This is a genomic window from Streptomyces sp. NPDC033177, from assembly GCF_055577715.1.
Window position 1 is genome coordinate 1 of sequence record NZ_JBVIPS010000011.1, and the last position, 113,460, is coordinate 113,460.

At 70.7% G+C, this 113,460-nt stretch carries 102 protein-coding genes (1 of these 102 only partly in view); 60 read left to right on the plus strand and 42 right to left on the minus strand.

What is annotated here, in order from left to right; translation table 11 throughout:
* Window positions 1–116: 116 nt before the first annotated feature.
* Both dps and ACZ5U5_RS32835 read right to left on the minus strand, forming a co-directional pair.
* Complete coding sequence (gene dps / locus ACZ5U5_RS32830) at window positions 117–677, minus strand: DNA starvation/stationary phase protection protein Dps (RefSeq protein ID WP_451211914.1); 561 nt, start codon at window positions 675–677, stop codon at window positions 117–119.
* A 120-nt stretch (window positions 678–797) separates the two neighbouring features.
* Window positions 798–1,664, minus strand: a complete 867-nt coding sequence (locus ACZ5U5_RS32835) for a SigB/SigF/SigG family RNA polymerase sigma factor (protein WP_469028976.1) — start codon at window positions 1,662–1,664, stop codon at window positions 798–800.
* Window positions 1,665–1,857: 193 nt separating this feature from the next.
* Between ACZ5U5_RS32835 and ACZ5U5_RS32840 the strand changes: the two genes are divergently transcribed.
* The 8 genes from ACZ5U5_RS32840 (at window position 1,858) to ACZ5U5_RS32875 (ending at window position 9,478) form a co-directional block, all read left to right on the plus strand.
* Window positions 1,858–2,031, plus strand: a complete 174-nt coding sequence (locus ACZ5U5_RS32840) for a CsbD family protein (protein ID WP_451211920.1) — start codon at window positions 1,858–1,860, stop codon at window positions 2,029–2,031.
* A 211-nt stretch (window positions 2,032–2,242) separates the two neighbouring features.
* Entirely contained in the window at window positions 2,243–3,235 is a 993-nt protein-coding gene (locus tag ACZ5U5_RS32845; protein ID WP_469029783.1) for a sugar ABC transporter substrate-binding protein, read from the plus strand.
* Between the two features lie 95 nt (window positions 3,236–3,330).
* On the plus strand, window positions 3,331–4,344 hold the full coding sequence (locus ACZ5U5_RS32850) for a sugar ABC transporter substrate-binding protein (RefSeq protein WP_469028980.1): 1,014 nt from the start codon (window positions 3,331–3,333) through the stop codon (window positions 4,342–4,344).
* Entirely contained in the window at window positions 4,341–5,411 is a 1,071-nt protein-coding gene (locus tag ACZ5U5_RS32855; RefSeq protein ID WP_469028983.1) for an ABC transporter permease, read from the plus strand. The genes ACZ5U5_RS32850 and ACZ5U5_RS32855 overlap by 4 nt, the downstream gene beginning before the upstream one ends.
* A complete protein-coding gene (locus ACZ5U5_RS32860; RefSeq protein ID WP_469028986.1) occupies window positions 5,408–6,235 on the plus strand; it encodes an ATP-binding cassette domain-containing protein in 828 nt (275 codons plus the stop codon). Before ACZ5U5_RS32855 ends, ACZ5U5_RS32860 begins: the two co-directional genes overlap by 4 nt.
* 138 nt (window positions 6,236–6,373) lie before the next feature.
* Entirely contained in the window at window positions 6,374–7,531 is a 1,158-nt protein-coding gene (locus ACZ5U5_RS32865; RefSeq protein ID WP_160508012.1) for an ROK family glucokinase, read from the plus strand.
* Window positions 7,532–7,535: 4 nt separating this feature from the next.
* Window positions 7,536–8,138 (plus strand): sugar kinase, encoded by a 603-nt coding sequence (locus ACZ5U5_RS32870; protein ID WP_469028990.1) that lies wholly within the window; start codon window positions 7,536–7,538, stop codon window positions 8,136–8,138.
* A 53-nt stretch (window positions 8,139–8,191) separates the two neighbouring features.
* Window positions 8,192–9,478, plus strand: a complete 1,287-nt coding sequence (locus tag ACZ5U5_RS32875; protein ID WP_469028993.1) for a sulfite oxidase — start codon at window positions 8,192–8,194, stop codon at window positions 9,476–9,478.
* 4 nt (window positions 9,479–9,482) lie between these two features.
* Here ACZ5U5_RS32875 and ACZ5U5_RS32880 read toward each other — a convergent pair whose 3' ends face one another.
* Entirely contained in the window at window positions 9,483–10,418 is a 936-nt protein-coding gene (locus ACZ5U5_RS32880) for an ornithine cyclodeaminase family protein (RefSeq protein WP_469028995.1), read from the minus strand.
* A 142-nt stretch (window positions 10,419–10,560) separates the two neighbouring features.
* On the opposite strand from ACZ5U5_RS32880, the gene pcaDC reads away from it, so the two are divergent.
* Genes pcaDC through ACZ5U5_RS32895 form a run of 3 tightly spaced genes read left to right on the plus strand, consistent with a single transcriptional unit; the run spans window position 10,561 to window position 13,357 of the window.
* Entirely contained in the window at window positions 10,561–11,859 is a 1,299-nt protein-coding gene (gene pcaDC, locus ACZ5U5_RS32885; protein WP_469028998.1) for a bifunctional 3-oxoadipate enol-lactonase/4-carboxymuconolactone decarboxylase PcaDC, read from the plus strand.
* A gap of 40 nt (window positions 11,860–11,899) precedes the next feature.
* A complete protein-coding gene (locus ACZ5U5_RS32890; RefSeq protein WP_469029786.1) occupies window positions 11,900–12,532 on the plus strand; it encodes an MBL fold metallo-hydrolase in 633 nt (210 codons plus the stop codon).
* A 45-nt stretch (window positions 12,533–12,577) separates the two neighbouring features.
* Window positions 12,578–13,357, plus strand: a complete 780-nt coding sequence (locus tag ACZ5U5_RS32895; protein ID WP_469029000.1) for an exodeoxyribonuclease III — start codon at window positions 12,578–12,580, stop codon at window positions 13,355–13,357.
* Between the two features lie 54 nt (window positions 13,358–13,411).
* Here the strand turns inward: ACZ5U5_RS32895 and ACZ5U5_RS32900 are convergent, their stop codons facing one another.
* Entirely contained in the window at window positions 13,412–15,208 is a 1,797-nt protein-coding gene (locus ACZ5U5_RS32900) for an SGNH/GDSL hydrolase family protein (RefSeq protein ID WP_469029002.1), read from the minus strand.
* A gap of 271 nt (window positions 15,209–15,479) precedes the next feature.
* On the opposite strand from ACZ5U5_RS32900, the gene ACZ5U5_RS32905 reads away from it, so the two are divergent.
* The 5 genes from ACZ5U5_RS32905 to ACZ5U5_RS32925 all read left to right on the plus strand — a co-directional run bounded on the left by ACZ5U5_RS32905 (window position 15,480) and on the right by ACZ5U5_RS32925 (window position 19,227).
* Window positions 15,480–15,920, plus strand: a complete 441-nt coding sequence (locus ACZ5U5_RS32905; RefSeq protein ID WP_469029005.1) for a DUF6278 family protein — start codon at window positions 15,480–15,482, stop codon at window positions 15,918–15,920.
* A 121-nt stretch (window positions 15,921–16,041) separates the two neighbouring features.
* On the plus strand, window positions 16,042–16,785 hold the full coding sequence (locus ACZ5U5_RS32910; protein ID WP_453635532.1) for an amino acid ABC transporter ATP-binding protein: 744 nt from the start codon (window positions 16,042–16,044) through the stop codon (window positions 16,783–16,785).
* 16 nt (window positions 16,786–16,801) lie between these two features.
* Window positions 16,802–17,707, plus strand: a complete 906-nt coding sequence (locus tag ACZ5U5_RS32915) for a glutamate ABC transporter substrate-binding protein (protein ID WP_469029007.1) — start codon at window positions 16,802–16,804, stop codon at window positions 17,705–17,707.
* Between the two features lie 9 nt (window positions 17,708–17,716).
* A complete protein-coding gene (locus ACZ5U5_RS32920; protein WP_469029010.1) occupies window positions 17,717–18,361 on the plus strand; it encodes an amino acid ABC transporter permease in 645 nt (214 codons plus the stop codon).
* Complete coding sequence (locus ACZ5U5_RS32925) at window positions 18,358–19,227, plus strand: amino acid ABC transporter permease (RefSeq protein WP_469029012.1); 870 nt, start codon at window positions 18,358–18,360, stop codon at window positions 19,225–19,227. Before ACZ5U5_RS32920 ends, ACZ5U5_RS32925 begins: the two co-directional genes overlap by 4 nt.
* Window positions 19,228–19,264: 37 nt before the next feature.
* Here the strand turns inward: ACZ5U5_RS32925 and ACZ5U5_RS32930 are convergent, their stop codons facing one another.
* From ACZ5U5_RS32930 to ACZ5U5_RS32940, 3 genes are all read right to left on the minus strand, one after another.
* On the minus strand, window positions 19,265–20,860 hold the full coding sequence (locus ACZ5U5_RS32930) for an alpha/beta fold hydrolase (RefSeq protein WP_469029013.1): 1,596 nt from the start codon (window positions 20,858–20,860) through the stop codon (window positions 19,265–19,267).
* A 124-nt stretch (window positions 20,861–20,984) separates the two neighbouring features.
* Window positions 20,985–22,184 carry a L,D-transpeptidase gene (locus tag ACZ5U5_RS32935; protein WP_469029016.1) on the minus strand — a complete coding sequence of 400 codons (1,200 nt, stop codon included), beginning with the start codon at window positions 22,182–22,184 and terminating at the stop codon, window positions 20,985–20,987.
* A 146-nt stretch (window positions 22,185–22,330) separates the two neighbouring features.
* On the minus strand, window positions 22,331–23,089 hold the full coding sequence (locus tag ACZ5U5_RS32940) for a hypothetical protein (RefSeq protein WP_469029017.1): 759 nt from the start codon (window positions 23,087–23,089) through the stop codon (window positions 22,331–22,333).
* Window positions 23,090–23,193: 104 nt separating this feature from the next.
* On the opposite strand from ACZ5U5_RS32940, the gene ggt reads away from it, so the two are divergent.
* Window positions 23,194–25,005: a gamma-glutamyltransferase gene (ggt, locus tag ACZ5U5_RS32945; protein WP_469029019.1), complete on the plus strand. Its 1,812-nt coding sequence runs from the start codon at window positions 23,194–23,196 to the stop codon at window positions 25,003–25,005.
* An 87-nt stretch (window positions 25,006–25,092) separates the two neighbouring features.
* Here the strand turns inward: ggt and map are convergent, their stop codons facing one another.
* On the minus strand, window positions 25,093–25,860 hold the full coding sequence (gene map / locus ACZ5U5_RS32950; RefSeq protein WP_469029022.1) for a type I methionyl aminopeptidase: 768 nt from the start codon (window positions 25,858–25,860) through the stop codon (window positions 25,093–25,095).
* Between the two features lie 60 nt (window positions 25,861–25,920).
* Between map and ACZ5U5_RS32955 the strand changes: the two genes are divergently transcribed.
* Window positions 25,921–26,181: a helix-turn-helix domain-containing protein gene (locus ACZ5U5_RS32955; protein WP_469029025.1), complete on the plus strand. Its 261-nt coding sequence runs from the start codon at window positions 25,921–25,923 to the stop codon at window positions 26,179–26,181.
* A gap of 25 nt (window positions 26,182–26,206) precedes the next feature.
* Here the strand turns inward: ACZ5U5_RS32955 and ACZ5U5_RS32960 are convergent, their stop codons facing one another.
* Window positions 26,207–27,058: an ergot alkaloid biosynthesis protein gene (locus tag ACZ5U5_RS32960; RefSeq protein WP_469029028.1), complete on the minus strand. Its 852-nt coding sequence runs from the start codon at window positions 27,056–27,058 to the stop codon at window positions 26,207–26,209.
* The gene (locus ACZ5U5_RS32965) at window positions 27,055–27,501 is read right to left on the minus strand and encodes a nuclear transport factor 2 family protein (RefSeq protein WP_469029031.1); all 447 of its coding nucleotides are present in this window, start codon (window positions 27,499–27,501) and stop codon (window positions 27,055–27,057) included. Before ACZ5U5_RS32965 ends, ACZ5U5_RS32960 begins: the two co-directional genes overlap by 4 nt.
* 131 nt (window positions 27,502–27,632) lie before the next feature.
* On the opposite strand from ACZ5U5_RS32965, the gene ACZ5U5_RS32970 reads away from it, so the two are divergent.
* From ACZ5U5_RS32970 to ACZ5U5_RS32995, 6 genes are all read left to right on the plus strand, one after another.
* Window positions 27,633–28,229 carry a TetR/AcrR family transcriptional regulator gene (locus tag ACZ5U5_RS32970; protein WP_469029034.1) on the plus strand — a complete coding sequence of 199 codons (597 nt, stop codon included), beginning with the start codon at window positions 27,633–27,635 and terminating at the stop codon, window positions 28,227–28,229.
* Window positions 28,230–28,335: 106 nt separating this feature from the next.
* The gene (locus ACZ5U5_RS32975; protein ID WP_469029036.1) at window positions 28,336–29,946 is read left to right on the plus strand and encodes a hypothetical protein; all 1,611 of its coding nucleotides are present in this window, start codon (window positions 28,336–28,338) and stop codon (window positions 29,944–29,946) included.
* A 203-nt stretch (window positions 29,947–30,149) separates the two neighbouring features.
* Complete coding sequence (locus ACZ5U5_RS32980; protein WP_469029037.1) at window positions 30,150–30,992, plus strand: nitrilase-related carbon-nitrogen hydrolase; 843 nt, start codon at window positions 30,150–30,152, stop codon at window positions 30,990–30,992.
* Window positions 30,989–32,272 carry an aspartate aminotransferase family protein gene (locus ACZ5U5_RS32985; RefSeq protein ID WP_469029040.1) on the plus strand — a complete coding sequence of 428 codons (1,284 nt, stop codon included), beginning with the start codon at window positions 30,989–30,991 and terminating at the stop codon, window positions 32,270–32,272. The genes ACZ5U5_RS32980 and ACZ5U5_RS32985 overlap by 4 nt, the downstream gene beginning before the upstream one ends.
* Window positions 32,273–32,331: 59 nt before the next feature.
* On the plus strand, window positions 32,332–33,735 hold the full coding sequence (gene hydA / locus ACZ5U5_RS32990) for a dihydropyrimidinase (protein WP_469029043.1): 1,404 nt from the start codon (window positions 32,332–32,334) through the stop codon (window positions 33,733–33,735).
* A gap of 15 nt (window positions 33,736–33,750) precedes the next feature.
* Window positions 33,751–34,767, plus strand: a complete 1,017-nt coding sequence (locus ACZ5U5_RS32995; RefSeq protein WP_469029046.1) for a TIGR03842 family LLM class F420-dependent oxidoreductase — start codon at window positions 33,751–33,753, stop codon at window positions 34,765–34,767.
* Here the strand turns inward: ACZ5U5_RS32995 and ACZ5U5_RS33000 are convergent.
* The 3 genes from ACZ5U5_RS33000 to ACZ5U5_RS33010 all read right to left on the minus strand — a co-directional run bounded on the left by ACZ5U5_RS33000 (window position 34,748) and on the right by ACZ5U5_RS33010 (window position 36,122).
* Complete coding sequence (locus ACZ5U5_RS33000; protein ID WP_469029048.1) at window positions 34,748–34,969, minus strand: endonuclease/exonuclease/phosphatase family protein; 222 nt, start codon at window positions 34,967–34,969, stop codon at window positions 34,748–34,750. The two genes, ACZ5U5_RS32995 and ACZ5U5_RS33000, sit on opposite strands and share 20 nt — an antisense overlap.
* 48 nt (window positions 34,970–35,017) lie before the next feature.
* The gene (locus ACZ5U5_RS33005) at window positions 35,018–35,563 is read right to left on the minus strand and encodes a YceI family protein (protein ID WP_469029050.1); all 546 of its coding nucleotides are present in this window, start codon (window positions 35,561–35,563) and stop codon (window positions 35,018–35,020) included.
* Window positions 35,564–35,648: 85 nt separating this feature from the next.
* Window positions 35,649–36,122 (minus strand): carboxymuconolactone decarboxylase family protein, encoded by a 474-nt coding sequence (locus ACZ5U5_RS33010; protein WP_469029052.1) that lies wholly within the window; start codon window positions 36,120–36,122, stop codon window positions 35,649–35,651.
* Between the two features lie 263 nt (window positions 36,123–36,385).
* On the opposite strand from ACZ5U5_RS33010, the gene sigJ reads away from it, so the two are divergent.
* Both sigJ and ACZ5U5_RS33020 read left to right on the plus strand, forming a co-directional pair.
* Window positions 36,386–37,387: an RNA polymerase sigma factor SigJ gene (sigJ, locus tag ACZ5U5_RS33015; RefSeq protein WP_469029054.1), complete on the plus strand. Its 1,002-nt coding sequence runs from the start codon at window positions 36,386–36,388 to the stop codon at window positions 37,385–37,387.
* Window positions 37,388–37,748: 361 nt separating this feature from the next.
* Window positions 37,749–38,804, plus strand: coding sequence for a PucR family transcriptional regulator (locus tag ACZ5U5_RS33020; protein WP_469029056.1), 1,056 nt, complete (start codon window positions 37,749–37,751; stop codon window positions 38,802–38,804).
* Between the two features lie 35 nt (window positions 38,805–38,839).
* On the opposite strand, the gene ACZ5U5_RS33025 is transcribed toward ACZ5U5_RS33020, so the two are convergent.
* The 3 genes from ACZ5U5_RS33025 to ACZ5U5_RS33035 all read right to left on the minus strand — a co-directional run bounded on the left by ACZ5U5_RS33025 (window position 38,840) and on the right by ACZ5U5_RS33035 (window position 42,978).
* On the minus strand, window positions 38,840–40,273 hold the full coding sequence (locus ACZ5U5_RS33025; RefSeq protein ID WP_469029058.1) for a flotillin family protein: 1,434 nt from the start codon (window positions 40,271–40,273) through the stop codon (window positions 38,840–38,842).
* Between the two features lie 118 nt (window positions 40,274–40,391).
* A complete protein-coding gene (locus tag ACZ5U5_RS33030; protein ID WP_469029061.1) occupies window positions 40,392–40,907 on the minus strand; it encodes a hypothetical protein in 516 nt (171 codons plus the stop codon).
* Between the two features lie 136 nt (window positions 40,908–41,043).
* Complete coding sequence (locus ACZ5U5_RS33035) at window positions 41,044–42,978, minus strand: NAD-binding protein (RefSeq protein WP_469029788.1); 1,935 nt, start codon at window positions 42,976–42,978, stop codon at window positions 41,044–41,046.
* A gap of 465 nt (window positions 42,979–43,443) precedes the next feature.
* Between ACZ5U5_RS33035 and ACZ5U5_RS33040 the strand changes: the two genes are divergently transcribed.
* Window positions 43,444–44,988 carry an NCS1 family nucleobase:cation symporter-1 gene (locus ACZ5U5_RS33040; protein WP_469029063.1) on the plus strand — a complete coding sequence of 515 codons (1,545 nt, stop codon included), beginning with the start codon at window positions 43,444–43,446 and terminating at the stop codon, window positions 44,986–44,988.
* Window positions 44,989–45,002: 14 nt separating this feature from the next.
* Here the strand turns inward: ACZ5U5_RS33040 and ACZ5U5_RS33045 are convergent, their stop codons facing one another.
* On the minus strand, window positions 45,003–45,887 hold the full coding sequence (locus tag ACZ5U5_RS33045; RefSeq protein ID WP_469029065.1) for a class I SAM-dependent methyltransferase: 885 nt from the start codon (window positions 45,885–45,887) through the stop codon (window positions 45,003–45,005).
* A complete protein-coding gene (locus tag ACZ5U5_RS33050; protein ID WP_469029066.1) occupies window positions 45,884–46,921 on the minus strand; it encodes a carboxymuconolactone decarboxylase family protein in 1,038 nt (345 codons plus the stop codon). Before ACZ5U5_RS33050 ends, ACZ5U5_RS33045 begins: the two co-directional genes overlap by 4 nt.
* A gap of 275 nt (window positions 46,922–47,196) precedes the next feature.
* Here ACZ5U5_RS33050 and ACZ5U5_RS33055 point away from each other — a divergent pair, with 275 nt between their 5' ends.
* The 3 genes from ACZ5U5_RS33055 to ACZ5U5_RS33065 all read left to right on the plus strand — a co-directional run bounded on the left by ACZ5U5_RS33055 (window position 47,197) and on the right by ACZ5U5_RS33065 (window position 49,946).
* Window positions 47,197–48,432, plus strand: a complete 1,236-nt coding sequence (locus tag ACZ5U5_RS33055; RefSeq protein ID WP_469029790.1) for a sensor histidine kinase — start codon at window positions 47,197–47,199, stop codon at window positions 48,430–48,432.
* Complete coding sequence (locus ACZ5U5_RS33060; RefSeq protein ID WP_469029068.1) at window positions 48,429–49,097, plus strand: response regulator; 669 nt, start codon at window positions 48,429–48,431, stop codon at window positions 49,095–49,097. The genes ACZ5U5_RS33055 and ACZ5U5_RS33060 overlap by 4 nt, the downstream gene beginning before the upstream one ends.
* Window positions 49,098–49,172: 75 nt before the next feature.
* The gene (locus ACZ5U5_RS33065) at window positions 49,173–49,946 is read left to right on the plus strand and encodes a DUF4232 domain-containing protein (protein ID WP_469029071.1); all 774 of its coding nucleotides are present in this window, start codon (window positions 49,173–49,175) and stop codon (window positions 49,944–49,946) included.
* Here the strand turns inward: ACZ5U5_RS33065 and ACZ5U5_RS33070 are convergent.
* Window positions 49,912–50,967, minus strand: a complete 1,056-nt coding sequence (locus ACZ5U5_RS33070; RefSeq protein ID WP_469029073.1) for a lipoyl protein ligase domain-containing protein — start codon at window positions 50,965–50,967, stop codon at window positions 49,912–49,914. The genes ACZ5U5_RS33065 and ACZ5U5_RS33070 overlap by 35 nt on opposite strands.
* Before the next feature lie 107 nt (window positions 50,968–51,074).
* Between ACZ5U5_RS33070 and ACZ5U5_RS33075 the strand changes: the two genes are divergently transcribed.
* Together ACZ5U5_RS33075 and ACZ5U5_RS33080 are read left to right on the plus strand one after the other, a co-directional pair.
* Window positions 51,075–52,532: a basic amino acid/polyamine antiporter gene (locus tag ACZ5U5_RS33075; protein WP_469029076.1), complete on the plus strand. Its 1,458-nt coding sequence runs from the start codon at window positions 51,075–51,077 to the stop codon at window positions 52,530–52,532.
* Window positions 52,533–52,581: 49 nt separating this feature from the next.
* A complete protein-coding gene (locus ACZ5U5_RS33080; protein ID WP_469029078.1) occupies window positions 52,582–53,844 on the plus strand; it encodes an arginine deiminase in 1,263 nt (420 codons plus the stop codon).
* A gap of 39 nt (window positions 53,845–53,883) precedes the next feature.
* On the opposite strand, the gene ACZ5U5_RS33085 is transcribed toward ACZ5U5_RS33080, so the two are convergent.
* Both ACZ5U5_RS33085 and ACZ5U5_RS33090 read right to left on the minus strand, forming a co-directional pair.
* Entirely contained in the window at window positions 53,884–54,558 is a 675-nt protein-coding gene (locus ACZ5U5_RS33085) for a hypothetical protein (protein ID WP_469029080.1), read from the minus strand.
* 48 nt (window positions 54,559–54,606) lie between these two features.
* Window positions 54,607–55,701, minus strand: a complete 1,095-nt coding sequence (locus ACZ5U5_RS33090; RefSeq protein ID WP_469029082.1) for a baeRF3 domain-containing protein — start codon at window positions 55,699–55,701, stop codon at window positions 54,607–54,609.
* A gap of 399 nt (window positions 55,702–56,100) precedes the next feature.
* Here ACZ5U5_RS33090 and ACZ5U5_RS33095 point away from each other — a divergent pair, with 399 nt between their 5' ends.
* On the plus strand, window positions 56,101–56,931 hold the full coding sequence (locus ACZ5U5_RS33095; protein WP_469029085.1) for an inositol monophosphatase family protein: 831 nt from the start codon (window positions 56,101–56,103) through the stop codon (window positions 56,929–56,931).
* On the opposite strand, the gene ACZ5U5_RS33100 is transcribed toward ACZ5U5_RS33095, so the two are convergent.
* Entirely contained in the window at window positions 56,867–57,463 is a 597-nt protein-coding gene (locus ACZ5U5_RS33100; RefSeq protein WP_469029087.1) for a hypothetical protein, read from the minus strand. The genes ACZ5U5_RS33095 and ACZ5U5_RS33100 overlap by 65 nt on opposite strands.
* A gap of 98 nt (window positions 57,464–57,561) precedes the next feature.
* Here ACZ5U5_RS33100 and ACZ5U5_RS33105 point away from each other — a divergent pair, with 98 nt between their 5' ends.
* The 3 genes from ACZ5U5_RS33105 (at window position 57,562) to ACZ5U5_RS33115 (ending at window position 61,126) form a co-directional block, all read left to right on the plus strand.
* Window positions 57,562–58,971, plus strand: a complete 1,410-nt coding sequence (locus ACZ5U5_RS33105; protein ID WP_469029792.1) for a phytoene desaturase family protein — start codon at window positions 57,562–57,564, stop codon at window positions 58,969–58,971.
* A 153-nt stretch (window positions 58,972–59,124) separates the two neighbouring features.
* On the plus strand, window positions 59,125–60,597 hold the full coding sequence (locus ACZ5U5_RS33110; protein WP_469029795.1) for an AlkA N-terminal domain-containing protein: 1,473 nt from the start codon (window positions 59,125–59,127) through the stop codon (window positions 60,595–60,597).
* A 25-nt stretch (window positions 60,598–60,622) separates the two neighbouring features.
* A complete protein-coding gene (locus tag ACZ5U5_RS33115) occupies window positions 60,623–61,126 on the plus strand; it encodes a methylated-DNA--[protein]-cysteine S-methyltransferase (RefSeq protein ID WP_469029090.1) in 504 nt (167 codons plus the stop codon).
* Between the two features lie 18 nt (window positions 61,127–61,144).
* Here the strand turns inward: ACZ5U5_RS33115 and ACZ5U5_RS33120 are convergent, their stop codons facing one another.
* Entirely contained in the window at window positions 61,145–61,636 is a 492-nt protein-coding gene (locus ACZ5U5_RS33120) for an NUDIX domain-containing protein (protein ID WP_469029092.1), read from the minus strand.
* Between the two features lie 64 nt (window positions 61,637–61,700).
* Entirely contained in the window at window positions 61,701–62,762 is a 1,062-nt protein-coding gene (locus ACZ5U5_RS33125; protein WP_469029094.1) for an ADP-ribosylglycohydrolase family protein, read from the minus strand.
* A gap of 283 nt (window positions 62,763–63,045) precedes the next feature.
* On the opposite strand from ACZ5U5_RS33125, the gene ACZ5U5_RS33130 reads away from it, so the two are divergent.
* Window positions 63,046–64,197, plus strand: a complete 1,152-nt coding sequence (locus ACZ5U5_RS33130) for a glycerate kinase (RefSeq protein ID WP_469029096.1) — start codon at window positions 63,046–63,048, stop codon at window positions 64,195–64,197.
* Between the two features lie 338 nt (window positions 64,198–64,535).
* Here the strand turns inward: ACZ5U5_RS33130 and ACZ5U5_RS33135 are convergent, their stop codons facing one another.
* Window positions 64,536–65,735, minus strand: a complete 1,200-nt coding sequence (locus ACZ5U5_RS33135; protein ID WP_469029098.1) for a PucR family transcriptional regulator — start codon at window positions 65,733–65,735, stop codon at window positions 64,536–64,538.
* 264 nt (window positions 65,736–65,999) lie between these two features.
* Between ACZ5U5_RS33135 and ACZ5U5_RS33140 the strand changes: the two genes are divergently transcribed.
* The 5 genes from ACZ5U5_RS33140 (at window position 66,000) to ACZ5U5_RS33160 (ending at window position 70,884) form a co-directional block, all read left to right on the plus strand.
* Window positions 66,000–66,812 carry an ABC transporter ATP-binding protein gene (locus tag ACZ5U5_RS33140; RefSeq protein ID WP_469029101.1) on the plus strand — a complete coding sequence of 271 codons (813 nt, stop codon included), beginning with the start codon at window positions 66,000–66,002 and terminating at the stop codon, window positions 66,810–66,812.
* Window positions 66,809–67,627, plus strand: coding sequence for an ABC transporter ATP-binding protein (locus tag ACZ5U5_RS33145; protein WP_469029103.1), 819 nt, complete (start codon window positions 66,809–66,811; stop codon window positions 67,625–67,627). The genes ACZ5U5_RS33140 and ACZ5U5_RS33145 overlap by 4 nt, the downstream gene beginning before the upstream one ends.
* Window positions 67,624–68,514, plus strand: coding sequence for a branched-chain amino acid ABC transporter permease (locus ACZ5U5_RS33150; RefSeq protein WP_469029106.1), 891 nt, complete (start codon window positions 67,624–67,626; stop codon window positions 68,512–68,514). The genes ACZ5U5_RS33145 and ACZ5U5_RS33150 overlap by 4 nt, the downstream gene beginning before the upstream one ends.
* A gap of 61 nt (window positions 68,515–68,575) precedes the next feature.
* A complete protein-coding gene (locus ACZ5U5_RS33155; protein ID WP_469029798.1) occupies window positions 68,576–69,622 on the plus strand; it encodes a branched-chain amino acid ABC transporter permease in 1,047 nt (348 codons plus the stop codon).
* Window positions 69,619–70,884, plus strand: a complete 1,266-nt coding sequence (locus tag ACZ5U5_RS33160) for an ABC transporter substrate-binding protein (RefSeq protein ID WP_469029108.1) — start codon at window positions 69,619–69,621, stop codon at window positions 70,882–70,884. Before ACZ5U5_RS33155 ends, ACZ5U5_RS33160 begins: the two co-directional genes overlap by 4 nt.
* Window positions 70,885–70,973: 89 nt before the next feature.
* On the opposite strand, the gene pssA is transcribed toward ACZ5U5_RS33160, so the two are convergent.
* From pssA to ACZ5U5_RS33205, 9 genes are all read right to left on the minus strand, one after another.
* Complete coding sequence (gene pssA, locus ACZ5U5_RS33165) at window positions 70,974–71,828, minus strand: CDP-diacylglycerol--serine O-phosphatidyltransferase (protein WP_469029110.1); 855 nt, start codon at window positions 71,826–71,828, stop codon at window positions 70,974–70,976.
* Window positions 71,815–72,471: a phosphatidylserine decarboxylase gene (locus ACZ5U5_RS33170; RefSeq protein ID WP_469029113.1), complete on the minus strand. Its 657-nt coding sequence runs from the start codon at window positions 72,469–72,471 to the stop codon at window positions 71,815–71,817. The genes pssA and ACZ5U5_RS33170 overlap by 14 nt, the downstream gene beginning before the upstream one ends.
* A gap of 169 nt (window positions 72,472–72,640) precedes the next feature.
* Window positions 72,641–73,846: an acyl-CoA dehydrogenase family protein gene (locus ACZ5U5_RS33175; protein WP_249586747.1), complete on the minus strand. Its 1,206-nt coding sequence runs from the start codon at window positions 73,844–73,846 to the stop codon at window positions 72,641–72,643.
* 2 nt (window positions 73,847–73,848) lie between these two features.
* On the minus strand, window positions 73,849–74,376 hold the full coding sequence (locus ACZ5U5_RS33180) for a MaoC family dehydratase (RefSeq protein WP_453635469.1): 528 nt from the start codon (window positions 74,374–74,376) through the stop codon (window positions 73,849–73,851).
* 1 nt (window position 74,377) lies between these two features.
* The gene (locus ACZ5U5_RS33185) at window positions 74,378–75,343 is read right to left on the minus strand and encodes an HpcH/HpaI aldolase/citrate lyase family protein (protein WP_351159082.1); all 966 of its coding nucleotides are present in this window, start codon (window positions 75,341–75,343) and stop codon (window positions 74,378–74,380) included.
* A complete protein-coding gene (locus ACZ5U5_RS33190) occupies window positions 75,340–77,367 on the minus strand; it encodes a protein meaA (RefSeq protein WP_469029116.1) in 2,028 nt (675 codons plus the stop codon). Before ACZ5U5_RS33190 ends, ACZ5U5_RS33185 begins: the two co-directional genes overlap by 4 nt.
* Before the next feature lie 17 nt (window positions 77,368–77,384).
* Window positions 77,385–78,746, minus strand: a complete 1,362-nt coding sequence (ccrA, locus tag ACZ5U5_RS33195) for a crotonyl-CoA carboxylase/reductase (protein WP_469029119.1) — start codon at window positions 78,744–78,746, stop codon at window positions 77,385–77,387.
* A 405-nt stretch (window positions 78,747–79,151) separates the two neighbouring features.
* A complete protein-coding gene (locus tag ACZ5U5_RS33200) occupies window positions 79,152–79,955 on the minus strand; it encodes a TetR family transcriptional regulator (protein ID WP_383270606.1) in 804 nt (267 codons plus the stop codon).
* Window positions 79,956–80,100: 145 nt separating this feature from the next.
* On the minus strand, window positions 80,101–81,882 hold the full coding sequence (locus tag ACZ5U5_RS33205; RefSeq protein ID WP_469029122.1) for a 3-hydroxyacyl-CoA dehydrogenase family protein: 1,782 nt from the start codon (window positions 81,880–81,882) through the stop codon (window positions 80,101–80,103).
* A gap of 346 nt (window positions 81,883–82,228) precedes the next feature.
* On the opposite strand from ACZ5U5_RS33205, the gene ACZ5U5_RS33210 reads away from it, so the two are divergent.
* The gene (locus ACZ5U5_RS33210; protein ID WP_469029124.1) at window positions 82,229–82,798 is read left to right on the plus strand and encodes an adenylosuccinate lyase; all 570 of its coding nucleotides are present in this window, start codon (window positions 82,229–82,231) and stop codon (window positions 82,796–82,798) included.
* Window positions 82,799–82,812: 14 nt separating this feature from the next.
* On the opposite strand, the gene ACZ5U5_RS33215 is transcribed toward ACZ5U5_RS33210, so the two are convergent.
* Window positions 82,813–83,856, minus strand: coding sequence for an Rv2578c family radical SAM protein (locus ACZ5U5_RS33215; protein ID WP_469029126.1), 1,044 nt, complete (start codon window positions 83,854–83,856; stop codon window positions 82,813–82,815).
* A gap of 186 nt (window positions 83,857–84,042) precedes the next feature.
* Here ACZ5U5_RS33215 and ACZ5U5_RS33220 point away from each other — a divergent pair, with 186 nt between their 5' ends.
* The 6 genes from ACZ5U5_RS33220 (at window position 84,043) to ACZ5U5_RS33245 (ending at window position 92,268) form a co-directional block, all read left to right on the plus strand.
* Entirely contained in the window at window positions 84,043–84,486 is a 444-nt protein-coding gene (locus tag ACZ5U5_RS33220) for an SRPBCC family protein (protein WP_469029129.1), read from the plus strand.
* A gap of 240 nt (window positions 84,487–84,726) precedes the next feature.
* A complete protein-coding gene (locus ACZ5U5_RS33225) occupies window positions 84,727–87,138 on the plus strand; it encodes an MFS transporter (RefSeq protein WP_469029131.1) in 2,412 nt (803 codons plus the stop codon).
* 211 nt (window positions 87,139–87,349) lie between these two features.
* Complete coding sequence (locus tag ACZ5U5_RS33230; protein WP_469029134.1) at window positions 87,350–89,776, plus strand: ATP-binding SpoIIE family protein phosphatase; 2,427 nt, start codon at window positions 87,350–87,352, stop codon at window positions 89,774–89,776.
* Window positions 89,777–89,869: 93 nt separating this feature from the next.
* Window positions 89,870–90,589, plus strand: coding sequence for a class I SAM-dependent methyltransferase (locus tag ACZ5U5_RS33235; protein ID WP_469029136.1), 720 nt, complete (start codon window positions 89,870–89,872; stop codon window positions 90,587–90,589).
* Window positions 90,590–90,649: 60 nt separating this feature from the next.
* On the plus strand, window positions 90,650–91,162 hold the full coding sequence (locus tag ACZ5U5_RS33240; RefSeq protein ID WP_469029138.1) for a hypothetical protein: 513 nt from the start codon (window positions 90,650–90,652) through the stop codon (window positions 91,160–91,162).
* Between the two features lie 101 nt (window positions 91,163–91,263).
* Complete coding sequence (locus ACZ5U5_RS33245; protein WP_469029140.1) at window positions 91,264–92,268, plus strand: tellurite resistance/C4-dicarboxylate transporter family protein; 1,005 nt, start codon at window positions 91,264–91,266, stop codon at window positions 92,266–92,268.
* Here the strand turns inward: ACZ5U5_RS33245 and ACZ5U5_RS33250 are convergent.
* On the minus strand, window positions 92,252–93,193 hold the full coding sequence (locus tag ACZ5U5_RS33250; protein WP_469029141.1) for a LysR family transcriptional regulator: 942 nt from the start codon (window positions 93,191–93,193) through the stop codon (window positions 92,252–92,254). The two genes, ACZ5U5_RS33245 and ACZ5U5_RS33250, sit on opposite strands and share 17 nt — an antisense overlap.
* 156 nt (window positions 93,194–93,349) lie before the next feature.
* On the opposite strand from ACZ5U5_RS33250, the gene ACZ5U5_RS33255 reads away from it, so the two are divergent.
* The 9 genes from ACZ5U5_RS33255 (at window position 93,350) to ACZ5U5_RS33295 (ending at window position 104,886) form a co-directional block, all read left to right on the plus strand.
* A complete protein-coding gene (locus ACZ5U5_RS33255) occupies window positions 93,350–94,783 on the plus strand; it encodes an MFS transporter (protein ID WP_469029143.1) in 1,434 nt (477 codons plus the stop codon).
* A gap of 32 nt (window positions 94,784–94,815) precedes the next feature.
* Window positions 94,816–95,349: a pyridoxamine 5'-phosphate oxidase family protein gene (locus tag ACZ5U5_RS33260; protein WP_469029145.1), complete on the plus strand. Its 534-nt coding sequence runs from the start codon at window positions 94,816–94,818 to the stop codon at window positions 95,347–95,349.
* Between the two features lie 6 nt (window positions 95,350–95,355).
* Window positions 95,356–96,189 (plus strand): M55 family metallopeptidase, encoded by an 834-nt coding sequence (locus tag ACZ5U5_RS33265; protein WP_469029147.1) that lies wholly within the window; start codon window positions 95,356–95,358, stop codon window positions 96,187–96,189.
* A complete protein-coding gene (locus tag ACZ5U5_RS33270; protein ID WP_469029150.1) occupies window positions 96,182–97,534 on the plus strand; it encodes a M20/M25/M40 family metallo-hydrolase in 1,353 nt (450 codons plus the stop codon). The genes ACZ5U5_RS33265 and ACZ5U5_RS33270 overlap by 8 nt, the downstream gene beginning before the upstream one ends.
* 36 nt (window positions 97,535–97,570) lie before the next feature.
* Window positions 97,571–99,556 carry a dipeptidyl-peptidase 5 gene (locus tag ACZ5U5_RS33275; RefSeq protein ID WP_469029801.1) on the plus strand — a complete coding sequence of 662 codons (1,986 nt, stop codon included), beginning with the start codon at window positions 97,571–97,573 and terminating at the stop codon, window positions 99,554–99,556.
* Window positions 99,553–100,476 (plus strand): S66 peptidase family protein, encoded by a 924-nt coding sequence (locus ACZ5U5_RS33280; protein WP_469029153.1) that lies wholly within the window; start codon window positions 99,553–99,555, stop codon window positions 100,474–100,476. Before ACZ5U5_RS33275 ends, ACZ5U5_RS33280 begins: the two co-directional genes overlap by 4 nt.
* A 167-nt stretch (window positions 100,477–100,643) precedes the next feature.
* Entirely contained in the window at window positions 100,644–102,458 is a 1,815-nt protein-coding gene (locus ACZ5U5_RS33285) for an alpha/beta fold hydrolase (protein ID WP_469029156.1), read from the plus strand.
* Between the two features lie 131 nt (window positions 102,459–102,589).
* On the plus strand, window positions 102,590–102,847 hold the full coding sequence (locus tag ACZ5U5_RS33290; protein WP_469029158.1) for a LapA family protein: 258 nt from the start codon (window positions 102,590–102,592) through the stop codon (window positions 102,845–102,847).
* A gap of 59 nt (window positions 102,848–102,906) precedes the next feature.
* Entirely contained in the window at window positions 102,907–104,886 is a 1,980-nt protein-coding gene (locus tag ACZ5U5_RS33295) for a DUF5107 domain-containing protein (protein ID WP_469029159.1), read from the plus strand.
* A 10-nt stretch (window positions 104,887–104,896) separates the two neighbouring features.
* Here the strand turns inward: ACZ5U5_RS33295 and ACZ5U5_RS33300 are convergent, their stop codons facing one another.
* The 5 genes from ACZ5U5_RS33300 to ACZ5U5_RS33320 all read right to left on the minus strand — a co-directional run bounded on the left by ACZ5U5_RS33300 (window position 104,897) and on the right by ACZ5U5_RS33320 (window position 109,972).
* Entirely contained in the window at window positions 104,897–106,192 is a 1,296-nt protein-coding gene (locus ACZ5U5_RS33300) for an amidohydrolase family protein (protein ID WP_469029162.1), read from the minus strand.
* A 76-nt stretch (window positions 106,193–106,268) separates the two neighbouring features.
* Window positions 106,269–107,549, minus strand: a complete 1,281-nt coding sequence (locus ACZ5U5_RS33305) for an amidohydrolase family protein (RefSeq protein ID WP_469029164.1) — start codon at window positions 107,547–107,549, stop codon at window positions 106,269–106,271.
* A 153-nt stretch (window positions 107,550–107,702) separates the two neighbouring features.
* Window positions 107,703–108,386, minus strand: coding sequence for a GntR family transcriptional regulator (locus tag ACZ5U5_RS33310; protein ID WP_469029165.1), 684 nt, complete (start codon window positions 108,384–108,386; stop codon window positions 107,703–107,705).
* Window positions 108,387–108,453: 67 nt separating this feature from the next.
* Window positions 108,454–108,807, minus strand: a complete 354-nt coding sequence (locus ACZ5U5_RS33315; RefSeq protein WP_469029168.1) for a VOC family protein — start codon at window positions 108,805–108,807, stop codon at window positions 108,454–108,456.
* A gap of 64 nt (window positions 108,808–108,871) precedes the next feature.
* Window positions 108,872–109,972: an enolase C-terminal domain-like protein gene (locus ACZ5U5_RS33320; RefSeq protein ID WP_469029170.1), complete on the minus strand. Its 1,101-nt coding sequence runs from the start codon at window positions 109,970–109,972 to the stop codon at window positions 108,872–108,874.
* Between the two features lie 290 nt (window positions 109,973–110,262).
* Between ACZ5U5_RS33320 and ACZ5U5_RS33325 the strand changes: the two genes are divergently transcribed.
* Window positions 110,263–112,119, plus strand: coding sequence for a transketolase (locus tag ACZ5U5_RS33325; protein WP_469029172.1), 1,857 nt, complete (start codon window positions 110,263–110,265; stop codon window positions 112,117–112,119).
* A 6-nt stretch (window positions 112,120–112,125) separates the two neighbouring features.
* On the opposite strand, the gene ACZ5U5_RS33330 is transcribed toward ACZ5U5_RS33325, so the two are convergent.
* Window positions 112,126–112,686 (minus strand): hypothetical protein, encoded by a 561-nt coding sequence (locus ACZ5U5_RS33330; RefSeq protein WP_469029174.1) that lies wholly within the window; start codon window positions 112,684–112,686, stop codon window positions 112,126–112,128.
* Between the two features lie 135 nt (window positions 112,687–112,821).
* Here ACZ5U5_RS33330 and ligD point away from each other — a divergent pair, with 135 nt between their 5' ends.
* Window positions 112,822–113,460: the 5' portion of a non-homologous end-joining DNA ligase gene (gene ligD, locus ACZ5U5_RS33335; RefSeq protein WP_469029177.1), read on the plus strand. Its footprint extends 288 nt past the window's final position; only the first 639 of its 927 coding nucleotides appear in the window; it begins with the start codon at window positions 112,822–112,824; its stop codon lies beyond the right edge, outside the window.

The following is a 113,460-nucleotide window of genomic DNA, read 5'->3' on the forward strand; positions in this document are numbered from 1 at the left end:
TCCCCCCCCCCCCTCCTTCTTCCCCCCCCCCCCCCCCCCCCCACCATCCCCCCCCCCCCCCCCCCCCCCCTCCGCCCCCCCCCCCCCCCCCCCCCCCCCCCCCGCCGTAAGGGAGGTCACGCGCCGGAGGACTTCTCGGCGGCCTCGGTCTCGGTGGTGGCGCCGGCCGTGGTCAGCGTGCCGCCGGCCGTCTCCAGGTGGGCCCGGACGAACCACTGGAACTGCTCCAGGGCACGCAGCTGCTCGATCAGCAGATCCTCGGTGGCGGGGTCGATCTCGCCGACCTTCTTGATGGCCGCGCGCACGTCCTGGATGACGCCGGTGTAGACGAGGTCAAGGGCGCCGAGGTGGGCGATGGCATCGGCGCGGCCCACGCTGTAGTCCTCCCACGTGCGCTCCTTGACCAGGGCGCCGGGGGTGCCGTGCGCGATGCCGCCCAGGGCGGCCAGGCGCTCCGCCGTGTCGTCGGCCAGGTCGCGGACCCGGTCGACCTGCGGGTCGAGCATCTGATGCACGGCGATGAAGTGCGGGCCGACCACGTTCCAGTGCACGTGCTTCAACGTGAGGTGGAGATCGTTGAGCGCGTGCAGGCGCTGCTGCAGCAGCTCGATGACCGTGCCGGCCTCCCGCACCGTGATGCCAGGGACGGTGTACTTGGGGGTGGCCTCGGAAGTCAACGGAATGCCTCCTGTCTCGTATGTCCTGTACGGGTTTGTGGCCTGTACTGGCTTATGTCCACCTGGTGCCCCTGGTGGACGCCGCTACACCCGCACCTGCCCGGAAGGTCCGAATCGAAGTCAGTCGTTGGTCATCAGGCCGGCGCGGAGCTTGCCCACGACACGGGTGATCAGCCGGGAGACATGCATCTGCGAGTAGCCGAGCTCGTCGGCGATCTGCTGCTGGGTCTGCTCCTCGACGAAGCGCAGATGGATGAGTGTGCGGTCCCGCTCGTCGAGGTCCGCGATCAGCGGGGCGAGGGAGTGGAAGTTCTCGACGAGCTCGAAGGACTGCTCGTCGACGCCGATGAAGTCGGCGAGCATGGTGTCGGACTCGTCGTCGGCGCCGTTGACCGCGGCGTTCAGGGAGATGGCGTTGTAGCCGTTGGAGGCCTTCTGCGCCTCGGCGACCTCGGACGGCTCGAGCTGCATCAGCTCCGCCAGCTCGGCCGTGGAAGGCAGGCGGCCCAGGCGGGTGCGCAACTCCTCGGTGGCCTTGGACAGTTCGAGACGGGCCTCCTGAAGGCGGCGCGGCACGTGCACGGCCCAGGAGGTGTCGCGGAAGAACCGTTTGATCTCACCGGTGATGTAAGGCACGGCGAAGGAGGTGAACTCGACTTCGCGGGTCAGCTCGAAGCGGTCGATCGCCTTGATCAGGCCGATGGTGCCGACCTGGACGATGTCTTCCATCTCCTGCTGGCCCCGGTGCTTGAACCGAGAGGCCGCGTAGTGCACGAGGGAGAGGTTCATCTCGATCAGGACGTTGCGCACGTACTGGTACTCGTGCGTGCCCTCCTCGAGTTGCGTGAGGCGGTCGAAGAAACGCTTGCCGACCTCCCGCGCGTCCCTCGGCGCGATGGAGGAGGGGTCCGTGTACGCGCGTTCAACGAGGTCCTCCCCGGCCTTGGTGACCGGGTCCTGCGTCTGCTCCTGCGCCGCGGTGATCATGCGTTCCGCTCCTTGTTCAGTTCGAAACTTCCTTCGGCGACGGCCCGTGTACCCCACGGATCGCCACCCACACACACTCATATCTGAACGAAAAAAACGGAGAGAAGTCGCGCGGTGCGGATGTTTGCCGGGCCGCTCGGCGGTCAACCGAAGTGACAGCACACGTAGTCGATGCCAAGGAGCGTGAGCGGCCATGACCGCCAACGAGAAGGCCAAGGCGAAGACCGAGCAGGTCACCGGTGCCGCGAAGGAAGCCGCCGGACGCGCCGTGGGCAACGAACGGCTCACCACCGAAGGCCGGGCCCAGCAGATGAAGGGCGACGCACGTCAGGCCAAGGAGAAGACGAAGGACATCGGCAAGCACTGACCTCACCGGTCACGCAAGCGCTGTTGGGGCGGCCCCGTCTGACGGGGTCGCCCCTTCTGTCGGCTCCGGCTCATCTGATACCAACTCGCCAACGGTCGTAAGAATGTTCTGACAAATCCATTGACGCTGCCGCGCGCCCGCCGCTAGAACTCCCACCAGCCGCACTCGGGCGGCCGGGAGAAGAGGTGGTCCCACCATGCGTAGTCCCACCATGCGTTCCGCACGCAGCGCAGCAGCTCTCGTGGCGGTGCTCGCGCTCGCGGCCGGGTGCAGCGGCTCCGGCGGCAAGGACGACGAGGACAAGTCGGGCGATGGCGGGGGAGGCGGCAAAGGCGTGAACACGCCCCGCCTCAAGATCGCGATGGTCACGCACTCCGGCGAGGGCGACACCTTCTGGGACATCGTGCAGAGCGGCGCCAAGCAGGCGGCCCGCAAGGACAACGTCGAGTTCCTCTACTCCAACGACAAGGAGGCCAAGGGGCAGGCCGAGCTCGTCCAGTCGGCGATCGACAAGAAGGTCGACGGCATCGTCGTGACGCTGGCCAAGCCCGAGGCGATGAAGGCGGTCCTCGGCAAGGCCGAGGCCGCCGGGATACCGGTCGTCACGATCAACTCCGGCGGTGAGTTCTCCGCCGACTTCGGCGCCCTGAGCCACATCGGCCAGGACGAGTCCGTGGCGGGCGAGGCGGTCGGCGACGAGCTCAGCGAGCGCGGCAAGAAGAAGGTGCTCTGCGTCATCCACGAACAGGGCAACGTCTCCCTGGAGCAGCGCTGTGCGGGGGTGAAGAAGACCCTCAAGGGGTCGGTCGAGAACCTCAACGTCGAGGGCACCAACGCGCCCAACGCCCAGTCCTCCATCAGTGCGAAACTCCAGGCGACCAAGGACATCGACGCGGTGGTCACGCTCGGCGCGCCGATCGCCGCCTACTCGGTGAAGGCCAAGGAGGACTCCGGGAGCAAGGCCGAGGTCGCCACCTTCGACCTGAACGCCGAGGTCGTCAAGCGCCTCAAGGCCAAGGAGGTCGGCTTCGCCGTCGACCAGCAGCCCTACCTCCAGGGCTACCTCGCCGTCGACGAGCTGTGGCTCCACAAGACCAACGCGAACGTCCTCGGCGGCGGCAAGCCCGTCCTCACCGGACCCGCGATCGTCACCGAGAAGGACGTACCGAAGCTGGAGAAGTACACCGCCCGCGGCACCCGATGAACACACGCGTGATCCGCGTGGTCGATACTTGGGCGGCTGGGGCCGGGGATCCGGACCGGCCTCACCGAGAAGCAGAGCTAGAAGGGCACGGCGTCGTGGCAAGGGTTCAGACAGGGGTACGTGCGGTGGGCGCCGTGCTGGTCGCGGTGCTCGGGGTATCCCTCGCGGGGTGCAGCAGCACCGGCGGCAAGCGGGCCGAGGACGCGCGCAAGGCGGCATCGGCCCAGGGCAAGGCGGCGGTGAGCACGCCGAGGTGGACGTTCGGCATGGTGACCCACTCGGGTGACGGTGACACGTTCTGGGACATCGTCCAGGAAGGCGCCGAAGAGGCGGCCCGCAAGGACAACATCAAGTTCCTGTACTCCCACAACGCCGAGGCCCAGCAGCAGGCCCAGCTCGTGGACTCGTACATCGACAAGAAGGTCGACGGCATCATCGTCAGCCTCGCCAAGCCCGCCGCGATGAAGGGCGCCCTGGCCCGCGCCAAGAAGGCCGGCATCCCGGTGGTCACCGTGAACTCCGGCTCCGCGGAGTCCAAGGAGTTCGGCGCGCTCACCCACATCGGCCAGGACGAGACGATCGCGGGCGAGGCCGTCGGCGAGGAGCTCAACAAGCGCGGCAAGAAGAAGGCGCTCTGCATCCTGCACGAGCAGGGCAACGTCGGACACGAGCAGCGCTGCGAAGGTGCCGAGAAGACTTTCGACGGCAAGATGCAGAACCTGTACGTGACCGGCACGAACATGCCCGACGTGCAGTCCTCCATCGAGGCCAGGCTCCAGTCCGACAAGTCCGTCGACGCGGTCGTCACGCTCGGCGCGCCCTTCGCGGACACCGCGGTGAAGGCCGCCGACAGCGCGGGCAGCAAGGCCGAGGTCGACACCTTCGACCTGAACGAGAAGGTCGCGGCGGGTCTGAAGGACGGCACGCTCGGCTTCGCCGTCGACCAGCAGCCCTACCTCCAGGGGTACGAGGCCGTGGACCTGCTCTGGCTCTACAAGTACAACGACGACGTGCTCGGCGGCGGCAAGCCGGTCCTCACCGGACCGCAGATCATCACCAAGGACCAGGCCGCCAAGCTGGAGGAATACGCGAAGCGAGGGACGCGATGACAGCCACAGCCCCGGCGCCCGCCCCGTCACCCGGCTCCCCGGACACGAAGACGGACGAGCGCCTCCTGAAGGCCTCGCCGCTGAAGAAGCTGATGGGCCGCCCCGAGCTCGGCTCCGTCGTCGGCGCCATCGCCGTCTTCGTCTTCTTCGCGGTCGCCGCGGACAGCTTCATGCAGGCCACCAGCCTCGCCACGGTGCTCTATGCGGCATCGACGCTCGGCATCATGGCGGTGCCGGTGGCGCTCCTGATGATCGGCGGCGAGTTCGACCTGTCGGCGGGCGTCATGGTGACGAGCTCCGCGCTCATCTCGTCGATGTTCAGCTACCAGATGACGGCGAACGTCTGGGTCGGCGTACTCGTCTCGCTCGTCGTCACCCTCGCGATCGGCGTCTTCAACGGCGTGATGCTGACGCGCACCGACCCGCCGAGCTTCATCATCACGCTCGGTACGTTCCTGATGCTGACCGGCATGAACCTCGGCTTCACCAAGCTGATCAGCGGCACGGTCTCCACGAAGTCGATCGCCGACATGGAGGGCTTCACCTCCGCCAAGGACGTCTTCGCCTCGACGCTCACCATCGGCGGCGTCGACTTCAAGATCACGATTCTGTGGTGGCTCGGCCTGATCGCGGTCGCCACCTGGGTCCTGCTCCGCACCCGAGTCGGCAACTGGATCTTCGCGGTCGGCGGCGGCGAGGACGCGGCCCGCGCGGTCGGTGTCCCGGTCGCGGCGACGAAGATCGGCCTCTACATGGGCGTCGCCTTCGGCGCCTGGATCTCGGGCCAGCACCTGCTCTTCTCGTACGACGTCGTCCAGTCCGGCGAGGGCGTCGGCAACGAACTGATCTACATCATCGCGGCCGTCATCGGCGGCTGTCTGATCACCGGCGGCTACGGCTCCGCGGTCGGCGCGGCCGTGGGCGCCCTCATCTTCGGCATGGTCAGCAAGGGCATCGTGTTCGCCGAGTGGAACCCGGACTGGTTCAAGTTCTTCCTCGGAGTGATGCTGCTCCTGGCGACCCTGCTCAACCACTGGGTCCGCAAGCGCGCGGAGGCGACGAAGTGACCACCGATTCGATCGACGTCACCGACACGGTGCCGGGCCCCGACCCTGAGCGGGCCCCCCTCGTCGAGCTCGACGACGTCAGTAAGTACTACGGCAACATCCGTGCCCTCGAAGGCGTCTCCCTGGAGGTCCACGCGGGCGAGATCTCCTGCGTCCTCGGCGACAACGGCGCGGGCAAGTCGACCCTCATCAAGATCATCGCGGGTCTGCACCAGCACGACGGCGGAACCTTCCGGATCGAGGGCGAGGACGCGAAGCTCGGCACGCCCCGCGACGCGCTGAACCACGGCATCGCCACGGTCTACCAGGACCTCGCCGTGGTCCCGCTGATGCCGGTCTGGCGCAACTTCTTCCTCGGCTCCGAGCCGACGAAGGGCGTGGGCCCCTTCAAGCGCCTCGACGTCGACCTCATGCGCGAGACGACCCGCGCGGAGCTGCTGCGCATGGGCATCGACCTGCGCGACGTCGACCAGCCCATCGGCACCCTGTCGGGCGGCGAGCGCCAGTGCGTGGCGATCGCGCGCGCGGTGTACTTCGGCGCGAAGGTCCTCGTTCTGGACGAGCCCACCGCCGCGCTCGGCGTCAAGCAGTCGGGCGTCGTCCTGAAGTACGTCGCGGCGGCGCGGGACGCGGGTCTCGGAGTGGTCCTGATCACCCACAACCCGCACCACGCCTACCTGGTCGGCAACCGTTTCGTCCTCCTCAAGCGCGGCACGATGTTCGGCAGCTACGCGCGCGACGAGATCACCCTGGACGAGCTGACCCGCCAGATGGCAGGCGGCAGCGAACTGGACGACTTGCGCCACGAACTGGAGAAGCGCTGAGCAACGCCCCGCAGGGGCGCGGGGAACTGCGCGCTCAGCGACAGCGAACCCGCAGGTGAGAGACGGGCAGGCGGGAGCGAGACCGAGCCACGGGACACCGGTGAGCCACAGCGGCAGCGGAATGGCAGAATCGCCGCAATGAGCACCTACCGCGATCTCGCACACCGCGGCTCCGCCCGAGCCACCGTCCTGCGGACCGTGGGCACGCGTGAGCGCCGATCACATCTGACGGCGCCCCGTGTGCCCACCGTCGGCATCGACATCGGCGGCACGAAGGTGATGGCGGGCGTCGTGGACGCCGACGGCAACATCCTGGAGACGCTCCGCACGGAGACCCCGGACAAGTCCAAGAGCCCCAAGGTCGTCGAGGACACCATCGTCGAGCTGGTCCTGGACCTCTCCGACCGACACGACGTGCACGCGGTGGGCATCGGCGCCGCGGGCTGGGTCGACGCGGACCGCAACCGCGTCCTGTTCGCCCCGCACCTGTCCTGGCGCAACGAACCCCTGCGTGACCGCATCTCCGGCCGCCTCGCGGTGCCCGTGCTCGTCGACAACGACGCGAACACCGCCGCGTGGGCGGAATGGCGCTTCGGCGCGGCCCGCGGCGAGGACCACCTGGTCATGATCACGCTCGGCACCGGCATCGGCGGCGCGATCCTGGAGGACGGCCAGGTCAAGCGCGGCAAGTTCGGGGTCGCCGGCGAATTCGGGCACATGCAGGTCGTCCCCGGCGGCCATCGCTGCCCGTGCGGCAACCGCGGCTGCTGGGAGCAGTACAGCTCCGGCAACGCGCTGGTCAGGGAGGCCCGCGAACTCGCCGCCGCCGACTCCCCGGTCGCGTACGGGATCATCGAGCGGGTCAAGGGCAACATCCCCGACATCACCGGACCCCTGATCACGGAGCTGGCCCGCGACGGCGACGCGATGTGCGTCGAGCTCCTCCAGGACATCGGCCAGTGGCTGGGCGTCGGCATCGCGAACCTCGCGGCGGCGCTCGACCCGTCCTGCTTCGTGATCGGCGGCGGTGTGTCGGCCGCCGACGACCTCCTGATCGGTCCGGCCCGCGACGCCTTCCGCCGCCAGCTGACCGGCCGCGGCTACCGCCCCGAGGCCCGTATCGCCCGCGCCCAGCTGGGCCCCGAGGCGGGCATGGTGGGCGCGGCCGACCTGGCCCGTCTGGTGGCCCGCCGCTTCCGCCGCGCCAACCGCCGCCGGGTGGAGCGCCACGAACGGTACGAGCGGTACGTGGAAGCGCGCCGCACCAACGACCGCACCTCTCAGGGAACCCAGTAAACAGATGACCGTCCCCCGCCAGCCCTCGTCCCCGGACTCCGCGGACTCCCCGGATCCCGCCGACGAGGGTGGCCGCCCCCGCGAGGGCCGCCGCCACATGCTCCGCCGCCGCTGGCTGACGGCCACGATCATCGTGCTCCTGATCGGCGTGCCGGCCGGCTATCTGGTGATCTCCGCGAACCAGAGCCGCAACAGCGGCCGCGACAAGGAGGCCAAGTACTCCGCGACCGGCCTCACCGCGGGCTGGCCCTCCAAGGTGCAGCGCCGTCTCTACGACGTACCGATCCCGCACTACTCCCGGGAAGTCGCCTACTACGAGACGAACAACTGGCGCACCAGCCGCCTGTACGCCCAGTTCCTGACCAGCAACGAGGGCCTGGACAAGTTCCTCAAGCAGATCGGCACGAGCACCAAGGCGCTGGAGAAGAACGACATCACCATCAGCAAGCGCGACCGCAAGGTCGTCGGCTGGGAGTTCACGGACCCGGGCCCCTGGCTGGGCCTGACCCATGTGCAGAAGGACCCGGTGCCGACCCTGGACGTGGTGGTGAACCGCGTCAACGCGGAGCACCCGATGGTCTATGTAGTGTCTACGACAACTCCGTAACTGGCGTGTTGCATCGGTGAGTTGACCGAAGGTCCGCTCGTACGATGGCGCCCATGATCTCCAGAGAGACATCCGAAGGGGCATCCGAAGAGGAGTACGACAGACGCCGGCGCGCCCAGTGGCTCGCGGGGGAGGCGCGCGCGGACGGGGTGGCACGCAGGGACATGCTGCGGCTGCTCGCGGCGGCGGGGGCCGCGGCGACGCTGCCGGTGGCGCTGGGCGCACCCCGAGCGCGGGCGGCCGCGGGCGCTGTCGCAGCCGGCATCGTGAAACCGCTCCCCGCGGACCGCTTCACGATCCGCGGCACGAACGCGGAAACGAAGTTCGAGGCGCTGGCGCAGACAGGCTTCCACACCCCCGCGTCGCACTTCTTCGTGCGCAACCACACGGCGACGCCACGCCTGGACGCGAAGACGTGGAGCCTACGGATCTGGGGCGACGGCCTACGGGGCGGCAGGACCTGTGAGTTCACGCTCGCGGACCTCAAACGCCTCCCGTCGACGACTCGCACCGCCCTCGTCGAATGCGCGGGCAACGGCAGGAGCTTCTTCACGACCCAACAGGGGCAGCCGGCCTCCGGTACGGCCTGGACCCTGGGAGCGGTCGGCAACGCGCGCTGGCGCGGCGTGCGCCTCTCCGAGGTCCTGCGCCGGGCAGGCGTCTCCCGCCGAGCGGTGGACGTCATGCCCAGCGGCCTCGACGCGGAGTACGTCACGGACGACGGCACGAACCTGGGCCGGGTCCGCCGCCCGCTGCCGCTCGCCAAGGCGTTGGACGACGTGATCCTGGCGTACGAGATGAACGGCGCTCCGCTCCCCGCGGACCACGGCTACCCGGTGCGGGTCCTGGTCCCGACGTGGGTGGGCATCGCGTCGATCAAATGGGTGGGCGACATCGAGGTCTCGTCCACCCCTCTCTACTCGCCCTGGAACACGCAGTTCTACCGCCTGTTCGGCGACACGTACCCCCCGGAGGGCAGCGCCCCGCTGACCCACCAGACCCTGAAGTCCGCCTTCGAACTCCCTTGGAACGCAAGCCTCCCGGCGTCCACGACCCACCACCTCACCGGCCGCTCATGGTCGGCGACGGGCGCGATCACCCGCGTGGACATCAGTACGGACGAGGGCCGCACCTGGCAACCGGCCCATCTCAAGGACACCCCCCACCGCGCCACATGGACCCGCTGGACCACCCCCTGGCACCCAAGAACCCCGGGCCCGGCCACACTCCTGGCCCGCGCCACGGACACCACGGGCCGAACCCAGCCGGAGACGACGACGCACAACACGCAGGGCTATCTGTTCGACGCGGCGGTGCGGCACGCGGTGAGGGTGGTGTGAGCTCCTAGCCGGTTCGAGCCCCCTCATACACGGCCGCCGCCACCGCCAAGTCCTCCCAGGCCATCCCCGCGGACTTGAACAGTCGAGGTCGGTCATCGGGGATCTTGACCTCTCCCCGTACCAACTCGCCCAGTGACCGCAGGTTCTTCGCGTCGAAGGCACCCGTGGCCGTTGCGAGGATGATGTCGCCGCACTCTCGCAGGGCGACCTCGTGGGATTCCGCGACCACCACCGCGCGGGCCGGCAGGTCCTCGTCGACCTCGCGTGCGTCCGGTTCGTGGGAGCCCACCGCGGCCACCGTCGCGTGGGGTGGGAGCAGGGTGCTGTCGAAGAGCGGTTCGCGGGATGTCGTGCAGCAGCAGACCACGTCGGCGGTCGTGACGTCCGCCGGGGCCGCGGGCGCCGCCGAGAGGCCCGCCTCGCGGCATCGGTCGACGAAGGCCGCGACGCGCTCGGGGTCGCGGGCCACCACGTCCACGTGGGTCAGCGTCGGGCGTACCGCGCGGACCGCCTCCACATGGCCCCAGGCCTGCGGGCCGGTGCCGAAGACCAAGAGGCGGCGGGCGTCCGGGACCGCCAGGTGCTTGATCGCCGCGCCCGACACCGCGGGGGTCCGCAGGGAGGTCAGCGCGATGCCGTCGAGGACGGCCAGGGGCGTGTGGGTCGTGCCGTCCAGGAGGAGGTACAGGCCCTGGACGCGGGGGAGACCGCGGGCCGTGTTCTCCGGGGTGACCGTGGCGATCTTCACCCCGGTGTACGCCCTCGTGGCGGACGGCATCAGGAGCAGTTGGCCGCCCGGTACGTCCACCACTCCCCGCGGCGGCTCCGCCTCCGGGTCCAGGCCCGCCTTGAGGACGGCCTCCACCGCCTCGATCGCCGCGGACATCGGGACGGACCGGGCCATCGCCTCGGCGTCGATGTAGGGCGGGGCCTCACTCATGGCTGGTTCCTTTCGGGGGCGGGCAGTTCAGGAGTATCTGCTCGCATTTGTCGCACGCAATCCCGCGACGGGAACGGCCGTCCCGGCGAGAGCTTGTGCACCCTCTTACTCGCGCGTCAGCTCCGCCCGTTAGCGTAGAGCGGTGAGCGAGACGACTACCCCTGCCCTCCAGTACCGCTTCGACGGCCCCGAAGACGCCCCCGTGCTGATCCTCGGACCCTCGCTCGGAACCACCTGGCACATGTGGGACCGGCAGGTGCCCGAGCTGGTCAAGCAGTGGCGTGTGTTCCGCTTCGACATGCCCGGACACGGGGGCGCCCCCGCGCATCCCTGCGGCTCCGTCGGCGACCTCGTGCAGCGGCTTCTCGTCACGCTCGACGAGGTCGGCGTGCAGCGCTTCGGGTACGCGGGCTGCGCCTTCGGCGGTGCGATAGGGGCCGAGCTCGCCCTGCGGCACCCGCAGCGCGTCGCCTCGCTGGCCCTGATCTCCGCCTCGCCGCGCTTCGGCAGCGCCGACGAGTTCCGCCAGCGCGGGGTGATCGTGCGGAGCAACGGCCTCGACCCCATCGCGCGCACGTCCCCCGAGCGCTGGTTCACGCCCGGCTTCGCCGCCGCGCAGCCCGCGATCACCGACTGGGCCGTACAGATGGTGCGGACGACCGACCCGGGCTGCTACATCGCCGCCTGCGAGGCCCTCGCCGCCTTCGACGTGCGCGCCGAGCTGAGCCGGATAGGGGTGCCCACCCTCGTGCTCGTCGGGTCCGAGGACCAGGTCACCGGGCAGGGCGAGGCCCGCACCCTCGTCGCCGGCATCCCGGACTCCCGCCTCGCCGTGGTGCCGGGGGCCTCCCACCTCGCCCCCGTCGAGCAGCCCGCCGCCGTCACCGACTTGCTCGTACGCCACTTCTCCACCGCCTGGCAGCTCGCGCCCGACGCCACCGGGACGCACGCGGCGATCAGCGCGACGCCGGTCAAGCCGGTGCTCGCCCCGCCGCCGCCCGTCTTCCCCGTGGCCGAGATCGGGCCCATGGAGCAGCCCGAGGCCGTGGGCGACGGCCGCCCCGACCTCTACGAAGCGGGGATCAAGGTCCGCCGCGAGGTGCTCGGTGACGCGCACGTCGACCGCGCGCTCGCCGCCGCCGACGACTTCTCCACGGACTTCCAGGAGCTCATCACGCGCTACGCGTGGGGCGAGGTCTGGAACCGCCCCGGCCTCGACCGGCGTTCCCGCAGCTGCGTCACCCTGACCGCGCTCGTCGCGGGCGGCCACCTCGACGAGCTGGCCTTCCACACCCGCGCCGCCCTGCGCAACGGCCTCACCGCGCAGGAGATCAAGGAAGTGCTGCTCCAAGCGGCCGTCTACTGCGGCGTCCCCGCGGCGAACTCCGCCTTCAAGGTCGCCCAGGCCGTCATCCGCGAGGAAACCACGCCCCCGGAGTGAGGCGTAGCAGGATGGAGGAATGACGACTTCCGCGAAGCGCATCAAGCTCACGAAGAAGACGCACGCCTGTGTCCGCCTGGAGCGGGACGGCCGGAGCCTGGTCATCGACCCGGGCGGCTTCAGCGAACAGGACGCGGCCCTCGGCGCCGACGCGATCCTCGTCACGCACGAGCACCCCGACCACTTCGACGAGGACCGGCTGCGCGCGGGCCTCGAGGCCAACCCCGCGGCCGAGATCTGGACCCTGCGCTCCGTCGCCGAGAAGATCTCGGCGGCCTTTCCGGGGCGGGTGCACACCGTCGGGCACGGTGACACCTTCGAGGCCGCCGGATTCGACGTACAGGTGCACGGCGAACTGCACGCCGTGATCCACCCGGACATCCCGCGGATCACGAACGTCGGTTACCTGGTGGACGGTTCGGTCTTCCACCCGGGCGACGCGCTGACCGTTCCCGAGCAGCCGGTTCAGACGCTGATGCTGCCGGTGATGGCGCCTTGGAGCAAGATCTCCGAGGTCATCGACTACGTGCGCGAGGTCAAGCCGCAGCGCGCCTACGACGTCCACGACGCCCTGCTCACGGACCTGGCCCGGCCGATCTACGACTCGCAGATCGGGTCCCTCGGCGGTGCGGAGCACCTGCGGCTCACGCCGGGGGCGTCCGCCGAGCTGTGACCGGCGGGCCCGGGGCTGTCAGTGGCGTTCGGTAGGTTGGGAAGCATGCGCATTGCCACCTGGAACGTGAACTCGATCACCGCTCGGCTGCCCAGGCTCCTCGCCTGGCTGGAGAGCAGCGGTACGGATGTGCTGTGCATCCAGGAGACCAAGACCACCGCGGAGCAGTTCCCCGCAGCCGAGCTCCGCGAGCTCGGCTATGAGTCGGCGGTGAACGCGACAGGCCGGTGGAACGGCGTCGCGCTGGTCTCCCGCGTGGGCCTCGACGACGTGACGACCGGCCTGCCCGGCGGCCCCGACTACGACGGGGTCCAGGAGCCGCGCGCGATCTCCGCCACCTGCGGCCCGGCGCGTCTCTGGTCGGTGTATGTGCCCAACGGCCGCGAGGTGGACCACGAGCACTTCGCCTACAAGCTGCGGTGGTTCGAGGCGCTGAAGACCGCGGTCGCCGCCGACGCGGCGGGCGCACGGCCCTTCGCGGTCCTCGGGGACTTCAATGTGGCGCCGACCGACGCGGATGTGTGGGACCCCGCCCTGTTCGAGGGCGCCACGCACGTGACCCCCGCCGAGCGCGCGGCCCTCGCGGCACTGCGGGAAGCGGGCCTCTCGGACGTCGTACCGCGCCCCCTGAAGTACGACCACCCGTTCACGTACTGGGACTACCGCCAGCTCGGCTTCCCCAAGAACAAGGGCATGCGCATCGACCTGGTGTACGGGAACGAGGCGTTCGGCAAGGCCGTCTCCGACTCGTACGTGGACCGTGAGGAGCGCAAGGGCAAGGGCGCGTCGGACCACGCGCCGGTCGTCGTGGACCTGGACGTGTGACCCAGGGGCGCCGGCCGGCGAGGGAGACCTCAGGCCGGCGCCACCACCCGGTCCCTACGGCTCGAGCACCCGCAGGTCCACCGACTCCGCGATCGCGGCGAGTCCCGCGTCCCCCGGATGCAGATGGTCCCCGCTGTCGTACGCGGCCAGCATCCGTGCCGGGTTCGCCGGATCCCGCAGCACCGCGTCGAAGTCCAGGACGGCGTCGAAGTCGTCGCCGCCCCGCAGGTAGTCGTTGACCTTCACCCGCTCCGCGTCCGCCGCCGCCGTGCACAGGGACTCGCCCTGGCAGGGCGCGATGGTCGCGGCCACCACGCGCAGGCCCCGCGCACGGGCCCGCTCGGAGATCTCCCGCATACCGGCGATCACCTGATCCGCCGATGCGCCCCACCGCACGTCATTGACACCTTCGAAGACGACGACCGTACGGGCCGACGTCTGGGCGAACACATCACGGTCCAGGCGGTGCAGGGCGCTGACGCCACCGGTGTCGGTGGAGACGCCGTCGCCGGGGTAGCGGTCCGCGACCACGCGGTTCGCCGAGATCCCCTGGTTCAGGACACCGAAGCGCGGCACCTCGTCCTGCTGGAGCAGCCGCGTGGCGAGGACATTGGGCCAGCGGTGGTTCGCGTCCTGCGTCGACTTCACCCCGTCCGTGATGGAGTCGCCGAGCAGCACCACCGACCCGGGACCGCCGCCCACGTCGACACCCGTGAGCAGCGGCCAGGTCGTGATCGTCGAGGTGTACGCCGCCGGGGAGTCGTCCGCCGCGTGGTCGCCGGGGCCGCTCACGTACGAGCGCTGGATGGCCTGGCTGTGCACGGGGGCGGTCGTCACCGTCTCCGGGAGGTGGAAGCTCACCAGGAGGTTGGTGTCCTCGGGCACGTCGAAGTCGAGCGGATCGCTGAACGCCTGGGCGCCCGCGGGGACTTCGGTGCCCGCCTCGCCGCGGAAGGACAGCGACTGGGGCTCGCCCCGCGCTCCCGCCCCGGACTCCTGCACCGCCACCGTCGCGCTCCCGATGCGCACCGGGGCCGAGGCGAAGGTGTTGTCGAGCCGGATCCGCACCCGCGGCCCGCCGGTGCTGGTGTGGACGACCAGTCGCACGGTCCGGTCGGTCCACGGGCCCACCGCCGTGTAACCGGCCGTCGACGTCGACCAGCTTCCGGTCCACCCCTTGGCCGGCTGCCGCACGGAGAGCGCGAAGACGTGCAGATCCGGGGCGCCCGGGTCCTTCGGCAGGGTCACCGAGGCGACCTCGCGCCCGCGCGCCACCGGCACGGTCACCACGTACAGCCGTGTCTTCTCGGCGAGTTGACCGCCCGGAGTGTTCAGATGCGGCAGCGCGACCGCCTTCGTGGCGAGCGGGCCCGAGCGCCAGTCCGGCGCCGTCAGTCGGTACGTCTTCTTCCCGCCGTCCCGGTAGCGCACCGCCCCCGTGCCGCTCGCGTCTCCGCCCGTGCCCGCGACGAGGAACGCCAGGGCGTCCCCGCGTCCGCGTACCCGCACGGACTGCCCGTCGGCGCGGACGTTGTCCTTCTCGCCCGCGGCCGTGCGCGGCAGGGTCAGCCGTGCCCCGTCCACGGCGAGCGAACGGCCCGGGGTCCAGCCCGCCGCGGCCAGATCCCGCGCCGAGAGCGAACCGCCCGAGCCGTCGAAGTCCGCGTCACCGGGCCGCGCGTCATCACTGATCGCCCGGTTGTCGAAGAGCCGCTCCAAAGGGAGCGGCCCGGGTCTGTGCGGTGCGGCCTGCGCCGTCGCCACGGGCACGGCGCCGCAGATCACCGCGAGTACGGCGGCCGCACCCCAGATACGTGAGATACGCGAGGTACGCGAACTGCGTGGACGCACACCAGACCCCTCCCCTTGGCTGAAGCTAGAGCTGACGTGACGACAGGTGCGCCATGAAGCTAAGGAGGCGGAAGAGAAGCGTCAATGAGGTACGCGTGAACATGACCCGAACTCGCCGGGATGCCGTATCCAACCGGGTGGCACGCGCTGCTCACCGACGCGCTCCGGCAGTCCGTCCCCATGTGAGGGGATTCGCATGATTCCGTGATCAACTGATGCAAGTTACATTCGTTGGACCGGGAGCAGAGGCACCCTCACGGAGAGGCCGATCATGAACATCTCCTTCTTCGACAGGTGGCGCAGACAGCAGCCCGCCGACCGGAGCCCAGGACTCGCCTCGGCGTTCGACGAGGACCCGGCCGGGGTGGCCGAACTCCTCGCCGAATGCGAGCTCCTGCGCTCCCAGGCAGCCGCAGCCGGGCTCGAACTCGACGACTCCCCGGGCTCGTTGACCGCGCTCGACCAGGTGCTTCCACGCTGGCGGGACGACCCCGAGCTGCTGCCCTGGCTCGGCAACGACGCGGGTCTTTACCTCGGTTCGGTCATCGTCCGCGCGGTGTCCGGCGCCACCTGGCACGTCTGGCCCGGCGGCAGCCCCGTCGTGCTGCTGGCGTCGGGGCGGGAGATCCAGGTGGTCGAGGCGGGGCTCGACTGGGCGGTGACGGGTGCTCCCGAGCTGTCCCAGGTCTACGCGGAGGCGTCGGAGGCGTAGCCGCGGGATGACGTAACTGGAAATACGGTTAATGCCCATACGTGCGTGTCGTCCAGTAAGTCCCGTTTTCGCGTGGATAGTTTGCGCGGACCGACACCGCCGAGAGTGGGCAGGGCAGGGCATGGCCGTCGATCCGCTGATCGAGCTGCGTGATGTGAACAAGTACTACGGGGAGCTGCATGTCCTTCAGGACATCAACCTCACCGTCGGCAAGGGGGAGGTGGTCGTGGTCATCGGCCCGTCAGGGTCGGGGAAATCCACGCTCTGCAGAACGATCAACCGGCTGGAGACGATCCAGTCGGGAGCCATCGCACTGGACGGGCAGCCGCTTCCGGAAGAGGGCAAGGCGCTGGCCTCGCTCCGTGCCGACGTAGGCATGGTGTTCCAGTCCTTCAACCTCTTCGCGCACAAGACAGTGCTGCAGAACGTCTCCCTCGCGCCGGTCAAGGTGCGGGGCAAGAAGAAGGACGACGCCACGCGGCGCTCCCGTGAGCTCCTCGACCGGGTGGGCCTCGCGACCCAGGCCGACAAGTACCCGGCGCAGCTCTCGGGCGGCCAGCAACAGCGCGTGGCCATCGCACGCGCGCTCGCCATGGAGCCCAAGGTGATGCTCTTCGACGAGCCGACGTCGGCCCTCGACCCCGAGATGATCAATGAAGTGCTCGAGGTCATGCAGGGCCTCGCCCGCGACGGCATGACCATGGTCGTCGTCACCCACGAGATGGGCTTCGCCCGTTCGGCCGCCAACCGTGTCGTCTTCATGGACGCCGGCCGCATCGTCGAGGACCGCGCCCCCGAGGACTTCTTCAGCAACCCGGAGAGCGACCGCGCCAAGGACTTCCTCTCCAAGATCCTGAAGCACTGACGGGAGGCCCGCCATGATGCGTACGACACGTCTGCTCGCGGCGCTCGTCCTCGCCGCCTGTGCCGCGACCGCCTGCGGCAAGGAGGGCAGCCCCCCGGTGAAGGGGCCGCAGCCCGACGAACTGCCCAAGTACCAGGTGGCGAAGGGGTTCACGCTGCCGGACTCCGGCACCTGGAAGAAGGCGAAACGGCGCGGTCACCTCGTCGTCGGCGCCAAGGAGGACCAGCCGTTCCTCGGCGAGAAGAACCCCGCCACCGGGCAGTACTCCGGCTTCGACATCGAGATCGCCAAGATGGTCGCGGCCTCGCTCGGCTTCGAACCCCAGTCGACCACCTTCAAGACGATCGCGTCGGCGAACCGCGAGACCGCCCTGCAGAACGGGCAGATCGACTACTACGTCGGCACCTACACCATCAACGACCTCCGCAAGAAGCTCGTCGGCTTCGGCGGTCCCTACTACATGGCGGGACAGGGCCTCCTCGTGCGCACCGACGAGGACGACATCAAGGGGCCGCAGGACCTGGACGGCAAGAAGGTCTGTTCGGCGGCCGGGTCGACCCCCTACCAGCGCATCCAGAAGGACTACCCGAAGGCGACGCTCGTCGCGTACGACACCTACTCGGTCTGCGTCGACAACCTGCTGACCTATCAGGTCGACGCCGTCACCACCGACGACGCCATCCTCATCGGGTACGCGGCCAAGGTGCCCGACGAGCTCAAGGTGGTCGGCAAGCCGTTCTCGAAGGAGCCCTACGGCATCGGCGTGCCCAAGGGCGACAACGCCCTGCGGTTCGCCGTCGACGACGCGCTGGCCGCCCGGGAGAAGAACGGCGACTGGAAGAAGGCCTACGACGCCACCCTCGGCCTCTCCGGGGTCCCGGCGCCGAAGCCGCCCGCCATCGACCGCTACCCGGCGAGCTGAGGAGGCGTCGTGGACGTACTGACAGACAACTTCTCCACCTTCGGCAAGGGGTTCGTCGGCACCGTCGAACTCACCGTGTACTCGTCGATCCTGGCCCTGGTGCTCGGCTTCGTGATGGCGTCGTTCCGGGTGGCGCCGGTCGGTTCCTTCCGGGCGTTCGGCACCGCCTGGGTGACGGTCCTGCGCAACACCCCGCTCACGCTGCTCTTCTTCGCGGTGCTGCTCGGACTCCCGCGCTTCGGACTCGTCCTGCCCTTCAAGGTGTTCGCGGTCCTCGCGCTGGGCTGCTACACCTCCGCCTTCATCTGTGAGGCACTGCGTTCGGGCATCAACACCGTCCCCAAGGGCCAGGGCGAGGCTGCCCGCAGCCTGGGGATGTCCTTCGGGCAGACGCTGTCGATGGTCGTGCTCCCGCAGGCCTTCCGGTCCGTCATTCCGCCGGTCGGCTCCACCCTCATCGCCCTCGCCAAGAACTCCGCCATCGCGGGCGCGTTCAGCGTCACCGAGCTGCTCGGCTCGTACAAGACGCTCAGTGAGCTCGGCTACAACATCATCTGGACGTTCGTCTGGATCGCCGTCGGCTACCTGATCATCACCCTCGCCATCAGCGCCGTGTTCAACGTCCTCGAGAAGCGCTGGGGAGTCGCCCGATGAAAGCCCTCTCCCACGAATCCACCGCCCTCTACGACGTGCCGGGGCCCAGGACCGAGCGCAGACACCGGCTCTACGGTCTGCTCTCCACCGTGGTCCTGCTCGCCCTGGTCGGCTGGCTCGTCTACCTGCTCTTCGACACCGACCAGTTCACCGCGACCAAGTGGACGCCCTTCGAGTACAAGGGCATCCAGGAACTCCTCCTGAAGGGCCTGGGGAACACCCTCAAGGCCTTCGCCATCTCGGCGGTGCTCGCGCTCGCGCTCGGCGGACTGCTCGCCATGGGGCGGCTCTCCGACCACCGTCCCGTGCGCTGGCTGGCCACGCTTCTCGTGGAGTTCTTCCGCGCGATGCCGGTCCTGGTGATGATCTTCTTCGTCTTCGTGGCGCTGAAGGTCCAGCCGCTGCCGGCCCTGGTCACCGGACTCACGCTCTACAACGGCTCGGTGCTCGCCGAGGTCTTCCGTTCGGGCGTGAACTCCGTGGAGCGCGGGCAGCGCGAGGCGGCGTACGCGCTCGGGATGCGCAAGACACAGGTCATGACGCACGTCCTGGTGCCCCAGGCCGTGCGTGCCATGCTGCCCGCCATCATCAGCCAGTTGGTGGTGGCGCTCAAGGACACGTCGCTCGGCTATCTGATCACCTACGAGGAGTTCCTCCACGCCGGGAAGCTGATCGCGTCGAACCTCGACTACGATCTACCTTTCATCCCCGTGGTTCTGGTGATCTCGCCGATCTACATCGGGATGTGCATGCTGCTCTCGTGGTTCGCCCAGTGGGTGTCCAAACGACAGCGGCGCAATCCCAAGACCGAGGCCGCGGACGTGGCCCCGGCCGAACCAGGGACGCTGCTGCCGGGTCCGCAGTAGCTAAAGGGGCCAGGGCCCACCCGGCAGCAGCCGGTGATCACTGTTCGCGCAGCGGGACCGACACGTACGACGGGTCGGACGCGGGCGAGGAGAAGGTCAGCTGCGCGCCGGACGGGTTGTGCTCGATGTAGAGCGGGTCGACCGTGTCGACCACCAGGGCGAGCCTGTGTCCTGCCGGGACGTCGTAGGCCGTGGAGAACAACTCCAGGTCCACGCCGAACGGTTGGCCGGGGGTCTTGCCGTGGAAGGTGTACGGCGCGTTGCTGACCAGCTTGCCGAGGCCGAGCGGGCCCACGTCGTAGAGGTACGCGACGAGGGTGCCGCTCTCCTTGGTGCTGGAGAGCGTGGTGTGCAGCTTCGCCGTCCCGCGCACCCGCTGGGCCGTGCCGTACTTCTCGGACTGCCAGACGCCCGCGTAGCGCCGCGGCAGCAGCGGCATCGAGGCGACCGGCGGGATCTTGAGGAACTGGTCGAGGGCGTTGGAGAGCAGTACCGTGCCGCCGTTGGCGCCCGAGTCCACGTTCGTGCGCAGCGTGGTGGAGCCCGCCAGGTCGATCTTCTTCTTCGTCGCGCCGACGGACTTCCAGTCGGGATAGCCCTCGTAGCCGCCGGTGGAGCGGGACTTGAGCTGGACGGGCTGCTCGGTGTCGACGCCGTTCTTCTCGCCCTTGAGGTAGCGGTCGAACCAGCGCTGGGTCGAGGTCCAGGTGTCGTTGGGCAGCCCGAGCAGACCGGTCAGTTCGGCGGTCGCGTGGTCTCCGGGGCGGAATTCGAGTCGCTTGGGGCCCGTCAACTGCTCGTAGAACTCGGCGTATTGGTTGGGCGGGAAGATCGTGTCGCCCCAGGCGTTGCCCAGCATGACGGCCGCGCCGTTCTTGTTGATCTGGTCGATGTAGGTCGCGGGGGAGCGCTTGGCGCCCCACGCGATCATCTCGTCCTCCTGGTCCAGGTTGGACCCGAGGAAGTCCTTGAGCGTCTGCTGGAGTTCAGGGCTCGGGCGGCCCGTGAGGACGCCCGCGCCGCCGAGCAGCCCGGCGGCCTGGCGGTGCTGGGTGCGGCCGCTGTAGATCGAGTCGATGAGGTCGCCCCAGCCGCTGAGCGCGGCCACGGCCTTGATCCGCTTGTCGTGGCCCGCGGCGAGCAGGCTGATGCCCGCGCCGTACGAGACGCCGCCCATGCCGATCTTGCCGGGGTCGGCCGGGGTGTTCGCCAGGGTCCAGTCGATGACCTTCGAGGCGTCGGCGATGTCCTCGGGGCCGCCGGTCTCGATCTCGCCGCCGGACTGCCAGAAGCCGCGCGAGTTGTAACTGACCACGACATAGCCGGAGTTCGCGAGCTTCTGGGCCTGCGCGACGTACTCGACCTGGGGCATGGCCCAGCTGGTGGGCAGCACGATCGCGGGGTACTTGCTGCCCGCCTCCGCGCCCTTGGGGGTGAAGACGTTGGCCTTGAGGATCGTGCCGCCGTCGCCGGGGATGTCGACGAAGCGGACGTCCGCAGCGCTTGCCGCCTGTGGAGCGGCCGCCGGAGCGGCTTGGGCGGCCGGGGCGAGGCCGAAGGCGGCGCCGGCGACGAGAGTCGCCGACACGGCGCCCACGGTGGTCGTACGCAGTGCCTTGCGCGGTTGTCCCACGGGTCACTCCTTACTCGTGCAAGCAAAGTGACCCGACGGTAACCGTGTCGGCTTACCGGTGGTAACCCGTCGGTAAGTTACGCACCGGTAACGATTGTTGAGCTGTGTACCTTCGCGGCGGCCCTCAGTTCAGCGCGCTCTTCGTCTGCCAGTCGGACCAGGAGATGTTCCACTCGCCGTAGCCGTTGCCCGGGTCGGGAACGCCCTTCGAGCCGCTGCCGGAGACCTCGAAGGGGTCGCCGACCTGGACCTGGCCGTAGAGCCACGAGGCGTCGCCGTCGCTCATGCCGATGCAGCCCGAGCTGTGGTTGGTGTTGCCGAAGAACCGGGCGTTCCAGGGGGCCGCGTGCGCGTACATGCCCGACCAGGTCAGGCGCATCGAGTTGTCGACCATCTTGTCGTAGGCGTCGCCGAGGCCGACCGTCTCGGAGCGCATGTTGATCGTGCCCTCCTTGGCCATCAGGACGGACGTGCCGCCCCAGGACGCCTTGTCGCCGCCGGGGGTGCCCGCCGACATCGGGACGGTCCGCACGCTCTTCCCGTCGCGCACGAGTGTGGCCTGCTTGCTGTCGAGGTCGACCTTGACCTGCTGGCTCTTGCCCACCGTGAAGCCGGTCGCGTAGTCGCGGACGAACCAGCCGCCGTCGGTGCCGGAGTCGACCCCGCCGAGCCGTGCGTCGAGCTTCACCTTCGTGCCGGACTCCCAGTAGTCCTTGGGGCGCCAGTCGATGCGGTCCTTGCCGTCGTAGTTCTTGATCCAGCCCCAGGACCCGGTCGTGTCGTTCGAGGTCGTCACCTTGAGGTGCTTCTCAACCTCCGCCTTGTTCTTCACCGGGTGGTCGAAGACGACCGACAGGGGCTGCGCGACACCGACCGTGGTGTCCTTGCCGGGGGTCAGCGACAGCTTGTTGACCTGCTCCGGAGCGGCCGTCCTGAAGGAGGCCCGCGCGCTGGTGCCCTCGTCCGTCGTCGCCTTCACCTTGTACGAGGTGCCGGGCACCGCCGTGCGGTCCGAGGTCCAGGTGGTGCCGTTCGCGGCGACCTTGCCGGTGAGCTTCGCGCCCTTCGCGTCGGTCACCGTGACCTGCTTCAGCTTGCCGTCGGCCAGCTTCACCTTGACCGGGGAGCCCGCCTTGGCCTGCTTGCCCTGCAAGTTGACGGATATGTCCGGCTTGTCCGCTGCCGTGTCGGCGGACGCGGGGGAGCTGCCCGAACAGGCGGTCAGGGTGGCGGTCAGCGCCGCCAGGCCCGCGGCCGCGACCGCGGCCCCGGTGTGGCGGGAGCGTATCGGGCGTCGGCGACTATACGAGCTCAGGGGCCTCAAGGGAACGTACCTCCGTGCGAATGTGGAACTGCACGGTGAGAGGGCCAAAGGTCCCGGTGGGTTGCCTCTTGCCCCGAATTTCCCGACTAGGTCACAGAGGCGGTGTATGGGCCGGGCGCGGCCATCGGCGCTCGGTGAGGTCGGGGCTACTTGGCGCGATGGGACGCGCGCGGTGGAGCGACTGCCGGAGCCGGGGCCTGGGCGGCGCGCGTGACATCACCGACGAGCTCGACGACGTCGGCACCGTAGGCCTGGGAGTTGACGACCTTCAGGAGCAGGACGAAGGTGTTGCCGCCATGCTTGCGGGCGAGGCGCTCGTGGTGCCGGGCGAGATAGCGGGTCGCCGCCTGGTTGGTGATCGCGCGCTGGCCGCAGAAGAGGAAGACGGGTCTCGCCTCCTGGTCCTGTCCCGCGGTGAGCCGCGCGAGGATCACGTACTCCGCGATGCCGCCCTCCATGCGGTACCGCTCGCTGCCGATCTGGAAGGCGCCGCGGTCCGGGCCAGGCTCCGGGTCGGTGTTGACGCGGACGCCGGGCAGCAGGGAGTGCATGTGCGCGGCCATGCGGCGGTTGACGGTCGGCGAACCGACGCAGAATTCCGTGCGCTCGCCGAAGCTCTGCTGGGCGGCGTCGTGCGCGACGAGTTGGGCGTGCGCCCCGCAGTCCTTGATCAGCGCGGCCAGTTCGAGCAGCGCGAACACGTCGTGGCGTACGACCGTGAGCTCGGGGCCGCCCGCCTCGCGGTTGACCACGAGCAGCGACTCGGAGTTGTCGGGCAGCCCGAAGAAGGCCTGCTTGCGGCGGAGCTTGCGCCGCCAGAGGTAGGTACGGGCGAGCCAGCCCAGCACGGCACCGAGGCCGGCCGCGATCAGGCCGAGGACGATGTAGCGCACGTCTTCAGTCATGGGGGCGCATGCTAGCGGTCCCTAGGACCGGTGTTCGAGGGGGTCCTGACGTGGCGGGCGCACCGAAGTTACGCTGCGCGGACGGCTGTTGACTGGAGGTACGGATGCGTCGTGCTGTCGTACGGAATCTGACGCTATTGGCGGTCGGAGGGGTGTTGGTGTCGGTCGGAGCGGCCGCGCCCCCTTCGTCACCGCGCATCGCTGAAACGGCTTCGAGGGCCCCGGAGAAGACACCACTCGCCGTCGGTCATGGCGGTGCCGTCTCCAGCGTTGACCCGGATGCGTCCGCCGCCGGGATCGAGGTGCTGCGCAAGGGCGGCAACGCGGTGGACGCGGCGGTCGCCACGGCGGCCGCCCTCGGTGTGACCGAGCCCTACTCCGCGGGTGTCGGAGGCGGCGGCTACTTCGTCCACTACGACGCCAAGAGCCGCAAGGTGAGCACGATGGACGGCCGCGAGACGGCCCCGCGCACGGCCGACTCCGGTCTCTTCCTGGAGGACGGCAAGCCGATCCCCTTCGCGGACGCCGTCACCAGCGGCCTGGGTGTGGGCACGCCCGGCACCCCGGCGACCTGGCAGTCCGCCCTGGACAAGTGGGGCAGCAAACGCCTCGGCACGCTCCTGAAGCCCGCCGAGCGGCTCGCGCGCGACGGGTTCACGGTGGACGGGACCTTCCGCTCGCAGACCGAGGCGAACCAGGCGCGGTTCGCCGACTTCCCCGACTCCGCGAAGTTGTTCCTGCCGGGCGGGGCGCTGCCCGTGGTCGGCTCGACGTTCAAGAACCCCGACCTCGCGCGGACGTACGAGGAGCTGGGGCGCGAGGGCGTCGGGGCGATGTACCGGGGCGGCATCGGCAAGGACGTCGTGCGGACCGTGAACAAGCCGCCCGTCGACCCGGCGTCGGAGCGGGTGGCCAGGCCCGGCGACCTGTCGACGAAGGACCTCAAGGCGTACGCGGTGAGGCGGCAGGCACCGACGAAGACCTCCTACCGGGGGCTCGACGTCTACTCCATGGCTCCCTCGTCCTCCGGCGGCACGACCGTCGGTGAGGCGCTCAACATCCTTGAGCGGACCGACCTTTCGAAGGCGTCCAAGAAGAAGTATCTGCACCGTTTCATCGAGGCCAGCCGGATCGCCTTCGCCGACCGCGGGCGCTGGGTGGGCGACCCCGCCTTCGAGGACGTACCGACGAAGGAGCTGCTCTCGCAGCGGTTCGCCGACTCGCGGGAGTGCCTGATCCGTGACGACGCGGTCCTGAAGAGCCCGCTCGCGCCTGGGAACCCGCGGGACCCTGCCGCCTGCAAGGCTGGTGACAAGGCCGCGCCGACCACGTACGAGGGCGAGAGCACCACGCACCTCACGGCGGCCGACAAGTGGGGCAACGTCGTCGCCTACACCCTGACCATCGAGTCGACCGGCGGCAGCGGCATCACCGTGCCGGGACGCGGGTTCCTGCTCAACAACGAACTGACCGACTTCTCCTTCGCGCCGGCCGACCCGGCCGTGCACGACCCGAACCTGCCGGGTCCGGGCAAGCGGCCCCGCTCCTCGATCTCGCCGACGATCGTCCTGGAGAAGGGCAAGCCGCTGGTCGCGCTGGGATCGCCCGGCGGTGCCACGATCATCACCACGGTGCTGCAGACCCTGACCGGGTTCGTCGACCGTGGCCTTCCGCTCGTCGACGCGATCGCCGCGCCGCGCGCGAGCCAGCGCAACGCCGCCCAGACCGAGCTGGAGCCGGGCCTCTGGGAGAGCCCGCTGCGGGCCGACCTGGAGGCGATCGGGCACTCGTTCAAGCAGAACCCGGAGATCGGCGCGGCCACCGGGGTGCAGCGGCTGCCCGGCGGGAAGTGGCTCGCCGCCGCGGAGAAGACGCGGCGCGGTGGCGGCTCGGCGATGGTCGTGCGGCCGCAGTGAGGCAGGGGCGGGCGGGCCCGCCAAGGCCCGCCCCGTCAGCCCGCCCGCCAGAACTGCCTTACGGCGTCACAGGGCCGCCCTGCGGCGTCACAGCGCCGTCAGGATGCGCGGCCCGTCGTTCGTGATCGCCACCGTGTGTTCGGCGTGGGCCGCGCGGCTGCCGTCGTTCGTGCGCAGGGTCCAGCCGTCCGGCGCCGGGTGGTAGTGGTCGCTGCCGCTCGCGATCACCATCGGCTCGATGGCCAGGGCCATGCCGTGCCGCAGGGGCATGCCGCGGCCCGCGCGGCCTTCGTTCGGAACGCCCGGGTCCTCGTGCATGCTGCGGCCGATGCCGTGCCCCCCGAAGCCTTCCGGGATGCCATAACCCGCGTCCCTGCACACCGTGCCGATCGCGTGGGCGATGTCGCCGATGCGGTTGCCCACGGTGGCCGCGGCGATGCCCGCCTCCAGGGCGCGCTCGGCGGTCTCCACGAGGCGTACGTCCTCGGGACGGGGCGTGCCGACGATGAAGCTGATCGCCGAGTCGCCCGCCCAGCCACCGAACTCGGCGCCGAAGTCCGCGGAGAGCAGGTCGCCGTCGCGCAGGCGGTAGTCGGTCGGGATGCCGTGCACGATCGCGTCGTTCACCGAGGCGCAGAGGACCGCGGGGAACGGTGTGGGGGCGAAGGAGGGGCGGTAGCCGAGGAAGGGCGAGGTCGCGCCCGCGTCCCGCAGCACGGCGTGCGCCACCTCGTCCAGTTCGAGCAGCGAGACGCCGACGCCCGCCGCCTCCCGCACCGCCGTCAGGGCCTGGGCGACGATTCGGCCCGCTTCGCGCATCGCGTCGATAGATGTGTCTGTCTTGAGTTCCACCATGCCAATAACTATACCGGTACGAGAATGGGATTCTGCACGCGGACGGACTAGACTGACCGCATGGTGCGGACCCCCCTGACCCCTGAGGAGCGCGAACGCGGCGAGCGGCTCGGCCGTCTCCTGCGTTCGGCGCGCGGCGAGCGGAGCATGGTGGAGGTGGCCGCGAGCGCCGGGCTCTCCGCCGAGACGCTCCGCAAGATCGAGACGGGGCGGGCCCCCACGCCCGCGTTCTTCACCGTGTCGGCGCTCGCGGTGACGCTCGGCCTCTCGCTGGACGAGGTCGCCGAGACGTGCTCCCTGGTGCCGCTCGCACCGGCCTGAGGCCGCGGCGCCGCGGCCGCAGCGGTCACCGCCGGCGGTCCCACTCGGGGGCGTGTTCGGCGGCGAAGTCCGCGAAGGCGCGAGCCGGCCGGCCGGTGAGTCGCTGCACCGCGGGATCCACGCGGTCCTCGGAGCCGTGCGCGATGGCGTCGTCCATGGCGGCCAGCATCCGCGCGAACGCCTCGGGTATCCCGATGGCCGTGAGCCGTTCGCGGAACTCCGCGACCTGGACGGGGCGGTGGCGGATCGCGCGCCCCGTGACCTTGGACAAGGCCTCCGCCACGTCCGCGTAACTGAGCGCTTCCGGCCCTGTGATCAGGTGGGCCGTGTTGTGCGGCCGCTCGTCCGTCAGGGCCCTTACGGCGACGGCCGCGATGTCGTCCGCGTCGACGAAGGCCACGCGTCCTTGCCCCGTGGCCGTCACGATCTCATCCGCGGTGCGGATGCTCTCGACGTGGAGATGGCCCGGGGTGACGAAGTTCTGCATGAACCAGGAGGGGCGCAACACCGCCCACTCCGGAGCCAGTTGACGCAGGGCCCGATGGACTTCCCCGGCCCCGGGGTCTCCCTCGGCGATCGCGGAGGAGCTCAGCAGCACGAAGCGCCGCACACCTGCCTCCAGCGCGCGTTCCAGGAACGGCACCATCAGTCGGGCGGGCGCGGAGTCCCCGATGGGCGGCACCAGATAGATGCCGTCCGTGCCGGTGAGGGCGCGGCTGTGCGTGGTGGGGTCGGTCCAGTCGAAGCGGACCTGGTGGGTGCCCGGCGCCGGGGTGCGGCTTCCGGTGCGTACGGACATGCCCTGCTCGGTCAGTGCGGCCGCCACGCGGCTGCCGGTGGTGCCGGTGCCGCCGGTGATCAGGAAGCGCATCGTCATCGGCCCTCTCCGGCGCGGGCGGCGCCCACGGGGATCTCCCCGTCGAAGGCGTCGGCCGCCAACGCGCCGTTCCAGTAGTCGCGAAAGCGCGTGATCTGCCCCTCGTGGACGGTGACGACCTGGATGTACGGCATGTCGAAGGGCCGCCCGGTGGCGACCGCCCGGCCGGTGCCGCGCAGCTCCACGACGATGGTCTCGGGGTCATCGGTGCGGTGGACGGTCAGGTCCTCGAAGCTCCGCAGGTCGATGTGGTCGGGGTAGTCGGCCATGTAGCCGCGCACGGCGTCACGGCCGACGAGCCGGTGCGGGGCTCCGGGGAGCGCGAAGGGGAACTCGAATACTCCGTCCGGCGCCCAGAGGGCGACCCAGCCGTCGATGTCCTTGGCGAGCAAGAGGTCTAGGGAGCGGGTGAATACGTCGGTCGCCGATGCGTTCGTCGTCATGGTGGCGACGTTAACCTGACCCCGGGTCCGTTTACAAGTACCGGACCTCGGGTCGACTTATGCTGGGGTCCCTGCCGGTCCGCCCCCGCGCAGTCCACCCGCGCTCCCGGAGCGCCCATCGAGGAGGAACCATGGCCGCCGCCCGCAAGGAGAGAGCCGACTCCGTGCGCAACAGGGCAGCGCTGCTGGCCGCTGCCGCCCGGCTGTTCAAGGACGCCGACGACCCCGACGGCGTCAAGATGGCCGACATCGCCCAGGCCGCGGGGGCCGGCAAAGGCACGGTCTTCCGGCATTTCTCCGACCGGCTCGGCCTGGTCCGGGCGCTGGTCGTCGAGGAGACACAGCAACTGCGCGAGCAGGTCACCGACGGTCCGCCGCCGCTCGGACCCGGCACGCCGGTGGCCGAGCGGCTGCCCGCGCTCATGGCCGCGCTCCTCGACCTCAAGCTCGACCAGCGCGCGCTGATGCTGGCCCTGGAGCGGGCGGGGGCCGGCAGTCCCTACCTCAATCCGGCGTACGACCTCTGGCACTCCGAAGTCGCCGGGATGCTGTCCGGCGTACACCGGCGCGAGGATGCCGACTACCTCGCGCACGCCCTGCTCGCCGCCGTCCGCAGTGACCTGGTCGAGCACCTGACCAGTCAGGGTGCTGATCCCGGGCACCTGCACGCCGGGCTGCACGCGCTCTGCGCCTCCGTCCTCGCTCACGGCGTGGGCGACGGCGTGTGAGGTGCTGTCGGGCGGCCGGAAAACCGCGTGTAGTCGTCCCGTAACACGACTGGTGTTATCTTCCGGACCGGAAGACTCCTGGCTCCATGGGGCGGTGCTGGCTCGGATGGCAGTAGGACAACTCCCTGATCAGGTCCGGGAGTTCGCGAGGTACCTGAGAGACCTCCTGGCGCGCCTCGACCCGGGCGCCGGGTGGTGCGGCGTGTTCTGGTCGCGTGACCCCGAGGGCATGCAGGTCTGCCTGGATGGCTCGGAAGTGCCCCCCTGGGATGTGGTGGAGGCGCTGCTGCACGACCTGGCCGCGGGGTACGGGCCGCAGGCCGCCGAGCGCGAGACGGAGCGGGCGCGGGCCCTGCACACGGCCTCGCTGGCCGCCTACGACGCACGCCCCGGAGGCCGCGGGCTGCTCGGCGAGCGCCTCGACATGATGCTCACCGAGCAGCGGTTCGCCGTGGAGCGCCAGGTGGAACTGGGCTACTCCCTCGCGGCCGCGGACACGCCGGACGAGGTGGAACGGCTCAACCGCGAACTGGCCTGGGTCCGCGACGACCACGAGCGGGCGACCGCGCGGTGTGCGGAACTCCGGCAGCGCATCGAGCGGTTGGACCGGGCGGACAGCCCGCAGTGGGTCGACTTCGGGGCTCCGGTGTCGGACGACTTCGCGGCGGTGGGGGCGGACGACTTCGCCGACTCCGGTGACTACGTCGACTCCGGTGGCTACGACGAGCAGCCGCGGAACGCCTTCGGGGTGCCTGCCGCCGACGACTTCGGCTCCCGTGCTGACGACGGCTTCGGAGTCGGTGCCGGGGGCGTTGCCGACGCGGCCGCTGATCCCGGAGCCCGCGCGCCGGAGTTCGGTGCCGCACCGGACGGGCAGGACGCCCCTGCTCCCGATGCCCGCACCCTGTCGGCCGACTCCGCAGAGCGGCCTGACGGGACCCGCGTCCCCAAGCAGGGCCGAAAGTCGCGCGACACCTCCCGCCGTCCGCGCCGGCCCCGCGGCGCCCGGTTCGCGGGGTTCTCCGGGGCGGACGACGAGGGCGCGGACATCACCGCGGCCGGTTCCGGCGCCGTACCGCGGACGCCCGCGCAGTCGCCCGCCGCCAACAGCCCGCGCGGCGCGCGGTTCGGGCCCGCCGCCGAAGAGCCGGGCGATACGGGGCGCCATGAGGTCGCCGAGCCGGACCGCGATGCCGAGCGGATCACCGCCGAAGCCGTCGCCGCGCTCATCAAGCTCCGTGGCGAGGGCCGCAGCGGCGAGGCGCACGGCGTACTCGTCGAGGCCGCGGGCTGGCCCGCGCGGCGCCTGCCCGTGTTCGCCGGTGAACTGCACCGCGCGGGCCTCGGCGCCGACTGGTCAACGCTGCTCTGGGAGGCCGCGTCGCTGCCCCCCGACCGTCTCGTGGCGCTTGCCGACGCCCTCGCCGGGGCGGGTCGCGCCGACGACTGCCGCAAGCTGCTGCGGCAGGGCGTCTCCCGGCCGGCCCCGGAGATCGCCGAAGCGGTGCTCGCGCTGATCGACGCCGGTCGCGAGCGCGAGGCCCGCGCCCTGCTCGACGCCTACATCCGCGTACGGACCCCCGAGGACACGGCGGGCTGCGCGCACACCGATCCCTACCGCCTCATCCCGCTGCTCCTCCAGGCTGCCCAAGGAGTTTCGGACGAGCGTCACTGGGATCTCGTGCACGCGCTGCGTGTTGCCGGATTCAGCGCTTGAAGCGCCCGGGGAAGAGCCTGACGCACCTGTTGCGTCTGCGCGTTCCGCGCCGCTTCTCGCCCGCTTGGGTGCGAAACATGATCGACTCCGCCGGTTCACGGCGATGGTCTTGCCCAGCCCGTCGGGGAGGCTTACGTTTTCCTGTCTACGCACCAAGTCTACGGGCGTAGAAGCTCTCTGACGTCCCGTCGAAGGAGCAGCTCATGGCCAACGTCGTACGCGCCGCACTGGTCCAGGCAACCTGGACAGGCGACACCGAATCCATGATTGCCAAGCACGAGGAGCACGCCCGCGAGGCGGCCCGCCAGGGTGCGAAGATCATCGGCTTCCAAGAAGTGTTCAACGCCCCCTACTTCTGCCAGGTGCAGGAGCCCGAGCACTACCGGTGGGCCGAACCCGTGCCGGACGGACCCACGGTCACGCGCATGCAGGAACTCGCCCGCGAGACCGGCATGGTCGTCGTCGTCCCGGTCTTCGAGGTCGAGCAGTCCGGGTTCTACTTCAACACCGCCGCCGTCATCGACTCCGACGGCTCGTATCTGGGGAAGTACCGCAAGCACCACATCCCCCAGGTCAAGGGCTTCTGGGAGAAGTACTACTTCAAGCCGGGCAACGCCGGCTGGCCCGTCTTCGAGACGGCCGTCGGCAAGGTCGGCGTCTACATCTGCTACGACCGCCACTTCCCCGAGGGCTGGCGCCAGCTCGGCCTGAACGGCGCCCAGATCGTCTACAACCCCTCCGCCACGTCCCGCGGCCTCTCCGCCTACCTCTGGCAGCTGGAACAGCCCGCAGCGGCCGTCGCCAACGAGTACTTCATCGCCGCCATCAACCGCGTGGGCGTCGAGGAGTACGGCGACAACGACTTCTACGGCACGTCGTACTTCGTCGACCCGCGCGGGCAGTTCGTCGGCGAGGCTGCGAGCGACAAGGCCGAGGAACTCGTCGTCAGGGACCTGGACCTGAGCCTGATCGAGGAAGTACGCCAGCAGTGGGCGTTCTACCGGGACCGCCGCCCCGACGCGTACGAAGGACTGGTGCAGCCGTGAGTGATCTCCACACCCGCCACAAGGCCGTCCTGCCCGAGTGGCTCGCGCTCTATTACGCCGACCCGCTGGAGATCACCCACGGCGATGGCCGCCGCGTATGGGACGCGGACGGCAGGCAGTACCTCGACTTCTTCGGCGGCATCCTCACCACCATGACCGCCCACGCGCTGCCCGAGGTCACCAAGGCGGTCGCCGAGCAGGCCGGGCGGATCATCCACTCGTCCACGCTCTACCTCAACCGGCCGATGATCGACCTCGCGGAGCGGGTCGCGGGACTCTCCGGCATCCCGGACGCCCGGGTCTTCTTCACCACATCGGGGACCGAGGCCAACGACACGGCCCTGCTCCTGGCCACCGCGCACCGCCGCTCGAACCAGATCCTGGCCATGCGCAACAGCTACCACGGCCGCTCCTTCACGGCCGTCGGCATCACCGGCAACAACTCCTGGTCCCCGACCAGCCTCTCGCCGCTCCAGACGCTGTACGTCCACGGCGGCGTCCGCGGCCGCGGGCCGTACGCCGCGCTGAGCGACGCCGAGTTCATCGAGGCCTGCGTCGCCGACCTCAAGGACATGCTCGGGCAGGCGCGCGGGGGAGTGGCGGCGCTGATCGCCGAGCCCGTCCAGGGCGTCGGCGGCTTCACCTCGCCACCGGACGGGCTCTACGCCGCCTTCCGCGAAGTCCTGTGGGAGCACGGCGTCCTGTGGATCTCGGACGAGGTGCAGACCGGCTGGGGGCGCACCGGCGACCACTTCTGGGGCTGGCAGGCACACGCCGAGAACGGCCCGCCGGACATCCTGACCTTCGCCAAGGGCATCGGCAACGGCATGTCCATCGGCGGTGTCGTCGCGAGCGCCGAGGTCATGAACTCCCTCGACTCCAACTCCATCTCGACCTTCGGCGGCTCACCGGTCACCATGGCCGCCGGCCTCGCCAACCTCACGTACCTCCTGGAACACGACCTCCAGGGCAACGCGCGGCGCGTAGGCGGTCTGCTCATCGAGCGGCTGCGTGCCATCTGCGCCCAGCTGCCCGTCGTACGCGAAGTGCGCGGACGGGGCCTGATGATCGGCATCGAGCTGGTCAACCCCGAGACGGGGCAGGCCAATCCACAGGCGGCAGCCGCCGTCCTGGAGGCGGCCCGCGAGGGCGGACTCCTCATCGGCAAGGGTGGCGGCCACGACACCAGCGTCCTGCGCGTCGCCCCACCGCTCTCACTGACCGTGGCGGAGGCGGAAGAGGGGGCGTCGATCCTCGAACAGGCGCTGCGAAGCGTCTAGTTCACGCACACGCGGGCGAGTATGAACCTGCGTACGAGCATGAAAGGGAGCGCCCCATCATGAGTACCCGCACCCTGATCCGCGGCGGACTCGTCATCACCGCCGCCGAAGAGACCCACGCCGACGTGCTGATCGAGGACGGCAGGATCGCCGCGCTCGCCGCGCACGGCTCGGGCGCCGCCGAGGCGTGGACCGCGGACCGCGTCATCGACGCCTCCCACAAGTACGTGATCCCGGGGGGAGTCGACGCGCACACGCACATGGACTTCCCCTTCGGCGGCACCTTCTCGTCCGACGACTTCGAGACGGGCACCCGGGCCGCGGCCTGGGGCGGCACCACGACCATCGTGGACTTCGCCGTGCAGACCAAGGGGCAGGCGCTGCGCGCGGGCCTCGACGCCTGGTACGCGAAGGCGGACGGCAAGTGCGCGATCGACTACGGCTTCCACATGATCCTCTCGGACGTCAACGAGAGGACCCTGAAGGAGATGGACCACCTCATCGAGGAGGGAGTCAGCTCCTTCAAGCTCTTCACGGCGTACCCCGGAGTCTTCTTCAGCGACGACGGCCAGATCCTGCGCGCGATGCAGCGGGCCGCCGTCAACGGCGGACTGATCATGACGCACGCGGAGAACGGCCTGGCCATCGACGTCCTGGTGGAGCAGGCCCTCGCGCGCGGCGAGACCGATCCGCGCTATCACGGCGAGGTGCGCAAGTCGCTCCTTGAGGCGGAGGCGACCCACCGGGTGATCAAGCTCGCCCAGGTGGCGGGGGCTCCCGTGTACGTGGTGCACGTGTCGGCGCAGGAGGCGGTGGCCGAGCTGGCCAGGGCGCGGGACGAGGGCCTGCCGGTGTTCGGTGAGACCTGCCCGCAGTATCTGTTCCTCTCCACGGACAACCTCGCGGAGCCCGACTTCGAGGGCTCCAAGTACGTCTGCTCGACCCCGCTGCGGCCACGCGAGCACCAGGCGGCGCTCTGGCGCGGCCTGCGCACGAACGACCTCCAGGTGGTCTCCACGGACCACTGCCCGTTCTGCTTCGTGGGGCAGAAGGAACTGGGCCGTGGCGACTTCTCCAAGATCCCGAACGGCCTCCCGGGCGTCGAGAACCGCATGGACCTCCTCCATCAGGCCGTCGTCGACGGGCACATCAGCCGCCGCCGCTGGATCGAGATCGCCTGCGCGAGCCCGGCCCGGATGTTCGGCCTGTACGGCAAGAAGGGCACGATCGCGCCGGGCGCGGACGCGGACGTCGTCATCTACGACCCGGCCGCCGAGCAGATCATGTCGGCGGAGACGCACCACATGAACGTCGACTACTCCGCGTACGAGGGCAAGCACGTCATGGGCCAGGTGGAGACGGTCCTGTCCCGCGGTGAAGTGGTCATCGACCAGCGGAAGTTCACCGGCCACGCCGGGCACGGCGCGTACGTCCCGCGCGGCACCACCCAGTACCTCGGCTAGGAGAGGCGACGCACCATGGACTTCGGACTCGTCCTGCAGACCGATCCGCCGGCCGCGCAGGTCATCAGCCTCATGAAGCGCGCCGAGCGAAACGGCTTCCGCTACGGCTGGACCTTCGACTCGGCCGTGCTGTGGCAGGAGCCCTTCGTCATCTACAGCCAGATCCTGGCGAACACACAGCGTCTGATCGTCGGCCCGATGGTCACCAACCCGGGCACCCGCACCTGGGAGGTGACGGCCTCCACGTTCGCGACCTTGAACGACATGTACGGCAACCGCACGGTGTGTGGCATCGGCCGCGGGGACAGCGCGATGCGGGTGGCGGGCCGTACCCCGAACACCCTCGCCCGCATCAGCGAGGCCATGAAGGTCATCCGCGCGCTGGCCTCGGGCGAGGAGGCGGACCTGGGCGGCACCACGATCCGCTTCCCCTGGATCGGGGCGGACGCCCAACTCCCGGTGTGGATGGCCGCGTACGGGCCCAAGGCGCTGAAGATGGCGGGCGAGGAGGCGGACGGATTCATCCTCCAGCTCGCCGACCCGTATCTGACGGAGACGATGGTGAAGGCGGTCCGCGACGCCGCCGCGGCGGCGGGCCGCGACCCGTCCTCGGTCACGATCTGCGTCGCCGCCCCCGCGTACCTGACGGAGGACGACTCACCGGCCGCCTTGGCGCACGCCCGCGAGCAGTGCCGCTGGTTCGGCGGGATGGTCGGCAACCACGTGGCCGACCTGGTGGCGAAGTACGGCGAGCACTCGGACCTGGTCCCCGAGGCCCTCACCGAGTACATCAAGGCCCGCGAGGGGTACGACTACTCCCACCACGGCCGCGCCGACAACCCCGACACGGCCTTCGTCCCCGACGAGATCGTGGACCGCTTCTGCGTCATCGGCACGGCGCAACAACACATCGCCAAGCTTGGGGAGTTGAAGAGTCTGGGCGTCGACCAGTTCGCCCTGTACGCGATGCACGACGCCCGCGAGGAGGTCATCGAGGGCTACGGCACCACGGTCATCCCCGCCCTGTCGTGAGCGGCCTTTTTCGGGAGCGGTCCTGTAGTGAGCAGCCCCACCTCCACGTCAGGTCGGGCAGTTGGTCCGGCAGAACCTCCTGGAGGGTGACGAGATCCGGCGCGAGCCGCCGCAGCTCGGCGTTGATCAGCGCCGCCCGCGCGACGGCGTCGCCGCGGCTGTTCCAGACGTTCAACGTCACGACGCGCAGTCTCGTCGCCATCAGGTTCCTCTCCAGGTGTTGGCCATCGGGCCCTGGGCCATCGGGTGGTCAGGGCTGCCGGACCGCGATGAGGTCGAACTCCAGCGTTACCTTCGGGCTCACGAGGACGGAGGTCGCGGCGTTCCAGTTCAGGCCCCAGTCCTTGCGGTTGATGGTGGCGCTGCCCAGGAAGCCGACCTGGATCTCGCCTCGGGCGTCCAACTCTGCGGCGGTCAGCTGGACATGGAGCGTGACGGGCTTGGTGACAGCGCGCATCGTCAGGTCCCCGGTGACCTCGTAGGTTGTCTCGTCGACCGCCCGCACATCGGTCGAGGCGAAGACGATGGAGGGGTGGTTGTCCGTGTCCAGGAACGTGCCGCGCAGCTGATCGTCGCGCTGCCGTTGGTGCGTCTGGAGGCTCGACGCCCGGATGCTGAGGCGTGCGCTCGACTTCGACGGGTGCTCGCCGGACAGGTAGGCGCTGCCCTCGTACTCCTCGAACTCCCCGCGGACCTTGGTGGACAAGGTGTGCCGGCCGACGAAACCGATCCGGGAGCGGGCGGCGTCGAGGACGTAGGCGCCGGTCAGTTCGCCGACGCTGAGGGTGGTGGGCATGGTGCCTCCTGCTTTCTCTTGTCGTTGCGCGGGGACGGCTGGGCCCGGCCGTTAGGGCCGGGGCTCCAGCCGTGGTGGATCCCGGTCAGCCGAACTGGCCGACCTTGTAGTCGCCCGCCGGGTGCTGGGTGAGGACGTTCAGGCGGTTGAAGGCGTTGATGAGGGCGATGGCCGACACCAGGGCGGCGAGCTGGTCCTCGTCGTGGTGCTTGGCGGCGTTCGCCCACACCTCGTCCGGCACGCCACCGGCCGCGTCGGCGATCCGGGTGCCCTCCTCCGCCAGCTCCAGGGCGGCCCGTTCGGCGTCGGTGAACACCGTGGCCTCGCGCCAGGCGGCGACAAGGTGCAGGCGTTGCTGGGTCTCTCCGGCGTGCGCGGCCTCCTTGGTGTGTATGTCGACGCAGAATCCGCAGCCGTTGATCTGGCTGACGCGGAGCTCGACCAGCTCCCGCGTCGCGGCCGGCAACGTCGACTCCAGGAGCGACCTGCCCGCGACGGCGATGTGCTTGACGGCGCCGGCCGAGACCGGATTGGCGAGGAAGTCGAGACGGGCTTGCATGGTGATCTCCCTTTTCTGGGCTGTTCGTTCTGAGCCGCTCGTTCTGGGCTGTTCGTTCTTGGCTGCTCGGCCGGTTCCTTCCCGTGGTCGGGCGGACCGGTTGGTGGCGGGATCGTTGTCGTCCCTGCAGCACCGACGGGACAGGCCCCCGGAATGTGAGGCACAGGGGCGACGTCACATTTCGAGGGGCTGTCCCGTCGGGAGTGGGAGAGGCTGTCGCGTCGGATGCGGGACGGCTGACGCGGCAAGGGAGTGGCGACACCATGGGGACCCAGTTCGAGCCCGGAGAGGGACGCATCGACGCGAGCTTGAGTGCGGTCATGGGCGAACGGCGGCAGTTGATCAATCTCGCGTACCGGCTGCTCGGTTCCCTGGCGGACGCCGAGGACGTCGTACAGGAGGCTTACGTCCGTTGGTATGCGATGTCCCCGCGGCAGCGGGAGGCCATCGAATCCCCCGGTGGCTGGCTGACGAGGGTCGCCGGGCGCATCTGCCTCGACCAGCTCCGCTCGGCGCGGGTCCGGCGCGAGAGCTACGTGGGCGAATGGATCCCGGAGCCGCTGCCCGATCGCACGGAGTGGGCCGAGGGCCGGCAGGGCGGGGCGACCGCCGACCCGGCCGACCGGGTCACTCTCGACGAGTCGGTCAGCATGGCCTTCCTCGTGGTGCTCGAATCGATGACCCCGGCCGAGCGTGTCGCGTTCATCCTGCACGACGTCTTCCGCTACTCCTTCGCCGAGGTGGCCGAGATCGTCGGCCGCAGCCCGGCGGCCTGTCGTCAGTTGGCGTCATCGGCGCGCCGCCGTACCCGAACCTCGGACGTGCCCGCCCCTTCGGCGGCCCGGCGCGCCGCCGTCGTCAGGGACTTCAAGCACGCCTGGGAGGCCAAGGACATCGCCGCGCTCATCGGCGTACTCGACCCCGAGGCCACAGCACTCGCCGACGGCGGAGGACTGGTCAACTCCGCGCCTCACCCCCTCACGGGAGGTGAGGAGATCGCGCGCTACCTGGTCGAGCTCTCCGTCGTCATCGACGAGCAGGCGCTCGATCAGACGATCCTGGAACGCACGGTGAACGGCCAGCCCGGACTGGTGGTCCAGCACGACGGCATCACCACGTCGGTGCTGGCCTTCGACGTCGCGGGCGACCGGATCACGCGCATGTGGGCGATCCGGAACCCCGAGAAACTCCGGCCCTGGACGTCGTACGGCCAGGCCCCGGCGGACGTCGTACGGGCAGGCCCCGGACGTCGTACGGTAAAGTGATGAATTGAGCCAAGTTGCTCTGTTGAGCGGCTGATTGCTCAACCATCAAGCAGGCGACAGTGATCGCCGAGGTCGGAGAGGCGGGGGCAAGGCATGGGTCACGCTGTGCGCGCCCCCCGAGTCGTACGCGTCGACAACTCCGCCCGCGACAGCGTGCCTGATACCTACGGCACCATGACGAGCGACCCGCGCCGCTGATGTGACCCGGGCATCAACTCCGGCTTGCCCGCGCCCAGTTGCCGTGTCTCGCTTGCCCTGGCTGCGTTCCGCCCGCCCCGCCCCACCCCCGCCGCGCTGTCGTGTGCGCCTTTGCCGCCGCGCGCCCCGCTCACCAGCCATCGCACCCGACGAGGGAGAGCTGATGACCACCCAGGAGATCCCCGAGCAACTGCTCGACGGCTACGCCGACATCCTCACCCGCGCCGCCGCGACCGGGCGCCGGCTGACCCGCGAGGAACTGACGTCACGCAGGGCGCTCGGCGCGCAGGCCGCGCACGCCGGCTACGCGTGGCGCGTCCTCATCCGCGAGCACCTCAGCGCCACCCGGATCCACCGCCCCGCGACCGGCGACCCCGATCACCTGCTCGCGACCGCCGAGCAGGCCATCGACGCCTTCGCCGAGGGCTACGAACACGCGCAACGTCTCGTCGTACGCCAGGAAGAGGCCGCACGCCGCGAGTTGATCGACGACCTGCTCTACGGGCGAGGGGACCTGGGCCGGCTCGGCGCACGGGCCGAGCGGTTCGGCCTGCGGCTGTCGCACGCGCACGCGGTGGCCGTGGCGGAGGGGCCCTGCGCCTACGACGAGACCGACCCCGTGTCGCGGGACGTGGAGAACGAGATGGTCGGCCGCTTCGGCGACCGCCACATCCTGCTCACCACCAAGGACGGGCGCCTCGTCTGCATCGCCCCCGCCCACCAGGACGAGGTCCTCACGCACTTCGCCAAGCGCGCGCACGCCGCGACCGACGGCGGCCGTATCGCCATCGGCCGGCCCCAGCCGGGTGTGGCGGGCATCGCCCACAGTTACGAAGAGGCCGTCAGCACCCTGGAGCTCGCGACGCGCATGGGCTTCGACGAGCCCGTGCTGCGTGCCGCCGACCTCCTGGTCTTCCCCGTGCTCGCGCGTGACCGGCAGGCCCTGGTGGAGCTGGTGCTCAACACGCTCGGCCCGCTCGAAGAGGCGCGGGGCGGCGCCGGGCCCCTCCTGGACACCCTGATCGCCTACTTCGACACCGGGTGCGTGGCGGCCCAGGCGGCGCGTGAACTGTCGTTGAGCGTACGAGCACTCACGTACCGCCTGGAACGCATCCGCACCCTCACCGGATCCGACCCCGCCGACCCCCTGGACCGCTACACCCTGCAGACGGCGGTCATCGGCGCGCGGCTGCTCGGCTGGCCTGCCACCTCACTGTGAGGGGGTGCGGGCGGGTCGGTCCGGGTCAGTCCGGGTCAGTCCGTTACGTCGATCTTGCCGTTCAGCTTGGCGGCGGCGGGCGTGGGGGGCGGCGTGGGGGACATGCCGCCGGTGATGCCCTTGAGGAGGCCGGCCACGTCGACTCCCGTGGTGGAGCTGAGGAGTTCCACGCCCTGGGCGACGTTGTCGGCGACCGTGCGGGAGAGACTGCTCGCGCCGTCCGTGGAGATCACGGTCATCTTGTCGATCGCACCGAGCGGCTCGGACGCCTTGGCCACCACGGCGGGCAGCACCTCGACGAGCATCTGCAGCACCGCCGCGTCACCGTACTGCGCGAACGCGTCGGCCTTCTTGCGCATCGCCTCCGCCTCGGCGGCCCCCTTGGCCCCGATCGCGGCGGCGTCGGCCTCGCCCTCCAGACGTACCGCGTCGGCGAGCGCGGCCCGCTGGGCCTTTTCTCCCTCACCGGTCAGACGGGCCCGCTCGGCGTCGGCCTCGGCCTGCTTGACCAGGGAGACACGGCGGGCCTCGGCCTCCTGCTCGGCCTGGTAGCGCGCCGCGTCGGCGGGCTTGCGGATCTGCGTGTCCAGCTCGCGGTCGGTCAGGGCGGCCTGCCGCTGGGCCACCTTCTCCTGCTCGGTGAGGACCTCCTGCTGGCGCGCTGCCTCGGCGAGCGGTCCGGCGGCCCCGGCGCGGGCGGACGCCTCGTCGGTCTCGGCCTTGATCTCGGCCTGCTTGAGGGAGAAGGTCCGCTGGGCGACCGCGATCTCCTCCTCGGCCTTCAGACGGGCCTGCTCGGCGGCGCGGCGCGCCACGGCCTCGGCGATGTCGGCTTCCTGCTTGGCGCGGGCGGCCTCGGGCCGGCCCAGGTCCTCCAGGTAGGAACCCTCGGTGGTGATGTCCTGGATCTGGAAGGCGTCGAGCACCAGGCCCTGCCCGGACAGACTCGCCTCGGCCTCCTCGGCGACCTGCCCGGCGAACGCGGCGCGGTCACGGATGATGTCCTCCACCGACATCCGGCCCACGATGGAGCGCAGCGCGCCGGAGAGCACTTCCTGGGTGAAGCCGACGATGCCGCCCTGCTGGGCCAGGAAACGCTGCGCCGCTGCGCGTATGGAGTCCTCGGTGCCGCCGACCTTGACGATCGCGACGCCCTCCAGGTTGGCCTTCACGCCGCGCAGCGTCACGGCGCCGCGCACCGCGATCGGGATGTGCCGCGAGGACAGGTCGAGCGTGAACTTCTGCTGCACGAACGGCACGACGAACACGCCACCGCCCACCACGACCTTCTGGCCGCTGTTGTCGGTGACGATCCGGCCGGTGTCGGGATCGGTGGACTTCTTGCCGCGTCGCCCGGTCACGATGAAGGCCTCGCTCGGTCCCGCGACCTTGTAGCGGGTCACGACGACGAGCGCGAGCAGAACGATGAGTACGACGACTCCGATGACGGCGGTCAGGACTGGACTCATGGTGAATTCCCCCCTGCCTCCCCAGGGGCGGCAGATCGGTGATGTCGTGCGTGTTGGGTGTGGTGTGTCGTGTTCGTGTGTTTGTGGGGTGCGGGTGCGGGTGCGGGTGGCGTGGTGGTCAGCGTTGTACGGGGCGTACCGCGACCGAGGTCGGCGACAGGGCCGCCTCCACCCAGATCTCGGTGCCGCGCGTGACGGCCTCGCCGCTCTTGGCGGCGAACTTCACCGACTGACCCGCCAGTTGGAGCAGTACCTCGCCGTACCCGTCGACCGGGATCGCGGTGACCACGGCGCCCGCGGTGCCCACGAGGTCGTCGCCCCGCGGAGTGGCCGCGGTCTGATCCCGCATCAGGGCACGGCTGAACTTCCACGTCAGCCAGCCCGCACCCACACCGACGGCCGCCCCGACGGCGGTCGCACCGCCGGTCCCGAGTCCGGTCGTGCCGAGCACGATCGCCCCGCCGAAGCCGAGCATGGACACGAATCCGGCGACGACGGGAAGGGACAACAGCCCGTCGAAAAGCCCGTCGAGGACTCCAATGCAGTCGAAGAGTCCTTCAAGGACCCCGTCGAAGACGAGTGAGAGGACCAGCAGTGCGATTCCCGCGATGCCAAGTCCCAGAAAGACGGTCACCTGAGCACCTCCTCAACTTGCCGGATGTCTCGGTGAGGTGGGAATCGTCGCAGGTGGGAGGGGAGGCGTACATTGCCGTGATCCGGCAATCATCGAAGGTTTTCCATGCCGGTCCCGGCCCGGCACGCAGGCGCTTCTACGTGTCGGCCGGGTCCGTCCGGGGCCGCGTACGACGACCGAGGAGTTCGGCGAGGCCCTGGCGGGTGGCGGCCAGCACGACACGGTCCTGGGGGCGCAGCACATATCCGGGATGGAGGTCCCAGACGAGGCCTGCCGGTTGGTCGGTGCCGTCGTCGGGCCGGGGGGCCGTCAGGTCCGGGAGCCGTTCGTCCGGAGCGGCGGAATCCAGGGCGATGACCCGCCGGGCCCCTGGCCGGAACGCTTCGGCTATGGTCCGACCCTCCAACTGGGGGTGACCGGCCACGTCGATGGCGGCGAACAGCAGCACGCGCCGTTCGACGGGTATCGCCCCCAGGATCTGGCGCCCCATCATGGCCCCGGCGAACGCGGGGGCGGCGAGGGTGGAGACGCTGCGGCTGCGGGTGAGGGCCTGCGGATGCGCCGCACGCAGGGTGCGGTAGACGGCGGTGGCGAACGTGTCGTCGTACAGCCGCAGGGCCACGCGGACGTCGGGCTTGATGGAGCGGGCGTACAGGGCGGCCTCGAGATTCGTCGTGTCGACGCTGGTGAGGGCGAGCAGCGCGTGGGCGCGGTGGATCTTGGCGGCTTCCAGGACGCCCTCGTCCGTGACGTCGCCGATGACCGTGGGGACGCGGAGACGGCGGGCGAGAGGGATGCCGCGGGCCTCGGGGTCCTCCTCCACGCAGACGACGGGGATGCCGAGTTCGCGGAGGCGGGCCAGGACACGGCTCCCGACCTTGCCGAGGCCGAGCAGGACGACGTGACCGTGCAGGCCGCGTGGCGGACGGCGCAGGGAGGACGCGGTGCGGAAGGTGCCGAGCGCCTCCAGGACGGCGGCGAGCAGCACCGGCAGGAGCAGCAATCCGGCGAGACCCGAGAGCAGTTGCAGGATCTGCCGTGCGGTGGATTCGCCGAGCGCGGGATCGTCGATGGCGAACAGGTCGAGCAGGGTCAGATAGGCGGCGTGCAGGGGGTGGGTGTCGATGGTCACCCAGTTCGCCACCGCGAGGCCGAGGACGCAGGCCATGAGCCCGGCCACCGACCAGCGCAGGCGTGGCGAGAAGAGCGAGCCGAGCGGGAGGCCACGCCCGGCAAGGCGGCCCGGCGGCCGGTCAGGGCCCGCGTGCGAGACGGCCTCCAGGACCACGGTGCCCCTGCCGGTGGCGGAGGTGACGGTGTGATCGTCCGGCAGCAGCAGGGGCCCGTCCTGGCCGCCGTCGTCCGAACCCTCGGCGCCCGCAGGGTCGTTCGTGGTCGACGAGAGCAGGGCGAGCGTGCACAGGCCGGGGTCGGCGACCTGGCCGCGGCGCGGCGGATCGCGTTCCACGGCGCGCAGGAGCAGCCCGTCGGCCTGGACGACCTTGCTGGTGCCCGCGACGGCGGTGGCGGCCAGGGCGGGGGCCGCGGTGTCCGCGTCGGAGAGGACGGTGGTGGAGGCGTTCACCTCCGACGGGTCCAGGCCGGGGGAGGCGACCGCCGCTGCCTGGTCGAGGAGCTCCTCCAGGTGCTGGCCCAGCTTGCGGTTGTAGAGCCGGATCACGATGCGCAGCCGGGGGTTGAGACGGCGGGCGACGAGCGCGGCGTGGATGTTGGTCTCGTCGTCGTCATACACCAGCGCCAGCGCGGCGGCGTCGCGCACACCCGCTTCGACGAGGGCCGCCTCGTCGGGCTCCGGCGCTTCGAGGACCCGGGGAACCTCGGGCCGGCCCGCCCCGCCCCCGTCCCCGCCGCCCGGTGTACCGGCCGCGCGCGTCATGACGGCCTGCATCCGGCTGAGCAGGGCGGCCGCCCGCGCCCGACCGGCCGATTCTGACCCCGGGCCGTCGACCCGCAGCGCGGACGGGACGACCACGGTCACCTGCTCGCGGTACAGCGCACGCAGCTCGGCGGCGAGACGCTCGGCGAGCGCGTCGTCACCGCACACGATCATGTGGCCGCCGTGCGGCGGTTGCTGCGTCTGCCGGGGGAGCGCCGAGCGGGAGAGCGGCTGCCGGGAAAGGGTCTGCCGGGAAGGGGTCTGCCGGGGGAGCGGGTGACGCGGGAGCGGGGCGCCGTCCCCCGGATGACGACGAACGGGCTGCGGGTCCCCGTGGCTCACGACTCGTCCTCCCCGGCGACGGCGCTCGATGGCAGCGACGCACCACGATTGATCATGCGGACCACGGTAGTTGGGGTACGCCGCTGGCGCGATCCGGCGGTCCGGGCGCAGGATTGTCGGCACCGCCGGTCGGGGAAACTGGCGGGGAAGCCAGATCTGAGGACTCTCCAGCACCTGCCGGTACCAGCACCACCACCAGTACCTGACCTGAGTTGACCCGCCTTGATCCGCGGTGACCCGAGTAAGGAGCCTGGGCATGGATTTCGGACGTGTGCCGCAGACCGATTGGCCCGCCGCGTGACCGGCACCGCCCCCTCGGGGCCGGCCGCCGCGGGACCCGGCGACACCTCCCAGACCGTCGCGGACGACGGCCGCGTCGAACTGCGCCCCGGAGCCTTTCCGGAACACAGCCGCTTCGCCAACGACGACCTCAAACCCATCCCCCTCGCCGAACGCCACTGGAGCACCTACAACTTCGCCGCCCTGTGGGTCGGCATGGCCCACAACATCCCCTCCTGGACGCTCGCCTCGGGCCTGGTCGCGCTCGGCATGGACTGGCGCCAAGCCGTCTTCACCATCGCCGCCGCCAACGTGATCGTGCTGCTGCCGATGCTTCTGACCGGGCACGCGGGCCCGAAGTACGGCATCCCGTTCCCCGTCCTGGCCCGCGCCTCCTTCGGTCTGCGCGGGGCGAACCTGCCCGCGCTGATCAGGGCCGCCGTGGCCTGCGGCTGGTTCGGCATCCAGACCTGGATCGGCGGCCAGGGGATCTACGTCCTGCTCAACCAGGTCTTCGACGGTGCGTGGAGCGACGAGTCCCGCATCGGCGGCTACCCGTGGCCACTGTGGCTCTGTTTCGTGCTGTTCTGGGTCCTCCAACTGGCCATCATCTACCGGGGGATGGAAGCGCTGCGTCGCTTCGAGAACTGGGCGGCTCCCTTCGTGCTCGTCGGCGCCGTGGTGCTGCTCGTGTGGATCGCGGACAAGGCGGGCGGCTTCGGTCCGCTGCTCGACCAGCCGTCCACGCTGGGCTGGGGCAGCGACTTCTGGCCGGTGTTCTTCCCCGCGCTGATGGGCATGATCGGCTTCTGGTCCACGCTGTCCCTGAACATCCCCGACTTCACCCGGTTCGGGAAGGGGCAGCGGGCGCAGGTATGGGGCCAGACACTCGGGCTTCCGACCACCATGACCGCCTTCGCGCTCCTTTCTGTCCTGGTCACCTCCGGTTCGCAAGCGGTCTACGGGGAGGCGATCTGGGAGCCCGTCGACCTGGCCGCCAAGGCCGACAACGTCTTCGGTCTCCTCTTCGCCCTGGTGACCGTCCTGGTCGCCACGGTTTCCGTGAACATCGCGGCCAATGTCGTCTCACCCGCGTACGACCTCGCGAACCTCGCCCCGAAGTTCATCAACTTCCGTACGGGTGCGCTGATCACCGGTGTCGTGGGTGTGGTCATCTTCCCGTGGAAGCTGATCGAAACGCCCGAGCTCTACATCTTCGTCTGGCTCGGCGTCGTGGGTGGGCTGCTCGGTACGGTCGCGGGGATCCTGATCGCCGACTACTGGGTGGTGCGCCGGACGGCCCTCGACCTTGCCGATCTGTACCGCCCCGAAGGACGCTACTGGTACACGGGTGGGTGGAATCTGCGGGCCGTCACGGCTTTCGTGGTCGGGGGCGTGCTCGCCGTGGGCGGCTCGCATTCGGAGCCGGGGAAGGGGCCGTTCCCGGAAGACGGCCTGGTCCCCGTGCTGAAGCCGCTTGCGGACTACGGGTGGGCGATCGGGCTGGCCTCGGCGTTGGTCGTCTACGTGGGGCTGATGGCCATGGGGAGGCGCAGGGTCTGAAGGGAGTGACAGGCCTAACCCGGGCGCACCGCCGTCACTAGCCACACCCCTGCTCGCATGCGCACGCCGTACTCGGTCGCGTGTGGCCGGAAGGCCTCCTCCAGGGCGGCCCGCTTCTTCGCGGTGACCGTGCTGCCGGGGGCGCGCGACAGCATGAAGTCGACCGCGTCTGCAGGGGTTTGACCCCACACCGTCTCCACCGGCACCGGAGTCACGGTCACGTCCTCATAGGCGGTGAGCGCCTCGCGTATACGGGCCGGGTCCGACAGCGAGGCCATGGCGGTGCGCGCTGCGGCAGCGTCGGCCGCGGCTTCGGGCGCTTCGGCCTCCGTGCTCTGCTCGGTGCCCTCCCCATTCGCCGGTTCCGCGAGGAGCCTGGTGAAGAGGCCGAGCGTCCGGGACTCCTCGGTCTCTTGGCTGACTGGCTGCGGGCAGACGAACACCAGGCGCCCGCCGGGGCGCAGCCCACGGGCGATGTTCGTGAACGCGGCGGTGTGGTCGGCGAAGAACATCACTCCGCCACGACTGATCGCGACGTCGTACCCAGCCGCGGGGAAGGGGTGGAGCTGGGCGTCGGCCTGTTCGTACGCCGCGTTCGTGATGCCCTCGGATCTCGTGATCGCACGGGCGCGGTCGATGAGCGGCGCCGAGATGTCGACCCCTGCCGCGTGCCCGTGTGCGGCGCGACGGGCCGCGATGCGGGTGGTGACGCCCGCACCGCAGCCGATGTCCAGGACGCGGTCGCCGGCGCCGATGGCCGCGGCTTCGAAGAGGGCGTCGTTCACCCCCGACAGCATGGTGTCGTACCGCTCGTGGTGGGTGGCCCAGTGGGTGCCCACGGCGCCGTTCCAGGCTTTGGCCTGGCGGGAGTTGGGGCTCGCTGACGTCTCTGTGGTCATGACGCCTCCCTGGCGTGGTGGGCGGAGTGCTGCGCCGCGAGGACGGTCTCGATGCGGTCGACAGTGGTGAAGGCGCCGAACGAGACCAAGTGCACGAGGCAGTGGTCGCTGAACGGCGGCTTCTTCCAGGCCGCCACGTCCTCGTCGGTGATGCGGTACGGAGCGAGCGCGGCGAGCAGCGCGAGCCGTGCTCCCGGGCGGGACGCGCGGTCGGGCAGGGCTTGCCAGGACAACGGCGGATGCGCGCCGTCCCACGCGGACACCGTCGCCTCCACGAGTGCCCGGTCGGCCTCGTCCAGGAGCCCCGCGCCCCTCATCGCCGCGTCCCGCAGCGCGGCGTAGGCGGAGCCGATGGGCGTGCCGGCGGCCCAGGCAGGTCCGGGCTGTGGGCCGTCGAGCAGGGCGAGTGAGTCACCGGGGGTGCAGGAGCGGCGCACGGCCTTCTGGAGGGTGCGACCGCCGATCGAGCGCACCGCCCGGAAGCGCTGCGCGTTGCACGGCAGTATCTTCTCGGTGATCAGCGACGACGCAACGCGGTTGATGAAGTGGAACGTGAGCGCGGTGCCGATGTGTGCGGGGGCGTGGGCCCGCGGGAACGGCGGCGCGACCAGCTCCGGCGCTTGAGGTGTCCGGGTGGCCTTGCCCCAGGCGAGCAGCCGCGCCTGCGCCGGGTCCTCCGGCTGCTCGCCTCGCAGCACCCGCTCGGCGACGCGGTGGTCGCCGGTGGCGTGCAGCATCATCGTGTGCGCGCTCACGCAGAACGGGCAGCGGTTGGCGAGCGAGACGCCCACGGCGACCAGCTCGCGGTCGGTGCGGGTCGTGCCGCCGCTGCCGAACGCCTCGTCGCCGCCGGCCAGCAGCGACTCGCGGAGCAAGGCCCAGGCCGCGGTGAACAGTTCGGGCGCGGGGCTGAGCGCGACCAGCGGCGCGGGCTCCGCGATGCCGAAGTCCTCTGCCATCTGCGCGTACGCGTCGGCGGTCCTGCCGGTCGCGGACTTCGCGAGTACGGGATCGGTGTATCGGTAAGTTGCCATGCCCCGATGGTCGCGGCGCCGGATGCCTCGGGTCGTCGTCCGACGGAAGGCAGTTGAGGGTACGTCGCCGGGGCCGGTCGAGCCCGTGACTACTGCACCGGGAGTAGTGCCGGAGCGGTCTGCTGGGGTGACGCGGTCGTCGGTGGCGGCCTCTAAAGTTCTGAGCACGGCGGGGGATGCGCCGCGAGGGGTGCGGGGATGCATGCGGGGATGCGAGGGGCACGGGGGCACAGATGACGGCGGGCCGGGCGAGGAGAGCGGCGGGTCAGGTGAACATGCGCGAGCGGGTGCGGAACCGGGTGCGGCAGGCATGGATCGGTGATGCGGTGCTCGCGGTCGTGGTGGGCGGGATAGTCGCGCTCGCGGTGGGCCTGGGCGAAGGCGGAGCGGGGTTCTTCGACTACGCACTTATAGGGGCAGGTTCGCTGGCCCTCGCCGCGCATCGGAGCGCGCCACGCACCGTGCTCGCCGTCACCACGGCCTGCCTGGTCGTCGAGGTCTTGTACGGGGGCGCGAGCAGCGTCGCGGCGATCCCGGTGGTCGCGGCCGTGCACACGGCCGCCCGAGCGGCCCACCGGGGCCTTGCCGCTGTCGCAGCCGGGGTGTTCCTGGCGGGTTTCGCGGTGGCGGGGAAGGCGTCGGACGATGTCGTGCAGTGGACGCTGCTGCTGGCCGGCTGGTTCCTGTGCGCCCTGGTCACGGGCCTCGCCGACAAGAACTGGCAGGCGTATCTGCGCCAGACCGAACAGCGGGCCCTGGAGGCCGAGCGGACCCGCGAGGAGGCGGCGCTGCGCAGGGCGGGTGAGGAGCGGCTGCGCATCGCGCGCGAACTGCACGACTCGCTGACGCACAGTATTTCGATCGTCAAGCTCCAGGCGGGAGTCGCCGTCCACCTCGCCAGGAAGCGGGGCGAGGAGATACCGCCGGCGCTGCTCGCCATCCAGGAGGCGAGCGGTGAGGCGATGCGTGAACTGCGGTCCACGCTCACCGTGTTGCGCACGGACGAGCCGACAGGGAGCCCGGCGCTGCTCGTCGAGCGTGCGCGGGCGGCCGGGCTCGCGGTGGAGCTGACGGTGCGGGGCAGGGAGCGGACGCTGGCCGGTGACCTGGAGAGGGCCGCGTACCGCATCGTGCAGGAGGGCCTCACCAATGCGGCGCGCCATGCGGGGGGCTCTGCCAAGGTGGTGGTCGGGCTCGATTACGGGGAGCGGGTGTTGGGGGTGCGGGTGGAGGACGACGGGGTCGCCGATGCGGGGCGGCCACCGGTGGAGGGGACGGGGCTCACGGGGATGCGGGAACGGGTCGCCTCCCTGGGCGGGTCGTTGCGGGCGGAGCCGAGGGTTGAGGGGGGCTTTCTGTTGCGGGCCGAACTGCCGCTGGAGTGCGCGGTGTTGGCGCCCCAGGTATCCGTAGGGGGAGTCGGCGCAGGGGGCGAAGGGCGGGGTGGGGCGCCTCGGGGTGGGGAAGCGGGAGTGGCCGCTGATGCCGGGCGCTCGGGGGAGGGCGGGTGATCCGGGTGGTGCTCATCGACGACCAGGCGTTGATGCGCGCCGGGTTCCGTGCGCTGCTCGAAGCCGAGGACGGCATCGAGGTGGTGGGGGAGGCCGCCGACGGGGAGCGTGGGATCGCGCTCGTTCGGGAGTGCATGCCCGACGTGGCGCTCATAGACGTACAGATGCCGGTGATGACCGGGATCGAGGCGACGCGCCGGATCGCCGCCGACCCCAGCCTCAGCGGCGTACGCGTTGTGATCCTCACCAACTACGGCCTCGACGAGTACGTCTTCGACGCCCTGCGTGCCGGGGCCAGTGGGTTTCTGCTCAAGGACACGGAGCCCGCCGATCTGCTGCACGGCATCGAGATCGTCGCGCGCGGGGAATCACTCCTCTCGCCTTCGGTGACCAGCAGGCTGATCGGTGAGTTCGTGTCGCGGCCGCCGGACCGGGCCACCGCGCCGGGCCTGGAGAACCTCACGCGTCGGGAGCGGGAGGTCACCGCACTGGCCGCGCGCGGACTGACGAACGAGGAGATCGCCGAACACATGGTGATCAGCCCGTTCACGGCGAAAACGCATGTGAGCAGGGCGATGACGAAGCTCGGGGCGCGCGACCGGGCCCAACTAGTCGTCTTCGCCTATGAGTCGGGACTTGTCGCGGCCCGCAACGCGACGCCCTAGAAAGACGGATGCCGCAGAATGACGCGACTTCCCGGAAGAGAAGGGGGGAATCAGTGGCCATGGCATGATCTCCGCGTGACCGTCATACCGTTCAGACACGTCGTCCGGGGCAGACGCATCGTCCGGGTCAGACACGTCGCCGTCCTCGCGGCAGTGACTCTGCTCGCTTCCGGATGCGGGCTCTCGGAGGAGTTCGAGCGGGAGAGGGACCCCGCGCGTACGGCGCCTGCCGAGCAGGAGCGGTCCGCGGCGGCGGATCACATGTCGGCCTCCCCTGGCCCTGACTCGCCGCCTGACTCGCCGACGGAGGCCCCCGTCGAAACGGGGCCGCCGGACGTGCCCGACGTGCCCTCGCCCTCCTGCCCCGCGTCCGGGGTCCGTATCGAGGCGGGCATGGTGAACCCCGCCATGGGGCTGCGTGCGATGAGCGTGACCCTGACGAACTGCGGCAAGGACAGCTACCGGCTGAAGGGGTACCCGAAGATGCGGGTCCTCGACGAGCACCGTGAGCCGCTCGACGTGCAGGTCCTCGAAGGCACCGAGCCGATCATGACGAGGGACGACGACCCCGGCCCGCGCCACACGGTCACATTGAAGCGGGGCGAGGCGGCCTACACCGTGGTCGTCTGGCGCAACACCGTCACCGACACGACGACGACCGCCGTCAGCGGCACCTATCTGAAGGTCACCCCGGCCCCGGGCACCCGCCCCGGGACCGTGACCCCGGAGGGCCGGATGGACCTCGGCAACACCGGACGCATCGGCACCACCGCCTGGCAGCGCAGCCCGGCGGACGAGACGAACCGGACCAGGGCTACGGCACCCGCGCCGTCCACTCCGGCGAGCTGAACTTCGTCCGGGCGAGCTCCCGTGCCCGGGCCATCTCCTCGTCCGTGGCCTTGCCCGCCGTCAGGCCGTACCGCGTGCGGAAGGAGTCGAGCATCCGCTCGATCACGGCCTCGCGGGGCAGGCCTGTCTGGCGGCGCAGCGGGTCCACGCGCTTCTTCGCGCTCTTCGTGCCCTTGTCCGAGAGCTTCTCGCGGCCGATGCGCAGCACCTCGACCATCTTCTCCGCGTCGATGTCGTACGACATGGTCACGTGGTGCAGGACGGCGCCGTGCCCGCCGGCGACCCGCTTCTGGGCGGCGCCCGCGACCTTGCCGGCGTCGGTGGCGATGTCGTTGAGCGGTTGGTACCACGCCTTGATGCCCATGTCGCCGAGGGCGTCGAGCACCCAGTCGTCCAGATAGGCGTAGCTGTCGGCGAACGACAGGCCCTGTACGAGGGAGTCGGGGACCGAGAGCGAGTACGTGATGGCGTTGCCCGGCTCGCAAAACATGGCGCCGCCGCCACTGATCCGGCGCACCACCTCGATGCCGTGCCGCTCGGTGCCCGCCAGGTCCACTTCGTTGCGCAGCGACTGGAAGCTGCCGATGACGACCGCCGGGGACGCCCACTCCCACACGCGCAGTGTCGGCGGGCGGCGCCCCGCGGCGACCTCCTCGGTGAGCACCTCGTCCAGAGCCATGAGCAGGGCGGGGGACTGCGGCGCCTCGTGGATCAGCTGCCAGTCGTAGTCGGTCCAGTCGGTGGCGTGTGCCAGGGCCCGGCGCACCGCGACGCCCACTCCCTCCGACGTGAGTCCGTACAGGACGGCGTTCTCGGGGAGGGCCGCGTCGATGCGGGCGGCAAGGCCCGCGGCGTCGGTGTCGGCGGGAGCGCCCTCCAGGGCGTGGCTCAGGGCGTCGAACGCCTCGTCAGGCTCCAGGAAGAAGTCCCCCGCCACCCGCACGTGCCGCAGCACGCCGTCCTCGACCTCCAGGTCCACGACGACCAGCTTGCCGCCGGGGACCTTGTACTCACCGTGCACTGTGCTTCCTCCGGGTCTTGCCGAATCGCGAACACCGCCGGCCTGCGATTTCATATCAGGACAACTCGACCCGCCAGGGATAGATTCCCGCACAGGACGAGGAGTCCATGAGCCACGCCGAGACGAATGACCGAGCCGGCGCCGGTGCGTCACCGGCCGTCAAGCTGACCCTCACGACGCTGACGATGATGGTCGTCGGCTCGATGGTCGGCGCGGGAGTCTTCTCGTTGCCCACGCGGTTCGCCCAGGAGACCGGAGTCGCGGGCGCGCTCATCGCCTGGGCCATCGCCGGTACGGGCATGCTGATGCTCGCGTTCGTCTTCCAGGCCCTCGCCGTCCGCAGACCGGACCTGGACGCCGGTGTCTACGCCTATGCGAAGGCCGGGTTCGGCGAGTACCTCGGCTTCTTCTCCGCCTTCGGGTACTGGGCCAGTGCGTGCGTCGGCAACGTCACCTACTGGGTGCTCATCATGTCGACCGTCGGCGCCATCTGGCCGGCCCTCGGCGACGGCGACACCCTGCTCGCCGTGGTCCTCTCCTCGTTCGGCCTATGGGCGTTCTTCCTGCTGATCCGCCGCGGGGTCAAGGAGGCGGCGGCCATCAACAGGATCGTCACCGTCGCCAAGATCGTGCCCATCCTCGTCTTCGTGATCCTGGCGCTGTTCCTCTTCAAGCCGTCCGTGTTCGCGGACAACTTCGGCGGCGCCGACTACGCGGGATCGCTGTTCAACCAGGTGCGCGGCACCATGCTGGCCACCGTCTTCGTCTTCCTCGGGGTCGAGGGCGCGAGCGTCTACTCCCGGCACGCCAAGCGCCGCGAGGACGTCGGCCGGGCCACGATCCTGGGCTTCCTCAGCGTCTTCGCCGTCTTCGCCTCCGTCACCATCGTGTCGTACGGGATCATGCCGATGGCGGAGATCGCCGAGCTGCGCCAGCCCTCCATGGCGGGCGTCCTCGAGGAGGCCGTCGGCACCTGGGGCAAGGTCTTCGTCAGCATCGGACTCATCGTCTCCGTGCTGGGCGCCTACCTCGCCTGGACGCTGATGGCCGCGGAAGTGCTCTTCGTCGCCGCGAAGGACGACGACATGCCCCGCTTCCTGCGCAAGGCCACCTCCGAGGACGTGCCGGTACCCGCGCTCCTGATGACCACCGCGCTGAGCCAGGTGGTCCTGGTCATCACGATGTTCTCCGACGACGCGTTCAACTTCGCGCTCGACCTGACCAGCGCGCTGAGCCTCATCCCGTTCCTGCTGGCGGCCGGTTTCGCCGTCAGGATCGGCCTCGGGCACGGGAGTGAGGACATCGCCGGGCACAGCACCCGCAAGGAACTGGTGATCGCGGTGATCGCCACGCTCTACACGGCGTTCCTGCTGTACGCCGCCGGGCTCAAGTTCGTCCTGGTCTCCTTCATCCTCTACGCCCCCGCGACCCTCCTGTTCATCAAGGCCCGGCGGGAACAGAACCGGCGCCTGTTCTCCCCCCGCGAGGCCGTCATCTGCGCCGTCTCGATCGCGGGCGCCGTCGTGGGCGTGATCGCCCTCGCGGTGGGCTGGATCGAACTCTGACCGGCCACCGACCCTGTTGCCACCGACCGAAAGGCGCACCGTGACCAGCGTGACCAGCCACGACAACCCCGCCGCACCGACGTTCGGTGTCCACTCCGAGGTCGGCAGGCTGCGCAAGGTCCTGGTCTGCGCGCCCGGTCTCGCGCACCGCAGGCTGACCCCCACCAACTCCGGAGACCTGCTCTTCGACGACGTCATGTGGGTCGAGAACGCCCAGCGCGACCACGCCGACTTCGTCATCAAACTGCAGCAGCGCGGAGTGGAGGTCGTCGAACTGCACGACCTGCTCGCCCAGACCGTGGCGCTCCCCGAGGCGAGGACCTGGCTCCTCGACCGGAAGATCACCGCGAACGAGGTCGGCCTCGGACTCATCGACGGCACCCGCGCCTTCCTGGAGACGCTGGAGCCCCGGCGGCTCGCCCAGTACCTCATCGGAGGCCTGGCCACCGCGGATCTGCCGGACGAGTTCCGCTCCGGGTACCTCGCGCTCGTACGCGAATCCACCGGCGTCAGCGAGTACCTGATGCCGCCGCTGCCGAACACCCTCTACACCCGCGACACGACGTGCTGGCTGTACGGAGGTGTCACGCTCAACCCGCTGTACTGGCCGGCCCGGCACGACGAGACGCTCCTGATGAAGGCCGTCTACCGTTTCCACCCCGACTTCACCGGCGCCACGGTGTGGTGGGGGGACCCCGAACTCGACTGGGGGCAGGCGACGTTCGAGGGCGGCGACATCATGCCCGTCGGCAACGGCGTCGTCCTGATGGGCATGAGCGAGCGGACCTCGCGCCAAGCCATCACGCAGGTCGCCTCCGCGCTGTTCCAGAACGGCGCGGCCGAGCAGGTCATCGTCGCGGGCATGCCCAAGCTGCGGTCCGCGATGCACCTCGACACCGTCTTCACCTTCGCCGACCGCGACATCGTCACGCTCTACCCGAAGATCATGGACGCCGTGCACTCCTTCACGCTGCGCCCCAGCGACAAGGCGGCGGGCGTCGAGATCACGGACGAGGGCTCGCGCGCGTTCGTCGACGTCGTCGCCAAGTCGCTCGGCCTGCCCGAGCTGCGCGTCATCGAGACGGGCGGGGACGTCTACGCCTCCGAGCGGCAGCAGTGGGACAGCGGCAACAACGCCGTGGCCCTGGAGCCGGGCGTCGTCTTCACCTACGACCGCAACACCCAGACCAACACGCTGCTGCGCAAGGCGGGGGTCGAGGTCATCACCATCGTCGGCGCCGAGCTGGGACGCGGCCGCGGCGGCGGGCACTGCATGACGTGCCCGCTCGTCCGCGACGCCGTGGACTTCTGAAGCGGCTGGCTTCTGAAGCGGCCCTTCCGGTACGGGAGTTCAGTACCGCTGGGCCTTGACCAGCTTCGCGGAGAGCTTCGGCTCCGGGGGCTCGTGGCTGATGGCGTACCGCTGGGCCCGCTTGCCCGGTTCGAGGTTCTCCGTGCCGACGTAGCGGGTCTCCGCGACCTTGCCCGAGGAGTCGACGAAGTCGACCTGCACGGCGAAGTCGGCCGTTTTGTCGGTCCTGTTGGTGAAGGTCACCACGGACGCGAGCACCCCGTCGGTCTCGGAGCGGGGCTTGCCCGTCATGGAGACGTCGGACATCGCGTTGCCCCGCCCGTCGACGCCCTTCAGGGCGTCCTCGGCGGCCTGGTTGGCCCGTTCCGTGTCGGCGGACACGGACGCCTCGAACTCGTCCGCGCGCTCCGAGGCGGATGCATCCGCCTCGGAGGCGGAGGCACGGGCGGACTCGGCGGCCTCCGACGCCTGCGACTTCAGCGGCGACGCGGTCTTCTCCGAGACCGACGAGGAGTCGGGAGCGGTCGGCCGTTCGCTGACCGTCCTGCTGCTCTCGGCGGACGGGGCGTCGCTCTCGGTGCTGCACGAGACGAGCGCGGCGGCAGCCGTCACGGTGGCCGCGAGCGTGAGGGCGGCGGACACCGCGGGCCCGCGGTGCGCGGGGCGGGTGAGGCGCGTGGGGCGCCGCTTCCCGCGGGGCGGCAGGGGGTTCATGGGCTGCGGTCCTTTCCCTGATCTCTGTGCTGGGGGGTGGGGCTGACGTCAGTACCGCAGGGCGCAGGCGATCCGGCCGCGTCCCGTGAGCGTGCCCTCGGGCACGAAGCGGACCTGTGCGCCGGTGTCCAGGGCCCGCTCGACGATGTCGTCGACCACGTCGTCCACCGCGTCGAAGTCGTCGTCGGCGGCCGGCACGAGATGCCCTCCGTCGTTGCGTACGGTCGCCTGATAGGTGTCCTCGACGGCGAGGAGGCGGACCCGGTCCGTCGTCACGTTCTGCCAGACCTCATCGAGACCGGCGGCATACTGGCGACGGCCTTGCGCAGCGTCCAACTCCGCGACCACGGAGTCGAGTTCGTCCCTCTCCCGGATGGTGAGGAAGGGGCGCGTCGCCTGCCACACGGCGTCCGCGGGGCCGTGTGCGAGGCCGCCGTGGGGCACCCGCGTAACTCCCTTGATGGCCGTGCCGACGTCGTCGAGAAGGGAGAGTGCCTGGGTTTCCCCGGCGACGAACAAGGGGCGCGGGTGAGCGTGGAGCACGCCGGCCGCGGCATGGTCCGCCTCGCGCAGGAACTTGCGCGTGTGCTCGTCGCGGAAAGTGCTCGGCAGGTCGCCGATCCGCTCCTTGCGCTCGGCGTCGGGGTCGTCGAGGCTCCGGGTGAGCGGGAAGCCGTCCGCCGTGTGCTCGACGACTCGCTCCGGGGTGCCGCTCCACAGCGAGACGCGGTCGGCCGAGACGGCGAGGACCCAGTACGGACGCTCGGCGGCCTGTGCCGCGACGACGTTACGCGTCAGGAAGGTGTCCGAGAGCACCACGCGCGACGGCACCGTCCTGGCCAGCGACCACACCTGGTGCTCACCGGGGGCGGCGAAGACGGCGAGCCCGTCCTCGGCGTGCACCAGGTCGATCTCCGCCACCGCCCGGTCCAGCTGTGCGGCCACCTCGATCCGCTGCTCCCTGGCCACGGCCGGGTCGGACTTCAGGCGCTCCTTGGCCTCGGCGACCAGATTGCGCAGCCGCACGGGGTCCTGGGCGTTGTCCGGTTCCCTGCGGTGGGTCGGCAGCAGGACCGTGACGGCGGGGTAGGGGCGCGGCCGGCGCAGCTCGGCCAGGGTGGCCGGGTTGAGCGAGGGGTGCATGGGGTCACCCTTTCGGGACGGGCGGGGCGGGGCGAGGCGGCGGATGAGGAGCTTCCAGAGAGGGTTTTACGCCATGAAATGCACCATATGCCGGTTCACTGGCCGGGGCACTTCCCCCGGGGGCGAGCAGGCTCGTGCTGCGGCGGCGCAGTTCGCAGAAGGGGCAGCCCGCCAGGGGAGGCCGGGAGCCCGGTCTGGCGGCCGCTGTACGAGGACGGCGGGAACGCGCGGTTCGCCCAGTTCCCCGGGCGGGACCTGAGTCGCCCTGCTGAGGTGAGCCGCTCTACTGGCCTGGGGGAGACTGGCCCCGGAGGGCAGGTCACATGGGATTCATCTCGAATCCATGCCCCCTTTCCCTGAGCCGTACGGATTGTCAGTCCGGCGTGCTCTCATGGATGCATGATCGAAGCGATCGAAGACTTTCTTGTACGTGGCGTCCCCGACGTCGAAGAAGCCCTCCGCAAGGCCGCGGCAGCCGAGGTCATGCCGCGGTTCCGGCAGCTCGCCGAGGGCGATGTCGTCCAGAAGAGCGGCCCGCACGACCTCGTGACGGTGGCCGACCGGCTCGCCGAGGAGCAGCTGACGGAAGCACTCACCACGCTGCTCCCCGGCTCCGTGGTCGTGGGCGAAGAAGCGGTCCACGCGGACCCCGCGCTGTACGAGGCGATACGCACCGACGCGCCGGTGTGGATCGTCGACCCCGTGGACGGCACGCGGCAGTTCGTGCACGGCAACCCCGGATTCTGCATGCTGATCGCACTGGCGTGGCGCGGCGAGGTGATCGCCTCCTGGACGTACGCCCCGGCGCTCGACGAGATGGCGGTCGCCCTGCGCGGCAAGGGCGCCTGGCTCGACGGCGAGCGGCTCGTGGCCGGTTCGCCCGGGGAGGTCCTTGAGGTGGCCACCTCGCATCCGGACTTCACCACGCCCGAGCAGAAGCAGGCTCTGCTGGGTCTGCGCGTGGCGGGCGTTGCGCCGCGGCCCTGCGGTTCGGCCGGGCTCGAGTATCTGGCCATCGCCAGGGGCGAGTTGGACGCGGTCGCGTTCTCCTGGGAGCTCGCCTGGGATCACGCGGCGGGTCTGCTGCTCGTGGCCGAGGCCGGCGGCAGCAATCGGACCGTCTCGGGCGAGCCCTTCCGCATAGAAGGCGGCAACACGCTGCCGTTCACGGCAGGGCGGGACGCGGCCACGGTCGACCGGGTGGTGGAGTTGCTGTCGGACGCAGCCTGATCTGCGGGGCACCGCGCGGCGTGAAGTTGAAGCGCACGGTGGTGACCTCGAAGTCCGTGACGGTCCCGACGTGCGGCCAGTGGCCGGGGTCGAGGGGGAGATGCCCCAGATCCACGAAGCCGGTGATCGGCATCCCCAGGTCGACGAAGAGCCCGGTGCGCCCCGGGCCCCACGGCAGCTCGCTGACCGTGCCGGTCAGGCGGGTGCCCTGGGGGAGCGGGCCTGCCGGTTCCCGCGCCGTCGTGTTGCGGCTGTGACGGGCCCGCTGCCACGCGGACTCGAACTCCGCCTCGGAGACCGGCTCCCCGGCAGTGACGGGGCCATTCACCGGCGCGCCGTACGTCACCTCGTACAGCTGTGCTCCCAGCGACTCGAACTCGGCGCGGGTCCAGGCCAGTTCGTTGCGTGAGGCCGCCACGGAAGCCGCCCCTCCCGGGCCTGGGAAGGACACCTGACGTATGACAATCCCGTCCTGCCCCGTCTCGAACCAGTCCTCGGAGCCCGCGTCAGCGCGGCGGAACCACGACGTCACCCGTCAGAGGCTACCCGCGCCCGCGGCGCTGTCGGTGGTCCGGCCTATCCTGGGCGGCAGAGGCCATCGGCTGACAAAGGAGTCCGAAGGTGCCGTCGATGCTTGATGCCGTCATCGTGGGGGCGGGACCGAACGGTCTGACCGCTGCCGTCGAGCTGGCCCGCCGCGGCTTCTCGGTGGCCGTGTTCGAGGCCAAGGACACCGTCGGCGGCGGTGCGCGGACCGAGGAGCTGACGCTTCCCGGGTTCCGGCACGACCCCTGTTCCGCCGCGCACCCGCTGGGCATCAACTCGCCGGTGTTCCGCACCATGCCCCTCGACCGGTACGGCCTGGAGTGGCTCCAGCCGCAGCTGCCCATGGCGCATCCCTTCACGGACGGCAGCGGGGCCGTGCTTGCCCGCTCCGTCGCCGAGACGGCCGCCTCGTTCGGGCCGCGCGACGCGGGTGCGTACAGACGACTTGTCGAGCCCTTCGTCAGCAAGTGGGACGACATCCTGCGGGACTTCATGGCGCTGCCCTCGACGGCCCTGCCCCGCGACCCCGTGACCCTCGCGCGCTTCGGCCTCGCGGGCCTGCCGCCCTCCACCTGGCTGATGCGGCGTTTCCGCGACGACCGGGCCCGCGCCCTGTTCTCCGGGCTCGTCGCCCATGTCATCGCGCCGCTGGGCGGGATCGCCACCGGTGCCGTCGGCATGGTGTTCGCGCTGGCGGCGCACGCCCGCGGCTGGCCGGTCGCCCGGGGCGGCTCGCAGTCGATCTCGGACGCGCTCACCGCGTATCTGAAGGATCTCGGCGGCACCGTCCACACGGACTACGAGGTCAAGCGCCTTGACGACCTGCCGCCGGCGCGCGCGTACGTCTTCGACACCTCGCCCACCGCGCTCGCCCGCATCGCGGGCCTGGGGCGCAGCTATGAGAACTACCGCTACGGCGCGGGCGTATTCAAGATCGATTACGCCCTCGACGGCCCCGTCCCGTGGACGGCGAAGGAGGCCCGGGTCGCGGGCACCGTGCAGATCGGCGGCAGCAGCGCCGAGATCGGTGCCGCGCTGAACGCCGCGTCGCGCGAGAACCGCGCGCCCGACCCGCCGTTCCTGATCACCGTGCAGCCCAGCGTCGTCGACCCGTCCCGCGCGCCCGCGGGCAAGCAGGTCTTCTGGGCGTACGGACATGTGCCGAACGGCTGGGACGGCGACCTCACGGACGCCATCGAGCGCCAACTGGATCGTTTCGCCCCCGGATTCCGCGACCGTGTCCTGGCCCGCGCCACCGCGGGCCCGCCCACACTCGCCGCCCGCAACGCGAACTACGTGGGCGGTGACATCGCCTGTGGCGCCGCCAGCGGCCTCCAACTCCTGCTGCGCCCGAAGCTCTCCCTCTTCCCGTACGGCACCGCGCACCCGGCCGTCTTCATCTGCTCGTCCGCGACGCCCCCGGGACCCGGCGTGCACGGCATGTCGGGGCACAACGCGGCGAAGGCGGTCTGGCGCAAGCTGCGCACGTCCTGACACGCGCCCCGGGGGTGACCCGCCTGGGGCCTCGACCGCCCGACCTCCCGACGCTCGACCACCCCCGACCTCCATGTCGGATTCTCGCCAGCCACCCCCACCCCCATGCCCGATCCTTGAGGCATGACCACGAGTTCTCCGACGCTTACCTCGATGCATTCCGACGCCGAGCGCTGCGTACGTGCGGTGCAGTCGAAGGACGCCCGGTTCGACGGCTGGTTCTACACCGCCGTCACCACCACCCGTATCTACTGCCGCCCCAGCTGCCCCGTGGTCCCTCCGAAGCCCGAGAACATGAGCTTCTATCCGAGCGCGGCAGCCTGCCAGCAGGCGGGGTTCCGGGCCTGCAAGCGGTGCCGGCCGGACAGCAGCCCAGGGTCCCCCGAGTGGAATCAGCGCGCCGACCTCGTGGCCCGCGCGATGCGGCTCATCGGTGACGGCGTGGTGGACCGCGAGGGCGTCCCGGGCCTCGCGGGACGCCTCGGCTACAGCACCCGCCAGGTGGAACGCCAGCTCCTCGCGGAACTCGGCGCGGGCCCTCTCGCCCTGGCCAGGGCCCAGCGCGCCCAGACGGCCCGCCTCCTCATCGAGACGACTCCGATGCCGATGGCGGAGATCGCCTTCGCGGCCGGGTTCGCCTCGATCCGCACCTTCAACGACACCGTCCGCGAGGTCTTCGCCCTGGCCCCCGGCGAACTGCGGGACCGCACCCCCAAGGCCGCCAGAAGGCCGTCCGCCCCCGGTGCGCTCTCGCTCCGCCTCCCCTTCCGTGCCCCGCTGAACCCCGACAACCTCTTCGGCCACCTCATCGCCACCGCCGTACCCGGCGTCGAGGAGTGGCGCGACGGCGCGTACCGCCGCACGCTCCGCCTCCCGTACGGCCATGGCGTCGTCGCCCTCACCCCCGCCCCGGACCACATCGCCTGCCGCCTCAGCCTCACCGACATGCGCGACCTCACGATCGCCATCAGCCGCTGCCGCCGCATGCTCGACCTGGACGCGGACCCGGTCGCGGTGGACGCCCAGCTGAGCGCCGACCCGCTGCTCGCACCCCTGGTGGCCAAGGCGCCGGGGCGCCGGGTGCCCCGCACGGTCGACGAGGCGGAGTTCGCCGTACGCGCGGTACTGGGCCAGCAGGTGTCCACCGCCGCCGCCCGTACCCACGCCGCCCGCCTGGTCACCGCGCACGGCGAGCCGGTCGACGACCCCGAGGGCGGCCTCACCCACCTCTTTCCGGCGCCGGAAGCCCTGGCCGCGCTCGACCCGGAGGCACTCGCGCTGCCGCGCAGCCGCCGCACCACCCTGACCACGCTCGTACGCCACCTCGCCGACGGATCACTGCGGCTCGGCGTGGAGAGCGGCTGGGAGGAGGCGCGCGCCCGGCTCACCGAACTGCCCGGCTTCGGCCCCTGGACCGTCGAGGTCATCGCCATGCGGGCACTCGGCGACCCCGACGCGTTCCTCCCCACCGACCTGGGGATCCGCCGCGCGGCACAGGAGCTCGGCCTTCCGCACACGCCGGCCGCGCTGACTACGCGGGCCGCGGCCTGGCGCCCCTGGCGGGCCTACGCGGTCCAGTACCTGTGGGCCACCGACGCCCACCCCATCAACCACATCCCGGCCTGAGCGCCGACCCGAGAGGACAAGCCCCGTGCACCGTCAGCACACACTCATCGACAGCCCCTACGGCCCCCTGACCCTCGTGGCCACCGACGGGCTCCTCAGCGGCCTCTACATGACAGAGCAGCGGCACCGCCCGCCCGAGGAGACCTTCGGCGACCGCGACGCGGGCCCGTTCGCCAAGGCGACCAACCAGTTGGAGGCGTACTTCGAGGGCGAGTTGAAGGAGTTCGACCTCCCGATGCGCCTGGACGGCACGCCGTTCCAGCGCACCGTCTGGCAACAGCTCCAGCTGATCCCGTACGGCGAGACCCGCACGTACGGCGAACTCGCGGCCCTGCTGGGCAAACCCAACGCCTCACGCGCCGTCGGCCTCGCCAACGGCAAGAACCCCATCGGGGTCATCGTGCCCTGCCACCGGGTGATCGGCACGGGCGGCTCCCTGACCGGCTACGGCGGCGGGCTCGACCGCAAGCAGCGGCTGCTGGCCTTCGAGGGAGCCGCCACACCGCGAAAAGAGGACGCCCTGTTCTGACCCTGACCACCGACTGGTTCAGCCGACCCGCACGCCGTTCTCCAGCTCCACGGTCCCTGTCCCCGCATCGAGCGCCTCAAGCGCGGCCCGTACCCGCAGCCCCAACTCGCCCGGGAGGAACCGGGGCAGGTCGGCGCGGGCCACCAGGCGCCAGGAGAGCAGCTCGTCCTCCTGGAGTCTGATCGACTTCAGCCGGTCGTCGCCGAGCACCCCGCCGTCGTACAGATAGGCGACCAGCGGGGGCCGTGCGACACCCGGCACCCAGTCCACCGCGAGCAGAGCGCCAAGATCGACGTCCAGACCGATCTCCTCGGCGGTCTCGCGGCGCGCGCCCTGCCGCGGTGTCTCGCCCTCGTCCGACTCGACGGTACCGCCGGGCAGGGCCCACCCGTCACGGTAGTTGGGCTCGACGAGCAGCACCCGCCCCTCGGAGTCCCGGAAGAGCGCGGCGGCCCCGGCGATGATGCGGGGCAGGCCCGCGATGTACGTGGCGTAATCCTGAGTGGTCACGTGAAAAGGGTAGACGCGGTGCAGGCCCGGCCCCGTGCCGACGCGGTCCCGTGCCGCTCCCGCCTCACTCCCGCACCAACTCCACCGTACGCGCTGCAAGTTCACTGATCCGTGCCCCGTCGAAGCCGAACACCGCACTGCGCACCCGGTCCTCCAGAGGGTCCCGCCACTGCGCAGGGATGGCCTTGGCCCCGCACAGCACCCCCGCGACGGACCCGGCGGTCGCGCCGTTCGAGTCGGTGTCGAGGCCGCCGCGCACCGTGAGGGCGATGGTGCGGGTGAAGTCGCCGTCGCCATAGAGGAGCCCCGCGGTCAGGACGGCCGAGTTGGGCACGGCGTGGATCCAGCCGAGTCCTGTGTTCTCCGACTCGGCGGTGGCGAGGGTCTCCTCCCAGCTGAGCCCGGCCTCGTGGAGCGTGACGACCCGGCGCACCGTACGGGCGAGCCGGCAGCTGGAGGGGATCACGCCGAACGCCGCGTCCAGGGCGGCGCGCGCGGTGGCGGCCGAGAACGCCGCCGAGACGAGCGCCGCCGCCCACATCGCCCCGTAGACGCCGTTGCCGGTGTGCGAGAGCACGGCGTCGCGGCGGGCGAGGGAGGCGGCGCGGCGCGGTGCGCCGGGGTTCGTCCAGCCGAAGATGTCGGCCCGGATGAGGGCGCCGATCCACTCCTGGCAGGCGTTCTCGTACGTCGCGGTGAGCGGCGGCTTCAGCCCGTTGGCCAGGTTCCGGTACGCGACGCGCTCCGCCGTGAACGTCTGCAGGTAGGGCAGGCGCAGCAGCCACAGCTCGCCGACCTGTTCGGTGCTGAACGTGAACCCGTGCGTCTCCAGGAGGTGCAGTCCGAGGATCGCGTAGTCGATGTCGTCGTCACGGCAGCTGCCGTGCACCTTGCCGCGCACGCACTGCTGCCACTCGGGCCGCAGCTGGAACTCCTCGACCCAGGAAGGGGGTTCGGGCAGATAGTCGGTGAGCGGCAGCGCGTCGGCCTGCCGCAGATAGCGCTCGATGCGCTCGCGCGTCCAGTAGTCGCCCCGCTCGATGGGTTTGCCGAGCATGTTTCCCGCGATCCGCCCGGTCCAGCCGCCGAGAACACGGTCGGCGAGTTCCGTATGTGCTGGGGTCATGCGTCCGGTCTACCGAATTCGGGGCGGCCGTGCGCGGTCAACGTGATGGGTTCGGCGCGGAGCGTGACACGTTTGTCTGGTTCTAGAAGTGGCGTCGGCCGCGCTGATCGATCACCGAGGCGAACCGAATGGGCCCTTATAAGCCTTCTTAGGTCGATTTAAGGGAGGGGTTCAGGGCTCCGATATGCGGACGGCCATGGGCAGGCGGCCCCTCCTGCGGTTATGGTCGCAGCGGCGCGACTGCCTTGACTTGAGCAAGGCCCGGAAAGCAAGGGGATGCAAGGTGGCGGACGCTGCTGGGACGGCGGGGCATGTGCTCATCGCCGCGGACAAGTTCAAGGGCTCACTCACGGCCGTGCAGGTCGCGGAGCGGGTGACGGCCGGGCTTCGCCGGGTCGCCCCGCAGGTGGAGGTCGAGGCCCTGCCGGTGGCGGACGGCGGCGACGGCACGGTCGCCGCGGCGGTCGCGGCCGGTTTCGAGCGCCGTGAGGTACGGGTGACGGGGCCGCTCGGTGACGAGGTCACGGCGGCGTACGCGCTGCGGGACGGCACCGCGGTGGTGGAGATGGCGGAGGCGTCCGGCCTCCAGCTGCTGCCCGAGGGTGTCTTCGCACCCCTCACGTCCACGACGTACGGCTCCGGGGAACTGTTGCGCGCCGCGCTTGACGCGGGCGCGCGGACCATCGTCTTCGGTGTCGGGGGCAGTGCGACGACGGACGGCGGGGCCGGCATGCTGGCCGCGCTCGGCGCGGTCTTCCTGGACGCGACGGGGGCGCCGGTGGCGCCGGGAGGCGGCCCGCTCGCCACGCTGGCCACGGCGGATCTCTCCGGGCTCGACAAGCGCTTCGCCTCGGTCGACCTGGTCCTCGCCAGCGACGTGGACAACCCGCTGACAGGGCCGAAGGGCGCTCCGGCGGTGTACGGCCCGCAGAAGGGGGCGACCCCGGAGGACGTCGCCGAGCTGGACGCGGCCCTCGCGCACTTCGCGCGGGTGCTGGCCGAGTCGGTGGGTTCCGCTGCTCTGGAGCACGCGGAGTCCCCCGGAGCGGGGGCGGCGGGCGGCATCGGCTACGGGGCCCTGGTCGGGCTCGGCGCGAGCTTCCGCCCCGGGATCGAGGTCATGCTGGACGTCCTCGGCTTCGCGCCGGCGCTTTCGCGGGCGTCGCTGGTGATCACGGGGGAGGGGTCGCTGGACGAGCAGACCCTCCACGGCAAGGCTCCCGCGGGTGTCGCGGCGGCGGCTCGCGCGGCGGGCGTCGAGGTTGTGGCGGTCTGTGGCCGCCTTGCCCTTCCGGCGGAGGCGCTGGGCAAGGCGGGTATCCGCCGTGCCTACGCGCTCACTGACGTGGAGCCGGACGTGGCCCGTTGCATTGCCGAGGCGGGGCCCATCCTGGAAACGGTGGCGGAGGGGATCGCGCGCGATTTCCTGAGCTAGCGGTGTCTCGCCGGGGGCGCGGTGGGGGTTTTTGCGCAGTTCCCCGCGCCCCTGAGGGGGCTGTGCGGTGGTCCGGTTCGCCTGACGCCGGTGGGGGCTTGTCGCGCAGTTCCTCGCGCCCCTTACGGGGCCCGAGGTAGTTCGGTACGCCTGGGGCCGGTGGGGGTCGCCCGCGCAGTTCCCCGCGCCCCTTGCGAGGCAAGGTGGGGTTGCTCGCGTCGTTCCCCGCGCCCCTGGCGGGCCCGGGATTTCAGCCTGTCCGGCGTTTGAGGACGAGCTCGGCGGAGCCGGTGATTTCGGGGGCGCGGCCCCGGGCCACGGGGCAACGCAGGACCGGTCTAGCCCGGCGCCAGCCGATACGCATCCAACGCCAGCGTCATCTCCATCAGGTCCCGTGGCCGCGCGAGTGACCGCGAGGTCAGCTGTTCCAGGCGGCGCAGGCGGTTGAACACCGTGTTCCGGTGGCAGTAGAGCCGCCCCGCGGCCCGCCCCGCCGACCCCTCGCACAACAGCCACGCGTCCAGCGTTTCGAGCAGAACCGCCCTGTCCGCCGGCTCCAGGGCAAGGACCTCCCCGAACACGTCCGACACGAGGCGCCCCGCCAGCTCCGGCTGGCTCACCACGAGCGCCGTCGGCATCCGCTGGTCGAGCCGTACGATCCCGGTCTCGTCCGGCGGACACGTACGCAGCGCCAGCTCGGCGAGCCGCCGCGCATGGCCGAGTTCGGAGAGCCCCGCCACCACGGGGCTGATGCCGCCGGGCCCCGGGCACCGCCCGTCGAGCGCCGCGGTCAGCTCGTCCAGGCCCTCCTCCGCGCCGAGCGCCACCACCCCCACCTCCCGGTCCGTCCGCATCCGCCAGACGAAACGGAACCCGGCCCGCTGGATCTGCCGGTGGAACGCGGCCCGCCCGTCCCGCCGCTCGGCGCGCAGCACCACCACCGCGTACGGCCCGCGCTCTGGCAGATCGAGCCCGGCGGCCACCTGCGCGGCGAGGCCGGGAGCGGACTGCCCCTCCAGGAGCGCGTCGAGCAGCGCCTGAAGCTGCTCGTCGGTACGGCGCCGCAGCTCCATCTCCGTCGCCCGGTACGCATCGGACGCGGCCGCCGCCTGCGCATCGACCGCCGCCCACACCATCGTCGCCGACCGCATCAGGACCACGAGCTTCTCCGGGTCCTGCCCCACGGCGCCTTCGAGCAGCGAGTCCCAGACCAGATAGCCCGCATTGCGGTACGAGTGCACCACCAGGTCGAGCGGCAGCCCCTGCTGGGCCCGGCGCCTGCCCGCCTCCTCCGCGTTCTCCAGATCGCGGCGCGGTGAGGCGCGCGGCGCCGAGATGGTCTCGATGCCGATGCGCATCGCCTCCTCCGCCTCCCGCCACTGCTGGTCGTACGGCAGCACCCGCGCGTACACCGGGGAGTGCTCGAAGAGCTGCCGCAGGTGTTCGTCCACAAGATCGGGGATACGGGGCTTGAGCGCCACGCACGCCTCCTCGAGCACTTTCCAGTCGTGGCCCGTCCGAGGCCTGCGTCCGCTCATGGATTCCTACCCCCGTCACCGCTGCCCGCCGTGCCCTGGTGCTGGGGAGGATGCCACCGCTCGGCCACCCCTGGCAGGCCCCTGACACGGGGTGTTGTGCCCGTGCACAACGGGCGGCCGGTCCCGCTGGTCACCCGCAGCGATTCGGACACCGGACGTGGACGGGCGGGCGCGGCGGTGCTGGGCTGAGCGCCACGCGGAGGGCCGAGCGGCACGGACGGCCGAGCGACACGAACAGGGCAGGCAGAGGACAGGGGGTCCCAGGTGGGTGGTTCCGGACTGGTCGTAGAGGACGCGTCGGTCGGATACGGACCGGTACGCGCGCTGCGCCAGGTGTCGCTCGAAGTACCGGACGGCGCCGTGGTCGCCGTGCTCGGCGGCAACGGCGCGGGCAAGTCGACGCTCCTGCGCGCCATTTCACGCACCCTCGCCTTTCACCGGGGGGCTCTCACCACCGGCTCCATCCACTTCGGCGGGCGGCGCATCGACTCCCTGCACGCGGACCGGGTGGTCGCCGCCGGGATCTCTCAAGTGCCGGAAGGCAGAAGGGTGTTCGCCCGCATGACCGTCACCGACAACCTGCGGGCAGGCGCCCTCGGGTCCGCCGGAAGCCGGACCGTCAAGGCCAGGGCCCTGGAGCGCGTCCATGAACTCTTCCCCGTGCTCGCCGAGCGCGGGGGCCAGCGGGCCGGGCTCCTGTCGGGCGGCGAACAGCAGATGCTCGCGGTGGGCAGGGCGCTGATGGCCTCACCGAAGCTGTTGCTCCTCGACGAACCCTCCCTGGGGCTCGCCCCATTGATGGCGGCACGCATCGCCGACACCATCCAGGAGATCAACGGCCAGGGCACCGCGGTCCTCCTCGTCGAACAGAACGCCGCGCTGGCACTGCGCCTCGCCTCACGCGCGTACGTCCTGGACGTGGGCGAAGTGGCACTCGCGGGACCCGCGGACGAGCTGGCCGCGTCCGACGAGGTGCGCCGCCGCTACCTGGGCGTGGTCGACGAGACCGCCGCGGCCGACGCCTCGCGCGGTGTCAGCGCGCTGCCGGTCCTGAACCGATGGGCGGGCCGACGATGACCGAGGAACAGCCGGCAACGGACGCGCCACCGCCCGACCAGTACGTACCCGCCCTGGAAGTACGGGAGTTGACCGTCCGCTTCGCGGGTCTCACCGCCCTTGACGCCATCAGCTTCACCGTCAGGCCAGGCACCGTGCACGCCGTCATCGGGCCCAACGGCGCGGGGAAGTCCACCTGCTTCAACGTCCTGTCCGGCGTGTACCGGGCCACCAGCGGCAGTGTCCGTTTCGGTGAGCACGACCTGACGACGATGCCTCCGCACCGCATCGCCGACCTCGGCGTCGCGAGGATCTTCCAGAACCTCGCCCTGCCGCCGCGTGCGACGGTCGCCGACAGCCTGATGCTCGGCCGCCACCGGCTGACCCGCACCGGGTTCCTGGCCGCGGGTCTGCGTCTCCCGTCGGCCGCACGTGAGGAGCGCAGCCATCGAGAACGGGTGCGGGAGATAGCCGCGTTCGTCGGCATCGAACACCAACTGCAGGTACCGGCAGGCTCCTTGCCGTACGGGCAGCAGAAACTCGCGGAACTGGCGCGCGCCTTGTGCATGGAGCCCCGGCTGCTCCTGCTCGACGAGCCCGTCGCGGGCATGACCGCGGACGAGCGGCAACGCACGGCCGCGGTCATCGCGGGCGTCCGCGACAGTCTCGGAATCTCGATCGTCCTGGTGGAACACGACATGGGGGTGGTGATGCGGCTCGCGGACGCGGTGACCGTACTGGACTTCGGACGCCGGATAGCCGACGGGGCCCCGGCCGACGTACAGAACGACCCGGCGGTCGTACGGGCCTACCTGGGGGAGGGGGCGTCCTCGTGAACACCTTCGTCGAGCTTCTGCTCAACGGCCTCTCGATGGGCTCCGTGTACGCCCTCATCGCACTCGGCTTCGTCGTCATCTTCCGGGCCACCGAGGTCGTGAACTTCGCGCACGCCTCGCTGCTCCTGGCCGGCGGCTACTTCATCGCCTCCCTCCACGACGACATCGGCTTCTGGCCCGCGGTGCTCATCGGCATCGCGGGGGCCGCCGTCGTCGGTGCCGCCATCGAGTTCCTCGTCATGCGGCGCTACCGCGGATCGGATCACAGCGTCCTCGCCATCGTCACCATCGGCGTCGACATCCTGCTCACCACCGAGCTCACCCGCCGCCTCGGCACCGACGTGCTCGCCCTCGGCGACCCCTGGGGCGACTCGGTGCTCACCATCGGGTCGGTCTCCATCGCCCACACGCGCATCGCCGCGTTCGTCGCCGCCGCGCTCCTCATCACCACCTTCCTGCTCGCCTTCCGCTACACCTCCTGGGGCGTGGCGATGCGTGCCGCCGCCGAGAGCCCGGAGACCGCCGCCCTGATGGGCGTGCGCCTGGGCCGGGTCTCGCTCGGCGCGTGGGCGGTGGCGGGCGGCCTCGCGGCGGTGGCGGCGCTCTTCCTCACCGTCTTCCCGACGCCGGGGCTCGAACGGGCCACTTCCCTGGCCGCGCTCAAGGCGTTCCCCGCCGCGATCCTCGGCGGCCTCGACTCGACCACCGGCGCACTCGTCGGCGGGATCGTGGTCGGGGTCACCGAATCCCTCGCCACCGGGTACCAGAGCGAACTCACCTTCATGGGGCGCGGCCTCGGCGACCTCGCGCCCTATCTCGTGATGACCGTCATCCTCCTCATCCGGCCCGCCGGACTCTTCGGCACGAAGGAGCTCGCCCGTGTCTGAAGTCCTGGCCCGTGGACGGGAGCTGCGCTCCCGAGGCCGTACGAGGCTGACCCGCCCCCGCATGTATCTGTGGATCGCGGGCGCCGTGATCCTGCTCGCCCTGCCGTTCTACCTCGACCGCTTCTGGCTCCAGGCCGGCCTCTTCGCCATGGCCGCCGCGATCGGCGCGATCGGCCTCAACCTCCTCACCGGCGCGACCGGCCAGCTCTCCATGGGCCACGCCTTCTTCCTCGCGATCGGCGCGTACGGCTACTGCGTCTTCGCCGGGGACGGGGAGGACGGCCTGACCGGTCTTGGCCTGCCCACCTGGATCGCCGCCACCCTGGCCGTCGTCGTCGCGGGGGTCGCGGGCGGACTCTTCAGCCCCATCGCGGGACGTCTGCGCGGCGCCTACCTCGGCATCGCGACCCTCGCGCTGATCTTCATCGGGCAGCACGTGCTCTTCAACGCGCACGACCTGACGGGCGGCTCCAACGGACGCGACGTGCCGCCCCTGAGCGTCTTCGGGATCACCTTCGACGACAGCGAGCTCGTCGTGGCGGCCGTGCCGTTCGGGGCCTCGGAGAAGCTCTGGTACGCGGGTCTCGTCCTCCTCGTCGGCTGTGGGCTCTTCGCCCGTGGCGTGCTGCGCGGACGCCCCGGACGTGCCATGAACGCCATCCGCGACCACCGCATCGCCGCGGGTGTCATCGGGGTGCCGGTCGCCCGTTACCGCGCCGGCGTCTTCGTCCTCTCGTCGATGTACGCGGGCCTGGCGGGCGTCCTGCTCGCCCTCGTCTTCCAGCGCACCGTGCCGGACTACTTCGGCATGACGCTGTCCCTCGAATACCTCGCCATGATCGTCATCGGCGGCCTCGGCTCGGTCGCGGGCGCGGTGGCCGGTGCCGCCGTGGTGTCCCTGCTGCCGCAGCTCCTGACCCGGTACAGCGACGCGCTGCCCCTGGTCGCGGCCCCCGGCAGTGGCGGGATCACACCGGGCGAGGCATCCCGGTATCTGTACGGCGCCGCCGTCGTGGCGGTGGTGCTGTTCCTGCCCGGCGGCCTGGCCAGCATTGCCGCCCGGCGCTCCAGGCCGACGTCAGGCCACACTCCAGGGGAGGAACGATGAGTTCACGCAGGTTCAAGAGGGCCACCGCGACGGCGACGGCGTTCGCCGCGCTGCTCGCGGTGGCGGGTTGCAGCTCCAAGGCGGGGAACGACGAGGGCGACAAGGAGGGTGCGGGCGGGGTCAAGTCCGGTGTCGGGGTCTCCGCCAAGGAGATCGAACTCGGTGTGCTCACCGACATGACGGGTGTGTACGCGACCCTCGGCAAGAGTGTCACCCAGGCCCAGCAGCTCTACGTCAAGCAGACCAACGCCGACGGCGGCATCTGCGGCCGCAAGCTGAAGCTGACCGTCCGCGACCACGGCTACGACCCGCAGAAGGCGGTCGCCGCCTACACCGAGCTCGAGCCGGATGTCCTCGGCTTCGCGCAGTTCATCGGCTCCCCGTTCGTCGCCGCGGTCAAGCAGCGGATCGACAAGGACAAGAGCCTCGTACTCCCGCAGGCCTGGTCGGCGAACCTCCTCGGCAGCCCGTACGTGCGGGTCGTGGGCTCGACGTACGACCTGGAGACGATCAACGCGATCGACTTCCTGATGAAGGAGAAGGGCCTCAAGAAGGGCGACAAGCTCGGTCATGTCTACTTCGAGGGCGACTACGGCGAGAACGCCCTGGCGGGCTCGCAGTACATGGCGAAGAAGTCGGGCCTGACCGTCGTGGAGCAGAAGATCAAGGCGACCGACAACGACATGACGGCCCAGGTCGCGGCCCTGAAGAAGGCCGGGGTGAAGGCCGTGGTGATCAGCGCGGGTCCGCGGCAGGCGGCCTCGCTCGTGGGTGTCGCGGCGGCGGGCAGGTTCAACGTGCCGATCATCGGCAACAACTCGGCGTTCGCGCCCCAGCTCCTGGGCACGCAGGCGGGCCCGGCCCTCGCGAAGAACTACTACGTGGCCTCACCCACCCTCCCGATCGGCGCGGACACCCCCGCGGCGAAGAAGCTGGTCAGCGACTACAAGGCGGCCTACCCCAAGGACTCCCTGGACAACGGCGTGACGGCCGGCTGGACCGCGGCGTCCATCTTCGGAGAGGCCCTGAAGAAGGCCTGCGAGAGCAAGGACCTCACCCGTGAGGGCGTCGACAAGGCGCTCCTGACCATCGACTCCTTCGACACCGGTTTCGGCGTCACCCAGAACTTCAGCGACCCCAAGGCGCCCTCCTCGAAGGAGAGCGTGATCCTGCGCCCCGACAAGGGCGTGACGGGCGGCATGAAGGTGGCGAGGGAACCGGGAGCGGCGGAGGCGGCCGAGGGGTACACCCCCGGCGCCTGAGCAGGTCGGCAGCGCATGAACAACCAGAAGGGGCCCGAACCAATCGGTTCGGGCCCCTTCTGGCAACGTACGAAACGCTGCAAAAACCGCTACGGCGTTTGCGCCGCACGCGCCTCGCGCCGGTTGTCCCGGAAGTTGTTCACCCGGCGGGCCGTGGCGAACAGCGGGATGACCGCGCCGAGCACCAGCTGCAGCGCGCAGCCGGTCTGCAGCAGCAGCTGGCCACCGGGAGCCTCGAAGGCCCAGGCCGCGAGCAGCCCCATGGCCGCGACGATCCACGCGAGCATCGCCACCGCGAGGGGACCCCGCGGCTTGGGGTACTCGACCCGGCTCACCATGAGCCACGCCGTACCGATGATCGCCAGGAGCGTCGCCACGAAGGGCAGCTCCAGGAGCACGATCGAGACGACCGTGAGCGCGCCGAACGGCGAGGGCATGCCCTGGAAGGTGCCGTCCTTCACGGTCACGCAGCTGAACCGCGCAAGCCGCAGCACCACCGCCAACAGCACGACGATCGCTCCGACCGCGGCCACTCTCTGGTGCGCGTCGTCGGCGACCATGCCGTAGACGAGCACGAAGTACGCGGGGGCCAGACCGAAGCTGATCAGGTCCGACAGGTTGTCGAGCTCCGCGCCCATCGGCGAGGACCGCAGCTTGCGCGCCACGAGCCCGTCGAAGAGGTCGAAGACGGCCGCGCAGAGCATCAGGATCACGGCGGTGGCGGCGGAGTGCCGGGCCATGCCGCTTTCGTTGCTGCCCTGCAGGTGCGGGATGAGGATGCCCGTGGTGGTGAAGTACACCGCCATGAACCCGCACGTGGCGTTACCGAGGGTGAGGGTGTCCGCTATCGAGAGGCGGAGTGAGAGAGGCATCTCCTCGTCGGCCTCGTCCTCGGCCGCCTCGGGAACCCAGCCCGCTTGTGTCTCAGGATCAACCACGGTCAATTCGAGTCACCCCAGCCACGGTCTTCTGACCGACCTCGACGTCCGTCTCGACACCCTCGGGGAGGTAGATGTCGACGCGGGAGCCGAAGCGGATCAGGCCGATCCGTTCACCCTGTTCCACCTTCGTGCCCTGGGGCACGTAAGGAACGATGCGCCGCGCGACCGCGCCCGCGATCTGGATCATCTCGATGTCACCGAGCTCGGTGTCGAAGTGCCAGACAACGCGCTCGTTGTTCTCGCTCTCCTTGTTGAACGCCGGGACGAACCCACCGGGGATGTGCTCCACGGACGTCACCGTGCCCGCGAGGGGCGCGCGGTTGACGTGGACGTTCAGCGGGCTCATGAAGATCGCGACGCGGGTGCGTCCGTCCTTCCACGGCATGATGCTCTGCACCACGCCGTCGGCCGGGGAGATGACCCGGCCCTGGGCGATGTCGCGCTCGGGGTCGCGGAAGAACCACAGCATGCCCGCCGCCAGAGCGGTGGCGGGCACGGCGATGGCCGCGGCGCCCTTGGAACGACGCGCACGCACCAGGCTGAGTGCCGCGGTGGCGACAGTCGGCAGGAGCCACGGCGATGCTCCGCGCGCAAGGCGTACGCCAGCGAGGCTGTCGCGTGGTGCAGAGGTTTGGCTGTGGGGCATGGATGACCTTCGTAGCGGATGATGCCGCGCATGAACGGGGGACGGCGGCTTTTTCCGGATGGTATCGGTTGCGAGCCACAACTGGGCAAGCCAGGAAGCGGAGTCGACGGCCGAAGAGTGTTGACAGGGTGTGACCTTCTTCTCGATGAAAACACCCCAATTCGGGCATCTAGCCCTGGAATCGATACTCTTCGAGCAGTCGTCGTCCAATGATCATTTTCTGGATCTCGGCGGTACCTTCGCCGATCAGCAGCATGGGGGCCTCACGGTACAGACGCTCGATCTCGTACTCCTTCGAGAAGCCGTAACCGCCATGAATCCGGAACGCGTCCTCTACGACTTCTTTGCAGTATTCGGACGCGAGGTACTTCGCCATCCCTGCTTCGAGGTCGTTTCGCTCCCCGGAGTCCTTTTTGCGTGCTGCGTTCACCATCATCGCATGGGCGGCCTCGACCTTGGTAGCCATCTCGGCCAGCTTGAACTGAATCGCCTGGTGCTGGGCGATCGCCTTGCCGAAAGTGTGACGTTGCTGGGCATAAGAGACGCCGAGCTCAAATGCACGCTGCGCGACCCCACAACCACGAGCCGCGACATTCACGCGGCCCACTTCGACGCCGTCCATCATTTGGTAAAACCCTCGGCCGGTGGTCCCGCCGAGCACGCGATTGGCTGGAATTCGCAGCCCATCCATGATGAGTTCGGTGGTGTCCACCCCCTTGTAACCCATTTTGTCGATCTTGCCCGGGATGGTGAGGCCGGGGCGGACCTCTCCGAAGCCGGGCTCCTTCTCGACGAGGAAGGTCGTCATCGACTTGTGGGGGGCCGTGCCCTCCGGGTGTCCTTCGTCACTCCGGCACAGAACGGCCACCAGCGTGGACGTGCCGCCGTTCGTGAGCCACATCTTCTGACCGTTCAGGACGTACTCGTCGCCGTCCTTGACGCCCTTGGACGTGATCGCGGACACATCGGAGCCGAGAGCGGGCTCCGACATGGAGAACGCGCCGCGCACCTCGCCGGCCGCCATGCGCGGCAGGAAGGTGTCCTTCTGCTCCTGCGTCCCGTGCTGCTTGAGCATGTAGGCGACGATGAAGTGGGTGTTGATGATGCCGGATACCGACATCCAGCCACGCGCTATCTCCTCGACGCACAGGGCGTACGTGAGCAGCGACTCGCCCAGACCGCCGTACTCCTCAGGGATCATGAGCCCGAAGAGGCCCAACTCCTTGAGACCGTCCACGATCTGCTGCGGGTACTCGTCACGGTGCTCCAGCTCCGTGGCGACCGGGATGATCTCCTTGTCGACGAAGTCCCGGACCGTGGCCAGGATCTCCTGCTGGATGTCGGTGAGACCTGCGGTCTGCGCGAGTCGGCTCATGGCTACTTCTCCTGCGTCTTCTTGGAAGTGTCCAGGAGCTCCGGGCGGCCGGGCTGCTCGCCGCCGCGCTCCTTGATGTACGTCTCGGTGGGGACCATCACCTTGCGGCGGAACACGCAGACCAGCGTGCCGTCCTGCTTGTAGCCCTTGGTCTCCACGTAGACGATCCCGCGGTCCGACTTGGACTTCGACGGCGTCTTGTCCAGGACCGTGGTCTCGCCGTAGATCGTGTCGCCGTGGAAGGTCGGCGCCACGTGCTTGAGCGACTCGACCTCCAGGTTGGCGATCGCCTTGCCCGAGACGTCCGGCACGGACATGCCCAGAAGCAGCGAGTAGATGTAGTTGCCCACGACGACGTTCTTCCCGAAGTCCGTCGTCTTCTCCGCATAGTTGCTGTCCATGTGGAGGGGGTGGTGGTTCATCGTCAGGAGGCAGAAGAGGTGGTCGTCGTACTCGGTGACCGTCTTTCCGGGCCAGTGCTTGTAGACGTCCCCGACGGTGAACTCTTCGTAGGTGCGGCCGAACTGCATCTCAAGCCTCCGGGATCTCAAACTTGGAGGTACGGGTCATGCCCGCGGCGCGCCCCTTGCCGGAGATGACGAGCGCCATCTTGCGGCTCGCCTCGTCGATCATCTCGTCGCCGAGCATCGCCGAGCCCTTCTTGCCGCCCGCCTCGGAGGTGCAGTAGTCGTAGGCGTCGAGGATCAGCTCGGCGTGGTCGAAGTCCTCCTGGGAGGGCGAGAAGACCTCGTTGGCGGCGTCGACCTGGCCGGGGTGCAGGACCCACTTGCCGTCGAAGCCGAGCGCCGCGGCGCGGCCCGCGACCTCGCGGTAGCCGTCGACGTTCTTGATCTGGAGATAAGGGCCGTCGATCGCCTGGAGGTTGTTGGCGCGGGCGGCCATCAGGATCTTCATCAGGATGAAGTGGTAGGCGTCGGCCGGGTAGCCGGGCGGCTGCTCGCCGACGACCAGGGACTTCATGTTGATGGACGCCATGAAGTCGGCCGGGCCGAAGATGATCGTCTCGACACGCGGGGACGCCTGCGCGATCGCGTTGACGTTGTTGAGGCCCTGCGCGTTCTCGATCTGCGCCTCGATGCCGATCTTTCCGACTTCAAAGCCCATCGTCTTCTCGATCTGCGTGAGCAGGAAGTCGAGCGCCACGACCTGGTCCGCCGTCTGCACCTTCGGCAGCATGATGCAGTCGAGGTTCTGGCCCGCGCCCTCGACGACCGTGACGACGTCGCGGTACGTCCACTCGGTCGTCCAGTCGTTGACGCGCACGACCCGTGTCTTGCCCGTCCAGTCGCCCTCGTTCAGGAACTTCACGATGGTGTGCCGGGCCTCGGGCTTGGCCAGCGGCGCGCAGGCGTCCTCCAGGTCCAGGAAGACCTGGTCGGCGGGGAGGCCCTGGGCCTTCTCCAGGAAGCGCGGGTTCGACCCCGGGACCGCCAGACAGGAGCGGCGCGGACGAAGGCGGTTGATGGGCGCGGTCATGCGGGGACCTCCAGAGGGTCGAGCTTGTTCGCTTTCCGGATCTCGTCGACGATACGGCCGATGATCTCGGTGATGCCGAAGTCCTTGGGGGTGAACACGGCGGCCACACCCGCCGCCTTCAGGTCCTCGGCGTCGCTGTTGGGGATGATGCCGCCCGCGATGACGGGGATGTCGGGCGCGCCCGCCTCGCGCAGGCGCACCAGGACGTCCGGCACGAGCTGCGCGTGCGAGCCGGAGAGGATGGACAGGCCCACGGCGTGCACGTCCTCGGCGAGCGCCGCGGCGACGATCTCCTCGGGCGTGAGCCGGATGCCCTGGTAGACCACCTCGAAGCCGGCGTCACGCGCACGCACCGCGATCTGCTCGGCCCCGTTGGAGTGCCCGTCCAGGCCCGGCTTGCCGACCAGGAAGCGCAGCTTGCCGGTGCCGAGGTCGGCGGCGGTCTTGGCGACCTTGTCGCGGACGAGCGCCAGCGGCGTGCCCGCCTCCGCGGTGACGGCCACCGGAGCGCTGGAGACGCCCGTGGGCGCCCGGAACTCCCCGAAGACCTCCCGCAGGGCGCCGGACCACTCCCCGGTCGTCACACCGGCGCGTGCGCACTCCAGGGTGGCCTCCATGAGGTTGCCCGTGCCCGCGGCGACCTCCTTGAGCTTCTCCAGGGCCTTGCAGGGGCGCGGGTGGTTGAACGGCGGCTGGTAGCGGGTGTCGCGCCAGTGCTTGAGGGCGTTCACGACGCGGTTCTCGACCGCCGGGTCCACCGTCATGATCGCGGTGTCCAGGTCGGCGGTGAGCGGGTTGGGCTCGGTCGACTCGTAGGCGTTGACGCCGACGATCTTCTCCTCGCCCGACTCGATGCGTGCCCTGCGCTCGGCGTGCGAGGAGACCAGCTGCGACTTCAGGTAGCCGGACTCGACGGCGGCCATCGCGCCGCCCATCTGCTCGATGCGGTCCATCTCGGCGAGCGACTCCTCGACGAGGGACTCCACCTTGGCCTCGATGACGTGGCTGCCCTCGAAGATGTCCTCGTACTCCAGGAGGTCGCTCTCCAGGGCGAGCACCTGCTGGATGCGCAGCGACCACTGCTGGTCCCACGGCCGGGGCAGGCCCAGGGCCTCGTTCCACGCGGGCAGCTGCACGGCACGCGCGCGTGCGTCCTTGGACAGCGTGACGGCCAGCATCTCCAGGACGATCCGCTGGACGTTGTTCTCGGGCTGCGCCTCGGTCAGGCCGAGGGAGTTGACCTGCACGCCGTAACGGAACCGGCGGTGCTTGGGGTTGGTGATGCCGTACCGCTCACGGGTGATCCGGTCCCAGATGCGGCCGAACGCCCGCATCTTGCACATCTCCTCGACGAAGCGGACGCCCGCGTTCACGAAGAAGGAGATACGGGCGACGACGTCACCGAACTTCTCCTCGGGGACCTGCCCCGAGTCGCGCACGGCGTCGAGCACGGCGACGGCGGTGGACATCGCGTACGCGATCTCCTGCACCGGAGTGGCCCCGGCCTCCTGCAGGTGGTAGCTGCAGATGTTGATCGGGTTCCACTTGGGGATGTGCGCCACCGTGTACGTGATCATGTCGGTGGTGAGGCGGAGGGAGGGCCCCGGCGGGAAGACGTGCGTCCCGCGCGAGAGGTACTCCTTGACGATGTCGTTCTGCGTCGTCCCCTGGAGCTGCGTGATGTCCACGCCCTGCTCCTCCGCGACCACCTGATAGAGCGCCAGAAGCCACATGGCCGTGGCGTTGATCGTCATCGAGGTGTTCATCTGGTCCAGGGGGATGTCCTGGAACAGCCTTCGCATGTCACCGACGTGCGAGACGGGGACCCCGACCCGGCCGACCTCACCGCGGGCGAGGATGTGGTCCGGGTCGTAACCGGTCTGCGTGGGCAGGTCGAACGCGACCGAGAGGCCCGTCTGGCCCTTGGCGAGGTTGCGCCGGTACAGCTCGTTGGACGCCTCGGCCGTGGAGTGGCCGGCATAGGTCCGCATGAGCCACGGCCGGTCCTTCTGACGCTCTGTCATGTGCGAACCCTCAGCCCTCAGACGTTCCGGAAGCGGTTGATCGCGTCGATGTGCTTGGCCCGCATCTCCGGGTCGCGCACGCCGAGGCCCTCCTGGGGCGCGAGGGCGAGGACGCCGACCTTGCCCTGGTGGAGGTTGCGGTGCACGTCGTAGGCGGCCTGTCCGGTGTCCTCGAGGGAGTAGACGCGGGAGAGGGTGGGGTGGATCTTGCCCTTGGCGATGAGGCGGTTGGCCTCCCAGGCCTCGCGGTAGTTCGCGAAGTGCGAGCCGATGATCCGCTTCAGTGACATCCACAGGTAGCGGTTGTCGTACTCGTGCATATAGCCCGAGGTCGAGGCGCAGGTGGTGATCGTGCCGCCCTTGCGCGTGACGTAGACCGAGGCGCCGAAGGTCTCGCGGCCGGGGTGCTCGAAGACGATGTCGATGTCCTCGCCGCCGGTGAACTCGCGGATGCGCTTGCCGAAGCGCTTCCACTCCTTCGGGTCCTGGGTGCGCTCGTCCTTCCAGAACTTGTAGCCCTCGGCGTTGCGGTCGATGACCGCTTCGGCGCCCATGGCCTCGCAGATGGCGGCCTTCTCCGGGCTGGAGACGACACAGATCGGGTTGGCGCCGCCGGCCAGGGCGAACTGGGTGGCGTACGAGCCGAGGCCGCCGCTCGCGCCCCAGATCAGCACGTTGTCGCCCTGCTTCATGCCGGCGCCGTTGCGCGAGACCAGCTGGCGGTAGGCGGTGGAGTTCACCAGGCCGGGGGAAGCGGCTTCCTCCCAGCTCAGGTGGCCGGGCTTGGGCATGAGCTGGTTGGACTTGACCAGGGCGATCTCGGCGAGCCCGCCGAAGTTGGTCTCGAAGCCCCAGATGCGCTGCTCGGGGTCGAGCATCGTGTCGTTGTGGCCGTCCGAGGACTCCAGCTCGACGCTCAGGCAGTGCGCGACGACCTCGTCGCCCGGGTTCCAGGCGTTCACGCCGGGTCCGGTGCGCAGCACGACGCCCGCCAGGTCGGAGCCGATGATGTGGTACGGCAGGTCGTGGCGCTTGGTGAGCTCGCTCAGGCGGCCGTAGCGCTCCAGGAAGCTGAACGTGGACACGGGCTCGAAGATCGAGGTCCACACGGAGTTGTAGTTGACCGAGGAGGCCATCACGGCCACCAGGGCCTCGCCCGGGCCGAGTTCGGGGACCGGCACGTCGTCCAGGTGGATCGACTTGCGGGGGTCCTTGTCGCGGGACTCGAGGCCCGCGAACATCTCCGCCTCGTCCTTGTGCACGGTGATCGCGCGGTACGAGTCGGGGAGCGGAAGAGCGGCGAAGTCGGCGGATGTGACCGCGGCGGAGCCGCTTGATGTCACAGTCTGCGACTGGATCGCGTCCAGGATTTCCTTCACGGTGATGCCTCCGGCGAAGTTCGTGCCCCCTTTGAGGGGAGCACGCTCTTGAGGGTTACGTCGGGTGCTGCTGGTGCAGGTGGTGGAGGGTGTGCCGTCGGTTCGGCGAAGGTGGTGCTCGGCAGCGCTTGGTGTGGCGCGGGAGGTTGCCTGTGACGCAGGCGTCCGGGCGCACGAGCCGGGGCTTGTGGGGACAGCCGGCGTACGAAGGTTCTCTGCACGCCGGCCGCCCGGACAACATCAACGTATGACACCGCGTGCCAGTCGGCAAGACACTGAGTGCCATCAATTTTTGATAGATGATCGATCAGTGCAGGTCAGAGGGTGTGGCGGCATGACAGAAGGGGCGCTACCGGTGGGTAGCGCCCCTTCAAAAGCCGAGGACAACAGGGTGGAAACGGGGGCTTATGACTCCCGCAAGGCCTTCTCGATCGTCCGCATGATCTCGTCCAGCGGTGCGTCCGTCCGGGCCACGGTGACCAGCACATCGCCCCCGGTGCTCACCGAGGCGGCAGGAGCGGTGGTGGTGTCACGCCCTGCCCCGATGCCCGAACCGAAGGTCCTGCGGACGATGGCGAAGGCGTGGTCCAACTGGGTCTCCACGTCGCCCTGGCCGCCCGCGCGCAGCCACCGGCGGAGGACGTGGTTGTGCGCCGTCACCACCGCCGACGCGGCCACCTCCGCAAGGAGCGGGTCGTCGTTCCCGTCGTGGTGCGCCTGCTCGTCGAAGTGGCCCAGGAGATAGCGCGTGAAGAGCCGTTCATAGCGGGCCACCGAGGCGATCTCCCGCTCGCGCAGCGTGGGGACCTCGCGCGTCAGGCGGTAGCGCTCGACGGACACGGCGGGCGACGCCGCGTACATCTTCATGACTTCCTTGATGCCACGGCACACCGTGTCGAGCGGGTGCTCGTGCGGCGGCGCCGCGTTGAGCACCGACTCGGCGCGGGTCAACGTGTCGTCGTGGTCCGGGAAGATCGCCTCTTCCTTGGAGCGGAAGTGCCGGAAGAAGGTCCGTCGTGCGACACCGGCCTGCGCGGCGATCTCGTCGACCGTCGTCGCCTCGTACCCCTTGGACGCGAAGAGCTCCATCGCGGCGGCCGCCAGCTCCCGGCGCATCTTGAGGCGTTGGGCAGCGGCGCGGCTGCCCGCCGCGCTCTCCGGAGCGTCGGGCGTAGCGGGCGTACGTGAGGACTTGGCGGCCTTGGGCATGCCCCGAACGTACTGCATATGCGCAGCCGAGTGCTCCTGCGGGACGGGGCTGAGCGGCGGCGGGGCGGGGCCGCCCGACGGTTCGAGCAGCCCGCCCCAGTCCGTGCGCGGTCTGCCGTCGGGCGCGCTCCCGTCCGCTTCCGGCCTACCGTCGGGCATATTCGCGGAAGCCGCGGCCGGTCTTGCGGCCGAGGCAGCCCGCGGCCACCAGGTGTTCGAGCAGGGGAGCGGGGGCCAGGCCCGGGTCGCGGAACTCGCGGTGCAGGACCTTCTCGATGGCCAGCGAGACATCCAGGCCGACGACGTCCAGGAGCTCGAAGGGGCCCATGGGGTAGCCGCCGCCGAGCTTCATCGCGGCGTCGATGTCGTCGAGCGTCGCGTAGTGCTCCTGGACCATCTTGACCGCGTTGTTGAGGTACGGGAACAGGAGCGCGTTCACGATGAAGCCGGCGCGGTCGCCGCAGTCCACCGGGTGCTTCTTGATGGTCGCGCAGACCTGGCGGACCGTCGCGTGCACGTCGTCGTCCGTGAGGACCGTGCGGACCACCTCGACCAGCTTCATCGCCGGCGCCGGGTTGAAGAAGTGCATTCCGATCACGTCGCCCGGACGCGAGGTGGCACGGGCGCAGGCGACGACCGGCAGGGACGAGGTGGTGGTCGCCAGGATCGCGCCCGGCTTGCAGACCTTGTCGAACGCCGCGAACAGCTGCTGCTTGATCTCCAGGTCCTCGGCGACCGCCTCCAGGGCCAGATCGACGTCGGCGAACGCGTCGTACGTACCGGCCGGCCTGATGCGGTCCAGGGTCTTGGCGGCGGTCTCGGCCGTCATCCGCCCCTTGTCGACGGAGCGCGAAAGGGACTTGGCGATACGGGACTTGGCCTTCTCCGCCTTCTCCTCGCTGCGCGCGGCGAGCACCACGTCGTAGCCCGCCTTGGCGAAGACCTCGGCGATGCCGGACGCCATGGTCCCGGAGCCCGCGACACCGACCGAGCGGACGGTGCGCCCGCCGCCTCGCCGCCCGTCCTCCGGCGGGGTCAGCGCGTCCCGCACGACGACCGAACTGCCGGGCTGCTCGTAGGAGTAGAAGCCGCGGCCCGTCTTGCGCCCGGTCAGGCCGGCCTCGCTGAGCTGCTTGAGGATCGGGGCGGGCGCGTGCAGGCGGTCGTGGGACTCCGAGTACATCGCGTCCAGGACCGTGCGGGCCGTGTCGACGCCGATCAGGTCCAGCAGCGCAAGGGGGCCCATCGGAAGGCCGCAGCCCAGCCTCATCGCGGCGTCGATGTCCTCGCGGGACGCGTACTTGGCCTCGTACATCGCCGCGGCCTGGTTGAGGTAGCCGAACAGCAGGCCGTCGGCGACGAAGCCGGGCCGGTCGCCGACCGCGACGGGCTCCTTGCCGAGCGCGTACGCCAGGTCGGTGACGGAGGCGACGGCCGCGGGCGCGGTCAGCACGGACGACACGACCTCGACCAGCTTCATCGCCGGGGCCGGGTTGAAGAAGTGCAGGCCCAGCACCCGCTCGGGGCGCTGCGACTCGGCGGCGAGACGGGTCACGGACAGCGCGTTCGTGCCGGTCGCGATGATCGTCCCGGGGCGCACGACGCCGTCCAGCTCACGGATGATCTGCTGCTTGATCTCGTACGACTCCGGGGCGACCTCGATCACCAGGTCGGCGTCGGCCGCTGCCTGAAGATCGGTGAAGGTGCGGATACGGGCGAGCGCGTCACGCCGCTCGTCCTCGGTGAGCTGCTCACGGCGCACGGCCCGCGCGGTGGACGACTCGATGGCGGCGACGGTCTGGGCGCCCGCGGCCTCGCTGATGTCGATGCCGATGACCTCGCGTCCCGCGCGGGCCAGGACCTCGGCGATGCCGGTGCCCATCGTGCCGAGACCGATCACGGCGACGGTGTTCAAGGGAGTGTCCATGCGTGGACTCCAGGAAGTGAGTGACGACTGAGGGGCGCACGGTGCGCGGCAACTGCGGCGCGGCGTACGGAGGGTGAGCTGCTGTGTCGTGACCGGGCGGCGTTACGCACACGCCCGTGAGGAGTCGACCGGCTCTGTCCCGGAGCCACGTCGTACTGGATGGAGCTGAGGTGCTCGAAGCACCGAACCGACAAACACTCGCTCGCACCGGCTGCGTCACCAGGCCGCTGCGAGGTTCAGTCACTGCTGACGGGGAGTGTGCCCCGCTCACATGAGATTAACCGGCGAGTAACGAGCGCGCCAGTCCCCAGGGTTTGTGATCTACATCGCGGATAGGCTCCCCGTCATGGACGTGGAGTTGCGCACGGTGACGGAACGCTTACGCCGCGAGGCGGGAGTCTCGGAGAGTTACGAGAGGCTGGTCGCGACCGGCGATGTGGAGGAACTGGCGGAGGTGCTCGCCGCGGCGGGTCAGCCACTGTGGGCACGGGAGCTCGCGGCGGTGCGGCTCGGCACCGCGGGGGACAACCGGGCCTTCGAGTCCCTCGTGCTGCTCCTCAACCACCGGGACCCCTCACGCTGCGCGGCCGCCGCGTACGCCCTGGCCAGGCTGGGTGATCCCCGTACGGCACGGGCGGCAGCAGCCCTGGCCACCAATGAGCTGCGCGTCGCCTACGCCCTGTACCCCGTGCGTCTGCTCACCGAGCTGCGCGCGCCCGAATCCGCGCCCGCCCTCATCACCACGCTGCAGCGCAGGCTCGCCCCGCACGACCCGTACGGAAAGATCGCGCTGGCGTGCGTGGAGGGCCTCGGCGCACTGGGCGACCCACGGGCCCGCCCGGTCCTGACCCAGGCATGCGGCTACCCCCGCCTCGCGGCGGCGGCTTCCGCGGCCTTGGCCCGGCTGCCGGACTAGGGCTCTGGGGCCTGTCAGAGCAGCGTGAGCTGCGTGCCGCCGGGGGGTGCGGGTTCGGTGGCCGGAGACTGGGGTGTGCGGATGCGGCGGGGTGTGTCCGCGCGGGTGGGGCCTATGCCGAACTCCTCGGCCAGTTCGTGTACTTGGCGGGTGATGCGTCGCTGGTACCACTTGGGTGCGTAGGCGCCTTCCGCGTACAGCCGTTCGTAACGTCGCACGAGATACGGGTGGTGCTGCTGGAGCCAGGCCATGAACCACTCGCGCGCTCCGGGCCGCAGATGCAGCACGAGCGGGGTCACGGACGTCGCCCCTGAGGCGGCGATGGCCCGTACGGTCGCCCGCAGTTGCTCGGAGCGGTCCCCGAGGAAGGGGATCACCGGCGCCATGAGCACCCCGCACCCGATGCCGTGATCGGTCAGCGTCCGTACGACGTCGAGGCGCCTCTCCGGGGCGGGCGTGCCCGGCTCCACGGTGCGCCACAGTTCCTGGTCGATGAAGCCCACCGAGACCGAGACGCCGACGTCCGTGACGTCGGCGGCCTGCCGCAGCAGGTCGAGGTCCCGCAGGATCAGCGTGCCCTTCGTGAGGATGGAGAAGGGGTTCGCGTGATCGCGCAGGGCGGCGATGATCCCGGGCATGAGGCCGTAGCGTCCCTCCGCGCGCTGATAGCAGTCGACGTTCGTGCCCATCGCTATGTGTTCGCCGAGCCAGCGGGGCGAGGCGAGACGGCGGCGCAGCAGGTCGGGGGCGTTGACCTTGACCACGATCTGGCTGTCGAAGCCGAGCCCCGTGTCCAGGTCCAGGTAGCTGTGCGTCTTGCGCGCGAAACAGTAGACGCACGCGTGCGTGCAGCCCCGGTACGGATTGACCGTCCATTCGAACGGCATGCGGGACGCTCCCGGCACCCGGTTCACGATCGTTCTGGCCCGGATCTCGTGAAAGGTGATCCCACGGAACTCAGGGGTGTCGAAGGTCCTCGTGGTGACCGCGTCCGCGCCGAACAGCGCGGCATCCGCGACACCCCGTGACGGCCCGTCGGCGAGGTTCTCCCAGCGCATGACGCCTCCTCGGTAGCACTGACCACAGAATAGAACACATGTTCCCTTGATCGTGCGAGGGCATACCTCGGCGACCCCTCGGTGGCCCCTCGGGGACCCCTCGGGGACCCCGATTTGGGGGCCCGGCACGCAGGGTGGTTGGCTTCCGGGGATCACCCTGAACAACCGAGTGCTGGAGGAAGTGCCATGGCGCAGGTCGAGGCGACCACGGAGCGGATCATCGCGGCGCGGCCGGAGGACGTCTTCGACGCGCTCGCCGACTACGAAGGCACGCGTCCGAAGATCCTGTCGGAGCACTTCAGCGAGTTCGAGGTGCGCGAGGGCGGCGACGGCGAGGGGACGCTCGTCCACTGGAAGCTGCAGGCCACCAGCAAGCGCATCCGCGACTGCCTCCTGGAGGTCAGCGAACCGACCGACGGGGAACTCGTAGAGAAGGACCGCAACTCCTCCATGGTCACCACCTGGCGGGTGACCCCGGCGGGGGAGGGTAAGGCGCGCGTGGTCGTCTCCACCGTGTGGAACGGCGCGGGCGGCATCGGCGGCTTCTTCGAGAAGACCTTCGCCCCCAAGGGGCTCGGGCGGATCTACGACGAGGTGCTCGGCAAGCTCGCCGCCGAGGTCGAGAAGTAGGCCGAGAAGCAGGCCGCGAAGCGGAACGCTTCCTGGCCGGACCTCAACTCCGGTAGCCCGACAGGGTTGTTGTCACGCTCACCGTTTCGAGTGGTTTTCTGTTCGGGCCAATTGTACGGCGTAGGGCTCCCACCGGCGCATACGTGGGCCGGACCCCCGACAGGGGCGACTCGTCGCGCTTGCTCGCAGTTGTCGCGTAATGCGAGAAATGCGGCGCAGGCGCGACGAGGGGAGCAGGACGTGGGCGGCACGACGCTGGTGAAGGGCGCCGAGCAGGGGGACTTGACGGTGGTGGCGGTGCCTGCGGGCATCGAGGAGCCGCCACCTCCCCAAGAGCATGTGTCGGCGACGGCGGGACTCAGCCCCGGGCGCGTCCGGATGGTCTTCGTCGGGCTCATGCTCGCCCTGCTGCTCGCCGCCCTCGAGCAGATGATCGTCGCCACCGCGCTCCCGAAGATCGTCGGTGAGCTGCACGGCCTGGACAAGATGTCCTGGGCGATCACCGCCTACCTGCTGACGTCCACGATCGGCCTGCCCATCTACGGCAAGCTCGGCGATCTCTTCGGACGCAAGGGCGTCTTCCAGTTCGCGATCATCATCTTCATCATCGGCTCCGCGCTCGCCGGCTGGTCGCGCACGATGGACCAGCTCATCGCCTTCCGCGCCCTCCAGGGCGTCGGCGCTGGCGGACTCATGATCGGCGTGCAGGCGATCATCGCGGACATCGTCCCGCCCAGGGAACGCGGCCGCTACATGGGCCTGATCGGCGCCGCCTTCGGACTCGCGTCGGTCGCCGGACCCCTGCTCGGCGGCTTCTTCACCGACCACGTCACCTGGCGCTGGTGCTTCTACTTCAACGTGCCCTTCGGGCTCGTCACCTTCCTCGTCGTCAGCTTCGCGCTCAAGCTGCCCAAGCGCGCGGTCAAGGCCCGACTCGACGTCCTGGGCGCGCTGTTGCTCGCCTCCGCCTCCACCTGCCTGGTGCTCCTGACCAGTTGGGGCGGCACCGAGTACGAGTGGGGCTCACGCGTCATCCTGGGGCTCGCGGCCGGTGCCGTCGCCTCGATCGTGCTCTTCGTGGTCGCCGAACGCTTCGCCGCAGAACCGATCATCCCGCTGCGCCTGTTCCGCGACTCGGTCTTCAACATCACCGCGCTGGTCGGCATGGTCGTCGGCATCGCCCTCTTCGGGGCGGCCAGTTATCTGCCGACCTTCCTGCAGATGGTCGACGGCGCGAGCGCCACCGAGTCAGGACTGCTCATGCTGCCGATGATGGGCGGCATCGTCGGCGCCTCGATCCTCTCCGGCCAGCTCATCAGCCACACCGGGCGCTACAAGATCTACCCGGTGCTCGGCGGCATCCTGTCCGTCATCGGCATGTGGCTGCTCTCCCGCCTGGAGGCCGACACGCCCCGGCTGCACTACAGCATCTGGATGGCCGTGCTCGGCGCGGGCGTCGGCCTCGTCATGCCGGTGCTCATCCTCGCCGTGCAGAACGCCGTACGCCCCTCCGACCTGGGCACGGCCACCAGCGCCAACAACTACTTCCGGCAGATCGGCGGCAGTGTCGGCGCCGCCATCTTCGGCACGCTCTTCGCCGACCGCCTCGCGGACTCCCTTGCCGACCGCATCCCGGCCGGGGCCGGTCTTCCGGACGCCGAGGCCATCACCCCGCAGCTCGTCCACGCGATGCCCGCCCCGCTGCGCGAGGGCTACATCCAGGCGTACGCCGACGCGATGCCCCGCATCTTCCTCTACCTGGTGCCGGTCCTCGTCCTCGGCATGCTGATCACCTTCTTCCTCAAGGAGACTCCCCTGTTGTCCAGCGCAGCGTCCCAGGACGCCCCCACCGCCGAAGCCACCCCCGTCCCTCAGGCCCGTACCTCCTACGCCGCCGGTGTGCCCGTCTGCGGCACCGTGCAGCACCCGGACGGCACCGTCGTGCCCCGCGCCGCCCTGACCCTCATCGACGTCGGGGGCCGGCAGATCGGCCGCGGCGCGAGCGGCGACGACGGGCGGTACGCGCTCTCCACGCCGGGCTCGGGATCGTTCGTCCTGATCGCGGCCGCGGGCGGCCACCAGCCGCAGGCGGTCACCGTCACCGTCGGCGAGCGCCCCGTGGAGCTCGACGTGGTGCTCGGCGGCGCGGGGCGCCTGGCCGGCAGCGTGGTCACCGCTGACGGCACCCCGGTCAGGGACGCCGCGGTGACCCTCACCGACGTCCGCGGCGAGGTCGTCGCCACCACCCGCAGCGGGCGCGAAGGCGGCTATGTGATCACGGAGCTGGTGGCCGGCGAGTACACCCTGGCCGCAAGCGCACCCGCCTTCCGCCCGGCGGCCCTGCCCGTCAGCGTGCAGGCCTCCCGCGAGACGCGGCAGGACGTCGAGCTCGCCGGCGGCGCCGTCCTGCGCGGCACCGTGCGGGCCACCGGCGGCCGGCCCGTGGAGGACGCCCGCGTGACGCTGCTCGACGCGGCGGGCAACGTCGTGGACACCCTCACGACCAGGGAGGACGGCACCTTCCGGTTCATCGACCTGTCGTCCGGCGAGTACACGGTCATCGCCGCGGGCTACCCGCCGGTGGCGACCGTGCTCCAGGTCGCGGGCGGCGGACGCACGGAACGCGATCTCCAGCTGGGCCACGAGGACTAGGCCCCCTCTGCCGGATCTCCGTGGCAGAAGGGACCTAGGCCCCTTCTGTCGGGTCTCCGCGGCGTCATCCGGCGGGGTGGCGGAAAAATACCCGCCGGAGGCGCCCCCATGGGGCCCAATTCCCCTATTGCACCGCATGGCAACCTGTCCCGGTCGTACGGTGGTTGGGGTGGCGCAGGCCTTCGCGGTGCCGCCGGAAGGAGCGTTGGCCATGGAATACGGCACCCCGGGCGGGCCGGTGGCGCAGCATGCCGTGGCCGGCCGGATCCCACTCGCCGTGGTCGTCATCGACGGCGCGGGCCTCGTGTCGCACTGGAGCACCGGCGCGCGCAAGCTGTTCGGGTACGCGAAAGAGGCGGCGGTCGGCACCCCGGCGGGCGACCTGCTCCCGGTGGCGGGCGCGATCCCCGAGGGCCACGCCGACTACGGCGAGTACGACGGCCTGGGGCCCGACCTGGAGACCTCCCTCGACGGACGCATCTCGTACCCCGCTGCCGGACGCGCGCGCCTCTCCGTGCCCGGCGGCGAACACCACCGGGTGGACGTCCTGTGGTGGGCGTACCCCCTCGTCGGCCCCGGCCCTGAGCGGCTGCTCGTCCTCGCGGCGGACGCCGACCGGCTGGCCGACGAGGACGACCCAGAACCGGGGCAGGTCGAGCGGATCGCGCCGGGCTTCGCCCTGCACACCGACTTCCCCGGAGCGGACGAACTGGCCGGCCGGCTGCCCGAGATCCTGCCCAGCATGAGCGTGGGCGAGAGCTCCCGCATCGTGGCGCAGATCCTCGAACTGGGCTATCCGGTACTGGAGTTCAGCAAGCACGACCGCGTGCCCGTCACGCCTGACTGGGGCGTGCCGCGGCGCGCCGAGCGCACGGCACGCAGGCTGCGCGCCCAGCAGGCCGCCGCCGACGGCCGCCCGCCCGAGCCCGGCACCCGCGACGAGGGCGAGGACCTCGAATACGCGGCGGTGCGCGAACACCTGGAGTTCCTGAACGAGGTCAGCGGCCGCATCGGCTCCTCGCTCGACCTCTCACGCACCATCATCGAGGTCAGCCGCGCCGTCGTGCCCCGGTTCACGGACGTCGCGGGCACGTACCTGCGTGAACAGGTCGTCGCGGGCGAGGGCTTCTCCGAGGGGCCGCCGGACGAGACCACGATGTGGCACCGGGTCGCCTTGGAGCACACGGACGAGCCGGGCCGCTGGGACGACGTCGTGCCCGTCGGTGAATCCATGCCCTTCCCGTCGCACACCCCGTTCTTCCAGTGCATGACCTCGGGCGATCCGGTCCTCGTGCCGCGCATCACCGAGGAGATGGGCAACGCGATCGCCTCGCAGTTCGAGAAGCGCGACATCCGCCCGCTCATCAACCACCGCTCGATGCTCGTCGTACCGCTGAAGGCCCGCAATGTGGTGCTCGGATTCATGATCCTGCTGCGCCACCAGGAGCGGCCCGTCTTCAACGACATGGACCGCGTCACCGGAGCCGAACTCGCCGCCCGCGCGGGCCTCGTGCTCGACAACGCCCGCATGTACACCTACCAGGAGAGCGTCGCCGACACCCTCCAGGACAGCATGCTGCCGCACATCGAGCCGCGCATGACCGGCTGTGACATCGCCACGCGCTATCTGCCGGGCACGCTCCTCGGCCGGGTCGGCGGCGACTGGTTCGACTCCGTGAAGCTGCCCGGATCGCGCACCGCGCTGGTCGTCGGCGACGTGATGGGCCACGGCCTCAACTCGGCGGCGATGATGGGCCAGTTGCGCACGGCAGTCCAGACCATGGCCGCCCTGGACCTGCCGCCCGCCCAGCTCCTGCGCAACCTCGACGACCTGGCACAGCGGCTCGGCGAGCACTACCTCGCGACATGCCTGTACGCGGTCTACGACCCGATAGCGAGCGAGCTGCACCTCGCCAACGCGGGCCACATCCCGCCCGTTCTCGTCCGAGCCGATGACGGCCGCAGCGAACTCATCGAACTGCCTACGGGTGCGCCCATCGGCGTGGGAGGCGTGCCCTTCGAGGCGGTCACCGTACGCGTGGCGCCCGGTGACCGGCTGCTGATGTGCACCGACGGCCTCGTCGAGGTCCGCGGCGAGGACATCGGCGTCGGCCTCGCCACGCTCACCGAGTCCGCGGCCCACCCGGCCGCCTCCATGGACGCCGCCTGCGACACCATCATCCGCGCGCTCAACACTCGTGGCGGGCGCAAGGACGACGTGGCCCTCCTGATGGCACGTCTGAACGGCATCGCGGACGAGGACGTCGCGAGCTGGCGCCTCGCACTCGACCCGAGCGAGGTGAGCAGGGCCCGCGATCTGGTCCGCGACCAGCTGCGCATCTGGTCGCGCGACGCCCTCGCCGAGACCGCCGAGCTTCTGGCGGGCGAGCTCGTCACCAACGCCGTGCGGCACTCGCGCGGCGGCCACGTCGGACTCCGCCTCGTCCGCTCCGGGGCCACGCTGGTCTGCGAGGTCGAGGACGACGACCACACCCTGCCCACCTTGCTGAACGCGGGCCCCGGCGACGAGTTCGGGCGCGGACTGCGGATCGTCAGCGTGCTCGCCAAGGAGTGGGGGACCAGCCGTACGGCCTCCGGCAAGACCGTGTGGTTCGAACTGGGGCCACCGCGCAATTGATTGCGCCGGTGACTTGTCCGTACACCCCGGGCGCGATAGACCGATCTTGCCGTCGGCTTCGGCGGTCGTCGTCGCAATCCTGGGGAGCTGGGCATGAGCGTCACGCGTCGGTACAGGGATGCCTGGGAGGGGTTCTGGCGGGACGCCCCCGACGAAGCGGGAGCCGTCTTCTGGGACGCGGAACCCGTGCTCACGGCGGGCATCCACCTCGCCCTCCTCGAACCGCACCTGGTGGCCGCGGGCCTGCCCCTCCTGGACCTCGGCTGTGGCAACGGCACCCAGACGCGCTTCCTCGCCGACCGCTACCCGCGCGTCCTCGGCGCCGACCTGTCCGCCGCCGCGCTGCTTCACGCGCGGCACGCCGACCCGGCGGGACAGGTGGAGTTCCGGCAGGTCGACGCCGTGGAGAAGGCCGAGACGGAGCAACTGCACGCGGAGCTCGGCGACGCGAACGTCTACATGCGCGGCGTGCTCCACCAGTGCGATCCCGACGAGCGACAGCTGCTCGTCGACGGCATCGCGACGCTGCTCGGTGAGCGCGGCAGAGCGTTCGTGGTGGAGCTCGCCGAGGCCGCGGGCCCGGTCCTGCGAGGCCTCGCCCAGAGCCCCGAGGGCCCGCCGCCGAAGCTGGCACCGGTGTTCGCGCACGGCATCGTGCCGGGCGAGGTCGCCGACGCCGCGGTGCCGGAGTATGTCACCGCGGCGGGCCTGACGGTACTCGCGAAGGGTGAACTTCCGCTGACCACCACCGAGTTCACCCCGGACGGCACGCGGATAGAACTGCCGTCGAGGTGGCTGGTGGTGGGGCGGTGATCTGAGGCCGCGGGCGCCCGGCGTTTGCGGGTGCACGTCAACCGTCCATAGGTTGACCCGATGGGCCTCTTCGACAAGCTGACCGGCACCAAGCATCCCGGCATTGGTGTCGCACCACGCCCGGCCGACGAAGTGCGGGCCGCGCTGCTCGGGCTCAACGGCTCAGACGTGCCGTACCGCGTACGCAACGGCACCCCTGCCGAGGGCGCCGACCTGGTGGCGGAGTGGCGGATCATGGAGCCCGCCTGGCACACCTTCTTCGTCCGCACCCAGCTGGACCGGACACTCAAGACCCGGATGCGCCTGGTCCCGGACAGCCACGAGGTACGCGCCCTCGACGAGCAGTGGCAGGTCTCATGGGTCGGGGGCACCCCCAGGCTTGCGCAGTCACGCGAGTACTCCCGCGGGCAGTCGACCGTGAAGTCCCGCCAATGGACCTACGAGCGCGGCACCGACGGCAAGCTGCACAAGAAGGAAACCTTCAGTTTCGACCCCGCGGACATGAAGGACCCCCTGCGCGACGCGGTCCTCGGCGCGGGCTGGGTGTGGCGGGGAGTGGTCTTCAAGCTGTGAGCGGCCGCAGCCCGCGTGGGACGCGGCCGCTTCGGCGTGCCGGGGCCTCGCGGGCGTGCCAGGATCGCGGCCAGGGGCTCGTACGTTGATGGAGTCGCGCCATGCCGAGCGATGCAGCCAGCAGCCGCGGTCCGCGCCGGGCCGACTGGGCGGACGGACTGCCGCCCGCGTCCGGAGCCGTGGTCATGGCCACTGCCGTGCTCTCCGTCGCACTGCACCTGCTCGGCGTGGAGTGGGCGTCGCTGGCGCTGCTCGTGGTGGCGGGGCTGGTGTGGGTGTTCCTCGCCACCGTCTTCGTACGGCATCTGCTGACCGAGCGGGACCGCTGGCGCCATGAGATCGACACCCCGCCCGCCCTGACCGCCGTAGCCGCGACGGCGGTACTCGGCACCCGCCTCTCCCTGCTCGGACACCAGCCCGTATCGGTGGCGCTGCTCTGCCTCAGCGTGCTGCTCTGGCCGCTGCTGATGTCCCACGTCATCCGCCACTGGCAGAGCAGGGTCCCGGGCGCCGCCTATCTGGTGTGCGTGGCCACCCAGGCGATCGTCGTCCTCGCCGCCACCGTGGCCACCGCCGACCGGCAGGGGTGGCTGATGTGGCCCGCCCTCGTGCTCTTCGTCATCGGCCTCGTCCTGTACGGCGTGGTGCTGCTCCGCTTCGACTTCCGCCAACTCGCGACCGGCCGGGGCGACCACTGGATCATCGCGGGTGCCATGGCCATCTCCGCCCTCGCGGGATCCAAGCTGGTCGCCGCCGCCGTGCCGGACGGCACGCTGGGGTGGGCCACCCCGGCGCACGACGTCCTGCGGACCGTCACGCTGGTCGTGCTCGGCCTGGCCTTCGCCTGGTACGCGGTGCTCGTCGCCTGCGAACTGCGGTGGCCGCGCCCGCAGCACGACGTACGCCGCTGGGCCACCGTCTTCCCTCTCGGCATGACCGCCGTCGCCGCGTTGTCCACCTCAACGGCCGCGGACGTACCGGCGCTCTGGACCTGCGGAGAGGTGCTCGTCTGGCCGGCGCTCGCGGTCTGGGCCGTGGTCGCCGTCGGCGCGGTCCGTGCGGCGCGCCGCACCGGGACCCCCGTCTCCGTCAGCCCGCCGCGGTGAGGTCTCCCGGCACCACGCTCCGGGGATCTCCCTGCGCCACCTCGTGGGCCACCTCGCGTGCGGTGCGCGCGAAGGCCGCGACCACCCCCGTGTCGTGCCCGGCCCGCCACACCAGGCCGTAGTCGACCGGTTCGGCGTCGGCGAAGGGCACGTAGGCGACTCCCGGCCGGGTGAAGTACGTCCCGGTGTGCGCGGGGGCCAGGAAGGCACCCTTGCCGCCCGCGACCAGCATCAGCGCCTCCTGCATGTTGGTCACACCGGGACCGCGTCCGATCGGTTCGCCGGACGGGGTGCGGGAAGGGACGTGGTGCTCGAGCCAGTAGTCGGGCACCTTGCCGTCGATCGTCAGGAGCGGCACATCGGCCAGGTCGTCGAGCGAGACCGAGTCACGCGCCGCCAGCGGATGCGCCGAAGCGATCGCGAGGACACGCTCCTCCGCGAGCAGCGCGGGACCGCCGCCCAGGTCGTCCTCGCGCACCGGGAACTCCGTCAGCTGCACGTCGAACTCACCCTTGCGCAACTGCCCGTACGGATCACCGAGCGGCACCTCGCAGATCTCCACGGCAAGGCCCGGATGGCTCACGCGCAGCGCCTCCGTCGCCCTCATCACGATCTCGCCGGCCAGCGGGTTGGCGAAACCGACGTGCAGCACGCTGTCGATGCCGCGCGCCGTGGCCGCGGCCCGCTCGACGGCGGCATCGATCGCCCGGTGGTGCGGTTCCAGGTCCGCACGGAGCTGACGGCCAAGGGCGGTGAGGCCGACGCGCCGGCTCGTACGGACGAACAGCGGTGCGCCGACGCGGCGTTCGGTGCGCTGGATCAGCTGGCTCACCCGGGCCCGGGACAGCCGCATGCGCTCGGCCGTCCTGCCGAAGTGCAGCTCCTCGGCCAGGAGCAGAAAGCACTCCAGTTCATCGCGTTCCATCGACGTCCCCCCAGGCAGCTCGGATCGGTAAGCCTGGTTGAACGAACGTTGCGATCTTCGCCGTTGTTCCGTCCCTGCGCCCTGACCGAGGCTGAGTGAGCCGGGAGATCCCCCGGCAACACCCCCGCACCATCGATGAATTGGCGGAGAAGAGACATGAACCCACAGTTCAAGCCCCGCGAGTGGGGCGTCCTGCTCGTCCTGTGCGGCGCGATCTTCCTGGAGGGCATCGACGTCGCCATGCTCAACGTGGCCCTGCCGTCCATCCGCGCGGACCTGGGCCTGTCCACCGGGTCCCTGCAGTGGGTCATGAGCGCCTACGTCCTCGGCTACGGGGGCTTCATGCTGCTCGGCGGCCGCGCCGCCGACCTCTTCGGCCGCCGTCAGATGTTCGTCTTCTGGCTCTCCGTCTTCCTGGTCTTCTCCGGGCTCGGCGGATTCGCCACCGAGGGCTGGACGCTGATCGTCGCCCGCTTCGTCACCGGCGTCGCCGCGGCCTTCATGACCCCCGCGGGCCTCTCCATCATCACCACCGGCTTCGAGGAGGGCCCGCGCCGCAACAAGGCACTGCTCTTCTACTCCGGGACCGCCGCGGGCGGCTTCTCGATCGGTCTGGTCGTCGGCGGGCTGCTCACCGCGATCGGCTGGCGCTGGGTGTTCTTCGTGCCCGTGGTGCTCTCCGCCGTGATCCTGGCCGCCGCGCTCGCCTACGTCCCCAAGTCCCCGCGGCCCGACCGCACCGGGCAGAGCGTCGACCTTGCGGGCGCCCTCACGGTCACCGGCGCCATCGTGCTGCTCGTCCTCGGCGTGGAGCGCGCATCGCACGCGAGCGCCGCCGCCACCATCGGCACGCTCGCCGCGGGTCTCACCCTCCTCGCCGTCTTCGTCGCCGTGGAGCGCCGCTCGGCGTCCCCGCTCGTCCGCCTGGGGATCTTCCGCAACGGCGCCCTGGTCCGCGCCAACCTCGCGGGGCTCTTCTTCGCGGGCGGCTTCTTCGGATTCCAGTTCCTGGTCGTCCTCTACCTCCAGGAACTGCGGGACTGGTCCACGCTGCAGACCAGCCTCGCGATGATCGTCATCGGTCTCGACGCGGTGCTCTCGCCCACGCTCACCCCCAAGCTGGTCGAGCGCTTCGGCAACGCCCGCGTGATCTTCGGCGGTCTTCTTCTCGCCGCGCTCTCCTACGCCCTGTTCCTGCCGGTCGGCGCCGACTGGACGTACCTGGCGATGTTCCCCAGCCTGATCATCCTCAGCCTCGGCTTCGCCCTCACCTACGGACCGCTCACCATCGTCGCCACCGAGGGCGTCAAGGAACAGGAGCAGGGCCTGGCCGGCGGACTGCTCTACACCGCCTTCCAGTTCGGCGCCGCCCTCGGCCTCTCCACGGTCACCGCCGTCAACGTCTGGGCCACCACGTCCAGTTCACCCTCCGCGCTCCTGGACGGCTACCGCGCCGCTCTCTGGGTCCCGCTCGCCGCGGCCGTGATCGCCGCACTGATCAGCAGCTTCGGGCTCCGCTCGCGGCCCGGCACGGTGACGGCCTCCGGCGACCCGGCGGCCGGGCGCACCGAGATCCCCGCGACCCACTGACCCACCACTTCACCTGGCAAGGAGCACCCGACATGCCCACCACCAAAGTCAGCGACTTCTCCGAGGTGCGGGACACGTTCTTCTCGTACGTACGCGACATCAAGTACGCCACGATGATCACCGTAGACCGGAAGCACCGGCCCAGGGCGCGCGTCCTGCTGCCCGTCTGGGAGATCGTCGACGGCCGCCCGGTCGGCTGGCTCGCCGCGTACAAGACCCCCGTCAAGGCCGCCCACCTGGCCGACAACCCGCACACCACCTACTCCTACTGGAATCCCCGCCAGAACACCGTCCATGTCGACGCCCTCTCCGCCTGGGCCGACGACGAGGCTTCCAGACGCCACGCCTGGGAGCTCTACACGCGGGGCGGCCCGCCCGGCGTCGGCTACGACCCGGTCCACTACTGGCGCGGCGGCCCGGAGGACCCCGAGTACCACGTGATCCGCATCGAGCCCTGGCGGATCCAGCTGGTCCGCGGATCGGATCTGCGCAGCACACTCTGGCAACCGGCACGCGACGCGGTCACCGACGGACCTGGTCCAGGAGTTGGCGAACGCGTAGCGTGAGGCGGCATGAAGATCCTGATCAGCGCAGACATGGAGGGGGCCACGGGCGTCACGTGGCCGGCCGACGTGCTGCCCGGTACGCCGCAGTGGGAGCGGTGCCGTTCGATGTTCACCTCGGACGTCAACGCCGCCGTGCTCGGCTTCTTCGACGGGGGCGCCGACGAGGTGCTCATCAACGAAGCCCACTGGACCATGCGCAACCTGCTCCTGGAGGACCTCGACGAGCGGGCCGAGATGCTCACCGGGCGGCACAAGTCCCTCTCCATGGTCGAGGGCGTCCAGCACGACGACGTGGACGGCATCGCCTTCATCGGCTACCACGCGGGCGCCGGCATGGAGGGTGTGCTCGCGCACACCTACCTCGCCAACTCGATCACCGGCGTGTGGATCAACGGCGACCGGGCCAGCGAGGGACTGCTCAACTCCCACGTCGTCGCCGAGTACGGGGTCCCCGTCGTCCTCGTCACCGGCGACGACCTGGCCTGCGAGGACGCCCTCGGCTACGCGCCCGGCGCGCTGAAGGTCGCCGTGAAGGACCACGTGTCGCGGTACGCGGCGGTCTGCCGCACCCCGCGGCGGACCGCCTCCGACATCCGCGCCGCGGCCAAGGAGGCTGCCCCGCTCGCCGTGCGGCACGAACCGGTGCAGGGCGGCCCGTTCACCGTGGAGCTGGAATTCGACGCCGAGCACCTGTCCATGGCGTCCACCGTGGTGCCGGGCGTGCGGCGCACCGGCGAGCGGAAGGTCGCGTACACCAGCGAGACCATGTACGAGGGCATTCGTACGTTCAAGGCGGTCACGACGATCGCATCGGCCGCCGTGGAGGAGCAGTATGGCTGAGGAGCAGCCGGGGCATCGGACCACCGGACACGTCGACGGGCAGGCGCTCGACGAGGTCGTCCGGTTCACCTCCGAACTCATCCGCATCGACACCACGAACCGGGGCGGCGGCGACTGCCGGGAGCGGCCCGCCGCCGAGTACGCGGCCGAACGCCTCGCCGGAGCCGGGCTCGAACCGACGCTTCTGGAGCGGACACCGGGGCGTACGAACGTCGTCGCACGCATCGAGGGGACCGACCCCTCCGCCGACGCGCTGCTCGTGCACGGCCATCTGGACGTCGTCCCCGCCGAGGCGGCGGACTGGAGCGTGGACCCCTTCTCCGGGGAGATCCGCGACGGCGTCGTCTGGGGCCGCGGCGCCATCGACATGAAGAACATGGACGCGATGATCCTGTCCGTGGTGCGCGGCTGGGCGCGCGCGGGAGTGCGGCCACGGCGGGACATCGTGATCGCGTTCACCGCCGACGAGGAGGCCAGCGCCGAGGACGGGTCCGGGTTCCTGGCCGATCAGCACGCGTCCCTCTTCGAGGGCTGCACGGAAGGTGTCAGCGAGTCCGGCGCGTTCACCTTCCACGACGGCCGCGGCAATCAGCTCTACCCCATCGCCGCGGGGGAGCGCGGCACCGGCTGGCTCAAGCTGACCGCGCGCGGCAGGGCGGGCCACGGCTCGAAGGTGAATCCCGACAACGCCGTGAGCAAGCTGGCGGCCGCGATCTCCCGCATCGGTGAGCACCGCTGGCCGGTGCGGCTCACGCCGACGGTCCGCGCCTCCCTGACCGAACTGGCCGCGCTGTACGGGGAACAGGCCGATCTGGACGTACCCGGATTCGACGTGGACGCGCTCCTGGAGAAGCTCGGCCGGGCCGGCGACCTGGTCGCGCCTACCGTGCGGGGCAGCGCGAACCCGACGATGCTGCACGCCGGTTACAAGGTGAACGTGATTCCCGGGGAGGCCGTCGCCTATGTGGACGGCCGGTATCTGCCGGGCGGGGAGGAAGAGTTCGCCGCCACTCTTGACCGGCTCACCGGAGTGGACGTCGACTGGGAGTTCCACCACCGCGAGGTGGCGCTGCAGGCGCCGGTCCACTCGTCGACGTACGCGAAGATGCGGGCAGCCGTCGAGGAATTCGCGCCCGAGGGACAGGTCGTGCCGTACTGCATGTCCGGCGGCACGGACGCCAAGCAGTTCTCGCGACTGGGCATCACCGGCTACGGCTTCTCGCCGCTGAGGACACCGGAGGGCTTCGACTACCAAGCGCTCTTCCACGGAGTCGACGAGCGCGTACCGGTCGACGCGCTGCACTTCGGCGTCCGCGTACTCGACCGCTATCTGAGAACGGCCTAGGGAACACAACCGATCATGGGGGAAGAGAAGGACATGATGGAGACCCAGGCTTACGGATCATGGCCGTCGCCCATCGACGCGGCGCTCGCCGCGTCCCACGACGGCTCTCCGGCCACCGTGGGCTTCGTCGGGGACGAGGCGTGGTGGACCGAGCCGAGGCCCGCCGAGGGCGGCAGGCGTGCCCTGGTGCGACGGCGTCCGGACGGCGCGGAGGAGTCCGTGCTGCCCCAGCCGTGGAACGTGCGCAGCCGGGTCATCGAGTACGGGGGGCGTTCCTGGGCCGGGGCCGCGGGTCCTGACGGACCACTGATCGTGTTCGCGAACTTCACGGACCAGCGCATGTACGCGTTCGCGCCCGACGTTCCCGGAGCCGCGCCGAGCCCGCTGACCCCGCTCTCCGTCGTGGGCGGCGGCCTGCGCTACATCGACCCGTGTGTGCACCTGGACCGGGGCGAGGTGTGGTGCGTCATGGAGGAGTACACGGGGGAGGGGCCGACCGACGTGCGCAGAGTCGCCGTCGCCGTGCCGCTCGACGGCTCGGCGGCCGACGACCGCGCGGCGGTGCGGGAACTCTCCGACGACCGGCACCGGTTCATCACCGGGCCTCGCCTCTCGCCGGACGGCGCCCGCGCCGCGTGGATCGCGTGGGACCACCCCCGGATGCCGTGGGACGGCACGGAACTCCTGGTCGCAGAGGTCCGCGCGGACGGCACGTTCGGCGCCCCGCGGGTGTTCGCGGGCGGCCCCGAGGAGTCCATCGCGCAGGCGGAGTGGGCTCCCGACGGACGGCTCCTTTTCGCGAGCGACCGCACGGGGTGGTGGAACCTCTACCGCGGTGACGTCTCCGAGGGCGGCGACGGAACACCCGTCTGCCCGCGCGAGGAGGAGTTCGGGGGCCCGCTGTGGCAGATCGGATCCGGCTGGTTCGCGCCCCTGGACAGCGGCCTCGTCGCCGTCGTGCACGGCAAGGGCGCCACCGCGCTCGGCGTGCTCGACCCGGAGACCGGCGAAGTCGTCGACGCGGCGGGCCCCTGGACGGAGTGGGCGGCGAGCGTCGCGGTGAACGGCACCCGCGCCGTCGGCGTCGCGGCCAGCCCCCGCAGCGCGTACGAAGTCGTGGAGCTGGACACCAGCACCGGCCGCGCCCGCGTGATCGGCGCCACGCACGACGACCCGGTGGACACCGCGTACTACCCCGAGCCGCGCATCCGCACCTTCAGCGGTCCGGCGGGACGCGAGATCCACGCGCACATCTATCCTCCGCACCACCCGGCCTGCGTGGCCCCCGACGAGGAACTCCCGCCGTACGTGGTGTGGGTGCACGGCGGGCCCACCAGCCGTTCCCCGCTCGTGCTCGACCTGGAGATCGCCTACTTCACCTCCCGCGGCATCGGCGTCGCCGAGGTCAACTACGGCGGCTCGACGGGCTACGGCCGCGAGTACCGCAACCGGCTGCGCGAGCAGTGGGGCATCGTGGACGTCGAGGACTGCGCGGCCGTCGCCCTGGCCCTGGCCGACGAGGGCACCGCCGACCGTGACCGCCTGGCGATCCGCGGCGGCAGCGCGGGCGGCTGGACCACGGCCGCCTCGCTGACCACGACGGACGTGTACGCCTGCGGCACGATCATCTACCCCCTCCTCGACCTCACGGAGTGGGCCGCCGACGGGACCCACGATTTCGAGTCGCGTTATCTGGACTCGCTCATCGGCCCCTTCGACGAGGTGCCGACGCGCTACGTGGAGCGTTCCCCTGCGGAGCACGTCGACCGGGTCAGTGTGCCCTTCCTGCTGCTCCAGGGGCTCGACGACGTGATCTGCCCGCCCGAACAGGCCGAGCGGTTCGTCTCCGAACTTCAGGGGCGTGGTGTGCCGCACGCGTACATCGCCTTTGAGGGCGAGGGGCACGGATTCCGTCGCGCGGACACGCTGATCCGGTCCCTGGAAGCCGAACTCGCCCTGTACGCGCAGGTGTTCCGCCTGAAGTTGTCGGGCACCACGCCCACCCTGGAGCTCTCCAAGTGATCCCCCTGATACGTCCCGCGCGCCTCACCCCCGGCGCGCGGGTCGCCGTCGTCGCGCCCAGCGGGCCCATCCCGGAGGAACGGCTCCAGGCGGGCCTCGACATCCTGCGGGGCTGGGACCTCGAACCGGTCGTCGCCCCGCACGTCCTGGACCGCCACCCGCGGTTCGACTACCTCGCTGGCACGGATGCCGATCGCGCCCGTGACCTCCAGGAGGCGTGGTGCGACCCGTCCGTCTCCGCGGTGCTCTGCGCCCGCGGCGGCTATGGCGCCCTGCGCATGGTGGAGGCGCTGGACTGGGCGGCGATGCGGGCGGCGGGCCCCAAGGTGTTCGTGGGCTACAGCGACATCACCACGCTGCACGAGGCGTTCGCGGCGCGCCTCGGCCTTGCGACGCTGCACGGCCCGATGGTCGCGGCCATGGATTTCCTCAAGAACAGCCGGGCGCAGGAGCACTTGCGAGCCACGCTCTTCGCGCCCGAGCAGGTCCAGGTGATCGCCTCGGGCGGGACGGCGCTCGTGCCCGGCCGTGCGAAGGGGGTCACACTGGGCGGCTGCCTCTCCCTGCTCGCCTCGGACGTCGGCGCCCCCGGCGTGCGCGCGTCGGCGCGGGGTGGGCTGCTCTTCCTGGAGGACATCGGCGAAGAGACGTACCGCCTCGACCGCTATCTCACCCAACTCCTGCGTGCGGGCTGGTTCGAGGGAGTCCGCGGGGTCGCGCTCGGTTCGTGGATGGACTGCGATCCGTACGACACGGTGCGGGCGCTGCTGCTCGACCGGCTCGGCGGTCTTGGTGTGCCGGTCGTCGAGGAGTTCGGGTTCGGGCACTGTGACGGGGCGCTGACCGTGCCGTTCGGGCTCGCGGGGGAACTGGACGCGGACAAGGGGACGTTGACGCTGGAGCTGCCCGCGCTGGCATGAGGCCCGTACCTCGTGAGCGGCACCTCGCTCACTGAACTTCCGTCAAGTCCGGCCGAGAACTCCTGTCACGGGCGTTGACCCGCACCTGACACGTGTCACAGCATGGCTCTGGCCGGTTACTTACCGGTCGGTAGTCGGCTGTCGGCCGTCCTCAGCGTGGAGGTCTCGTGTCCCGTCGTACCGCACCCCGTCGTGCCCGCTCCGGCTTCCGCTCCCGCGCGCCGCTCGCTCTCGCCGTCGGTGCCGCTCTGGCCGCGCCGCTGGCCCTCGCGGCGCCCACACCCGCGAGCGCCACCGGTCAATTCACCGTCACGCCCCTGAAGTTCACGGTCGAGACCGGCGGCAGGACCTGCACGGTCGACGCCGATCTCTACCGCCCCGCCGGCGTCGACGCCGGGCACCCCGCACCCGCCGTCATGACCACCAACGGCTTCGGCGGCAGCAAGTCGGACGGCGGGACCGCGGCCACCGGCACGGCCTTCGCCGAGCGCGGCTACGTCGGGCTCGTCTACTCCGGGCTCGGCTTCGGCAAGTCCGGCTGTCTGATCTCCCTCGACGACCCGGAGATCGACGGCAAGGCGGCCTCCGGGCTCGTCGACTTCCTCGCGGGCAAGCGCGCCGCCGACGACGGCACGACGGTCGACTACGTCACCAAGGACGCCGCGGCCGATCCACGCGTGGGCATGATCGGCGGTTCCTACGGCGGGGCGATCCAGCTGGCGACGGCCGCCGTGGACCACCGCGTCGACGCCCTCGTGCCGATGGTCACCTGGAACGACCTGGGCTACTCGCTCGACCCGAACAACGCCTCCGACCGCAGCGTCCCAGGTGCCGCCAAGTGGCAGTGGATGAACGGCTTCTACCTCATCGGCGAGGGCCAGCCGCTCCTCGAACCGAGCCTGGACCCCTCCCGCATCAACTCCCTCACCTGCCTGCACTTCGTCACGAAGGCCTGCGAGACGATCCGTACGCTCAACTCGGGCCGCTACCCGGCCGACAAGACCGAGGCACTCCAGGAGTACGCCCGCAGCGTCTCGCCCGTCTCCTATCTGCCGCAGGTCAAGGCTCCGACCCTGCTGATCCAGGGCCAGAACGACACCCTCTTCAACCTCAACGAGGCGCAGGCCACGTACGAGACGCTCAAGGCGCAGGGCACCACTGCGAAGATGATCTGGCAGTCCGCGGGCCACAGCGGCGGCCTCACCGACGCCGCATCCGGTGAACTCAACCTCTCCGAGGGCAACTTGGAGACGAGCTACGTCGGCAAGCGCATCCTGTCGTGGTTCGACCGCTATCTCCGGCAGAACAAGGCCGCCGACACCGGCCCGGCCTTCGCCTACCACCAGGACTGGGTCCCGGCCGACAGCGGACCGAACGGCTCCTACGCGACCGCGTCCAAGGTGCCCGCCCTGAGCCAGAAGCTGTACCTGTCCGGCGACGCCAAGCTCGTCGACGCCCGCAAGAAGGTCGCGCGCGGCAGCCGCGAGTACCGAAACTGGCTCATCCCGACCAGCCATTCCGAGAGCAGCCTCGCCGGTCTGATCGGCCTGCCCGACCCCGCGCCGCACGACACCAAGGGCACCTACCTCGACTGGACGAGCGAGCCGCTGACCGCCCCCGTGAACATGGTGGGGTCCGCGAAGGCCACCCTCAAGGTCGTCTCGCCCCGGACCGAGCGGGTGCAGAACTCCGGCGACGCGGCCGACAAGCTGGTCCTCTTCGCCAAGCTGTACGACATCGCGCCCGACGGCAAGAAGACGCTCGTGCGCCGCCTCGTGGCGCCCGTGCGGGTGCCGGACGTGACGAAGCCGTTCACCGTGTCGCTGCCGGGGATCGTGCACCGGTACGAGACGGGGCACAAGCTGCGCTTCGTGGTGGCGGCGAGCGACGACGCGTACGGGGGCAACAAGGGCGTGAAGCCGGTGACCGTCACCAGCGCGCCCGAGGACACCGGAGTGCTCAGGCTGCCCGTGGTGGGCTGACCCGCCCCGGGGCTCACCCGTACGGCCCACACCCCCGCCCCGGAGGGGCACCCACCGCGCGCGAACCCGGCCCAGCTGTCCATGCTGGTCACCGGGGGAGGCCGGTCGAAGCTCCGACGGAAGGTCCACTTATGAGTCCCAGCAGCTCGACGGGCGGCTCGAAGGGCGGCTCGGGCGGCGGCGGTGGCGGCGGTCGCGTCGTGACGCCCGGCAGGATCGCCGTCCTCGCGATCGCCGTCCTCACCCTGGTCTTCATCTTCGAGAACACCCGCCACACCAAGATCAGACTCCTGATCCCCGAGGTGACCATGCCCCTGTGGGTGGCACTCCTGGGCACCGGCCTGATCGGCGCGCTGTGCGGGGCGTACTTCATGCGACGCCGCAGGTAGCGCCTTTGCGGAATCCTGACCGGGAGAGACCCTGGTCGGGACGGCGTCGAACGTGTTCCATGGTGATCGTGACGACCACCGTGCGACGTGACGTACTGACGCTGCCCGCCGCCCCGTTGGGCCCCGAGAACCCGCTGCCGCCGCTGCGGCCGCTCCGTGAGGTGCACACGCTGGACGAGCGCGGCAGAGAAGGGCTGCCACGCGACATGGCGCGCCAGCTCGGGTACGAGCCGCTGCGCGGAGTCCTGCCGACGCGGGTGCTCGACGGGTACGGACGCGAGCGGACCGACACGACCCTCGAAACCCTGGTCATCGAGAACGACCGGCTGCGCGCCACCGTCCTGCCGGGTTTCGGCGGCCGCGTCCACTCCCTCTTCCACAAGCCGACCGGCCGTGAACTCCTCTACCGCAACCCGGTGTTGCAGCCCGCCGCCTTCGCGCTGAACGGCGCCTGGTTCTCCGGTGGCATCGAGTGGAACATCGGCGCCACCGGCCATACGACGCTGTCCTGCGCACCCGTGCACGCCGCGCGCGTGACGGCGCCCGACGGCGGCGAGATGCTGCGGCTCTGGGAGTGGGAGCGCCTGCGCGACGTGCCGTTCCAGGTGGACCTGTGGCTGCCCGAGGGGTCCGACTTCCTCCACGTCGGCGTGCGGATCCGCAACCCGCACGAGAAAGCGGTCCCGGTCTACTGGTGGTCCAACATCGCGGTGCCCGAGCAGCGCCGGGTGCTCGCCCCGGCCGACGAGGCCTGGCACTTCGGGTACACGGGCGCGCTGCGCAAGGTGCCGGTGCCGGAGACCGACGGCGTGGACCGGACCTACCCGCCGCGCAGCGAGTACGCCGCCGACTACTTCTACGACGTACCGGACCGCACACGGCGCTGGATAGCCGCGCTCGACGACGACGGGCACGGCCTCGTCCAGACGTCGACCGATCTGCTGCGCGGCCGCAAGTTGTTCGTGTGGGGCTCGGGCGCGGGCGGGCGGCGCTGGCAGGAGTGGCTGACGGAGCCCGGCACGGGAGGGTACGCGGAGATCCAGGCCGGCCTCGCACGGACCCAGCTGGAGCACGTACGCCTGGACGCCGAGGGCGAGTTCAGCTGGCTCGAGTCGTACGGACCGCTGTCGGCGGACCCGGGTCTCGTGCACGGCCCCGACTGGCGTGCCGCGCGCGAGGAGGTCCAGGCACGCCTCGCGGACATGCTGCCGCGCGGCGCGGTGGAGGAGGCGTACGACGCGTGGCGGCCGTGCGCGGACACCGAGCCGGGCGAGGCGCTGGCCACCGGGTCCGGATGGGGCGCGCTCGAAGTCCTGCGCGCGGATCACAAACTGCCGGGCACGCCGTTCGCCGAGTCCACCCTGGGCCCCGAGCAGGAACCGTGGCTCGAACTCCTGCACTCCGGGGCCGTCCCCGAGCCGCGCCGGGTGGCGCCGCCCGGCCCGACCCTGGTCGCCCGGCACTGGCGGGACATGCTGGAGACGGCGCCCGCGCGGCCGGCCGCCGAGTACCACCTGGGCGTGGCGCAGTGGCACGCGGGTGACCTGGCCCAGGCGGTGCGCAGCTGGGAGCGCGGCCTCGAACTCGCCCCGTCGCGCTGGCCGTTGCTGCGCTGCCTCGCGGTCGCCGATCAGGACGCGGGGCACTTGGAGCGCGCCGCCGACCGGTACACCGAAGCCTTCGACGACCTGTGCCAGGAGCGGCGCGACGACGGTGTCCTGTGGACGTCCGCGAGTGCCGCCCTCGGCAGGGAGGCGATGGGCGTCCTGCTCGCGGTCGGGCGGAATGAGGCGGCCCGCGGGGTGTGGGACCGGCTGCCCGCGTCCACGCGGGCGGAGGGCCGCTTCCGCCTGGTCGAGGTCCAGCTCCTGGTGGCGGAGGGCGAGAAGGCGGCGGCTCGGGCGATGTTCGACGAGGGCTTCGAGGCGGCCGACCTGCGCGAGGGCGCCGAGGTGCTCGGCGAGCTGTGGCGCGCGGTGACCGACGACGAGCTGCCCGCCCGGTACGACTTCCGGATGCGGGCAGCCCAGGAGGAGTGAGGCCCCGCGGTCAGGTCAACTCGCCGTTCCTGGCGACGACCTGACCGCCGTGTACCACCATGTCCCGCTGCGGCATGTCCACCAGGACCTGGGGCAGGCACTCCCCGCGCACGAGGATGAAGTCCGCGGGGGAGCCGGGCTTGAGGTCGGCGTGGTCGAGGCCCATCACGTCGGCGCCGCCGTGCGCGCCCACGTCGTAGCAGTCGGTGAGCTCGTCGTCGAGACGGACGTCGGTGACCCAGCCGAGGATGTGCGCACGGTGCAGCATGTCGGCGTTGCCGAACGGGCTCCACGCGTCGCGCACACCGTCCGAGCCGAGCCCGACCCGCACCCCGTGCTCGCGCAGTTTCGCGATCGGCAGGACCAGGGACTCGTTCGGCGCCACCGTCGTCAGGGAGATGTCCTGCTCGCCCAAGTCGGCTGCCATCTTGCCCAGTTCGGTGTCGGACAGGTTCGGCAGGCAGAAGACGTGGCTGACCGTGACCTTGCCGCGCAGGGACAGCGCGCGGGTGCGGTCGATGATGGCCCGCAGGACCTTCGTGCCCTTCTCGTCGCGGTCGTGGAGGTGGATGTCGACGCCGACCCCGTGGCGGTCCGCGAGGCCGAAGACCAGGTCGAGCTGCTCGTCCATCGCGTCGTCGAAGCTGATCGGGTCGATGCCGCCCACCAGGTCGACGGCGCCGGAGCGGGCCGCTTCCTCCAGTAGCTCCGCCGTGCCGGGGGTCCGGATCACGCCGTGCTGCGGGAACGCCACGATCTGCACGTCCAGGGCGTCCCGCAGCCGCTCGCGGGCCGCGTTCACGCCCTCGACACCGGCCAGGTCATAGGCGGGCGCCACGTCCACGTGGGCGCGCATCGCGCGGGTGCCGCGGGTCACGGCGTGCGCCATCAGGCCGTGGGCGCGCTCGCCGACCGGCCGGGCCTGGCTCTTGAACAGCTCCACGTCCTGGGCGCAGTAGTCGGCGATGCCGCTCGCGGGCTTCCGCGTGACCCAGTCGCCGCCCCACGTCGTCTTGTCCGGGTGGATGTGGGCGTCCACGAGCGAGGGCAGGGCGACCCGGCCACCGCCGTCGATCACCTTCGCGCCCCTGGGCGCCCGGCCTTCCGTGATGCGGCCGTCGACGACCGTGAGGTCCACGGGGGTCTTCGCGCCGAAGGGGCGGACGTTTCGGAACACCACGGCCTTGGGGCGGTGCTTGTCACCGTGAGAGGCCGCGGCAGCGGGGGTGGCGGCGGAGAGGGCGGCTCCGGTGCCCGCGAGGGCGGCGGCTCCGGCGAGTACGCCGCGACGGGAGAGGGGCGTCATGGGGTTCTCCTTGGAGAGGTGTGATGCCCGGGAGAGAGGTGTGATGCCCGGGGAGTTACCGAGGACTCGGGGGTATTCAGACCGCGATGCCCGAACGCACCACGCGTACGGGCTTCTTGAGGACCGTCACGTCGGCGAGCGGTTCGCCGTCCACCAGGAGCACGTCACCGGCGAAGCCACGCGCGAGGCGGCCCGCCGTGTGGTCCACGCCGAGCAGCTTGGCGGCGCCCGTAGTGGCCGTACGGATCGCGTCGAGCGCGGAGAGGCCCGCGGCCCGCATCAGTTCCACCTCGCGGCCGATGGGCTTGATCTTCCCGCCGGAGGAGTCCGTGCCCGCGGCGAGCGGCACGCCCATCTCGTGCGCGGCGAGCACGGCCCGCTTCAGGACCGGCAAGTACTGGCGGCCGCGCTCGGCGAGCACCGGGTCCGAGGACTCGGCGAGGCCCGCGATGGCGGTGAGGGTCGGCGTGAAGTACGTGCCCCTGCGCCGCATCTCGTGCAGAGTGCGCTCGCCGACGAAGGCGCCGTGCTCCAGCGAGCGGATGCCCGCCATGACGGCGTCGTGGCAGCCCTTCTCGCTGTAGCTGTGGCAGAGCACGCCCTTGCCGCCGCGCCGGGCCGCCGCGACCACGGTGGACAGCTGCTCGCGGTCGTACACCTGGGCCAGCGGGTCCTGCTCGGGCAGCCCGGCCCGCTCGTTGACCCGGGTCTTGATGACGTCGGCGCCCCGGGCGAGGTTGACCTCGACGACGCGGCGCAGCGCCTCGGGTGAGCGCACCCCGTCACGCAGCCTGGCCAGCGGGGTCAGCTCCGGGTCGGCGAGGATCGTGTCGCCCAGGTCGGGCGTGACGAAGACACCGGCGGCGCGCAGGCGGGGCGCCCGCTCCGGGGCCTGGCGGGCCAGCTCCCGTACGGCGATGTCCTGGAAGAAGTTGGTCGAGCCGCTGCGGGCGCTCGTCGCCCCGAGCAGCACCGCGTCGCGTGCCTCGGCCGCGGTGTTGAGGTGGATGTGCGCGTCGACGAGACCCGGCAGGATCCAGCGTCCGTGCGCGTCGAGCACCTCGGCGCCCTCGGGCACCTCCGTCCGCCCGCGCCTGCCCGCCGCGCGCACGACACCGTCCACGATGACGACCACCGCGTCCTCGGTGACCTCGCCGGTCGCGGGGTCCAGGAGGGTGCCGCCCTCGACGACCAGGTCACCGCCGGTCGGCCGGCTGCCGGGGGAGGCGGGGCCGGCGCCGGCCCGGGGCGCGGCGGCGGCCAGCGCGGCCGTGGTCCCGGCGAGCGCCGCCGCACCCGCGAGGACGCCGCGCCGGGTGAGCCGGGAAGGGGGCGGAGGGGTGTTCTCGACGCACATGGGGCTGCTCCAGGACGGGTTACGGAGGAAACGCGTCCGCAGTTTGTATACCAAGCTGGAGCGCCCCGCAAGGGATGGCGGGAGAATGTGCAGGTATAGGCAGTGTGTTGGGCAGGAGAGGTGGCGACCCATGAGTCTTGGTATACAGAAAGCCTAGGAGTCGCTCTCCTCGAAGAGCGCCCGCAGCGCCACCGCCTGGCTGTCCCGCACATGCAGGAGCGTGCTCGCCGCGGCCGTCTCCTCGTCGCCCGACGCGATCGTCCGGTAGATCAGGTCATGCTGGGCCCGCATGTGGTCCGGCTCCGCGCGCATGCCGAACAGGAGCTGGAGCTGCCAGCTCAGCTGCTCCATCGTGCGGGCCAGGAGGGGGTTGCCGGAGAGGGCCACGATGCCCTCGTGGAAAGCCGTGTGCGCGGCGACCTCGCGCGGCCCGTCGTCCACGTCCGACGCCTGCTCGGCCTGGTGCAGCGTGCCTCGCAGCGCGGCGAGACCCGAGGGCTCGTCCGGCGCGCTCTCCGCCACCCGGCGCGCCGCGAGCCGGGAGGCCTGGACGGCGAGCGGCTCCCACACCTCGTACAGATGCCGCACGTCGGAGCGTTCCAGACGGCGCACCCGCACTCCGCTGTGCGGCAGGAGTTCCAGCAGGCCCTCGGCGACCAGCGCGCGCATCGCCTCCCGCACCGGGACCCGCGACATCCGCAGCTCCTCGGCGACCTCACGCTCCACGAGCCGCGAGCCCAGCGGATAGCGGCGGTCCACGATGCGCTGCCGGACGGCCTCGCGCGCCTGCGCGCTCAACGAGATCCGTTCCGTACCGTCCGCCGTACTGCCCGCCACGTGCACCGTCCTCCGTTCGGCCTGCCTGCCTGCCGTGGAGGATACGGGGAGGGCCGGGCGGGCCGGTTCAGGACGTGGGGCGCCGATCCGCGTACTCGAACACCGTGCCGTCCGGGTGCACCGCGATGAGGTTGCGGCCCACCGGTGTCGGGAGGGGGCCCGCGATGACACGGGCGCCGGACGCGTTCAGGACGGCGTACGCCTCGTCGACGTCCGGTACCGCGATCGTCGCCGAGACCTTCCTGAGGATCTCCAGTTCGCGCTCGGGCCCGCTCATCAAGAGAAAGCAGCCCACCGCCGCGACCGACACGCCCTCCCGCTCGAAACGCTGGGCCGTGCCGCCCGCGAGACGTTCGTAGAAGGCGACCGAGGACTCCAGGTCCTCGACGCAGATACGCAGCGTGGCTCCCAGGATCTCCATACGGGCGAGCCTAGTTGGCCCCGCCCGCATCCGAGATCGTTTCGGCGGACTTCCTGGGGCACGGCTACGCGACCCGGTATTCCTCGACCTCCTCCGTGCGCCGCAGTTCCAGGCCGTGGCCGACGCCGCCGTCGGGGCGGACGACGCCGCCCGTCGGGTCGAGGGCGCCGTCGAAGAACATCGACTCGATCCGCACATGGTCGTGCAGCCACTCGATGTGCCGCAGATTCGGCACACACGCGGCGACCGCGGCATGTGCGTGCGGGGCGCAGCGGGCCGAGACCTCGATCCCGTGCGCCTGCGCGAGGGCCGCGGCGCGCAGCCACTCGGTCAGACCGCCGCAGCGCGTCGCGTCCAGCTGGAGGCAGTCAACGGAGGGGATCATCCGCGCGAAGTACGGGAGGTCGTAGCCGTACGCACCGGCCGCCACGTCGCAGACCAGCGCGTCCCGCACCAGCGCGAGCCCCCGCAGATCGTCCGACGGGACCGGCTCCTCGAACCAGCCCACACCGTGCTCGGCGAGCACCCGCCCCACCCGGATCGCCTGCTTGCGGGTGTAGGCGCCGCTCGCGTCGACGTACAACTCGGCCTGCGAGCCGATGACATCGCGCGCGGTCCGCACCCGCAGCACGTCGCGGGCCGCCGCCCGGCCCCAGTCCTCGCCGACCTTGATCTTCACGCGGGGTATGCGCTGGCCGTGCACCCAGCCGTTCAGCTGGGCCGCCAGATGCGTGTCGTGGTACGTCGTGAAGCCCCCGCTCCCGTAGACGGGGACCTCGTCGCGGGCGGCGCCCAGGAGGCGTACGAGGGGGATCTCCAGCAGGCGCGCCTTCAGGTCCCACAGGGCGATGTCGATCGCCGAGACGGCGCACGACGCGGCGCCGGGGCGGCCGGTGTTGCGCACCGCCTTCGTCATCGCCGTGTGCGCCGCGGGGATGTCGAGAGCGTCGAGGCCCGTGACGACCGGGACGAGCTGCTCGGCCAGCAGGGAGACGAGGGACGCGGGACCGTAGGTCCAGCCCGTGCCCGTCGCGCCGCCCGCCGTGATCTCGACGATCACGATGGTCATGCTCTCCCAGGCGAAGGTGCCGTCCGCCTCGGGTGCGTCCGCGGGGACGCGATAGGCGGACAAGGCGGGCATTTCGATGGGCACTGCGTCCTTCATCGGGACCGTCCTGGCTCACATGCGGGGTGGGGGCGCGGGGCGGTGCGGGGCCGGTTCACGACCCCCCACACCTGCGACGGCGCTCCCTACGGGTATCCCGAAGCCGGGCGGGCAAACCGGACCGGCCCCGGATCCCGCCCCACGTGCCCGCGGTGTTTGACGGCGGGGCGCAAGGGCAACCCGAAGGGCCCGCGCGCCGGTGCCGTCCACAGGTCACGCCTGAGAGGAACCTACGGCCGACGCGCCCGGCGGACCGCCGGAACCGCACGCCGATCCGAGGAGGACCCGCCATGACCACCAGCGAACTCGCCCCGCTCGCCCGGCAGTTGCGGGTGGACTCCGTCCGGGCCGCCGATGCCGCGGGCTCCGGGCACCCCACCTCCTCGCTGTCCGCCGCCGATCTGATGGCGGTGCTCGTCGCGCGCCACCTGCAGTACGACTTCGACCGGCCCGACCATCCCGGCAACGACCGCTTCATCCTCTCCAAAGGGCATGCCTCGCCCCTCCTTTACGCGGCGTACAAGGCGGCGGGCGTCGTCACCGACGACGAGCTGCTGACCTTCCGCGCCCAGGGCAGCCGCCTCGAAGGGCACCCGACGCCGCGCCGCCTTCCGTGGGTCGAGGTCGCCACCGGCTCCCTCGGCCAGGGGCTTCCCGTCGGCGTGGGCATGGCCCTCTCGGGCAAGCGCCTCGACCGGATTCCCTACCGGGTCTGGGTGCTGTGCGGCGACAGCGAGCTGGCGGAGGGCTCGGTGTGGGAGGCCGCCGAGCACGCCGGGTACGAGCACCTGGACAACCTGACCGTCGTCGTCGACGTCAACCGCCTCGGGCAGCGCGGCCCCACCCGCCACGCCTGGGACCTGCACGCCTACGCACGCCGGTTCGCCGCCTTCGGCTGGCATGTCGTGGAGACTGACGGCCACGACCTGGAGGAGATCGACCGCGCCTTCCAGGAGGCCCGCTCCACCACCAGGCAGCCCACGGTCGTCCTCGCCCGCACCGTCAAGGGCAAGGGAGTCGCCGCCGCCGAGGACCGCGAGGGCCTGCACGGCAAGCCGCTGGCGGATGCGGCAGCGGCGATCGAGGAGCTGGGCGGCGCGGGCGGTGGGGAGGACGTACGCGTGGAGGTGCGCAGGCCCGCCGCCGCGCGTGCGCTGCACGCGACACGCAGCGGGCATCTGGAACTGCCGCACCACGAGGTCGGCGACTCCGTCGCCACGCGCACCGCCTTCGGCCAGGCGCTTGCCGCGCTCGGCGCCGCACGCGGCGACGTCGTGGCCCTCGACGGGGAGGTCGGCGACTCCACGCGGACCGAGTACTTCGCCAAGGAACACCCCGACCGCTTCTTCGAGTGCTACATCGCCGAACAGCAACTCGTCGCCGCTGCCGTGGGGTTGGCAGCCCGCGGCTGGGTCCCGTACGCGTCGACGTTCGCCGCCTTCCTCACCCGTGCCCACGACTTCGTCCGGATGGCGGCGATCAGCGGCGCCGGCATCAACCTCGTCGGGTCCCACGCGGGTGTGGCCATCGGCCAGGACGGGCCGTCCCAGATGGGCCTCGAAGACCTGGCGATGTTCCGCGCCGTACACGGTTCGACGGTCCTGTATCCGTGCGACGCCCACCAGACGGGCAAACTCGTCGCGCAGATGGCGGACCTGGACGGCGTGCGGTACCTGCGTACGTCACGGGGGAACGCGCCCGTCATCTACGGCCCCGGCGAGGAGTTCCCCGTCGGCGGTTCCAAGACCCTGCGCTCGTCCGACAGCGACCGGCTCACGCTGGTCGCGGCGGGCGTGACCGTGCACGAGGCGCTGACCGCGGCCGAGTACCTGGACCGCGAGGGCATCCAGGTGCGGGTCATCGACCTGTACTCGGTCAAGCCCGTCGACCGCGCCACGCTGCGAGAGGCCGCCGAACGCACCGGCTGTCTGCTCACCGTCGAGGACCACCGGCCGGAGGGCGGCATCGGCGACGCCGTCGTCGACGCCTTCAGCGACGGCGGCCCGGTGCCCCGCCTGGTGCGGCTCGCGGTGAACACGATGCCCGGCTCGGCGTCCCCCGAGGAGCAGTTGCGTCAGGCCGGCATCGACGCCGAGTCCATCGCGGCGGCGGCGCGGCTGCTCGTGGAGCAGGCGGTTGTGCGGTGAGGCCGGTCAGTGCCCGCCGGGCCCCGTCGACCGCCCCGACCGAGTCGTCCCCGCCGACCGCGACCTGAACCAGGCGTTGGACGTGGGCCGGAACATCAGGATCGTCGCCACGAGCACCGCGCTCAGATGCAGCACCCGGCTCGCGCCGAACAGGACGTCCACCGCCCCCAGATCCCGGACGGCGTCCCCCAGGGAGTGTCCGTCGGCCAGCCACCGGAGCGGTTCGATCACCAGGGACAGCGTGCCGAGGACGCCGAGCCCCACGGCGAGCGTCAGACGCGCCCAGTTCCTGCCGCGGCGCAACTGGACGGCGGTCAGGACGGCCGCCGAGAACACGGCCATCCGCAGCAGCAGGCCGCCCGCCAGTTCCCCGGCGGACGTGTCGCCGTCGGCCACCAGAGCGCCGGCCATGAGCACCGTCTCGAAGAAGCCCGCCACGACCGCGGTGATCCAGAGCGCGAACGCGGCGTGGACGGGCGGGGGAGCGGAGTGCTCACCGCCGCCACCACCACCGCCGCCCGGCCGTGCGGGCCTGTGCCCCGGATGCTTCTGCGTCGCGTTCGCCATGGTGCGCCTCGCTCACTGCGGTCCACCGTGGACCGTCCGTGTCCATGGTTCCGGCGAACGCGGCCCGGGACACGCCCGCCGGCCCCCCTCTTCAGGTGTTGTCAGCACCCCCGTGCAGCATGAAAGGAACCCCACATGACCAGCGCACGAACCCTGCGGGCTGGGCGCCGCACCGTACGGCTGCACCGGCCCGACAAGGTCCTGTTCCCCGATGGCGGGGGAGCGGGGCACACGAAGGGGGACCTCGCCGACTACTACCGGGCCGTCGCCCCGTTCATGCTGCCCCACCTGCGCGGCCGCCCCCTGATGCTGGAGCGGCACCCGGACGGCGTCGACGGCCCTCGCTTCATGCAGAAGGACACCCCGGACCACTACCCCGACTGGATCACCCGCGTCGAGGTCGCCAAGGAGGGCGGCACCGTCACCCACACGGTGTGCGACGACACCGCCACGCTCCTCTACCTCGCCGACCAGGCCTGTCTCACGCTGCACCGCTGGACCTCCCGGGTCGGCGGCATGGGCGGTGTCACGCACCCCGACCGGCTGGTCTTCGACCTCGACCCGGCCAAGGACGACTTCGGCCCGGTCCGCGAGGCGGCGCGTCTCCTGGGTGAACTCCTCGACCACGTAGGACTGCCGTCCGCCCTGATGACCACGGGCTCACGCGGACTGCACGTCATCGTTCCCCTCAACGGCCGCCACGACTTCGACGACGTACGCGCCTTCGCAGGGGACGTCGCCGAAGCGCTCGCCCAGGCCCACCCCGAGCAACTG

Coding starts and splice junctions, on each gene's coding strand:
- ACZ5U5_RS32880 (WP_469028995.1), bottom strand. CDS start 10,418: ATGAGTGAGGCCCCGCCCTACATCGACGCCGAGGCGATGGCCCGGTCC.
- ACZ5U5_RS33045 (WP_469029065.1), bottom strand. CDS start 45,887: ATGACCACAGAGACGTCAGCGAGCCCCAACTCCCGCCAGGCCAAAGCC.
- ACZ5U5_RS33020 (WP_469029056.1), top strand. CDS start 37,749: ATGACCACCCAGGAGATCCCCGAGCAACTGCTCGACGGCTACGCCGAC.
- ACZ5U5_RS33270 (WP_469029150.1), top strand. CDS start 96,182: ATGGCTGAGGAGCAGCCGGGGCATCGGACCACCGGACACGTCGACGGG.
- ACZ5U5_RS33160 (WP_469029108.1), top strand. CDS start 69,619: ATGAGTTCACGCAGGTTCAAGAGGGCCACCGCGACGGCGACGGCGTTC.
- ACZ5U5_RS33250 (WP_469029141.1), bottom strand. CDS start 93,193: ATGGAACGCGATGAACTGGAGTGCTTTCTGCTCCTGGCCGAGGAGCTG.
- ACZ5U5_RS33230 (WP_469029134.1), top strand. CDS start 87,350: ATGGAATACGGCACCCCGGGCGGGCCGGTGGCGCAGCATGCCGTGGCC.
- ACZ5U5_RS33320 (WP_469029170.1), bottom strand. CDS start 109,972: ATGAAGGACGCAGTGCCCATCGAAATGCCCGCCTTGTCCGCCTATCGC.
- ACZ5U5_RS33290 (WP_469029158.1), top strand. CDS start 102,590: ATGAGTCCCAGCAGCTCGACGGGCGGCTCGAAGGGCGGCTCGGGCGGC.
- ACZ5U5_RS32970 (WP_469029034.1), top strand. CDS start 27,633: ATGGCCGCCGCCCGCAAGGAGAGAGCCGACTCCGTGCGCAACAGGGCA.
- ACZ5U5_RS33205 (WP_469029122.1), bottom strand. CDS start 81,882: ATGGACACTCCCTTGAACACCGTCGCCGTGATCGGTCTCGGCACGATG.
- sigJ (WP_469029054.1), top strand. CDS start 36,386: ATGGGGACCCAGTTCGAGCCCGGAGAGGGACGCATCGACGCGAGCTTG.
- ACZ5U5_RS32875 (WP_469028993.1), top strand. CDS start 8,192: ATGATCTCCAGAGAGACATCCGAAGGGGCATCCGAAGAGGAGTACGAC.
- ACZ5U5_RS33330 (WP_469029174.1), bottom strand. CDS start 112,686: ATGGCGAACGCGACGCAGAAGCATCCGGGGCACAGGCCCGCACGGCCG.
- ACZ5U5_RS33220 (WP_469029129.1), top strand. CDS start 84,043: ATGGCGCAGGTCGAGGCGACCACGGAGCGGATCATCGCGGCGCGGCCG.
- map (WP_469029022.1), bottom strand. CDS start 25,860: ATGGTGGAACTCAAGACAGACACATCTATCGACGCGATGCGCGAAGCG.
- ACZ5U5_RS33255 (WP_469029143.1), top strand. CDS start 93,350: ATGAACCCACAGTTCAAGCCCCGCGAGTGGGGCGTCCTGCTCGTCCTG.
- ACZ5U5_RS33305 (WP_469029164.1), bottom strand. CDS start 107,549: ATGTGCGTCGAGAACACCCCTCCGCCCCCTTCCCGGCTCACCCGGCGC.
- ACZ5U5_RS33145 (WP_469029103.1), top strand. CDS start 66,809: ATGACCGAGGAACAGCCGGCAACGGACGCGCCACCGCCCGACCAGTAC.
- ACZ5U5_RS33325 (WP_469029172.1), top strand. CDS start 110,263: ATGACCACCAGCGAACTCGCCCCGCTCGCCCGGCAGTTGCGGGTGGAC.
- ACZ5U5_RS32855 (WP_469028983.1), top strand. CDS start 4,341: ATGACAGCCACAGCCCCGGCGCCCGCCCCGTCACCCGGCTCCCCGGAC.
- ACZ5U5_RS32910 (WP_453635532.1), top strand. CDS start 16,042: ATGGCCGTCGATCCGCTGATCGAGCTGCGTGATGTGAACAAGTACTAC.
- ACZ5U5_RS33050 (WP_469029066.1), bottom strand. CDS start 46,921: ATGGCAACTTACCGATACACCGATCCCGTACTCGCGAAGTCCGCGACC.
- ACZ5U5_RS32975 (WP_469029036.1), top strand. CDS start 28,336: ATGGCAGTAGGACAACTCCCTGATCAGGTCCGGGAGTTCGCGAGGTAC.
- ACZ5U5_RS32940 (WP_469029017.1), bottom strand. CDS start 23,089: ATGACTGAAGACGTGCGCTACATCGTCCTCGGCCTGATCGCGGCCGGC.
- ACZ5U5_RS33260 (WP_469029145.1), top strand. CDS start 94,816: ATGCCCACCACCAAAGTCAGCGACTTCTCCGAGGTGCGGGACACGTTC.
- ACZ5U5_RS33200 (WP_383270606.1), bottom strand. CDS start 79,955: ATGCCCAAGGCCGCCAAGTCCTCACGTACGCCCGCTACGCCCGACGCT.
- ACZ5U5_RS33175 (WP_249586747.1), bottom strand. CDS start 73,846: ATGAGCCGACTCGCGCAGACCGCAGGTCTCACCGACATCCAGCAGGAG.
- ACZ5U5_RS33180 (WP_453635469.1), bottom strand. CDS start 74,376: ATGCAGTTCGGCCGCACCTACGAAGAGTTCACCGTCGGGGACGTCTAC.
- ACZ5U5_RS33295 (WP_469029159.1), top strand. CDS start 102,907: ATGGTGATCGTGACGACCACCGTGCGACGTGACGTACTGACGCTGCCC.
- ACZ5U5_RS33010 (WP_469029052.1), bottom strand. CDS start 36,122: ATGCAAGCCCGTCTCGACTTCCTCGCCAATCCGGTCTCGGCCGGCGCC.
- ACZ5U5_RS33105 (WP_469029792.1), top strand. CDS start 57,562: ATGCTTGATGCCGTCATCGTGGGGGCGGGACCGAACGGTCTGACCGCT.
- ACZ5U5_RS33125 (WP_469029094.1), bottom strand. CDS start 62,762: ATGACCCCAGCACATACGGAACTCGCCGACCGTGTTCTCGGCGGCTGG.
- ACZ5U5_RS33215 (WP_469029126.1), bottom strand. CDS start 83,856: ATGCGCTGGGAGAACCTCGCCGACGGGCCGTCACGGGGTGTCGCGGAT.
- ACZ5U5_RS33245 (WP_469029140.1), top strand. CDS start 91,264: ATGCCGAGCGATGCAGCCAGCAGCCGCGGTCCGCGCCGGGCCGACTGG.
- ACZ5U5_RS32835 (WP_469028976.1), bottom strand. CDS start 1,664: ATGATCACCGCGGCGCAGGAGCAGACGCAGGACCCGGTCACCAAGGCC.
- ACZ5U5_RS32845 (WP_469029783.1), top strand. CDS start 2,243: ATGCGTTCCGCACGCAGCGCAGCAGCTCTCGTGGCGGTGCTCGCGCTC.
- ACZ5U5_RS33240 (WP_469029138.1), top strand. CDS start 90,650: ATGGGCCTCTTCGACAAGCTGACCGGCACCAAGCATCCCGGCATTGGT.
- ACZ5U5_RS33085 (WP_469029080.1), bottom strand. CDS start 54,558: ATGAACCCCCTGCCGCCCCGCGGGAAGCGGCGCCCCACGCGCCTCACC.
- ACZ5U5_RS33095 (WP_469029085.1), top strand. CDS start 56,101: ATGATCGAAGCGATCGAAGACTTTCTTGTACGTGGCGTCCCCGACGTC.
- ACZ5U5_RS32905 (WP_469029005.1), top strand. CDS start 15,480: ATGAACATCTCCTTCTTCGACAGGTGGCGCAGACAGCAGCCCGCCGAC.
- ACZ5U5_RS33000 (WP_469029048.1), bottom strand. CDS start 34,969: ATGGCGACGAGACTGCGCGTCGTGACGTTGAACGTCTGGAACAGCCGC.
- ACZ5U5_RS32980 (WP_469029037.1), top strand. CDS start 30,150: ATGGCCAACGTCGTACGCGCCGCACTGGTCCAGGCAACCTGGACAGGC.
- ACZ5U5_RS33110 (WP_469029795.1), top strand. CDS start 59,125: ATGCATTCCGACGCCGAGCGCTGCGTACGTGCGGTGCAGTCGAAGGAC.
- ACZ5U5_RS32960 (WP_469029028.1), bottom strand. CDS start 27,058: ATGACGATGCGCTTCCTGATCACCGGCGGCACCGGCACCACCGGCAGC.
- ACZ5U5_RS33005 (WP_469029050.1), bottom strand. CDS start 35,563: ATGCCCACCACCCTCAGCGTCGGCGAACTGACCGGCGCCTACGTCCTC.
- ACZ5U5_RS33090 (WP_469029082.1), bottom strand. CDS start 55,701: ATGCACCCCTCGCTCAACCCGGCCACCCTGGCCGAGCTGCGCCGGCCG.
- ACZ5U5_RS32925 (WP_469029012.1), top strand. CDS start 18,358: ATGAAAGCCCTCTCCCACGAATCCACCGCCCTCTACGACGTGCCGGGG.
- ACZ5U5_RS33170 (WP_469029113.1), bottom strand. CDS start 72,471: ATGCCCCACAGCCAAACCTCTGCACCACGCGACAGCCTCGCTGGCGTA.
- ACZ5U5_RS33075 (WP_469029076.1), top strand. CDS start 51,075: ATGAGCCACGCCGAGACGAATGACCGAGCCGGCGCCGGTGCGTCACCG.
- ACZ5U5_RS32870 (WP_469028990.1), top strand. CDS start 7,536: ATGACCGTCCCCCGCCAGCCCTCGTCCCCGGACTCCGCGGACTCCCCG.
- ACZ5U5_RS33315 (WP_469029168.1), bottom strand. CDS start 108,807: ATGGAGATCCTGGGAGCCACGCTGCGTATCTGCGTCGAGGACCTGGAG.
- ACZ5U5_RS32865 (WP_160508012.1), top strand. CDS start 6,374: ATGAGCACCTACCGCGATCTCGCACACCGCGGCTCCGCCCGAGCCACC.
- ACZ5U5_RS33210 (WP_469029124.1), top strand. CDS start 82,229: ATGGACGTGGAGTTGCGCACGGTGACGGAACGCTTACGCCGCGAGGCG.
- ACZ5U5_RS33265 (WP_469029147.1), top strand. CDS start 95,356: ATGAAGATCCTGATCAGCGCAGACATGGAGGGGGCCACGGGCGTCACG.
- ACZ5U5_RS33135 (WP_469029098.1), bottom strand. CDS start 65,735: ATGAGCGGACGCAGGCCTCGGACGGGCCACGACTGGAAAGTGCTCGAG.
- ACZ5U5_RS33235 (WP_469029136.1), top strand. CDS start 89,870: ATGAGCGTCACGCGTCGGTACAGGGATGCCTGGGAGGGGTTCTGGCGG.
- ACZ5U5_RS33300 (WP_469029162.1), bottom strand. CDS start 106,192: ATGACGCCCCTCTCCCGTCGCGGCGTACTCGCCGGAGCCGCCGCCCTC.
- ACZ5U5_RS33055 (WP_469029790.1), top strand. CDS start 47,197: ATGCGCGAGCGGGTGCGGAACCGGGTGCGGCAGGCATGGATCGGTGAT.
- ggt (WP_469029019.1), top strand. CDS start 23,194: ATGCGTCGTGCTGTCGTACGGAATCTGACGCTATTGGCGGTCGGAGGG.
- ACZ5U5_RS33275 (WP_469029801.1), top strand. CDS start 97,571: ATGGAGACCCAGGCTTACGGATCATGGCCGTCGCCCATCGACGCGGCG.
- ACZ5U5_RS32955 (WP_469029025.1), top strand. CDS start 25,921: ATGGTGCGGACCCCCCTGACCCCTGAGGAGCGCGAACGCGGCGAGCGG.
- ACZ5U5_RS32895 (WP_469029000.1), top strand. CDS start 12,578: ATGCGCATTGCCACCTGGAACGTGAACTCGATCACCGCTCGGCTGCCC.
- ACZ5U5_RS32995 (WP_469029046.1), top strand. CDS start 33,751: ATGGACTTCGGACTCGTCCTGCAGACCGATCCGCCGGCCGCGCAGGTC.
- ACZ5U5_RS33185 (WP_351159082.1), bottom strand. CDS start 75,343: ATGACCGCGCCCATCAACCGCCTTCGTCCGCGCCGCTCCTGTCTGGCG.
- ACZ5U5_RS33155 (WP_469029798.1), top strand. CDS start 68,576: ATGTATCTGTGGATCGCGGGCGCCGTGATCCTGCTCGCCCTGCCGTTC.
- ACZ5U5_RS32840 (WP_451211920.1), top strand. CDS start 1,858: ATGACCGCCAACGAGAAGGCCAAGGCGAAGACCGAGCAGGTCACCGGT.
- hydA (WP_469029043.1), top strand. CDS start 32,332: ATGAGTACCCGCACCCTGATCCGCGGCGGACTCGTCATCACCGCCGCC.
- ACZ5U5_RS32965 (WP_469029031.1), bottom strand. CDS start 27,501: ATGACGACGAACGCATCGGCGACCGACGTATTCACCCGCTCCCTAGAC.
- ACZ5U5_RS33035 (WP_469029788.1), bottom strand. CDS start 42,978: ATGATCGTGTGCGGTGACGACGCGCTCGCCGAGCGTCTCGCCGCCGAG.
- ACZ5U5_RS33025 (WP_469029058.1), bottom strand. CDS start 40,273: ATGAGTCCAGTCCTGACCGCCGTCATCGGAGTCGTCGTACTCATCGTT.
- ACZ5U5_RS32915 (WP_469029007.1), top strand. CDS start 16,802: ATGCGTACGACACGTCTGCTCGCGGCGCTCGTCCTCGCCGCCTGTGCC.
- ACZ5U5_RS33190 (WP_469029116.1), bottom strand. CDS start 77,367: ATGACAGAGCGTCAGAAGGACCGGCCGTGGCTCATGCGGACCTATGCC.